Here is a 114,163-nt window from a genome sequence, read left to right as displayed (position 1 = left end):
ATGGGTCAGGGGCAACACGCCATAGACCACATCGCCTGCATTGATCCCCCGCAGCGTCGCCGAGGCATTGCCGCCAAAGCGCACGTTGGCATGGGTCAGCATCACGCCCTTTGGGTCGCCCGTTGTGCCGGTGGTATACAGCAGCACCGCCACATCGCTCAGATCCCCATCAGGGTTGCTGTCGATCGGAGTGGCCAGATGCATCGCGCCGAAGGCTCCGGTGATCTCTGCGGCACCCAGCCGTTCCGCATGGGCTGTCGCATCCGGTGAGGCGTGGCAGGTCATCAGCACAGCAGCAGGTGCCGCGTGGTCAATGATCCGCTGGATTTCGCCCGCGCTTTGGCGTGCATTGACGGGGATGATGACTGCGCCGGCTTTCCACGTGCCAAACACAGTGGCCACGGCGGCGGCACAGTTTTCCGACAGCATCAGCACGCGGTCGTTGGGCTGCACACCGGCATCCTTGAGCGCCTGCGCGATGTCATCGCTTGCCTTGTCGAACATCTTGTACGTCCAGCGTACCCCTGTGCTGTCGCTCAGCGCGGGCGCGTCCCCGCGTGCGGCCACTTGATCCGCCAGAAATTGCTCTACACGTACCATTATATTCTCTGCCTCCCCGCAGTCTTTCAGAACCCGGTCAGCGCGTCTGGCTGCGGGTTGGGTCAATAAATCGGTGGCCGAGGGTCAGCCGCCGTAATTTGGTGTGCGCTTCTCGAGGAAAGCGGCGATGCCTTCGGCGGCTTCATCTGCGCCGGTGGCATGGGCCATGGCGTCACATTCCGCTTCAAGCTGGTCGGCCTCGGACACGTCATAGCCCTGCGCCACCAGCCCGCGGATCACCCCTTGGGCTTCGCGGGGGCCTGCGGCCAAGCGGTCGGCAAGCGCCATTGCGGCCTCGAACGCGCCGCCCTTGTCGGTGACGGCATTTACCACGCCCAGATCATGCATGCGTTCAACGGTGACGGGCTGCGCCAGCAAGCACATCTCCATCGCGAGCTGTCGCGGCAGCGCACGCGCGAGCGAGGCGGTCAGCCCCCCGTCGGGCACCAGCCCCGCCTTGACGTAAGCAGCGGTGAACTTGGCACCGGCGGCGGCAACGATCAGATCGCAGGCCAGCGCGAAAGACAGCCCCGCGCCCGCGGCACCGCCTTCGACGGCGGCGATCACCGGCACCGGACAGGACCGGATCGCGCGGATCAGGCTGTGCAATTCGTTGATCTTGCCCCGACGTTCATCTTTGGGCATGTCGCGACGGGCGATCAGGACATTCAGATCGCCGCCCGCGCAAAAGAAATCCCCTTCGGAGGTGAGGATCACGGCACGAATACGCGGCGCGGCGGCCATTTCAATCGCTTGGCCGATGCAAGCGTAAAGCTCGGGCGACAGGGCCCCCCGCTTATGCGCGTTTCCGTTCCAGATGACGATCCGGTCACCCTTGTCTTCGATCCGAGCGCTCATTTCAGTTTCTCCTGTGGGACGCGCTTGAACACGCCTGTGGATGTCGCAATGACCGTACCGTCTTCGTGGACGAGTTCAGCGTCGATATACAGCAGGCTGCGGCCACCGCCCTTGATCGTGCCGGTCGCGGTCACGCGCCCGGGCTGCCCCGCGGCCAGAAACTGGGTCGTCAGCGAGATCGTGAGGAACGGGTGCTGGCCGGTGGGATCCACGCTCAGCGATCCGGTCATGCCACAGGCGTTATCCAGCAATGTGGCGGCAATACCGCCATGAAGGACCCCATGGCGGTTAAAGTGTTGCGGACCCAGATCAAGAAAGCAGCGCCCGTGGGCCGGATCGGATATGTCGACGACATATCCGACCAGGGTTTGGGTACCGGTCTCGTCCCGGATCAGCTGGCTTTCGTCAGGCTGCTGCAAGGGCAATGAAACGCTCCAGATGGTGGTCTGTGTCACCAAAGCGGTGGTCTGCCATGATGATACGCTTGGCGATGTGGGCCAGTTCGTATTCTTGCGTCATGGCGATACCGCCGTGCATCTGGATGCTGTCTTCGGCAACCAGACGGCCCGCGCGACCCAGCAGGTTCTTGGCGGCAGAGATATGCGTCTCGCGCGCTTTGTACTCCGCTTCGAGGTTGCCCGCGGCAACGATCACGGCAGAGCGCGCCTGCTCCATCTCGATCAGCAGGTCGGACATGCGGTGCGCGAGCGCCTGGAACGTGCCGATGGGCTTGCCGAACTGCTTGCGGGTCATCAGGTATTCGCGGGTCAGGCGGGTTGCCGTTTCCATCGCCCCCAGTGTTTCCGCACAGATCGCGACATTGGCCGCAGCGACGCGCGCCTCGATCGCCTTGAACGCCTTGCCCGCTTCACCCAGACGGGCAGAGGCAGGGACGGTCACATCATCCAGCGTGACTTCGGCGGCACGACCACCGGCCAGCAGCGCATAACCTTGCAGCGTGATGCCCTTGGTATCTACCGGCACGAGGAACAGCGAGATCCCGTTTTCGTCACCTGCCTCGCCGCTTTCGCGGGCAGAAACGATCAGCATGTCGGCGTTTTCAGCGTTGACCACAACCGCCTTGCGACCGTTCAGCACCACGTTGTCGCCATCGACCTTGGCGGTAGAGGTCACCTGGTTCAGGTCATAGCGGCTGGTGGGTTCGCCGTGGGCAAAAGCCACCTGCAACGCGCCACCGATCAGCTCTTCGACATGGGCCTGCTGGTCTTCATTGCCCAAGTCGGCAATCAGACCGCCGCCCAGAATGGCGGTATCAAGGAAGGGTTCGACCACGCCTGCGCGGCCCAGTTCCTCGAACACGACGGCGATGTCGAAACCAGCGCCGCCAAAGCCGCCCTGATCTTCGGTGAACAGCGCCCCGATGACGCCCAGTTCGGCCAGACCGTTCCAGATGTCCGCGGAAAAGCCGGTGTCGCTTTCAAGGATCTTGTTGCGGGCTGCTGTATCGTATTTGTCGCGCAGGAAACGGCGCAGACTGTCTTGCAGCATTTGGCGTTCTTCTGTCAGGTCGAAGTTCATGCTCCACCTCCCATCGTTGTTTTGGCAATGATCTGGCGCTGGATTTCGTTCGAGCCGCCAAAGATCGACAGTTTACGGTTGTTGAAATATTGCGCGGCGACGGGGCCGGCATTCAACGGATCAGGCAGGGCCAGGTTCGACCCTTCGATCGCTTCGGATGCAAATGGCATCGCATAGGCCCCCGCCGCACGACGTGCGAGGTCGTTGATCTCCTGACGGATAATCGTGCCTTTGACCTTCAGCATGGACGATTCAACGCCCGGTGCCGCGCCCGCTGCCGCCTTGGAGACGATACGCAGGTTTGTGGTGCTCATCGCCATTAGGTCGATTTCAACCTGTGCCACACGTGCCGCGAAATGCGGGTTCTGCATCAACGGCTTGCCGCCGGACATCTCTGCCTTTGCGATACGTTTGACCGCCGTCAGACCCGCTTGCGAGAACCCGACGCCCGCGATGTTGGTGCGTTCGTGGGTCAGCAGGTACTTGGCGTAGGTCCAGCCTTCGTTCTCTTTGCCGACAAGGTTTTCGACCGGCACTTTCACATCCGAGAACCAGACTTCGTTCACCTCGTGGGTGCCGTCGAGCAGGATGATCGGGCGCACTTCGACGCCGGGGGTGTCCATGTCGATCAGGAGGAAGGAAATACCCTCTTGCTGCTTCACCGTCTTGTCGGTGCGTACAAGGCAGAAGATCATGTTCGCGTGCTGACCCAGCGTGGTCCACGTCTTCTGGCCGTTGACTATGTAGTGCGTGCCTTCGTCGTTCAGAACCGCTTCGGTCTTGAGCGAGGCAAGGTCGGACCCCGCACCCGGCTCGGAATAGCCCTGACACCACCAGTCTTCGCCCGACAGGATGCGGGGCAGCCAGTAGTCATTCTGCTCTTGCGAGCCGAACTTTTGCAGCACGGGCGCCAGCATCGACAGGCCAAAAGGCACAATGCGCGGCGCATAGGCCGCAGCGGCTTCTTCTTCGAAGATGTGACGCTGAACCGCGTTCCATTCCGCACCGCCAAATTTCTTGGGCCAGTTCGGGGCCAGCCAGCCTTGGGCGTTCAGGATAGCATGCCACTGTTCCTGACCGTCTTTACCCAGCTCTTCACCCTTGCGGATTTTGTCGCTCATTTCCTTGGGGAGCTTTTCCTCAAGAAAGGCCCGCACTTCGGCGCGGAAAGCCTTTTCTTCGTCGCTATAGCTCAGATCCATTTGTCTTCCTCCGGTTTATACTGTCGGGCATTGCGCCCTTGTTCATTTACTTAGCGGCTTGTTTGTTCAGGTCGTCAAAGTTGCGCCCTTCGGCCACCAGCTGTTTCAGCAGCGGCGCGGGTTCCCAGAACCAGGCGTCTTCCTTGGCGTAGCTTTCGATGTCGGCCAGCAGTGCAGGCAGCCCTTGCAGGTCGGCCCATTTCATCGGGCCACCCCAGTAGCGCGGGAAGCCGTAGCCAAAGAGCAGGACCATATCCACGTCCAAGGGCCGCTTCGCGATACCCTCGCCCACGACCTTTGCCGCCTCGTTGACCATCGCGGCCATATAGCGGCGGACGATCTCTGCGTCGGTAAAGTCACGTGGGGTGATGTCACGCTCGGCGCGTTCTGCGGCGATCAGCTCGGACACTTCGGGATTCGGCACGCCGCCGCGCGATCCGGCCTCATAGATATAGTAGCCTTTGCCGGTCTTCTGACCAAAGTTACCGGCTTCGCAGATCTTGTCGGGGTATGTCGGCACGCGTTCGGCAGGGTGGCGCGTCGCCGCCTTGCGCTTGCGTGTGGCCCAGCCGATATCGAGTCCGGCCAGATCGCCCACGGCAAAGGGGCCCATGGCAAAGCCGAAATCCACCAGCGCCTTATCGATCTGGAACGGCGATGCACCATCAAGCACCATGTGATCGGCGGCGGTGCGGTAGGTTGCCAGAATACGGTTGCCGATAAACCCGTCGCAGACACCGGCGCGCACGGAAATCTTGTTCAGCGCCTTGCCCAGGGCAAAGCCCGTGGCGACCACATCGGGGGCGGTCTTTTCGGCGACAACCACTTCGAGCAGCTTCATGATATGCGCAGGCGAAAAGAAGTGCAGCCCGATCACATCCGCAGGGCGCGAGGTGCTGGCCGCGATCTCGTCCACATCCAGATAGGACGTGTTGGACGCCAGAATAGCACCGGGTTTGCACACGGCATCAAGCTTGCCGAAAACCTCTTTCTTGACACCCATGTCCTCGAACACGGCTTCGATCACCAGATCGACCGAGGCGAGGCTGTCATAGTTGATCGACACCTCAAGTGCGGTGTTGGTCATCGCGTCGTATTTCATCTGCGTGATCTTGCCACGCTTAAGCGCGCCGGAAAGATTGCCCGCGATGCGACCGCGCGCGGCCTCTGCCGCGTCTTCCTTCATCTCGATAAGCACGACGTTGAAGCCTGCCAACAGCGCCGCCGTGGCGATGCCTGCGCCCATAGTGCCGCCGCCGATGATGCCGATGGATTGCAACGCGCGGGGTTCGACGCCTTTCAGTTCCGGCAGGTTGCCTACCGCACGCTCAGAGAAGAACGCGTGGATCATGCCCTGACGCTGGTCTGTCTCCATCAACTCCATGAAAATCTTGCGCTCGGCCAGCATGCCTTCGTCAAAGGGCAGTTCTGCCGCGGCCTGAACCGCGCGGACCGCCTGCGCCGGAGAGATTTGCCCCCGCCCCTTTTTCAGCGTCCCGTCATAGGCGGCATCCCAGTCGATCGGCGCGGGTGCGGCCATCTCGCTGACGGGGCGGCGCGGTGCGTTGGTGGCGATCAGGTTCTCGGCATAGGCGACGCCCACATCCTCGGGGTCGCCCTCGGTGACCTGATTGACAATGCCAAGGCTTTCGGCTTCGGCCGCTTTGACCTGACGGCCAGAGGTGATCAGATCAAGCGAGGGGTCCACACCGATCAGACGCGGCAAACGCTGGGTCGCACCGGCACCGGGGATCAGGCCCAGATGCACTTCGGGCAGGCCCACTTTGGCCGACGGCTGCGCCACGCGGTAATGCGCCGACAGCGCGATCTCGAGCCCGCCGCCCAAGGACACACCATGCATGGAGGCAACAACGATCAGCGGGGACTCCTCGATCCGTTTGCACACATCGGGCAGGAAAGGTTCCAGCGGCGTTTTGCCGAATTCGGTGATATCCGCACCGGCGATAAAGGCGCGGCCCTCGCCGACGATAACCACGGCTTTGACGCCGTCATCGGCCTCGGCCTGCGCCATACCGGCCACCAGACCTTCACGAACAGCATGGGACAACGCATTGACCGGGGGGTTCTTGATCCGCAGTACGGCCACGTCGCCTTTGCGGGTATATCCAATCTTGTCAGTCATTTAGCATATTCCTTGGTCTAGTCTTATTTCAGTCCCGGCGGCTGAGCGCGGGGGTGCGCCCGGTGCGCTGTTCAAGCGCGCGCACCAGTTCACGCAACGCGGGGCCGACCTCTTGCACGATACGGGAATCGGGCAAATCATGTGGCATGGCACCGGCGGTGAACGATACCGGTTCGCCGAACTCTTCGGCAAAATAGGGGACACTTACGGCGTTGATCGTACTGGCATATCGTGTGCCCTCCGACGCGTAGGCGAACCCTTGTTCTATCAATTGCGAATATCCCTCCGCCCGGAACCTTCGCATATCCGCTTCGGGCGTCAACTGCTCAAAGCGCTCTTCGCCAAGTGACGCCACGACGGCCATGCCTGACGACGATCCGAACACGGGAATCCGGTGCCCCGGCTCCAGCCAGATGGTCGAAGCGTTCTGTGGCCGCCATGTGCGCACCAGCATCATTTTCTCGTCGTCGCGCACGGCGACCAGCAATAGCGTGCCCGTTTTATCGGCCAGCTCTTGCATGGCGTCGGACACCAAATCCAGAAAGTTCACCGCTACCGATGCGACAGAGCCAAGCGCGATAGCCGACGGCCCCAGCCGAAAGCGGTCATTGCGCCCGCCGTGGCTGAGGTAGCCCAGTTCGCACAGCGTATAGGTCAGCCGCGACACCGTAGGCTTGGGCAGCCCCGTCCGGTCGGCAATCTGCGCGTGGGTCAGCCCGCTGTCACTGGCGCGAAAGGCCCGCAATACAGCAAGCCCCCGCGCCAGAGTGTTGGCAAACTTCCTGTCTGTGGTGTCCCCACTCATCGCGCCGCCATAGGAATAAGCAGCGAGATCATCGGGAAGGACATGATCAGCACCAGCACGATCACGTCAACGCTGAGGAAGCGCGTGATACCGGCAAAGATCTTGTCGATCGGAGCCTCTTTGCCCACCACATTGGCGATAACAAAGACGTTCAACCCGACAGGCGGCGTGATCAGCCCGATTTCCAGCAGTTTAATCACCACAACACCGAACCAGATCAGGTTCATGTCATAGCTTTCCACCAGCGGGATCATCAGCGGCAGGGTCAGAACCATGATGCCAATGGGATCAAGGAACATGCCAAGCAACAGATAGATCGCGGCAATCGCCAGCAGCAGGACCACGACGGACAGCTCTGCCTCGGCCACGACGTTCACAATCATCGGGGCAACGTTGGTCAGGGCGATAAAGGCCACAAAGATCTTGGCCCCTGCCGCGATAAAGAAGATCGCCGCGGTCTGGATGCACGTCTCTTTCACCGCGTCCCACAGGCCCTGCAAGGTCAGCTTGCGCTGCGCAAAACCGATCAGCGTCGCCGCGACCACGCAGACAGCCGCCGCTTCGGTCGCCGTAAAGATACCGCCGTAGATACCGCCGATGATCAACACGAACAGCATGACCGCAGGCCAGCTTTCAGCCGCCGCCGCAAAGCGTTCCTTGGCGGAGTAGCGTGTCGCTGTCGAAGGGGCGATTTCGGGCGAACGCCAGACCCAGACGGCGATCACAAGGATAAAGCCCGCCAGCGTCAGCAGCCCCGGCAAAACACCCGCGAGGAACAGCGACGAAATCGAGGTCTCGGTGAAGATACCGTAGATGATGAACAGAACCGACGGCGGGATCAGCGAGCCCAGCGTGCCCCCTGCCGCGACCGACGCTGTTGCCAGACGCGGGTCATAGCCCATGCGCAGCATCTCGGGCGTACAGATTTTCCCCATGGTCGAGGCACAGGCGATAGAGCTGCCGGTAATGGCCGAAAATCCGCCACAGCCCATGACACTTGCCATGGCAACACCGCCGGGCAGACGCGTCAGCCAGACCTTGGCCGCGTGGTAGATCTTGGTCGTGATATCCGCGCGATAGGCAATGTGCCCAAGGGCGACAAACAGCGGTATCATCGATAGATCGTAGGAGTGTATCAGGTCAAAGGAGTTCGAGAACACCATCGACGTTGTGGCACGGATGGCACGTTCGGGCATGAAAGTGCCGGTGCGAAAGGCAAAGATAAAGAAGGTCGCAATCGTCGCGACACTGGCCAGCGCAAAGGCAATCGGCACACGCAGCGCCAACAGGATCAGAACGGCAGCAAAGGCAATCAGCCCGATGGTCGACGCATCCATTACAGCACCTCTTTTTCGGCAACGAGCTCGATTGTGTGGTTTTCTTCGTCCGAAACGATGCCCCCGGACAGGATGGTCCGCACATCGCGGATCGCCAATTCCGCCAGACGCAGCCAGCAGGCGGCGATACCGACCACAAACAACAGACGTCCGGGCCATTTGGGCAGGTTCAGGTCACCGTAGAAAAAGCTGCCCTTTTCCCAAACGCTCAGGAATTCGCGGCCGCCGGAATAGATCAGACCGCCCAAGGCGATCATCCCCATGACCGACCCCAGCACAATAAGCCAGGACCGGAGTTTGGGCCCGAACCGGTCGGACACAAAAGCCACACTAACGTGAGCGCGGTTTGCGGTCGCTGCCGCAAGGGGCAGGAGGATGGCCGCAACCATCAGCTCCCGCACCAAAGTAACGCTATCGGGTACGCTAGATGCGAAGACGGCGCGTGCGACCACGTTGGACGTGATCAAGATCCCCAAAAGGATGACCGCAGCCGCGCCCAACCCCAACAGGATTTTCTCAAGTGGTACCAACATGGTCCCTGCTCCTCCCAAAGCTTGTGTTTAGTTGTTGTCAGCTGCCCAAGGGTAACCGTTCTCGTCGCGCTCTTGCGTGTATTTAGCGATCAGCGCCTTGTAGTCTTCCAGCAGTTGCTCGCCCGGCAGACCGGTGCGGTTGGCTGTCTCGACCCACTCGGCCAGATACTTCTCGCCGCCTTCGACCAGCTTGGCGCGCTCTTCCGCGGGCAGTTCGAACACTTCGACGCCTTGCTCTTTCATCGCGGCAATGGCGTTGTCGTTCGCGGTTGTGATCATGCGGCCGAATTCATCGGACAGATCAGCACCGGTTTCCAGCAGCACAGCTTGCTGATCTTCGGACAGCGCATCGAACATGTCTTTGTTCATGAAGATGCCGACGCCGCCAACCTGGCCCCAGTTCAGCAGGGTGTAGTTGTCCATGACTTCGGCCTGCTTCAGCGCGGCAACAGCGTAGGAATACCCTTGGCTACAGTCGATCAGACCGGTGTCGAGCCCTTGGTACGCGTCATAGATCGACATGTTGACCATGTTCGCGCCTTCGTCACCAAAGACCTTACCGTAGGCCCCTGTGCCGCGTACTTTCTTGCCGGCGATATCGGCAACCGAACGGATCGCGTCCCCCTTACAGCCGATGTTCACCTGGCTGGTGGTCCATGTGCCGATGTACACGAGGTTTTTTTCAGCCAGGTTTTCCGCAATCGCGGGGTTCGAGCGCATCAGTTCGTCCGTGGCGCGCATACCGACCCAGGCGTCTGGGTTGTTTACGGGCAGGTCAGCGATGCCATAGGCGGCCATTTCCTGCGGATAATACACCGCGATCACCGACCCCATATCCGCCACACCGTCACCGATGGACTGTACGGCCGCATTCGCCTTGAACAGCGCGCCGCCCCACTGGATGTCGAGGCGCAGATCATTTTCCGACCGCTCTGCAACCTGATCGGCGAACCACTGCAACGCGTCTGCACGGGCACCGCGATTCGGGCCTGCTTCGCCGTGGATCAGCACGGTTTCAGCACCGGCAACGGAAGCAGCCACAGTCATTGCAGCAGCGAAAGATAGGTTTTTCAAAAAGGACATGTAATTCCCTCCCAAGAATTATTTTACCATGCGAAACATCGTTTCACTATGTCTCGGGCGCACACTAGGGAGGGGATTTGGAACGTGCAAGCGAAACTTAAAGCGGCGCCGGAATACCGACGCCACTTACTATTTAACCATTACGTATCAAGTACTTAATTCAGATCATGACTTCTCGCGGCGGTACATGAAGCAGCGTCCCTCCACAGCTTCAGGTGGTAAGGGGATTTCGATCAAATTGTCGAAATACATCCGGTCACTGGACACCATGATGCCCCCGACGGCCAATAACGGCTCGATCAAAGGCGAGATTTCACGCGCGAAAGCATCGTTTTTTGCAAGGTTATGCCCGCCAAGATCCGCGTGAATCAGAGCCGCATTCGCGCCAAAGCGCGTCAGTGCCGCAGGCAGGGTTTCGTGCACATCCCCCAGGATCAGTTGATGGTCCTCGGGCGTGCTATCGGGATTCGATGCAACAGCGCGCTCAAACACAAAGATTTCCCGTTCGGGCATCGTTTCGCGGATGTGGTGAAACGTGCGTCCATTGCCCAATCCCAGTTCAAACACCGGCCCCGTCATTGTCTGAGTCAGGGCGGCGGCATGGTCGATACACGCACGCTGTGACACCATACGGTTGATAAAAATGTCCAGGCGGCTCATCGCGGTTCTCCTTCGGGTTGGGTCGTACTGATGCAACATGGGGACGCCGCCCCCCTTTGTGTACCGCTGACGCTTGGTTTTTGCGCTGCCCCCTAGACGCTTGGGTGTTTATCGGCTTCACTCGATAGGTAATGATCGCTCTGACCCGCTTGGGATAACAATGGCCCCCCTTCTTGAAGTAAATGATCTGTCGATCGGTTTCGGCAACGGCCCGTCGGTCGTGGACGGCGTCAGCTTTGCGTTGAACGCGGGCGAGACCCTCGCGCTGGTGGGCGAAAGCGGGTCCGGCAAAACGCTGTCCTGCCGGTCGGTTTTGCGATTACTGCCCGATGCGGCACAGATGCGTGGCGGGTCGATCCGGTTCAACGGGGCCGAGGGTGCCGTCAACCTGCTGTCCCTCCCCGAAAAGAAGATGCGCGCCATTCGGGGGGATCGCATCTCGATGATCTTTCAAGAACCCATGCGGTCGCTATCGCCGCTGCACCGGCTTGGCGATCAGGTCGCCGAAGTGCTGCGCTTGCACCGCAATATGGGACGAAGGGCAGCCAAGCGTGCCGTGCTCGAACAGTTTGAGAAGGTCGGTTTTGTCGATCCACTGCGCGCCTGGAAAAGCTATCCGTTCGAGATGTCCGGCGGGATGCGCCAGCGCGCGATGATCGCCATGGCCATGGTCGCCAAGCCCGAGCTGTTGATCGCGGACGAACCGACGACCGCCTTGGATGTGACGACCCAGGCGCAGGTGCTCGGGCTGATCCGGTCGCTTCAGGCAGAAACCGGTATGGGTGTGATCCTTGTGACCCATGATCTGGGCGTCGTGGCGAATATGGCGCAGCGGGTCGTGGTGATGAACAAGGGCCGCGTGATGGAACGGGGCGATGCGCAAGAGGTGTTGGGCAGCCCCGCCCACCCCTACACCGCCAAGCTTTTCGCCGCCGCCCCGATGATCCCCGCCGTGGCCGCCCCTGCGCCCGCATCCCCGAAGCCCGCAGACGATGTGATCCTTGATCTGCGCGACGTGTCCAAGACCTACACCATGCGGGCAGGCGGCTGGCGCAAGCCGGTGTCCGTATCCGCCTGCCAGCACGTTGACCTGCACCTGCCCCGTGGCAAGACACTGGCGATTGTTGGCGAAAGCGGATCGGGCAAGACCACCTGCGCCCGCATCGCCATGGGGGCCGAACGTCCCGATGCCGGCGGCGAAGTGCTGTTTCGCCCCGACCCCGCCGCCGCACCGCTGGCCGTGCATGATCTGTCGCCCACTGAACGCACCGCATTTCAACGGCAAGCGCAGATGGTGTTTCAAGACCCGTATTCCTCGCTAAGCCCGCGGATGCGCGTGCAGCAAGCCCTGACCGAACCGATGGAGGTGCACAACATCGGCACAGCCCGCGACCGCCGTGAAAAGGCGGCCGAAATGCTGCGGTGGGTCGGATTGAACCCTGATATGCTTGGCCGGTTCCCGCATGCGTTTTCAGGCGGCCAGCGCCAACGGCTGTCCATTGCCCGCGCGCTGACGCTCGATCCGAAGCTGCTGATCTGCGACGAACCCACCTCGGCGCTGGATGTCTCGGTCCAAGAGCAAATTCTGACCCTGCTCGAAGACATCCGCGACCGCGCCAACCTGAGCTACCTGTTCATCAGCCATGATCTGGCGGTCGTTGCCCGCATCGCGGACGAGGTCGCGGTCATGCGCGCTGGCGTGATCGTCGAACAGGCCCCGCCCGACACGTTGTTCTACAATCCGCAACACCCCTACACCCGCGCCTTGATCGCGGCACAGCCCGAACCCGACATCAGCCGGCCCATCGATCTTGATCTGGTCGCCAAGGGCGCGGGCTCTCCCTTGCTCTGGCCCGAACAGTTCCGTTTTGAAGGCCATCACGCCCCCGCCCTGCGCGAGCTTGAGCCCGGCCATAAGGTGCGTTGTCATGCGTAAGTTCTTCCTTGCCCTCGCCGCGACCCTCGCCTTTGCGCCCCTTGCCGCGCATAGCGACGGCCCCGTGCTGCAAGAAAGCAGCTTTTGGGCGCAAGAGGTCAACGCCGGCAGCCTGCCCCACGTGCAGGACCGCATCCCGTCAGAGCCTCTGGTCGTCGACCTCGAAGCCAAGGGCCGCAGCTTTGGGCGTCAGGGCGGGACGCTACGCACGTTGATCTCGCGCACCAAGGACGTGCGGCAAATGGTCGTTTACGGCTATGCGCGGCTGGTAGGGTATCAGCCTGACTACACGCTTGCCCCCGATATCCTCGCCGCGGTGGACGTGGAAGAAGGGCGCAAATTCACGCTTCACCTGCGCCCCGGTCACCGCTGGTCGGACGGCATGCCCTTTACCTCGGATGATTTCCGTTACTGGTGGGAAAATGTTGCCAACGACCCGGACATCACCCCCAGCGGGCCGCCGGATTTCATGATCGTGGACAACCGCCTGGGAAAGGTCACCTTCCCCGATGAACATACGGTCGTGTTCGAATGGCAGATCCCCAATCCGAATTTTCTGCCGCTGCTGGCGCAAGCAAGCCCGCCGTTCATCTATCGCCCGGCCCACTACCTGTCGCAGTTCCACAAGAAGTTCGCCGATCCCGATGCGCTGGTCGAAAAGGTCAAAGCCGCGCGGGTCAAAAGCTGGGCCGCGCTGCACAACAAGCGCGACAATATGTACAAGTTCGACAACCCCGCGCTGCCGACCCTGCAGCCGTGGATCAACACCTCGGACAAGGACAGTTCGCGCAAGCTCTTTGTGCGTAACCCCTATTTCCACCGTATCGACAGCCGGGGCGTGCAGCTGCCCTATATCGATGTGGTGCAGATGACCGTGGTCGGCGGAGGGCTGATCGCGGCCAAGGCCAACGCGGGCGAGGTCGACCTGCAGGCGCGCGGGCTCGATTTCCCCGATGTCGCGATCCTCAAGAAAGGCGAGGCGGACGGCGGCAAATACCGCACCCTGCTTTGGGCCAACGGTGCCGCCAGCCAGATCGCCATCTATCCCAACCTGAACTTCGCCGACCCCGTGTGGCGCGAGGTCATGCGCGACGTGCGTTTTCGCCGCGCCCTGAGCCTCGGCATCGATCGACGCATGATCAACCGCGCGCTCTATTTCGGCCTCGCCAGCGAAGGCGGCATGTCCGCCCTGTCGCAAAGCGCGCTTTACAACGACGACAACACACATGCGTGGTCCATGATGAACCTCGCCCATGCCAACGCGCTGCTGGATGATATGGGTCTGACCGACCGCACCCCCGCAGGGCTCCGCAAGCTTCCCGATGGCCGCCCGATGGAATTCGTGATCGAAACCGCCGGCGAACGCAGCGAGGAAGAAAACGCGCTGGCGATCATCGCGGACACATGGCGTGATCTGGGCATCCGCCTGATCATGCGCCCGCTGGACCGCGATATCCTGCGCAACCGGATCTATGCAGGGCGGACCATGGCCTCGGTCTGGTTCGGCTGGGACAACGGGCTTCCGGGGCCGTCGACCTCTCCTTCCTATCTGGCGCCGACCAATCAGGAATTCTTTGCCTGGCCGATGTGGGGACAATACTACCAAACAGTCGGACAGGCCGGGTCGCCCCCTGATATGCAGCCCGCGAAACGGCTGATGCTGCTGGCGAATGACTGGAACCACACCGACGACCCACAGGTGCGCGAAGACATCTGGAAGCGGATGCTCGCCATCCACGCCGAACAGCAATTCGCCATCGGCGTGCTGGCCGAGGCCCCGCAACCCGTCGTCGTCTCAAACGATCTGATGAATGTACCGGAGCATGGAATCTGGGCCTTTGATCCCGGCGCGCATTTCGGCATTCACCGCATCGACGAATTCTACTTCCAAGACCCCCATGTGCAGGTAAGCCGATGATCTTCCTCCGATACGCCGTGTGGCGTTTCATCACCATGCTACTGACCCTCTGGGTGGTCTCGCTTCTGGTTTTCGTCATCATCAACCTGCCCCCCGGCGACTATCTATCGAACCAGATCGCCGAGTTGCGCGCGACGGGTCAGGCCGAAGGCGTCGCCAAGGCCGAGTTTCTGCGCCACGAATACGCGCTGGATGAACCGATCTGGAAGCAATACCTGATCTGGGTCGGCATGGTGCCGGGGCCGCAGGGGTTTGCCGGGTTGATCCAAGGCAATTTCGGCTGGTCGTTCGAGTTTGACCGCCCCGTGGGCGAAATCGTCGGCGATGCGCTATGGATGACGGTGCTGGTCAATCTCGCCGCGGTATTATTCGTTTATCTTATCGCCCTGCCGCTAGGGGTGCTTGCCGCCGCCAAATCTGAGACTTGGGTCGATTATACCGCCGGCTTTCTGGGCTACCTCGGGCTCGCGACACCGAACTTCCTGCTGGCACTGATCCTGTTTTACTATGGCCATAAATACTTTGACCTGCCGATTGGCGGGCTTATGGCCCCCGAACTTGAGGGCCAGCCCATGTCTTGGGAGAAAGTACGCTCGGTCCTGCTGCACCTGATCGTTCCGACCTTTGTGATCGGCACCGCCGGAGCCGCCGCGATGATGCAGCGGTTACGGGCGAATATGCTCGACGAGCTTGATAAACCCTATGTGGAGACCGCCAAGGCCAAGGGCATGGGCCCCGCGCGGCTGCTGTCGAAATACCCGCTGCGCGTGGCCTTCAACCCCTTTGTCGCGGATATCGGGAACCTGCTGCCTGCGATGGTCTCGGGCTCTGTGCTGGTATCGGTGGTGCTGGGCTTGCAAACCATCGGGCCCTATCTGCTGGTGGCGCTGAAGTCCCAAGACCAGTTCCTCGCGGCGTTCATCCTGATGTTCGTGGCCCTGCTGACGCTGATCGGCACGATGATCTCTGACATGCTGCTGGTCCTGCTTGATCCGCGCATCCGTTACGGGGCACGCAGCTCATGAGCATCCAGCCGGACAACCGCTTTGTCGACACCACCCCCTGGACCGACGACGGCGATCTTTCCGCGCCTGAGCGGGCCGAGATGGACGCCTCTGTCGCGCGGCTCATGTGGCGCAAGTTCCGGCGGCACAAGCTGGCGCTGGTATCCGGGCTGTTTCTGGCCTTCTGCTATCTGATCCTGCCAGTGGCGGGGTTCATCGCGCCCTACACACCAAACGAGCGCAACGCCGAACACATCTACGCGCCCCCCCAAAGCATCAACCTTTGGCACGAGGGCAGTTTCATCGGCCCCTTCGTCTACGAAACGACGGGCACTGCGGATCTGGTGAATTTCCGCTGGGTCTACGACACCGATACCAGCAACCCGCGCAAGATTGAGTATTTTTGTAAGGGTGAAACCTACCACCTCTTTGCGGTCATCCCCAGCGACACCCACCTGTTCTGCGCGCCCGACGGGGCGACGGTGTTTCTCTGGGGATCGGATCGGTTGGGGCGCGATGTGTTCAGCCGCATCCTCTATGGCGCGCAGCTGTCCTTGACGGTGGGGTTGATCGGCATCACGGTCAGCTTTGTGCTGGGGATTTTCTTTGGATCGCTGGCCGGCTACTTCGGCGGCAAGACCGACTGGCTGGTCAACCGCGCGATCGAGATTTTGCGGTCCTTGCCAGAGCTCCCGCTCTGGCTCGCGCTTTCGGCGGCGGTGCCGTCGAACTGGGGGCCGGTGTCGGTGTTCTTTATCATCTCGATCATCCTCGGGATTCTGGACTGGCCCGGGCTGGCGCGGGCGGTACGGTCAAAATTCCTGAGCCTGCGTGAAGAGGAATACGTCAAAGCGGCCGAGATGATGGGCGCGTCGCCCGCACGGGTGATCCGCAAACACTTGCTGCCGAATTTCATGTCGCATCTGATCGCCAGCGCGACCCTGTCGATCCCGGCGATGATCCTTGGGGAAACCGCGCTTAGTTTCCTCGGGTTGGGTCTACGCGCACCCGCGGTCAGCTGGGGCGTCATGCTGAATGACGCGCAAAATCTGGCGAGCATCGAAATCTACTGGTGGACCGCCATTCCCATGCTGCCGATCATCGTCGTGGTGCTGGCGTTCAACTTCCTGGGCGATGGTCTGCGCGCAAGTCTTGATCCGTATAAATCCTGACCCACTGGGGCCTTCAGTTCCAAATGGTCTAAATCCCGGGGGGTGCGGGGGGTTGGCCCCCCGCTGCGCCGGGTTAGTACCAGTCGCCCATTTTGACTTCGATCCCCTCGCCGACCATGGCGGCAAAGGCGGCGGGGTCTTGCGTGCCGTCGTCGCGCCCACGGTAATGGTAGGGGTAGACGAAGGAGGGTTTGAACGTCGACACCGCAGCCGCGGCCGAGGTCGCGTCCATGGTAAACGGCAGGTTCATACAGACAAACGCCAGATCGATATTCTCTAGCGCCAGCATCTCCGGCGTCGCTTCGGTATCGCCCGAGATATACACGCGGAAATCGCTGAGGTTCACGATATAGCCGTTGTCACGCCCCTGCGGGTGGAACTGCTTGCGTTCTTCGGTGGTGTTATAGGCGGGGATCGCCTCGATCGAGACCTCGTTGAACATCGCCTGCTCGCCATTGGCCAGTGCATTCGCCTTGGCCTTCAGTGCCTCGGGCAGCATATCGTAGACGGCAGGATTGGTAAGGATCTGCGTGTTTTCGCCCACCACACCGGCCAGTGTTTCGGCGTTATAGTGATCGCCGTGCTCGTGGGTGATCAGGATCAGATCGGGGGTGGCAAAATCGCTGTAGTTGGCGACCTCGCCCACGGGATCGCAGTAGATCACGCCGGCTGGCGTCTCCATCACAAAGGACGCGTGGTCGATGGGGTGCACTTTGACCTCGCCGCCGGTCATGGGGAACATATTTCCGCCGTGAGCCGCGGCTTGCGCGGCATAAGGCAGTAGCGTCACAACCCCGGCAGTGGCGACGGTGGTCGTCAGGAATTGGCGTCTGGACTGTTTCATGGGAATTCTCCTGTTGCAGGTGAAGATGATGCTAGCGCCCGCCGCCGTCGTTTCAATGTCACAACTGCGCGAGACGCGGCTATCGGTCGTCCCCGCCCGGCTCCGGGCCGGTTTGTGCCTCTTCTTCCAGCGATGTCTGCGCCGCTGCGGTCACCGCATCGCGTTCCTCGTCGCTCAGGTCTTTGACCTTACCGTCGGCCAGACGCACAGTGACCTCCCGATGGGCAAAACGGATTCCTTCGCGCTCAAACAAGGCTCGGATTTCCTCATAGACCTTCTTGCGCACCAGCCATTGATCCCCCGGTTTGGTCATGAACTTGACCCGGATGATCATCGCGGAATCCTGCATTTCAATCACGCCCTGCGATTTCAGCGGCTGGATAAAGTTGTCGCCGATCACCGGGTCATCCAGCAGCGCGATGCCAAGCTTTTTGATCAGCTTGCGAACGCGTTCGACATCGGTGTCATAGGTCACCCGTAACGGCAGCTTCATGATCACCCAGTCGCGGCTGTAGTTGGTCATCACCTGCAGCTCGCCAAAGGGAATGGTGTGCAGCGCGCCCAGATGGTGGCGCAACTGGAACGACCGGACCGAGATTTTCTCGACCGTGCCCTTCACGCCGCCCACATCAAGGTATTCCCCCTTGCGGAAGGCATCGTCGAACAGAAAGAACGCGCCGGCAAAGATATCGCGCACCAGTGCCTGACTGCCAAAGCCGACGGCAACACCGACGATCCCCGCACCGGCGAACAGCGGGCCGACATTGATCCCGAATTCCATCAACACGATGAGGGCGATGGTCACGATCAGAACGATCAGGACAAAGTTGCGAAACAGCGGCAGCAGCGTTGCCAATCGGCTGGCAGAGGACGCGCCGCTGCCTTCGTCGCCCAGTTCCGCCTCGGGCTGGTCGGCGGTTTCGGCCTCGATCTTGCTGTCGATCCAGATGCGGAAGGCGTGATAGACGACGTAGCCGATAAACAGGATCACCATCACGTCCAGCAGCTTGTCCGCGTGGCTTTCGACCATCAACGTTGCTTCTGTGTCCCAGATATAGAAGAACGCATAGGCCCCCGTAACAAAGGCGAGGATACCGGCCACGCGCCGCGCCAGACCTTCAAAGCTGGTGAGACTTTGGCGTGGCACCATTGCCGCCTGTCTGTCAGCCTCGTCCAGCGACATGGTATCATCCGCTTGCGCTGTGCCGGCGGCCTCGGGCGCATCCTCGTCCAAGGCGGCATCAGCGCGCTTTTCGCGGCGCAGCTCGTTCAGGCGGCGTATCATGCGCGCGCGGGCAAAGCCGCGTTCAATAGCATAGTTGATCACGCCGTAGACCACGATAATCGACACCAGAATACCATAGGCCCCCGCGATCAGAGGCACGGAGCTTGGGTTCTCGAGCACCAGATCATAGGTCAGTTCGAACCAGGCAAAAATCGCGTAGGCCACCACCAGCGGTGCCCAGGCCCGCGACATAAAACGCCCCACGGCGCTGCATTCCGACGCGGGCTTGCCCTGCCGCAGCGCGTTTGAAATGGGGCTGCGGTTGACCCAGATCATCAGAATATTCGCCACGACGATCGCCGCCGACATCAGGGAGGCGATGAAAGCATAGACATCATAGTTCAGCCCCAGTTCAGCGATCCAGATGCCGAACAGGATCGCGACGGTATCAAGGCTTGCCATCATCCACAGCCAGCGGTGCAGGCGTTTGGCGTCGCGGTCGCTGAACACGGGGATGCGGTATTGCGACAGGAAGGGTGACAGGATCATCCGCCACAGGCCCGCGGCCACGCGACAGACGAAATAGCCGATGTTGATCAGCGTGACAGTGAACTGGATCGCCGTGTCTTCAAGCGGTCCAAACAGCAGCGCGCCCAGAATATAGGCCACCACCATCGACACCAGAACGCCGATGACCCCCATGAAAAACCGAAACACCAGAAACGGCATCTTTTCGGTATAGCCGACGGGGTTCGCCTGCACTTTGGCGGTGACGAAGCCGCGTGCCATTCGCTTGCCGAACAGCTCCACCTCGACCACGGCCCCGACGGCAAACAGCGCGAGCGCCACCAGCAGCGTCTCACCAAAGGCCCAAAGCGTGCCGTCCGGGCTGGCGGCCCGCAGAATATAGATCACCTCGTTGATCGCGTCGGGCAACTGCACGATGCGTTCGATCAAGGCAGTGCGGAACTGGTTGCCCCGTTCTTGCAGGTGCATCAGCGCAGAGGTTTCCTTGGCCAGCGCCGCCTCTTGCCGGTCGCCCTCGGTCGCTTGGGCAGATGCGGGCTGGTTCAACAACTGGCCCGCGCTATCGACCACCACCACGCTCACCCCGCTTTCAGCGGCTTGTCTGATGACCTCTTGCAGTCGCGCGGCATCGCCTTCTGCATCGCTGACGGCAGTTTCCTGCGCTGTTGGCAAAAGGGACAGAACCCCTTGCGCCGTCGCGGCGTTGGCAAAGGGCAAGACCCACAGCGACAAAAGAAGGGTGAAGATGAAATGCCGCATATGTCCTCGCTCATGGCCTTGGGGCGCAGTCTTGAGACGCTAAGGCGCCCCCCGTGCCATTGCAATCTTTACCCCCCGGCCCCACCTACTCCCCCTGACGATGAACCGCGAAGGACGCCGAATATGACACGCGCCGCATCTTCCCACGGGCTTGGCCCGCTCAAACGCCGGTTTTCGCAGCCCATTCAGGGGCGGCGACGGCGGAAGGTGCTGAAATGCATGACATGTTCACCATAGATGCCTAAGGTATTCTTATTGGGCTGTTCGACCGGCAGGCCAAGGTGATGTGAGTGTATTCGGTTTCTGGGTGCATCGGGCGGGACGGGTTCACCTGCCTTCGACAATAAACGCTTTCTAGCCGCCAGACTGATAGGTGCGGCCAAGGATATTTGACTAAGTTAGGATCGGCCCATGCGCCAAACGGTCTCGAACAACGCCCGCAATGGCAAACCAGCGCGGCGGGTGCTTTTCTATAGCCACGACACCTTTGGATTGGGCCACTTACGGCGGTCGCGCGCACTGGCTGCCGCCTTGATGGACGGCGACGAAGATGCCTCGGCCATCATCCTGACCGGATCGCCCGTCGCGGGGCGTTTCACCTTTCCCAAAGGCGTCGACCACATCCGCCTACCCGGCGTGACGAAGCTGGCCGACGGCAGCTATGTGGCGCAAACGCTTGGCCTTGATATCGACGAGGTTACCTCCCTGCGGGCCGGTCTGATCCGCACCGCGATCGAGGAATACACCCCCGATCTGCTGATCGTGGATAAAGAGCCGACGGGCTTTCGCGGGGAACTGCTGCCCAGCCTTGACTGGCTGCGCGAGAATGGCACCACCAAAGTCGTGCTGGGCCTGCGCGACGTGCTGGACGAACCCGAGGTGCTGGCCGCCGAATGGGAACGCAAGGGCGCGGTTGAAGCGACCGAGAAATACTATGACGAGATTTGGGTCTACGGCATGCGCGATGTCTATGACCCGACCAAGGGGCTGCCCCTGTCGCAGGCGGCCCACGACCGGATGCATTGGACCGGCTACCTGCGCCGCGAGGCCCCGGACGAAACGCCCCTCGCCGAAGAACCCTATGTGCTGATTACCCCCGGCGGCGGCGGGGACGGTGCCGCGATGGTGTCGCTGGTGCTGGACGCCTACGAGCAAGACCCCGACCTGACGCCAAATGCCAAGCTGATCTACGGCCCCTTCCTGTCCGGCGACGTCCGCGACGCCTTTGACGCGCGGGTGGCCAAGCTGGGCGGGCGGGTGACCGCGCTTGGCTTTGATAGCCGGATCGAACAGCTTTATGTCGGGGCTGAAGGCGTGGTTTGCATGGGCGGTTACAACACCTTCTGCGAGGTGCTGTCTTTTGACAAACGCGCCGTCATCGTGCCGCGTACCGTGCCCCGGTTGGAACAATGGATCCGCGCCAGCCGCGCCGAAGAGCTTGGGCTTGTCCGCATGTTGGAAGAAACCCGTGATGGCATGACACCGCAGGCAATGATCGCCGCAATCCGCAACCTGCCGCATCAGAACAAACCCTCGCAAGCCGGTGCAGACGGGCTGCTGGACGGGCTTGACGTGGTGGTTGAACGGGGCCGCGCCCTGATGGGCGGTGGCGCATGACCGACACCCCCGCCCCCCTCGCCATTGTGGTCAAAGGCTGGCCGCGCCTGTCCGAGACCTTCATCGCACAAGAACTTGTCGCCCTTGAAGAAGCCGGTCTGCGGTTCGACATCTGGTCGTTGCGCCACCCGACCGATACGAAAACCCACCCGTTGCACGACCGGCTGCAAGCGCGCGTGCGCTATTTGCCGGAATACCTGCGCGACGATCCCGAACGTGTGGCCGCAGCACAAGAGGCCGCGAAAGCCATGCCCGGCTACGACGCAGCATGGGAGGTTTTCCAACAAGACCTTGCCCGCGACGACACCCCTAACCGCCATCGCCGCTTTGGGCAGGCCTGCGTCATGGCACATGAGCTTCCCGCCGAGACCCGCGGCATCTATGCGCATTTCCTGCACACCCCGTCCTCGGTCGCGCGCTATGCCGCGATCCTGCGCGGACTACCGTGGAGCTTTTCTGCCCACGCCAAGGACATCTGGACCTCGCCCGAATGGGAGTTGCGCGAAAAGCTGGACCCCGCCAGCCACGGTGCCGCCTTTGGTGCCACCTGCACGGACTTTAACGCGCAACATCTGCGCAGTCTTACCTCCGCCCCGGGCCGGATTGATCTGGTCTATCACGGGCTGGATCTGGCGCGTTTCCCCGAACCGCCAACCCGGGTCCAACGCGCCAAAAGCGACCCGTTCCAGATGATGTCTGTCGGGCGCATGGTCGAGAAAAAGGGCTTTGATAACCTGATCGACGCGCTGGCGCTGCTGCCGAATGAGTTTGACTGGCACTGGACCCATATCGGCGGCGGGGACCTGTCGGAACCGATGAAAGCACGCGCAGAAATGCACGGGATCAACGACCGGATCACTTGGCGCGGGGCCTGCGACCAGCCAGAGGTGATCGCGGCCATGCGTGCCGCCGATCTGTTCGTGCTGCCCTCGCGCATTGCCAAGGACGGCGACCGCGACGGGCTGCCCAACGTGCTGATGGAAGCGGCAAGCCAGAAGCTTCCGCTGCTCAGCACGCCCGTATCCGCCATCCCCGAGTTCATCACCAGCGGCACCACCGGCGTGTTAAGCGACGATGCCCCCGCCGCCCTTGCCGAGGCGATGCAGCGTTTTGCGGAGGATCCATCGCTTGGCCCTCGGCTGGCCGAGGCCGCCCACGACCGGCTGCATGCAGAATTCACCATGGCCCCCGGCATTCGCCAGCTCCACAAGCGGCTGACGGCGATGCTGGCACAGGGCGGCTGATGCGGCTTGCGTTCTACGCTCCGTTAAAGTCGCCTGATCATCCGGTACCCTCGGGGGATCGGGCGATCGCGCGTGGGCTGATGGCCGCGCTGCAACGGGGGGGCGCGACGGTTACAGTCGCCAGCACCCTGCGCAGCCGCGACGGGGCGGGCGACAGCGCGGCGCAGACCCTGCTGTTCAATGCTGCCGAGGCCGAAGTGCCCCAAGCCATCGTCCGCGGTCGTACCGAAGGCTGGCAGGCGTGGATCACCTATCATAACTATTACAAGGCCCCCGACCTGATCGGCCCCGCCGTTGCCCGCGCCCTTGGCATACCCTATCTGCTGGTCGAATCCAGCCGTGCGCGCAAACGGCTGACAGGCCCGTGGGCCGGTTTCGCCCTAGCTGCCGAGGCCGCAAGCGACGCGGCGGATGTGATCTTTTACCTCACGCACCGCGATGCCGAAACGCTGCGCCGCGATCAGACCGCGGGGCAGCGGCTGGTGCATCTGCCGCCGTTTCTCGCACAGGACGCTTTGCCTGTGCCGTCCGCGCTGGATGGCCCGATGCTGGCTGTGGGTATGCTGCGCGACGGGGACAAACGCGCCTCGTATCAGATCATCGCGGAGACGCTGGCGCTGCTGCCAGCAGACAGCTGGCGGCTGGATATCGCGGGTGACGGCCCCGCCCGCACCGAGATAGAGACGATGATGGCCCCCTTTGGCGATGCGGTTCGGTTTCTTGGGGAGCTTGATGCGACCGCCATGGCCGCCGCCTATCGCCATGCATCGCTGCTGTTCTGGCCCGGGGTGAACGAAGCCTTTGGTCTCGCCTATCTGGAGGCGCAGGCCGCGGGCCTGCCCGTCGTAGCCCAAGACCGCCCCGGCGTGCGCGATGTGCTGGCCCCTGCCTCCTATCCCGCGCCGGAAAGCGGCACCGCCCCGCTTGCCGCACAGATCACAGCGCTGCTGTCGGATACAAACCTACGCCACACACGCGCCCAAGCCGCCCGCGATTTTGTTGCGCAACATCATCTGCTTCCCACTGCCACCGCGACCTTGCTGGCGGGGTTGGAAAGCTGCGGGGTGCGCCCATGATCCGGCTTGCCCTGCTCCGCCACGGGCATACAGGCTGGAACCGTGCGGGCCGCATTCAAGGGCGCACAGATATCCCGCTGGATGATGACGCCCGCGCTGGTCTGGCGGCGCTGGCATTGCCCGTGCCTTGGGACCGTGCCGATCTTGTATCAAGCCCCCTGTCCCGCGCCGTTGAAACCGCCCGACTGGTCGCAGACCGCGCGCCGAAAACCGCGCCCGCGCTGATGGAGATGGACTGGGGCAAGTGGGAAGGGCTGCACGGCGTAGAGCTTAAGGCAGACCCCACCAGCGGGTTCCGCGATATCGAGGATTGGGGCTGGGGCTACACCCCACCCGGCGGCGAAAGCCCCGACAGCCTGCGCGAACGGCTGATCCCTTGGGCCAACGGCTTGACGCGCGACACTGTCGCCGTCTGCCATATCGGCGTGATGCGTGTTTTGCTGGCCCATGCGACCGGCTGGGATTTCGCTGGCCCCGCCCCCTTTCAGATCAAGCGCAACCGCTTATATCTACTGGATATTTCACCCAAGGGTTGGACCGCCCACCCTGATCCCATCCGACTGGAGCCGCGCTTATGAAGGTCAGCATCGTCGTCACACATCTGCTGGGCACCGGCCATCTGGCCCGCGCCCTGACCCTTGGCCGCGCCTATGGGGCGGCGGGGCATGATGTGCAGGTCGTCTCGGGCGGGATGCCCGCACCGCAGTTGAACAGCGACGGCGTTGACGTGGTGCAACTGCCGCCGCTGCGCTCTGACGGTGTGGATTTCGCACGGCTGCTGGATGAACATGGTGCGGTCGCCTCTGAAGCGTTGAAGGCCGCGCGGCGCGAGATGCTGGTCACCCACATCCAGACCCGCGCCCCCGATCTGCTGATCACCGAACTGTTCCCCTTTGGGCGCCGCACCCTCAAGGCAGAGTTCATGGCCCTACTTGACGCCGCAGATGCCCTGCCCGCGCGCCCACTGATCTGCGCATCGGTGCGCGATATCCTCGCGCCGCCATCCAAACCCGCCAAGGCGCAGCTGGCCGATGATCTGGTTGCGCAGTATTACGATGCGGTGCTGGTCCATGCGGACGAGACCGTGACGCCGCTCTCGCTCAGCTGGCCGGTGTCCGGCGCGATGCAGGGCAAGCTGCGCTATACCGGTTTCGTCGCACCGCCCCCCGCCAGCCCCCATCCCGACCGGCTTGGCGCGGACGAGATTATCGTCAGCGCAGGGGGCGGCGATGTAGGCGCGCATGTGTTCGACACCTGCCGCGCCGCGGCCGCGCGTGATGCGGGGCGGGTCTGGCGCTTGCTGCTGGGGGGGCAGGATGCGGCCGCACGCAGTGCCGCGCTGATGCAGGATGCCCCCGCGAATGTGGTGATCGAACCGGCGCGCCCCGAATTCCGCCAGATGCTGCATCACGCCGCCGCCTCTGTCTCTTTGTGCGGCTACAATACCGCGCTGGATGTGCTGCAAAGCGGGGTGCGCGCGCTGTTTGTCCCCTTTGACGCCGGCAACGAGGTGGAACAAGGGCTGCGCGCCGATGCGCTGTCCGCGCTACCGGGGATCGAGGTGCTGCGCAGCACCGATCTGACACCGGACAGGTTGCTATCCGCCTTGGCAACTCTGCACGCCGCCCCGACCCGGCCTGCGCAGACAGACGGGTTTGACGGGGCCGCGAGGACGGTCACCCTGACCGAGGCGATGCGAAAGGGCACGCGATGACCGTGGATTGGGCCAATCTTGACGCCGAGCTTGCAATATGGCGCGCAGAGGGATTGCACCTGCCGATCTGGTGGCGCGATGATGATGCCATCGCCCCAACCCCCGCGCTGGATCGCCTTGCCGCACTGGCCGAGGATCTGTCCCTGCCCGCGCATATCGCCGTGATCCCTGAACATGCAGAACCCGCGCTTGCCGCCTATAGCAAGGACCGTCCGCTGATCCGTCCGCTGGTGCATGGCTGGCAGCATATCAGCCACGCGCCCGACGGGGCCAAAAAGGCAGAGTTCGGACACCCGCGCCCCGATGCGGCCCACGAGCTCGCCCAAGCGCTGAACCGGATGCAACAGCTTTTCGGCGACGACCTGCTGCCGATCTTTGTGCCGCCGTGGAACCGGTTGGACGATGGGTTGCTGCCGGTGCTGGCAGACGCAGGCTATGTCGGGGTGTCGACCTATCTGCCGCGGGATAACCGGATTGCCGCCCCGGGGCTGGTGCAGATCAACACCCATATCGACCCGATTTTCTGGCGCGGCACCCGCAGCCTTGTCCCGCCGGACACGCTGATTGCGGATATCACCAAACTGCTGCAGGACCGCCGCAAAGGGCTGACGGACCCGCAGGAACCCTTGGGGTTTTTGACCCACCATCTGGTGCACGACGAAGATATCTGGGGGTTCACCCACGCTTGTCTGGCGCGGCTGCTGGACGGTGGGGCGGTGCCTGCACAGATGACAAGGCTGCCCTGACCTTTGGTGTCGTCCCAACGAAAAGGGGCGCATGAAGCGCCCCTTTTGGAATAATCGTCTTAGCTGTCCATCTTCAAGGCAGAGATAAATGCCTCTTGCGGGATGTCGACCTTGCCGAACTGGCGCATTTTCTTCTTACCCGCCTTCTGTTTATCCAACAGCTTGCGTTTCCGCGAGGCGTCGCCGCCGTAGCATTTCGCGGTCACATCCTTGCGCATCGCCGATAGGGTTTCGCGCGCGATCACCTTGCCGCCGATGGCCGCCTGAATCGGGATCTTGAACATGTGACGCGGGATCAGATCCTTGAGCTTTTCAACCATGGCCCGGCCGCGCATTTCGGCGCGGTCGCGGTGCACCATAGTGCTGAGCGCATCCACAGGTTCGTCGTTGACCAGAATAGACATCTTGACCAGCGCATCCTGACGGTAGCCGATCATCTGATAGTCGAACGAGGCATAGCCCTTGGTGACCGACTTCAACCGGTCATAGAAGTCGAAAACCACTTCGTTCAGCGGCAGATCATAGACAACCATCGCGCGACTGCCCGCATAGGTCAGGTCCATCTGGATGCCGCGGCGGTCCTGGCACAGCTTGAGCACGTCACCAAGATATTCATCCGGCACAAGGATGGTCGCCTTGATGCGTGGTTCTTCGATGTGATCCACGAAGGTCAGGTCGGGCATGTCGGCGGGGTTGTGCAACTGCTCGACCGTGCCGTCTTTCATATGGATGTCATAGATAACCGACGGCGCGGTGGTGATCAGGTCGATGTCATACTCGCGCTCGATCCGGTCACGAATGACTTCAAGGTGCAGCAGGCCAAGGAAGCCGCAGCGGAAACCGAAACCCAGGGCGGCGGATGTTTCCATCTCGAAGCTGAAAGACGCGTCGTTCAGCGCCAGCTTTTCAATACTGTCGCGCAGGTCTTCGAACTCGGCGGCGTCCACGGGGAACAGACCACAGAACACCACGGGCTGCGCTGGTTTAAAGCCCGGCAGCGGGGTTTCGGTGCCCTTTTTCTCGTGCGTGATTGTATCCCCGACCCGTGTGTCGCGGACCTGTTTGATCGATGCGGTCAGAAACCCGATCTCGCCGGGGTTGAGGCTGTCGATCTCGGTCATGGCGGGACGGAAGACGCCGATACGGTCGACGTGGTGCACCGACCCATTCTGCATCATGCGGATACGGTCGCCTTTTTTCAGCTGACCATCCATGATCCGCACCAGAACGATGACGCCCAGATAGCTGTCGTACCATGAATCGACCAGCATTGCCTTCAACGGCGCGTCCTGCGTGCCCTTTGGCGCGGGCAGCTTATGCACGATGGCTTCAAGCGTTTCGACAATGCCCTGACCTGTCTTGGCCGAAACACGGATCGCTTCGGAAGCATCGATCCCGATCACATCCTCGATCTGTTCCGCCACGCGGTCGCAGTCGGACGCAGGCAGGTCGATCTTGTTGAGAACCGGCACGATCTCGTGATCCGCATCAATCGCGTGATACACGTTGGCGAGCGTCTGCGCCTCGACGCCTTGGGTGCTGTCCACGACCAGCAGCGATCCTTCGACCGCGCGCATGGAGCGAGAGACCTCGTAGGCAAAGTCGACGTGACCGGGTGTGTCGATCAGGTTGAGGATATATTCCTCGCCGTTCTGGGCGGTGTAGTTGATCCGCACCGTCTGGGCCTTGATCGTGATCCCGCGCTCGCGCTCGATATCCATCGAGTCGAGCATCTGCGCTTTCATATCGCGCAGGGAAACGGTGTTCGTCTCTTGGATCAGGCGATCGGCGAGCGTGGATTTACCATGATCGATGTGCGCGACGATGGAGAAATTGCGGATATGTGAAAGTGGTGTCATGAGGCAAGGATATGGTGCGGATTCAAGCGCTGGTCAATGGGCTGGATCGCCTGTTCCCCTTGATCCTTAGGGCATTTGACGCGCGTCGGCGGATTTACCTGCATTCTGATCGCAAACGTCAAAGGGGGGATGTGATTTTTTCGCGGTCACCTGCCATGCAGAAACCGCATACCGCCGCCAACGCCAATATATCAAGGCGCTTGGCAGTACTGCGCGGTACCGCCCCCTTTAGCAATGTTGCAACACCGGCATTTCGTATGGCTGCCTTATGGTTTTATCCTGCGGGCGGGGGCGTTAGATCGGCCTTCTCAAATGGTCTGCACCCTTGCAGATCGGGCGAATAAGGAATTTTGAGATGAAGATGAAACACTCGCTTGGCACAGTGACCGTTGCAGCCCTTGGTCTGGCGTCGCTTCCCGCGCTGGCACAGGCCCAAGAAGGCCCCGTCTGGGACGTTTACGGCCAACTGAACTTTGGCGTTCTGAGCGTTGACGATGGTGAAGACACAAACACCACGTTTATCGACAACGACAACTCCAACAGCCGCGTTGGTCTGACCATGACCCAAGCGCTGCAAAACGGGTCCGAACTGCGTCTGACCTTCGAAGCAGGCCTTGGCCTGACCGGGTCCTCCGCCATCAATGGCGACGACGACAGCCTGGATTTCGACTACCACCGTACCGAACTGCGCAAACTGGACCTGACATACCGCACGCCAAACGCGGGTATCTTCTCGTTTGGTCAAGGCAGCACGTCGACAGATGGCTCGGCCGAAGCTGACTTCTCGGGCACCGGTGTTGCCGCCTATGTGGGCATCAGCGACATCGCGGGCAGCCAGCAACTGCGTTTCGCGGATGGCACGCTGTCGAGCGTTACAATCGGGGGCACCAACAGCTCTTTCGACGGCAGCCGCCGTTTCCGCGTGCGCTATGACACACCTGTGTTCAACGGCTTCTCCGCATCGGTTTCCTACGGTCAGGAAGTCCTGAGCTCGGGCGATGACAACGACTACACCGATGTCGGCACACGCTACGTTCAAGACTACGGTGACTATTCGGTCGACGCGCGCTTGGGCTATTCGTTCCGCGACACCAGCAACGATCTGGTCATGGGCTCCGCCGCTGTTCTGCACCAACCAACCGGTCTGAACCTCGCGGTTTCCGCAGGTCGCCGCGTTGCGGGTGACGCAGACTACGCCTACATCAAAGCGGGCATCACCCGTGATTACATCGCGGCGGGTTCGACATCCTTCTCCGTTGATTACTACGACGGGAACGACTTTGTCGTCGCAGGGTCCAGCACCTCTTCCGTGGGTGTCGCCGTTGTTCAGCGCCTCGACGCGTACAACACCGAGCTTTACGCAACACACCGCACCTATGACTTCGACGATCCGTCGGCCTCCTATCAGGATCTGGACGTGACCTTCGTTGGTGCGCGCTGGAAGTTCTAAGCAACACACGCCTTTGCCCGACCTGTTCGGGCAAAGGCATTTCCGTTTTGCGCCCCCAATCGTGAATTGCTCAATCTGCAGTTTTCCGGCATAAATGCCAGCAGCAGTTAGGGCAGCCTCGGGATCAACCCGGCGTCCGAGAGATGAGGCAAAACGATGGTACGACTTTTCACGATGATCTGTGTTGTTGGCACGCTGGCCGCTTGCGGCGGACCGCGCGGCTATAACCCCAGCGGCGGCTTTGGCCGGGGCGCTGTCTTGTTCGCCACCGGGCCGATCCACAACGCCTGCATGAAATCGGGGCGCAAACAGGCGAGCGCGGCGCGCTGCGGCTGTATCCAAGCCGTTGCCGACAAAGAGCTTTCTTCGTCAGAACAGCGCCGTGGCGTACGCGTTTTCTCGGACCCTCACAGCCTGCAAGAGGCGCGCCAGTCCGACCGCAAAAGCGACAATGATTTCTGGGCTGTATGGAAAGCCTATGGCCAGACAGCATCGACCCTGTGCAGCGCCACCTAAGACCGTGACACCGGCGGCAGGGGCACGCCCCTGCCCTAGATCTGTGGCCGCGAAGGCGGGCCGAAACGGTCAATCAGACGGTCTTTGATCTGATCACGGGCGGCGCGGTATTGCGCGATCTTGGCATCGCGCGTTTCCCCCAACCCTGTCGGGTCGAGGATCGGCCAATATTCCACAGTCAGATGATAAAACCGCGTCAGTTCCAGCGCGCGGCGTTGGCTGGCGGGGCTCAGCGCGATGATCAGATCGAAAGAGCTCAGATCATCGCCCCAATTCTCCATCTCGTCGAAACTGCGGGACCGGTGGCGGGATAGTTCCACGTCCAGCTCTTGGCACACCGCGATAGAGAAACCGTCGATTTCCAGATCGTTCATCACGCCGACGGATTGCACATAGGTGCCCGTGCCGTAGAACTTTTTCATCAACCCTTCGGCCATAGGCGACCGCACCGCGTTGTGATCGCAGCAAAACAGCACCGATTGGGGCAGTTTCTGGGTCATCTAGCCGCCGTAGTGCAGAACGCAGATGAGGGTGAACAGGCGGCGGGCCGTATCTGTATCGATCTCGGCCTTGCCTTCAAGCCGCTCTTGCAACACCCGAGACCCTTCGTTGTGGATCCCGCGCCGTGCCATATCGATGGTCTCGATCTGCGAGGGGGCGGATTTCTTGACCGCCTCGAAATAGGATTCGCAAATCTGGAAATAGTCTTTGACAACTTGCCGGAACGGCCCCAGCGACAGATGGAATTCCGCCGCCTTTTCAGCGCTTTCGGTGTTCACATCAAACACCAGCCGTTTGTCACGGATCGACAGGCCCAGATGGTACGGCCCTTGTGGCACCGGGCGATCATCGCGCGACGGCAGGGTAAAAACATTGTCCTCCAGCAGATCAAACATGGCGACCTTGCGCTCTTGCTCTATCTCGGGCGTGGGCGGGGGCAGGTTCGCGTCGTCAAGCGCGATATGCGTGATCCGGGACATGGGGACGTCTCATTTAGTGTCTATCCCGCCGACCTTAGACCGGGCGGCGGGGTTCTACAATTGACATCGGCGGGCCGGGCAAAGGGCCGTTGCGTCAGTCGTTCAGTTTGCGCAGCCTTGCGGTGACCGACAGACCGTGCGCCTCAAGGCTTTCGGATCGCGCCAGACGTTCCGCCGACGGGCCGATCGCGCGCAGCGCGTCCGGCGTCATCCGTGCCAGTGTCGTGCGCTTCATAAAGTCCAGCACCGACAGCCCGCTGGAAAACCGTGCAGAGCGTGCCGTGGGCAGCACGTGGTTCGGCCCGCCAACGTAATCGCCAATCGCCTCGGGGGTCCATTGACCAAGGAAGATCGCGCCCGCGTGGGTGATCTGCGCACTTAGCGCATCCACATCCGCGACGCAAAGTTCAAGGTGTTCAGGCGCGATACGGTTGCTCAGCTTGGCGGCTGTCGCCAGATCCGGCACGGTAATGATCGCCCCGTTCTCGCGCCAGCTGGTGCCCGCAATCGCGCGCCGTTCCAGCGTTTCCAGCCGTGCATCCACAGCATCCGACACCGCGCGGCCAAAGGCCTTGTCCGTGGTGATCAGGATCGACTGGGCGCTTTCGTCGTGTTCGGCCTGGCTGAGCAGATCAAGCGCGATCCAGTCAGCATCGTTGTCCCCATCCGCGATCACGAGAATTTCGGACGGGCCCGCGATCATGTCGATGCCCACCTTGCCAAACACCCGCCGTTTCGCGGCAGCGACATAGGCATTGCCGGGGCCGGTGATCTTGTCGACGGGGGGGATCGTGTCGGTGCCATAGGCCAGCGCCGCCACTGCCTGCGCCCCACCGATGCGGTAAATCTCGTCAACGCCCGCCAGCCGCGCAGCCAGCAACACCAGCGGGTTCAGCACCCCGTCCGGCGTGGGCACGACCATCGCAAGCCGTTCTACCCCCGCGACCTTGGCCGGGATCGCGTTCATCAAGACAGAGGAAGGATAGCTTGCCAGACCACCGGGCACATAAAGCCCTGCGGCGGATACCGCGCTCCACCGCCAGCCGAGCGTGGCACCGGCGTCGTCCTGCCACTGCGCATCCTCGGGCAGCTGCCGTTCGTGATAGGCACGGATACGCGCCGCAGCGAGTTCAAGCGCTGTGCGATCCGCGTCCGAGACTTCGGCAACCGCGGCGTCGACTTCAGCAGCAGTGATGCGCAGGGTGCCGGGGGTCAGCGCGATGCGGTCGAACTTCTGGGTCAGCTCGATCACGGCGGCATCGCCCTTGGACCGCACCTGCGCGATGATCTCGGCCACCGTGTCGTCCACATCGGGGCTGTCTTCACGTTTGGCAGAAAGCAGCGCGGTGAACGCCTGTTCGAAATCGGGCTGATCGAAGTCTAGGAATTGGGGCATCGGATGTCCTTTGCAACGTGCAATGGGCTTTGAAGGGATGCCACGCGGGCGACCCGCACGGCACAGAATGTGGAAGAACGCTTAGGCCGGATGTTCCGGCAGCTTGCGCGACGGGGCCACATAGGGGCGCGTCACATCCTTCAAGGTCACATCCAGCGCTTCGACCGTCAGCCGGATCACACCGTCCCCCGCGAGGGTTAGCAGCACGTCGCCCGAGGGCGCATCGGTTTCGGTGAACTCGATCTGCAACAGCGACAGGATGGTATCCGCATCCCCCTTGTTCACGCCTTGGCTGGACACGCGCTGCACGTTGCTGAACATCAAGATTGTTTGCACGCGTTCCGGGGCGTGGCGCGATTTGCCCGCGTCTTCCCACCGCACGCGGTTCAGCAACAGGGCAAAGCGCCCCTCTTTTTGCAGCCAGCGCATTTCCGATCCCGGAAACACGGCATCCTGCGCCAGCGAGGAGATCACCTTGAGGTCATCAGCATCCAGCGCGCCGAGGTTCAGCGGAGCTTCGCGCCCGTCTTCGAAACGTGCATCTTCGGTCATTGGTCTTTGATCCGTTCAATATTTGCGCCCACGCCGCGCAGTTTAGCCACCACATGTTCGTACCCGCGATCCAGATGATAGACACGGCTGACGCGCGTTTCGCCTTCGGCGGCCATACCGGCAAGGATCAGGGAAATCGATGCGCGCAGATCGGTCGCCATCACCGGCGCACCTTTCAGCTTTTTGACGCCGTGCACCGTCGCGGTGCCGCCGTGGACCTCGATATCGGCCCCCATGCGGATCAGCTCGGGCGCGTGCATAAAGCGGTTCTCGAAGATTTTCTCTTCCAGCACCGAGGTACCGTCCGCTGTACACAGCAGCGCCATCATCTGGGCTTGCAGGTCGGTGGGGAAACCGGGGAAAGGTTCGGTCGTGACATTTACCGCGTTGATCACGCCATTGCGCCGCGCGACTTTCAGACCTTTGTCCGTCTCGGTCACGTCGATCCCTGCCGCGTCAAGCTTTTCGCAGAAAGCCGACAGCAGGTCGATGCGCCCGCCCAGCAATTCAACCTCGCCACCGCACATCGCCGGGGCGAGCATATAGGTGCCCAGTTCGATCCGGTCGGTCACAACACGGTGGGTCGCCCCATGCAGACGGTCAACGCCCTGAATCTCGATCCGGCTGGTGCCGTCGCCTTCGATCTGCGCGCCCATAGCACGCAAACAATCCGCGAGATCCACGATCTCGGGCTCGCGTGCGGCGTTGTTGATTACCGTCGTGCCCTTGGCCAAGGTCGCAGCCATCATGATGTTCTCGGTCGCGCCGACAGAGGCAAAGGGGAAGTCGATGACCGCACCTTTCAATGCCCCGCCTTGCGCCTTGGCGTGCAGATAACCGTCACGCAAGTCGATCTCTGCGCCCATTAGGGCCAGACCATCGGTGTGAATATCCATCGGACGCGCACCAATCGCGCAGCCGCCCGGCAGTGATACCTGCGCGTGCCCTTCGCGGGCCAGCAGCGGCCCCAGCACAAGGTTCGACGCGCGCATCTTGCGCACGATGTCATATTCGGCGCGCGTGTTGATCTCGCCATGACACGACATCGCCAGAACCTGACCGTCCTGCATCGATGTCACCTCTGCCCCAAGGGACCGCAGCAATTCGGTCATGGTGCGGATGTCGGACAGGCGCGGCGCGTTGGTCAGCGTCAGCGGCTCTTCGGACAGCAGGGTCGCGGGCATAAGCGTCAGACAAGCGTTCTTGGCCCCCGCAATCGGAATTTGTCCCGACAGCGCACCGCCGCCTTTGACCACAATCGAATCCATCCTTCAGCCTTCCTTGGTTTGGCCGGTCGGCCCGTTATCTGTCTGCGCGTTATTATTTTGCGTGTCGTCGCTTTGGCTTTTGTCGCTGCGCGCACGCGCTTGCGCCTTGCGTCGGCCCATATTGGCTTTCAGCGCGGCTTTCAGCCTGTCTTCCCGCAATACATTGGGTTTTGGCGGCTTTTGTGGGGCGGTATCCTTTGACATGTCGATTGTCTAGCGCAGCGGACCGATATGGTCCAGATTACGCTTGCACCATATTGCGAATGGGTCTAATCACCCGCCCACAGTGCTGGAGTAGCTCAGTGGTAGAGCGCGTCATTGGTAATGACGAGGTCGGGAGTTCAATCCTCCCCTTCAGCACCAGATCCCCCCTTTAAACATATCGCTTTGCCCTGATGCCTTATTTATCTGGCGTTGCGGTTTTGGCATGTGCCATGGATGCGCCTGAAGTCGTCGCAGCGCCCCCTGCCCCGAAACATCCCGAATCACGATGGCATAAGAAAACCCCGACCACTTGCGCCGCCGGGGTTTTGATTTTCACGTGAAGCAATTTAGCCGCGATATGTCAGACCGGCAAACAGACGGCCCTGATCGCGGTGGCGGCCCCCGTGGACCGACCCTGCAAAGGATGCCACACCGGCAATCAGCGACGCGGCGGCCAGCACAAAGGCGGTCAGGATACCGGCGTTACGCGCGGTTTGCGCAGCTTCAACCGCTGCTTCTTTCGCCTCTGCTGCGGCCTGTTCAGCCTCGGCCTTGGCAGCGGCTACAGCGTCTTCGACTTCCTGACGCGCTTCCTGCGCTTGGGTCACGATCTGGTCCACACGCTCTTTCGCCTGAGCTTGGGTCAGATCGGTGCGTGCGGCAACAGCGCCGGCAAGATAGGTCCGGTCTTCCTCGCTCACCTCACCCGTGCGGTAGATATTCGCGACGATGCTGGCGGTCTGCTCTGCCAATTGCTCGGGATCGGCTGTCAACGGGTCGACCTGATTGGGGCGCAAAAGCTGGTTCGACAGGTAATCGGTCGGATCATTCTTGGCCTCATCCGGGATTGCAGCACCCGCCGCATCGGCCAGTCCGGAGGCAGCACCTCCCACGGCAGAGCCCGCAGCTTCGACGACCGTACCAGCTGCTTTGCCTGCACCCGCAGCAACATTGCCCGCGGTATTGGCTGCAAAGCTCAGCGCGCTGGATAGCATCACGGCGGTGATCACAGAGCCGAGGCCCCAAACAACCAGACCGTTGATCCCGTCACGTGAAGTGACTTCATCATCCGTAGCGCTTTCGACGCGGCGGCGCATGCGGCCCGCGATATAACCACCGGCCAGATAGGAGGCGACCAGCGTGATCACCATCCACAGCGCGGTCACAACCAGTTCAAGCGTCGATGAATTGTCGGTTCCGTCCAGCGTGATCGACGACAGGCCAAGTGCCGCGCCGAAGGTGGTCAGCAAAAGGCCGATTGCCACAGCGACAACGGTGCCCGCGAAAATTGCGGGCCAGTCGACATAGGATCCATCGGCAGTTTTTTCAGTGAGTGTCGTGTTCATGTAAATGCCTCCCCGGCGTTTGATTACGCCAAGCCGACCAGCGACAGCACCGCCATAACCACGACCACAAGACCAACGAGATAAATGATACCGCCCATTTTGAATACTTCCTCTTTGCGTGCCAGACGCGGGATGCACTGGCTTCACAAAGGCAACGTCAGGGAACCGGCATAGTTCCGCTGACCGCGCAAATTACCCGTACTGCGGGAGATGACAAGGTGAGCGGGACGGGCAGTGACTACAGGTCGCCCTGCCACGTACCGTCAAAGATCATCTCGTCCACGGGGAGCCGCTTGCTCCAGCCTTTCACCTCAAGTTCGGGCGTCTGGTAAAGCTCGTCCACGTGACCCAGACAGAGGTAGCCGACGATCTCTATCCGGTCGGGGATCTTCAGCAGGTCACGCAGATCGGCATCGCGGAACACGCTGACCCAGCCCATCCCGATGCCCTCGGCGCGGGCGGCAAGCCAGAGGTTCTGGATCGCGCAGACGGTGCTATAAAGATCCATGCTTTGATTATGGGTGCGCCCCAGCACGACCTTACCGCCACGGCTGCGGTCACAGGTCACGCAGATATTGACCGGTGCCTTGCGGATACCTTCGAGCTTCAGCGACCTGTAGCTTGTCTGGCGGTCGCCCTCGAACATCTGCGCGGCTTCCTCGTTGGCGCGGTTGAAGGCTTGCCAGACCTGATCGCGTGCGGCCTGATCGCGGATGACGATGAAATTCCACGGCTGTGACAACCCGACTGACGGTGCGTGATGCGCGGCGGTCAGTATGCGGTGCAACACGTCCTCGGCCACTGGATCGGGTAAAAACTGATCACGTACATCGCGGCGGGTGAAGATCGCCTTGTAGACGGCGTCGCGTTCAGCATCTGAAAAAGGCGCGGCGGGTGCCAGCGCAGAGGGTATCGGCATTGTTCAGTCCCCAACAATACGTTTATGCGCCAATCCCGCTGTCCATGCGGGGCAAGCTGTACTGTCTGGCCGGTCTTCTGACTTAGGGTCGTCTGGTCCGCGCGCCTTCCCGGAATAGTCCAGTGGCCTATGCGCAAACCATCCCCATTACAGCGTTGGGCACGTGCCGGAGTTTCACCAGCTTCCCGATTCTTCCGCGAGGCGGACACCAGACCCGGACATTGGGCCACGGCTGTCCGCCCGGAACAAGCCCTAACGCGGGGGTCAACCGCGTTTGGTTGCGAAAATCTTCTTCATTACGGCGTCGAACTCGTTCCACGAGATGACGGCCTTGTTGCCTGCATAGCCGTGATAATAGGATCGCCCGTTAGAGGTCGGGAAACCGGCCCAGATACGTGCAAGGTTTTCCATAAAGCGGTGGCGGCTGATCTTGCCTTTCTTGAAGGCGTTAAACCCCGCGTCGACCAAAAGGATATCCGCCAGCCCGTCCTGAACCGCCGAGGTAAAGCGGTCATTCTTGCTCAGGCCCGCCTGTCGCACCAGACTGCGCAGCGTGGATGGAATGAACTGGTATCGACCGATGGCATGCGGTTGGCCCGGCGTGCGGTCGATCCAGCGGTAGATCTCGCCGATGGTCATTTGCGTCGGACGCTGTGGCGGCAGCCGTTTGGCCCCGTATTGCACGGCGTCATAACCCTTTGGGCCCGCCTCGGCCCAAGCGATGAGGCTTTTGAGGTCCGCGGCAGTGCTGACCCCGCTGAGCTCTTGGAAAGACCGGCTGCGGCTGCTCACGGTTTTGGACCGGACCTGCGCTTTGGGCTGGGTCTTATGGCGCAGCTTGATCTGGCCCTGCCCTGCGGATTGCATGACGTTGAACGAGATGTCGCTTTGCATGGCAGAGCGCGCACCGGACAGGCTGAACCCTTCGGCGCTGACAGTGGTAGCGGCCAGAAGTGCCGCGGTTGCGATAATTGGTAGTGTGCAAGTAACTTTCATATCATCCCCCATGATGAAAAAATTTGTCATGGGACCATGGTGACCGCAGACGCCCGCGCTTTCATTTGCGCAAGCAGGTGGGTCGGGGCCATGGACGGATAGGACGGCATATCTTTTGGGATAGGGCGCTATCCCGCGGTGCGGTTGCCCCCTCCGTTCAGACGGGCTTGGGCAGTGTGGCACGCGGATCCGCCCCGGTGTTTCACCCGAATCCAAAGAGGGGATTCGCGGTAAACCACGGAAAAAACGCATAGCCCGCGACCCGCAAACGGGGCGTCAAGCCCGCATCCGGGGGCTAAGCCATGATATTCATTTACTTAATTCCCGCGCAGCGGTGGTCGTTTTGTCGGAGTTGCGCTATGATTAGTCGCAAATACATAAAATGGAGAGCATCTAATGACAGATGAAACGTCGCCGGGTATCCCGACACCCGACGGGGCCGCTGCCGTAATCGACACGGATTACGAGATCGGCCAAGACAACAAAGAAGGCAGCGTGGGGCCCTTCGGCTTCGACATTCACAACCCGGTCTTCGCGATCTCGGGTGTGTGTATTGTTGCCTTTGTATTCTATACACTCGCGCTGCCCGAACAGTCTGGCGCGCTGTTCACATGGCTGTTTTCGTCGGTGACAAAGGGCTTTGACTGGTTCTTTATCTCTGCCGGCAACATCTTTGTGCTGTTCTGCCTGTTCCTGATCGTCACGCCTTTGGGCCGTGTGCGTCTTGGCGGGGCCGAAGCAAGCCCCGACTACACCTACCTTGGATGGTTCTCGATGCTGTTCGCGGCGGGCATGGGCATCGGTCTGATGTTCTATGGCGTCTCTGAACCGCTATCGCATTTCTCGAGCTCCATGGGTGGCACTGCTGTTGGCGAAGACGGCCTGCGCACCGATTGGGCACCTTTGGGCGCGGCCGCGGGCGATCAGGCCGAAGCGGTGCGTCTGGGTATGGCGGCCACGATCTACCACTGGGGCCTGCACCCTTGGGCGATCTATGCCGTTGTTGGGCTGGCGCTGGCGCTGTTCAGCTATAACAAGGGTCTTCCCCTGACCATCCGCTCTGCCTTTTACCCGATCCTGGGGGAACGCGTCTGGGGCTGGCCCGGTCACGTGATCGACATTCTCGCCGTATTTGCAACGCTCTTTGGTCTGGCGACATCGCTTGGTCTGGGTGCCACCCAAGCCAACGCGGGCTTGAACGAGCTCTTTGGTGTGGCGGTTGGCCCCACAACTCAGGTTCTGCTGATCACCGGCATCACCGCGATTGCGACCGTATCCGTGCTGCGCGGCCTTGATGGCGGCGTCAAAGTCCTGTCAGAGATCAACATGGGTCTGGCGTTTTTGCTGCTGGCCTTCGTGCTGCTGGTCGGACCGACGCTGGCGATCCTGTCGACCTTCGGGTCATCGCTGCTGGCCTATGTGGAATATCTGCCCGGTCTGTCCAATCCGATCGGCCGTGAAGACGTCAACTTTATGCAGGGCTGGACATCGTTCTACTGGGCATGGTGGATCAGCTGGTCGCCTTTCGTCGGCATGTTCATCGCCCGCGTCAGCCGTGGCCGTTCGGTCCGCGAGTTCCTGACCTGCGTTCTGCTGATCCCGAGCCTCGTTTGCGTCCTGTGGATGAGCGTCTTTGGTGGCATGGCAATCGATCAGGTGATCAGCGACGGCTACACCGCCGCGCAAGAAGCCGAGCTGCCACGCCAGCTGTTCGCCATGCTGGATGCGCTTCCGCTCGCCGGGATCACATCGCTGATCGGTATCGTATTGGTCATCGTGTTCTTCGTGACCTCGTCTGACTCCGGCTCGCTGGTGATCGATACGATCACGGCAGGCGGCAAGGTCGATGCACCTGCGCCACAGCGCGTGTTCTGGTGCATCTTCGAAGGTGCCGTAGCGATTGTGCTGCTGCTGTCTGCAGGCGGGCTCAAGTCGCTTCAGTCGATGGTTATCTCAACCGGATTGCCCTTTACTGTGGTGCTGCTGTTCCTGTGCTACGCAATCTTCCGCGGCCTGCGCGCCGAGATGAAGACGCAATAACGCAACCCTAACCGACGTTTGTGCTTTGCCGGTAAAAGCGCCTTATACCCCCCGCCGCCCCGTGCTGCGGGGGGTATTCTTTTGCACGACACAGACAAACAAAAATGCGCGCAAATTATTCCGACAAAAACTGTCGGATTGACATACCCTATAATTTCGATCAGGTTTGTGGAAACGTCTAGCCACCCCGCATGCGATCACGGGGACGCCCGACACATATGATGTGAGGAGTCCCACGATGAGACCATTCCCCAGAACGCAGATTGCCGTTCACCGTCAGGACCAAGCCGCAGGGCTGCCTGATGATCGGTGCCGTGTGCAACGTTCCTTTTCCATGACCATTGATAGAGCAGCCCTATGACATTTCATGCCCCCCCAAAGACCCAAGCCCCGATGAACGCGCTGCCGACCTACTCTGCCCGCGACCTGACCGAAGGCGGAGATCTGGCCCAAATCGTGCTGGATACCCAGACCTACACCCTGCGAATCACACGCGCTGGCAAACTGATCCTGACCAAATGAATGACGCACATCAGCACCCCGGCGGTGCCCCGGTAGGGTTCATCACAGAGCTGGACAGCCTTCAGGCCGCGTCGGTCATCTATTTGCGGATGTGGTGTGACGGGCCTGATGCACAGGAAAAAGTCAGCAGTGATTTTGCCAGCGTCCTCGGCCACACCAACGGGAGCAAGGCGCTCGCTACGTTTGAACAGCTATGCTCGCTTTGTGCACGGTTCGGGCGGCGGCCTTTGATGCGCCATTCGGTCACGTGCAAATGTCTGGGATCGGACGAATCCTGCTTTGCGAACTTCATCGCGACAGCCACGGACGGACAGCGCGAAGACGCGATGCTGATCGCGACCCTGCTGGTTCGCGCCGATATGGCCCCGCTGGTGGCATCGCTTGCTGCGGATTTCGGGCTGGCGCTCAAACGGATGCGCCTGAGCGCACCAAGCGAGGTCGCGCAAATGGAAGCAGCACCGACGCTGCATTAACGGGCGCTTCTCGCGCCCGATCGACGCCCTATGTGCAACGCTACAACCCATTGAAATTTTTGTAAGGTTGCCGAAGTTTAATACTTGATTGTTTTTATCAGCCTTAGTAACCCGCCCGTGAATAGGTAGCCAATCGTCCAGACCAGCCCCCTAAAAACAGCCCGAATGGGCAATGACGAGGGCGATATGACTCAGACGAAAACACCACACAGCTTGCGTGGCCACACGGCCAGCCGCAGCATCGGCATGATGACGGCCGCCGCCATCGGCGCGACGTCTCCTGCAGCACTTTATGCGCAATCCAGCGACGAGCCGCTGCTGCTTCCCGGCATCGAGGTTGAAACCTCCGAGCCGCAGGCCGCCAAGCCCAAGCCACAACCCGCCAAGAAACGCGCCACGGCGGCCCCTGCCCCCCGCGCGACACCGGCACCCGCCCCTGCACCCGTCGTGGCCGAGGCCCCCGTTGCTGCCGCCCCCGCCGCGCCCGTCGCTGGCGAGAACGGTCTGTCGCCCTACGCCAACCCCGAAGCCGGATATCAGGCCGTTCAATCGGGCAACTCGCTGCTGACGCAACCGCTGGTCGATACACCGCGCACCGTTACCGCAGTTACCCAGGAAGTGCTGCGCGACAAGAACGCGACATCGGTGCGTGAGCTCGCCCGCACCACCCCCGGCATCACATTGGGCACCGGCGAAGGCGGCAACGCATTCGGCGACGTTCTGTTCATCCGCGGCTTCCGGTCCTCCAACGACGTCTTCATCGACGGCGTGCGTGATTCCGGTGTTGCCGTGCGCGAAACATTCATGGCCGAACAGGTCGAGATCACCAAAGGCCCGTCGGGCTCCATCGGTGGGCGCTCGACCACCGGCGGCGCGGTCAATCTGGTGACCAAAAAGGCGCAGGATACGGACTTTGTCAAAACCACCACGACCTTTGGCACCGCCGATCTGGCGCGTCAGGAAGTCGACTGGAACAAGGTCTGGAACGACCGCTTCAAGACCCGCATCGGTGCCGTCGCCCAAGTCAGCGACGTTGCCGGCCGCGACGGGAGCAAAGACGACCGTCTGGGTCTGTCCATCGCTGCCGAATACGAAGCGACCGACCGTCTGACACTGGATTTCGAAGCCTACCAGCTGCAGATGAAACAGATGCCGGACTGGGGTGTGCCATGGGATGGCACCAACGGCGTGCCCTTCACCGAATCCGCTGCAGGCCGTCCGACGCTGGACCGAGACACCTTCTACGGCAACCCAGACCGCGATTTCCACGATGCGACACAAAGCGTTGCCACCTTCGGCGCGACCTTTGAAATCACACCGGGCATGACATTCACCAACCGCTCCCGTCTCAGCCGGACCGAGAACGACTATATCGTGTCGGCGCCTGAACGCCCTGACACCTCGGATGCCGACCCGCAGAACTGGACGCTGACGGCCTCTCCCAAAAGCCGGTATCAGGTCAACGAGGTGGCGTCGAACACCAGCGAGCTTTCCTTTGGCTTCAACACCGGGTCGGCGCGCCATGACATGATTGCGGGCTTTGCGCTGTCGCGTGAAGAAATCAGCCAGCGCGGCTATGTCGGCCTATCCTCCGAAGTGGGCGGCGGCACTGCCGAGGACCGTCTCGAAGGGTGCTCCGTCGCGATCTACAACCCCGATGTCAGCGGATGTTCCACAGCGACACCTGTCCGCAGCGCCGATGCGACGCTGACCGATGTCACCACACGGTCGCTGTATCTGAACGACACGATCACCTTTAATCCGCAGTGGCAGTTGAACCTTGGTGCCCGTCTGGATGACTACAGCGTCAGCCGGACCACCACGGAGGCCGGTGCCGATACGCTGTCGCGCGATGACACCATGTTCAACTGGAATGCCGGTGTTGTCTGGAAACCCCGCGACAACGGGTCGATCTACCTGTCCTATGCCACCTCAACCAATCCTGTCGGGGATGAACTGGACGCAGGCGGCGGCAGCTACAACGGGATCGATTCCTCGAACCTGCTGCTGGAGCCTGAAGAAAACACCGCGATCGAACTGGGCACCAAATGGCAGTTCGGCAATCTGACCGCCACCGCTGCGCTGTTCCAAACCACCAAGGACAATGCCCGTGAAAGCACAGGCGGCCGCGGCGCACCTGTTGTGACCACCGCGACCGGCGAATACCGCGTCCGCGGGATCGAACTGGGCTTTGGCGGTAACATCACCGAAAAGCTGAGCCTGTTCGGCGGTGCGACCCTGATGGACAGCGAAGTGCTGAAAAGCAGCAACCCCGACAACGTTGGCGAAGAGTTCGCGAATATCGCGCACGAACAGTTCAACGTACTGGCCCGTTACAACTATAACGACCAGTGGAGCTTTGGCGGCCAAGCCACTTGGCGCGGCAGCGTTCAGGGCGGCACATTCGCGGCGACCAACGGCAACGAGCTGCCCAGCTACTGGCGCTTTGACCTGATGGCGGATTACCACATCACGGATGATGCCTCGGTCAACTTCCGCATCGATAACGTGCTGGACGAAACCTACTATGACGCGCTGTACCGCTCCGGCACGCCGTTCGTCTATGTGGCACCGGGTCGCTCTGCGTCCATCTCTGTCAGCATGAAGTTCTAAACCACACACCAAGGCTGGCGGCGCAGACCCGCGCCGCCAGCCGATCCCCTCGAAAGGATACACCATGTTGCTTTGCGTCGAAAATATCCTGTCACCGCAGGAAGTTGCCCATATCCGATCCGTGATCGACACGGCCCAATGGGACGACGGCCGCAACACCGCCGGCGCGCAATCGGCGCAAACCAAGCGCAATCAGCAAATTCCCCTCGACAGCCCTGTTCTGCCTGATCTGCAGACGCTGGTGCTCCAGCGGTTGATGGGCAACCCCACGTGGGTTTCCGCTGCCCTCCCGCTGCATATCCTGCCCCCGATGTTCAACCGCTACAAAGAGGCGGAAACCTTCGGCGTGCATGTCGACAACGCCATCCGCGTGAACCCGCAAACCGGCCAGCGCCTGCGGACCGACCTGTCGTGCACGCTGTTCCTGAATGATCCCGACGACTATGACGGTGGCGAGCTGGTCATCGAAGACAACTACGGCACCCAGTCGGTCAAACTGCCGGCGGGGCACTGCGTGCTTTATCCGTCAACCTCGCTGCATCAGGTCACGCCTGTCACCCGTGGTGCGCGCGTTGCGTCCTTCTTCTGGGTGCAGTCGATGATCCGCGACGGCGGCCAGCGCGAGATTCTCTTCGATCTGGATCAATCCATCCAAGAGCTGTCGGCCAGCGCGGGTCTGAACGACCCGACCGCTGTGCGCCTGACCGGCATCTACCACAACCTCATCCGACAATGGGCAGAGACCTGATATGAAATTTCCAAGCATCCTTCTGGCGGCCGTCCTTGTCGCGACGCCGCAACTGGCCGCAGCCGACACCGCGTCGGTCAATATCGCGCTGATCACATGGGCTGACCAATGGATCGGCCCTGCCCTGTCCGAGCCGATGCGCGTGGCCGCGCAACAGGGTGGCCATTCGCCGCTGGCGATGTTCATGGGGGCCGATATCGTCGTGAAGGCGGTGATGTTCGGGCTGGCCATCGCCTCGGTTCTGGGTTGGGCCGTATGGGCGGGCAAGATCCTGCAGGTTTGCTGGGCCAACGCACGGCTGCGCCGGTCCTACCGCAAGCTTGCCAAGGCGGGGGCCGTCAAAGGCGCGCAGGCGAAATCCTTTTCCGGCCCCATGCGCGCCATGATCCGCGCCGCTTTGGCCGAGATCGACATCTCTGACGGGTTGAACAAGGCGGGTATCAAGGAACGCGTCGCCTCCGAGCTTTCGCGGATTGAGGCGGGGGCCGCGCGCTCGATGCAGTCTGGTGCGATGATCTTGGGCTCCATCGGGTCGACGGCACCGTTCATCGGGCTTTTCGGCACGGTCTGGGGCATCATGAACAGCTTTATCGGCATCGCTGAAAGCGGCAGCACCAGCCTGACCGTCGTTGCCCCCGGTATCGCCGAAGCGCTGCTGGCCACCGCCATCGGTCTGGTCGCCGCGATCCCCGCCGTGCTGCTTTATAACCACATCACTCGCGTCGTCACCGGCTACCGCGCGCGTGTGGGGGATGCCGCGGCGCTGGTGGAACGCTGTCTGTCGCGTGATCTGGACCGTGCAGAGCGTACCGCTGACGTGCCCCATACCACCCCTGATATCGCCACCAAACTGGCAGCGGAGTAACCCCGATGGGCGTGCGACTTTCTGACGGCGGCGACGATCTTGCCCCCAATGCGGATATCAACATCACACCGTTTATCGACGTGATGCTGGTGCTGCTGATCATCTTTATGGTGGCGGCCCCGCTGTCTACCGTGGACGTCAACGTAGAGCTGCCGGTCGCCACCGGCAAACCCGCGCCGCGCCCCGATGATCCGGTCTTTGTCACCATCCATCAGGACCTCAGCCTGAGCGTGGGCGAAGAAGAGGTATCCTTGGGGGATCTGAACATGCGGCTTGGCATCCTGACCCGTCTGGATCTGGGCACGCGCATCTATATAAACGCCGATCGTTCGGTTCCCTATGGCGAGGTGATGGCCGTGATGAACCGCATGCGCAGCGAAGGCTATCTGAAGATCGGCCTCGTCGGGCTTGAGGACGAGGGCGGGGCCGCCCCTTCGGCAGCAGGTGACGTGGCAACCGCTTCGCCTGCCCCCGCTGCGCAGGACGCCGCAGAATGAGCTTTGCCTACGCCCCGCGATATGGTGCCGGCTTGATGCTGGGGGCCGGGCTGAGTATCGGCGTGCATGGCGCGCTGGTCGCACTTTGGCTGACACAGGCTGCGGCCTACGAGCCACCGGAAGAAGCGGGCATTCAGGGCCGCGAGCTGATCGATCTGGCCGAGGTCGAGATGATCATGGCCGCGCCTGAAACCGACCTCCCCGACGGGCCACCCGCCGAGGATAGCCAAGCCACGCTCGAAAGCCCGGCCGAACGCGAGGAAGCCAAAGCGTCAAACGATCCGCTGCTGGCACAGATACCGCGCACGCCGGACGACCCCGAACTGCAGTTCAAGATCGCCAATCCCGATCAGGAAGTCGACACAGACAAGGAGGCGACCGAAACGCCGACCGAGTTGCAGGAAGAGACCGAAAACGAGAACGCCGCGCAAAGCACGGCTGCCGCCCCCAAGGCAAGCGCGGGTCAGGACGAACAGGACCAAAGCGCGGCCAAGGAACAGGGCCTGACAGATGCCGAACGGGCAGAGATCACGGATTGGCAAAAATCGCTGGTTCTGGCGTTGAACGCCGCCAAGGACTATCCCCGCCGCGCCCGCGAGGCCCGCGCCGAGGGGACCACAACCATGGCCTTCACGCTGGATCAATACGGTCAGATCAAAGCGCGCGAGGTGTCCAAATCTTCCGGCTGGCCAGTGTTGGATCAGGCGGCGCTGGATATCTTTGACCGGCTACAAACACTGCCGCGCCCGCCCTCAGCCATGGGTGCCGGCCCGTTCAATCTGGCAATCCCGATCAGCTATCGCTTTCGCTGATCGGGTCGCCGCCGAAGGCTGTGATCATATCGGGGGTGATGTCTGCGACTGTTGCGCAGCCGCATAGGGCCATCGTCACTTCCAGCTCGTCCCTCAAGCGACGCAACACCTGACTGGCCCCGCGTGCCCCGTCGACGATCAACCCGTGCATCACGGGGCGACCGACCAGCACAGCTTCAGCCCCAAGTGCCAGCGCCTTGAACACATCGCTCCCGCGCCGGATTCCGCCATCCAGATAGACCGGCACATCCTGCCCCACCGCCTGCACCACGGCGGCCAATTGCGTGACGGGGGCCGGAACGGTATCCAGCACCCTGCCTCCGTGGTTTGAAACGATGATCCCCGCAACACCGGCATCGACGAACCGCCGCGCATCCGCGGCACGCAGACAGCCTTTGATGATCACCGGAACGGGGCTGTCCGCAATCAGCCGTGTCAGGTCTGCCCATGTGGGGGCAAAGACCATCATCCCGTCGAACACAACGCTCTGCCCGTCTTGCAACTGCGGTCGCGGCGGCTGCGGCAGCGGGTCCAGCATCACGGGGCGCACGCCATCCGGCAGCGCAAAGCCCGCGGCAACCTCGCGGTCGCGCAGGCCGTTGATCGGGGCGTCAAGCGTCACCACCAGCGCCTCTGCCCCGCAGTCCACCGCGCGGTTGACCAATGTCATCGTGCTATCGTGATCCGCCTGCATATAAAGCTGGAACCAGCGTCGGCCGGGGATAGCGGCGATGTCTTCGGGCGCGGTGCTGGTCTGGCAGCTGACCACCATCACCGCCTCCTGCGCGGCAGCGGCCATTGCAGTCGCAGTTTCCCCTTCCGAGTGGAACAGCCGTTGAAACGCCATCGGCGCGACCATGATCGGATGCGCCGCGGGCTGCCCCAATATCGTTGTGCGCGTGTGGCCGCCTGCACAGTCAGCCAACAGGCGCGGCAACAATCCTATCCGGCCAAAGCTGGCGCGGTTCTGGCGCAGCGACAGCTCCCCTTCTGCGCCGCCTTCAAGGTAGGCAAACACATCAGCGGCAAGGGTCGCGTGGGCGGAGGCTTCGAAATCTGATAAGGTCACAGGCATAGCCCACAGATCGCGCAAAACGCCCGCCGCCACAAGCGACTTAAATACTCAGATATATCGGTTAGACGCGTTGGACGTATTCCAGCATCGCGTCATCAACCTCGTCCCCACATAGAACAGAGACTTCGCCCGTCGTCTCGAAGACGGCGGCACGCACATCGCTCAGCCGCATGACGTTGGATTCGCGCAGCTTCTCCATCAGGTCACTGCGCGACACACGATTGACCCGCATCGCCTCTTCGCAGATCTTGCCATTCTCCATCAGATAGACCGGCGCGTTCTGGATGGTATGCAAAGCGGTTTCAGACCGACGGCGCAGATAGGATAGCCCGAACTGGAAAAGGAACAGGCAAGCGGTTGCAACCAAAGTCTGGAAGAACGCCTTCCAATCCGACGCTTGCGCCGCCCCCGCCAGCAAAGAGCCGAAGGCAATGGTGGTCACAAAGTCGAAGTTCGTCATTTTCGAGAAGGAATTGAGCCCGACGATCCGCACCATGAGGATGATCCAGATCAGCGCCACACCGCTGAGCACGAAGCCGCGGGCCAGAACATCCAGTACCGTATTGTCGAAAAACATATAATCCCTTCTTCTCTGGATTGATCAGGCGTCGGATTGACGCGCTTTCTCTTCTTTCTCGTCGCGTTGCTGAGCACGCGATTTCGGCACGTCGCCCTCGCCCGCGGGCCACCCTTCGCGCTGCGCGCGGCGGTCGCCGTCGGTCGCTTCGGTCTGGTCGTGGAACAGATGCACCTGCGTTGGATAGGGCATATCGATCCCTTTTTCATCCAGCGCTTTATAGACCGCCTGCAGCACCGCCCCGAAGGTATGGATCTGCGACGCACGGTCCGACTTCGTCCACCACCGCAAGCGGACGATGTTGGCGGAATCGCCCAGTTCGACCGGTATCGTTTCAGGGGCTGGGTCGGTCTCTACACCCTCGACGCTGGCGCAGGCATCCTGCATGACCTTGCGGGCGATGTCCCAATCGTCGCTGCAGCCGATGCCGACGTCATATTCCGACCGGCGCGTGTCAAAGGCGGTATTGACCACCACGCTGTCTGTATAAATGTCCGAATTCGGGATCACCACGCGGCGACCGTCATAGGTTTTGATCATCGTGGCGCGGGTCTCGATCTTTTCGACCGTGCCTTCATGCCCGCCCGACACGATCTGGTCGCCGACTTCAAAGGGCTGACGCAGCAGGATCAGGATACCTGCCAGCATGTTCTGCAAAATGTCCTTGAACGCGAAGCCGATCGCGACAGAGCTGACGCCCAAACCGGCAATTAGATCCCCCGGTGTGACCGTCGGGGCGACGATGGTCACCGCCAGCATGAAGCCGATGATCGTCACGGCCCACCGCATCAGCGCCCCGCCCACGTCGCCCAAATTCTCGCGTCCGCGGCGCCCGGCGGATTTGCGGATCAGCGCGCCGATGCCCATTCCCAGAAACCAGAACACCACGGCAACAAGCAGCGCGACGCCGATATTCGGGAGCAATCTGAAAAAGCCGTCCAACCAGCCGTCAAGTTTATCGAAAATCAGGCCGGGGTTGGCGTCGACTTCTTCCATGGGTTCTTCCTTACTCGTTACTGAATCAGCGGGAGCACAAAAGACCCGTTCTCACGTGGCTATTTGATCACATCCCCAAGACAAACGACCCGAAACAGCGGCGGGTTCCCGAAACACCCTTGGTATATGCGCTGCAAACACGTCCAAGGCCGCAAGCGCTTTGTGTGAAATGAGCAACAGCGCCATAATTCCGCCAGTTTCAGAAACCATTAACGATGGCAGAGAATTTCAAGAGATGCAGAGCGTACAACCCTCTGTGCAGGACTGAGTGACAGGGCAACGATGACAATTCCGCGCAAGCTAGCCTACTTCCAACTGTTTACCCTTTGCGTCTGCATCGGGCTTTCCTTTTTGTTCTTCTTTGTGGCGGGCAATACTGTGCAGGTCCAAGCGAAGGACAGGTTTCACGCGTTGGTCAGCCAAGGGTTGTCGTCAATGGGGCGGCGCGCCGACGAATACGGCAGGACGCTCGACGGTGTCGCGGGCTTTGTCGCTGCCTCTGACGAGGTGACGGCGCAGGATATGGAGACCTACGCCACGTCGGTCCATATTGCCGACGGTTCCTACGTGCTAGATGCCATCGGCTTCGCCGTGCCTGTGTATGACGAAACCGACGGCACGCTGAAGGATTTCGTGATCCAGCGCGCCACACCGACGGAAAACTTCGCCGGCATGGTCGGGACAGAGTTTTCAAGCAACTCAGATCTTCTGGCCACGGCCCTCGCCACCTATGCAAGTGGCGACACGCTTTCGACAACCCCTGCGCTCCACGGCGAAAACTGCCATGCCCTGCTGATCAAACCGATTTTCCGCCCCGGTGCCGCTTCTGACGGCACCCGCGATCCTGATGCGGCGTTTCTGGGCGTCGCCTTTGCGATGGTCGATGTGGACGAAATCTTTAGCGATCTCTTCGCCGCGCAAAATGACCTCATCACGCTGGATGTGTCCTTCTATGATGAGAATGGCACCCCGTTCCAGCACGATCCAACCGTCGCCAGCGATGCCCCCGCCCCGGCCTTTGAGTTTTCGCGTGACCATACGGGCTATGGCCAACGCATGACCCTGCACTGGGCCAGCACCCCGGCCTTCGAGGCCGCGCAACCGAACAACGCCAAATGGATCGTGCTGGCGCTGTCGCTGACCATCACGGCGCTGATCCTGATCATCCAGTCGGTGATCCTGAAACGTAATCTGACAATCAACCAGACGGTGGCCGACAAAACCCGCGAGCTTGAGACGCAGCACCAAGAGAAACGCTCGATCCTCGAAAATGCGATGCTGCCGATTATTTCGGTCCGGCAATCGGGTGAAATACTGCATCTGAACGATGCCGCGCGACAGCATCTGATCGCGGCCGGGCATCGCAAGGACGCGACGGGCGACTTCGTGCAAGATCTGCTGCCCGAGGTCGACATCCACCGTGCCGACGGCGGCGTGAAAGTCGTGGTGCCGCCCCACAAAGGTACGACAGAACCCCGCACACTTGAGGTCGAGAAGAACACCTGGCTTACCGCCGACGCAGAGACGCGTATCACCTTGATGCTGCGCGATATCACCGACAGCGAACGCCGCACGCTCAAGATCGCGGAAACCGAACAACGGTGGAGCCTCGCGCTCAGCAGTGCGCATATCGGGGTCTTTGACATTGATCTGGAAAATGGCACATCTGTGGTGTCGGACACATGGCGCGACATCATGCACCACCCCGCTGACCCCGCCTGTCAGAACCCTTATTACGATAAGATGCAGCATGTGCATCCCGACGATGCGGCGGTGGTCAAGAAGATCGAGCTCGCCTGTCTGAACGGGATGACCGACCGCGCCGAGGCCCGCTTTCGCATCCGCGTCGGTCAGGACAACTGGCGCTGGATCAAATCGGATGCGGTCGTGGTAGAGCGGGCGAAGAACGGGCGCGCCCTGCGGATGCTGGGTATCCAGATCGACATCACCGAAAGCAACAAGCTTGAACAGATGAAGCACGACTTTGTCGCCACCGTCAGCCACGAGCTGCGCACGCCGCTGACCTCTATCAAGGGGGCGTTGGGGCTGCTTGAGGCCCAGACACAGGACGATCCGGATGCCGGCGCGGTGCGTCTGGTGCAGATCGCCACGGCCAACTGCGACCGGCTTGTCGCGCTGGTCAATGACATTCTGGACATGGAAAAGATCAACGCAGGCAGCATGACCGTTGTGCCAAAACCGGAGAAGCTGGGCGATATCGTCACCCTCGCCGCCGAGCAGGTAGAGCCTTATGCCAGCGAATGGAAGGTCGAGATCGACGTAGACACGCCCGATCCCGATCACCACGTGCTGACCGACAAGAACCGCATCATGCAGGTGCTGACCAACCTCTTGTCCAACGCCTGCAAGTTCGCCTACCCCGAAACCGCCGTGACCGTGACCACAGCGCCGGTGGGCGACATGACCAAAATCTCTGTCACCAATCTGGGCAACGGCATTTCGGAGGAGTTCCGCGAACGCATCTTCCAGCCGTTCTCGCAGGCCGAGGCATCGAACACGCGCCAGCGCGGTGGCACCGGGCTTGGGCTCAATATCTCGCGCCATCTGGTAGAGGCCATGGGCGGGGAAATCGGGTTCGACAGTGTGCCGGGGGAGGAAACCGTGTTCTGGTTCACCTGCCCCTCGACCGAAGACCCCGACGTAGCGATGGTGGCCTAAAGCGCCAGATCGGCGATCAGCATGTCCTTGGTGTAATCGGCCTTCAGCTTGCGCGGCCCGTTGCGCCCGCCTTCGACCACGATAAAGCTGTCGCCCAGCGCATAGGCGAAATCGGCATTCTGTTCGACCAATACAATTGCCATCTCGCCTTGGGTGCGCAGCAACCGCAGCGCATCCCCGATCTGCTGGATCACATTGGGCTGGATGCCTTCAGTCGGTTCGTCCAGCAACAAGACCCGCGGTCGCGTGATCAGCGCCCGTGCGATGGCAAGCTGCTGCTGCTGCCCGCCCGACAGATCCCCCCCGCGCCGCGCCTTCATATCCCGCAAGACAGGGAACAGATCGTAAATGTGATCGGGAATGTGGTGGTCGGCCTTGGGCAGGCAGGCAAACCCCGTCTCTAGGTTCTCCTCCACCGTCATCATCGGGAAAACCTCGCGCCCCTGCGGCACATAGGAAATGCCCGCATTCGCCGCCTGAAAGGCTGTGGTCAAACGCACGGGAGTTCCATCAACGGTGATCGTGCCCGCCGACGCCGGATGCCGCCCGGCAATCGCCTTGAGGGTAGAGGTCTTGCCGACCCCGTTGTTGCCGATCAAGGTCGTGATCTGCCCCTTGGGGGCCTGAAAAGACACCTCGTAAAGAATGCGGCTTTGACCATAGTGCAGGTCCAGATTTTCAACTTCAAGCATGGCCGCGCCCCAGATAAACTTCGATCACTTTCGGGTTGGATGTCACGTGGTCAAGACTGCCTTCGGCCAGCACCGATCCTTCGTGCAGCACCGTGACCTTGCAGTCGAGCCTGCGCACGAATTCCATGTCATGTTCGACCACCACCACGGCGCGGGTCTTGGCGGCACGTTTCAGGATATCGGTGGTCTTTTCGCGTTCCTCTACTGTCATGCCGGCGGCGGGTTCGTCGACCAGCAGCAGACGCGGCTCCTGCGCCAGTAGCATGCCGATCTCAAGCCATTGCTTCTGGCCGTGGCTCAACTCTCCGGCGATGCGGGTCAGGTTGTCGGTCAGGCCGATCTCTGCCGCGATGCCTTCGATCCGCGCAGCGTTGGACGGGGTTTTGCGGTGCAGCAGGACGGCCAGCGGCCCACGCGGGTTCTTCAGCGCCATGGCAAGGTTTTGCCGCACGGTCTGCGCCTCGAACACGGTGGGTTTCTGAAACTTGCGCCCCACCCCTTCGTTCGCGATATCCGCCTCTGACATACCTAGCAGCGATATGTTCCGCTCCCCCCAGACGACATGGCCGCTGTCGGGGCGCGTCTTGCCGGTGATGATGTCCATAAAGGTGGTCTTGCCCGCCCCGTTCGGCCCGATCACAGCGCGCAGTTCCGGCTCTGCGATCTGGATCGACAGGTTGTTGATCGCCTTGAACCCGTCAAAGGATTTCGACACGCCGGAGACTTCTAACAGGGTATCGTTCATGACGGTTTCCTCACCAGATAATCAAACAGGCCGCCGATCCCCTTGGGGAAGAACAAGGTGACGCAAACAAAGGATACGCCAAGCAGTACCAGCCACCAGTCGGTCCATAGGATCGTATAGAACCCGAGGTTAATGGCAGGGGCACCGCCCCCTGTGAACCAGCTCGACAGCAAGGATACGAATGCCGCCCCGATCACCGCGCCGTAAAGCCGCCCGCGCCCGCCAATCGCGACCCAGACCGCCAGATAGATCGATGCAATCGGCGCGATCTCTGCCGGGTTGATGATGCCGGCCTGCGGGTAATAAAGCGCCCCGGCGATACCGGCGATCACGGCGGTCAGGGTAAAGATAAACAGCTTGTAGCGTTCCACACGGTAGCCAAGAAAGCGGACGCGGGCCTCGTTATCGCGGATGCCTTGCACCACGCTGCCCATCTTGCCCGATACCACCCACGCAAACAGGATATACCCAAGCGCCAGCGCCAGCGCCGACCCCATAAAGAACACAAGGCTGATGGTCGCCTGCGAGGTGTCTTCGTACCCCGGAATATTCTGCAAACCGGAAAGCCCGTTGTTGCCGCGCAGGCCACTGTCGTTCTGGAACAGCCACAGCGACAGCGCCAGCGTCATCGCCTGCGTCAGGATCGACAGGTAAACGCCCGTGACACGGCTGCGGAACGCCAGCCAGCCAAAGACCAGCGCAAGCAGCCCCGGCACAATCACCACCATCAACAGCTGCAGGAACAGACTGTCGGAAAAGGCCCAGAGCCACGGAAAATCAGAGCTGCCAACGACGCCGAAGATCTGGTTGCCGATGGCGTCTTGCACCTCTTGCGGTGTGGGCGGGATCACCTGACCTTCAAGGCTCGACAATACGATGCCTTCGGTCCGTGCATACATCAGCCACATGCCGATGGCATAACCGCCGATGCCGAAGAAAGCGAAATGACCGAGGCTCAGGATACCGCAGTAGCCCCAGACCACATCCATCGCGATGGCGATGAGACACAGGCACAGCGTCTTGCCCAAGGTCTTGACCATAGAGGTAGAGATCAGGCCCGTGCCTGTCGCCTCTGACCCGATGGCGACCGCGAGGGTAAACAGCCCCAACAGCGCGATGAACCACAGGACGGAAGGGTTTTCGGAAAGGAATGTTTTACGCATGGATCAATCCGCCGCTGCCCGACCCTTTTGGGCAACGATGCCCTTGGGACGGAATTGAATGAACAGGATGATGAACAGCACCATATAGGTCTGTGCCGCGAGGGTATTGGACGGGTTGAACCATTCGATCCCCTTTTGCAGGAACCCGATGAGCGAGGCACCGGCCAGCGTGCCCCAGACGTTGCCCACGCCGCCCACGACCACGGTCATGAAGGATTGCACGATGTAATCGGCCCCCATCTCGGACGTGACCTTGGCATAAAGCCCGATGGCCACCCCCGCGATCCCCGCGATGCCTGAGCCAAGGCCAAAGGTCATCATGTTGATGCGGTCGGGGTTGATACCCATACTGGCCGCCATACCGGGGTTCTGCGTCACGGCGCGCACCTCTAGCCCCAGTCGCGTGCGTTTCAGCACAAACAGGATCAGACCCAGGAATAGCAGTGCCAACACGAAGATCGCGATGCGGATATAGCTGATCTGGATCACGTCCGAGATCACCCACGCCCCGTCCAGCCAAGCCGGAGAGGTCAGCGGGCGGGCCTGCGTGCCAAAGATGTTCTTGGCCAGTTGCTGCAAAGCGATAGAGATCCCGAAAGTCGCCAGCAGCGTCTCTAGCGGACGGTGGTAGAGGTGCCGGATCACCAATCGCTCCATCACCACACCGGCGGCGAATGTGACCGCAAAGGCCAGCGGCAGGGCGATGATGATCGACAGCGTGTAATCGGGCACGAACAGCTGCACGACATAGCCGGTATAGGCCCCCATCATGATAAACTCGCCATGGGCCATGTTGATGACCCCCATGACGCCAAAGGTGATGGCAAGGCCGATAGCCGCAAGGAAATAGATCGACGCGAGCGACAGCGCGTCCAGCGTCAGGTCAACGGTTTGCGCGGCGGCGACGCGGGTCTCGATGCTGTCGAGCGTGGCCCGCGCGGCGTCTGTGACGGCGCTGTCGGGCTCGTCATACACCTCGTAGAACGTCATGCCCGCGATGGCATCTTGCTGGTCCCGCGCAGTCACCAGCGGCGGCACGGTGCCCGCAACGGCGAGTGCGGCATAGGCGGTCGCACGCGCCGCATCGGTATTCAGCCGCGCTGTCGGGATACCACCCACACGCCCGTTGACAACGTTCGCCGCCAAAGCGTCGCGGATCGCGGCAGGGGGCACACGCGCCGGGGCCAGATCAGCCTCCACAAGCTGCGCATAGGCCGCATCGGGTGAAATATCGTCTCCCGGTGACAGCACCCGCGCGACGTTGCCGCTGAGTGTTTCAGACGGCGTCGCTGTTTTGGTCGACAGAATCTGGTTCATCACCGCCCGCGCCTCGATCGAGGTATCGCTGGCCATTGATGTGATCGCCGCGATACGGTCGGCGGCTGTGTCGCCAAAACTGGCAGAGAGGAAGTTGGTCAGCTGGATCTTGCGGGCCTTCAGCGCAGCGTCTGTCTCTGCCTCAATCGAGGCGCGCAGGGGGGCCAGTTGGTCCGCCTCCGGGCGGCGGGCGATGGAATCGACGGCACTTTGACGGCGTGCAAGATCAGGGTCGGTCAGTTGGAACTGCACAAGAGCGGTGCCGATCAGGCGGCGCACACCGCCATTGGGTTTCAGCTGCGAAAACCCGCTTGCCGGTGCCGTGCTTTCCGCATCGCTGTCGATATCGCGCAAGGCCAGCGTGTCGCCTGTCTCGGTGCCGAAAAAGAACACACCATCCGCGTCGCGTTGCCAGACCCCTTTGTCCTGCCAGCGTTCAAGAAACGCGCTGACCTGCGGCGCACCGGAGGCAACCAGATCATCCAGCGCGACAGAGACAGAGCTGCGCGAGGGTTTGGCAATTTCATCGGCATGAGCTTGAAGCACGGGCTGCAAATCTTGCGCCTGTGCCGTTCCCACGATGCCCACCCAACAGAGGAGCATTAACAGGTGGCGGAACATAGGGAACCCTTGTGGTAAGTCTGGGAAATAAGGTGATGGGGCGGCCAGTCGGCCTGCCCGCCCCGGCGTTCAGGATCAGTAGTTAGAGGTCAGCTGAACGCAGGTTTCCGTTTCGGTGTTGTACATGCCGCATTCCAGATCTTTCCAATCGGAGGTCAGCACAGCGCTTTCGGGCAGGAAGTCTGTCCAGGCGTCGCCGGGCACCGGATCGGTCTGGCTGATGATGTCGAACTGACCGTCTGCCGTGATCTCGCCGATCAGCACGGGTTTGGACAGGTGGTGGTTCACCAGCATCTCGGCGGTGCCGCCGGTCAGGTTCGGGAAGGTCTGCCCGTACATCGCGCTGCGCACGGCATCGACATCGGTGGTGCCAGCCTGTTCAACCGCATTCACCCACATGTTGAAGCCGATGTAATGCGCTTCCATCGGGTCATTGGTCACGCGTTTGTCGTCGCCGATGGATGTTTTCCACTGTTCGATGAATTCAGCGTTTGCAGGGGTGTCTGCGGACATAAAGTAATTCCACGCCGCCAGATGTCCGACAAGGTTCGATGTATCGAGCCCCGACAGCTCTTCCTCGCCCACCGAGAAGGCAACGACGGGGATATCATCCGCCGATACATCCGCCGCGGCGAGCTCTTTGTAGAAACCGATGTTCGCGTCACCGTTGATGGTCGACACAACGCCCACCTGCTTGCCGTCCTGGCCCAGTGCCACGACATCGCCCACGATCGTGGCCCAATCGGAATGGCCAAACGGGGTGTAGTTCACAAAGATGTCTTCTTCGGCAATCCCCTTGGACATCAGATAGGATTTCAGAATGTTATTGGTGGTACGCGGGTAGACATAGTCGGTCCCGAGCAGGGCGAATTTCTCGACCCCCAGCTCTTCGAGGAAGTAATCAACCGCAGGGATCGCCTGCTGGTTGGGCGCGGCACCCGTGTAGAACACGTTCTTGGATGATTCCTCGCCCTCGTATTGCACGGGGTAGAACAGCAGGCCGTTCAGCTCTTCAATCACGGGCAGCACGGATTTGCGCGACACAGAGGTCCAGTTGCCAAAGATCACGTCGACCTCGTTCACGGTCAGCAGCTCGCGCGCCTTCTCTGCGAACAAAGGCCAGTCGGAGGCAGGGTCAACCACGACCGCCTCGATCTTGCAGCCCAATACGCCACCCTTTTCGTTCTGCGCGTCGATCAACATCAGCATGGTGTCTTTCAGCGTCGTCTCGGAAATCGCCATGGTCCCCGACAGCGAGTGCAGCACGCCGACCTTGACCGGATCGGCACAGTCCTGCGCCATCACCAGCGAGGTGGAGCCCATCAATGCAGCGGTCGCGCAGGCGGCGAGTTTGGTGAATGTTGTCATCTTCTATCCCCTGTTGGCGCTGCTACCCCGCGCGTCAGAACGCACTTTTCCGGGGCCCCCAAGCACGTTAGACAGGAGGCGCAGCATATTGTTGTGATCGTCGCATGGCTTGTTACATCTGCCAGGATCGCTTGCCGTGCGACGGTGTTGCCTGTGTCGGCACAAGGCCAAGATGCCTAGGGCAGTGGCGGAGTCGCTAGAAAAAATGGCATGTCACAGGACACGCCCCTAGCCGCGCCTCATTTTTTGGCACCAAAGATCGGGATCGCTTAAAATGTAACCGGCAGGCACACGGCTGCGGGGAAAGGCGCGCGACAAGCGCGCGCCAGCACCTTCGCCTTAGGGGGTGACGCGCGCGGCGGAGGTCGCCTGCCACGCCCGCAACATCGGCAGCGCACAAAGGGCGACCCCGATGAGAAAGGACAGGCTGTAGCCCAAACCGGCCAGATCGTTCTGCGGCATGGCGATCAGAACGCCGCCAAAGAACAGCGCCACCCGCATCGGTAGCGCCCCACGGCCTTCAATCGGGCCTACAAGGCTGATGTAACCCTGCAGCGCCGCCGAGATCAGGGTCACCCCGATCATCGCACAACTGAGCGCGACGACGACCTCCCACGCGGGGGCCTGACCAATCAACGCAGGGTTCAGCACAAAGAAGAAGGGCGCGATATAGATGACACCGCCAAGGCGCATCGCCTCGAACCCCGTGGCAATCGGGTTGGACCCCGCCATGGTAGAGGCCGCAAAAGCGCCAAGCGCTACCGGAGGTGTGATATAGCTGACCATGCCCCAGTAGAGAATGAACAGATGCACTGCCAGCTGGTTCAGCCCGCCGGCCTCAAGCGCGGGGGCCAGCACCACCGCAAGGAAGATATAGCAGGCGGTCACCGTCATCCCCATGCCGAAGATAAAGGCGGTGATCGCCCCCATCAGCAACAGGATCAACGTGCTGTCGCCGGCAAGAAACACCAGCTCGTTCACCAATGTGCCCGCCAGCCCCGTGGCCGAGAACGACCCCACGATCAGCCCGACGCCCAGCAGGATCGCGGTCAGCTCTGACAGCCCCATGCCGACACCGACGATCATATTGCCAAGGCGGCTCAGGTTCAGACGATGGCTCGCGCGGAACTGGTTCACCACCAACAGCAACGCGGTCGCATAGAAGGGCGCAGAGGATTCCTGCCGCAGCCCGATCATCATATAGAGCAACAGCGCGAAAACGAAGATATAGGGCCAGCCTTCGATCATCACCTGTCGCAGCCGTGGCAGGTCAGGCTTGGGCAACCCGCGCAGCCCGCGTTTCGCGGAGTAGGCGTCGATCTGCGCAAACAGGCCCCAGTAAAACAACAGGCTGGGGATCGCGGCGGCCAGTGCGATTTCGACATAGGGGCGTGACAGGAAGGACGCCATGACAAAGGCCGTCGCCCCCATGATCGGCGGCATCAATACCCCGCCAGTCGAGGCGCAGGCCTCTGTCGCGGCGGCGGTCTTGGCCGAAAATCCGGTCTTGCGCATCGCGGGGATGGACACCGCCCCCGTGGTCAAGACATTCGAAATGACAGAGCCGGACATCGACCCCATAAAGCCGCTGGCAAAGATAGACACTTTCGCCGCGCCCCCGCGGTAGCCGCCCACGAGGCCAAGCGCCAGATCATTGAAAAACTGCCCGCCGCCTGTCCGTTGCAGCACCGCGCCGAACAGGATGAAGCCGATGACAACGCCGCCGAACGCCTTCATCGGAATGCCGAAAGAGCTTTCGGCGGAATAGATATGGTAAGGTACCGTTTGCAGAAACGTGCTTTGAAAGCCCGAAAACGGGTCCGGCACGTGGCCCGCGAAGGTTGGATAGAACGCAAAGAGCGTGACAATCAGGAACAACACCAGCCCCCCTGCCCGTCGCGTTGCCTCCAGGATCAGGAAGAAGAATATGACCGAGACATATTGCGCCGTTTCAGGGGCTGCATATTCCCACCCCTGCGACAGGTTCTGCTGCGCGGTCTGCGCCAGATAGCCCGTGGTCCCGACCGAAGCGGCAAACAGCACCCAGTCCAGCAGTGTCGGCTCCCCCCCCTTGCCGCCGCGGGCCTGAAAGATAAGGAACGTCAACGCCAGGAACATCCCCCCGAGGATATACAGATAGCGCCCGTCGATCAGCACAATCCCGAAAAGCTGAAGGTTGAACAGCTGGTTGACCACCAGCACCAGCGACAGCAGCGTGGTGGTCACCACGACCCAACGTGCCACCCCCGAGATCCGCTCCGCCGGGGTGGCACCGTCAATCGCCACCTTCTCGAACTTCGGCTGCGGGGCGCGCGATGTATCGGGATCGGTCATAAAAACGCTTTCATATTAGGGGGTACGGGCCGGTAAGCGGCACAGCAGGAACGGGCCGGCACCATGACCAGCCCGCCCCGAACTTTGGAAAGGTTCAGAAAACGACAGAGAACCCGCCGTCTGCCAAGGCCTTGCGGCGCGCCTCGGACCAAGCGGCTTCCCAGTCAGAAGGGTTGGATGCTTTCGTCGCTTCCCATGCCGCGGCCAGCGCTTCTTGGCGTTTCACAAGTTTGTCGTTATGCGCCTGCGCGGTGTCGGACCAAGCGCCCACTTCTTCGAAATAGCGGATCGCCCCTTCGTGGTAGGGCACCACCCACTCCATGTTCTGCTTGTCCAGCGCCCAGCCACCGATGCCGGGAGAATTGCCGTCATATTTCGGGAACAGCTCTACCATTGCCTTGGTCATATTATAGACCAGCGCTTCGTCCGTGGCCGCAATCGAGGTCAGCACCGGATAGGCATAGCCCGCGCCCTGATAGCCGTCGGTCCCGTCGATGGTGGCCCCGACCTTGGCTTTGTTCAGCGTGAAGAAGGGGGCAATTTCCTGCATGCGGGCGAAACCCTCGGTGTCGTCGGGATCAATCGGCGGCCAGAACAGCCCGCGCGGCCCCGCTTCGGCCTCATATGCCTTGCCCGAATTGGTCGACGCAAAAGCCGCATCGACCTGCCCTTCGATCAGGCCGGTCCAGCTGGCCCCGAACCCGCCGAAATCAACCCGCTCCACATCGTCCCAGGTCAAGCCGCCATAGGCCAGATAGGCTTCGGTGTTCACGTTCAACGCAGGGGCACCCACGATATAGGACACACGCTTCCCCTTGAGGTCGGCATAGGTCTCGATCCCCAGATCGCCCGCGACACCGACCGCAAGGTTGATCGCGCCGCCGTTGTTCGCCAGCAGCACGCGGATCGGCTGCGGGCCCCAGTTTTCGGCCCCGAAATCAAACACACCTTCCTGCGCCATAAAACTACCGCCCACACCCGTGGCCGAGAATTCAACCCGCCCCTGGCGCAGCGGCTCTGTGCGCGACACGTCGTTCTTGCCCGGCAGCACGCGCAGGTTCACCCCCGCGGCATCTTGCAACGCAGCACCGATTGCCACGGCCTGATTATAGCCCGCCGACCCGGTGTCATAGGCTGTCCAGCTCAGTTGACGCGGCAGGTCCAGATCCTGCGCGACCCCCATGGAAGCCGTGAACCCAAATGCCACGACCGTCGTCTTCAATACGTTCATATCTTTCCTCCCAGAAATTCCTGCGGCGCAAAACATTCGCGTTTGCGGCAGGGTTAGCGGCCCGTTTTCTTGTGAAACGTGGTTCCGCCCTGTGGAAAAGGATAAGAGCGCGCCTTTCCTTGAGTCAACAAAAGACCGCGAGAGGCGCGATTGCGCAGGGTGACGTCAATCAGAGGTAGAGCAAAGATGTTCTGATGCGGGAACACCCGCCTTGCGCGCCGCCTCCGACAGTTGCGCCAATGTGCCTGCATCCAGCGGAATACCCTTGGCCGATCGCTCCGCCGTACTGCGCCTTTCGGGGTCGCCGGGGAATTGCACCCCCGCCGTTCCGGGCGCTGCGGGGGATGCCTTGACCCAATCTGTATAGCTGTCCACATCCACACCAAAGCTTTGCGCAAGACCAAAGACATTCGGATCGATCAAGATCGCCATCATGTTGTTCACGATCCGGTCGGGCACCTCGCGCTCGGACGCATAGGCCCCGCCCCCGCTGAACGATCCACCTAAGATATCCCCCAGCAAGGCGAGCCCGAACCCTTTATGCTGCCCGAAGGCCGTCAACGCCCCGCCCGCACCGTCAAATACCACCGACGGATCACGCGTGGCATTGCCTTGCGCATCAATCAACGCCCCTTCGGGCGCAGGCTTGCCGCTAAGCTGAGCGACACGCGCCTTGCCCATGGCGATGGTACTGGTCGCCATATCCAGCACAAACATCGGATGCTTTTCGGTCGCCGGTATCGCCGTGCAATAAGGATTGGTGACAAACCGCGCATCACTGCCGCCGAACGGTGCCACCAGGGGGCGCGCGGACTGAACATTCGCGTAAAGGATGCAGATAAACCCCGCCTCCGCCGCCATGATGCCCCAGTCGCCCAACCGCCCAAGGTGAAAGCTGTTGCGCAAGGACAGCATCGCGAAATGGTGGGTCTGCGCGCGATCAATCGCCAGCGTCATCGCCTGCTCTGCCACGATATGGCCAAAGCCACGGTTGCCATCGACCAAGAGGAACGGCCCCTTGTCCTGCACCAGCTCGATATCGGCCGCAGCGTCCAACTGCCCTGCAAGAATACCGTCCACATAGGCGGGTATCATCCCCACCCCGTGGCTGTCATGCCCTGCCAGATTAGCCCCCACCAACCGCGCCGCAACCTTCGCCGCCCGCCCTGCATCCTTCCCTGCATACGCCAAAATAGCCGTCGCAAAATCCGTCAACCGCCCCGCATCAACCGCCATCGGTCTGTCCTCCCCCCAATATGCTGTCCACGCCGCCTCTCCCAAAGCGAACGCCCACGATCGCAGCCTCGCGCCAAGAAGCGGAAACTGCAAGCCGGAGGGTCATCGGAAGCGGAAGGAGCCAATGCGGGCGTCTGCGGCGGGAAAGTTTTCAACGGAGAGTTTAAATGGTGCCCAAGGGCAGCTTGGGTTTCCCCGTTGCGTTCCCGTTTGAGCAGGTTGAAGAAGCTCTCAGGCAAGTCTTTGTCCGCCATTGGTCCGAGGACAATGGACGCGCGCATTGAAGCTCCTATATTCGTCAAGCCTTGATCCGTGTGGATCAGGACGCGTCGCTTAGGTTTGCGTCGCCAGACAGCCATCAGAAGGGCTTGCAGCACGAGGTCTGTTGGTTGCTGCGATTGTGTCGCCCAGCCGATCACACGTCGTGAGTAGAGGTCGATGATAACCGCCAGATAGAGAAACCCCTCATAGGTTTTGATGTAAGTGATATCGGACACCCAGGCGGTGTCTGGCGCTGTCACATCAAACTGCCGGTCTAACGTGTTGTCGACGACGACTGACGGCCTTCCACCATACTTGCCCAGCTTACGTTTGTACCCGATCTCTGCGCGGATCCCGGCCACACGGGCCAACTCACGCTTGAGCCTGCGGCTCTCAGCTTCGTGGTCAACAGATGATGTCTGTGACGCAGCTTTTGCGTAGAACTTCATCCATTTGTAGAGCGAATATGTACTAACGCCCAACCGTTCCGAAACCTCGCGAACGGCATACCCCCGCACTGTTATCTGATGGACTGCATCGCGCTTGAAATCTTCACTGAAATTTGGCTTCCCCATAACGGCCTCCTTGCCTCAAAGTTAGGGAAGAAAGCGTCTACAAATCTAGGGGCTGTTCAGTTTCCAACTTGGCGAGGCGGGCGCTTGCCACGGCAGGTGCAAGGCCAAGTTCACGACCCGCAGCGCTGATATTGAGCCGCTCTGCTGCCATTACGAACAATCGCAGGTGATCGGTGCCCATCGATTATACCCAAAATCAAGAAAGTGAACTCCACTCTCGGCAGTTTATTGCGTGAAGCACGAGGTATAAATTCGCATCCTAAGGCTGACATCAACTCAAGGCTTTTGCGGTAATCCGCCGAGCAGACTGGCCCGATCATGATGGAAAGGAGTTTCTGATGACACAGACCGGAACCGTGAATTACCACGTCCACAAGCCGTTTCGGCAGGCGTTCGAAATTGATGTGGATGGCATTGCTGGCAACCTTATCGAGCCGGAGTTTTTCGCTGCCAAGATCGCAGTGAAGGATCAACGGAACTGCGAGGCCGCCACGGAATTTGCAGAGGATGGCTTTGCTTTTGCCAACGCCCCAACGGCTATATTGGATTTCAAAGGCGACAATTGGCAGAGCCGATATGATGCCGAACTGGCCGATCTATTGAAACAGGAAGTTGGCGCAAAAGAGGTGATCATCTTTGATCATACAGTACGCATCGATGATCCGCAGGCCAAGCGTCGCCCGGCCCGCCACGTCCACAGCGATTATAGCCGCGAGGGTGCGGAAAGGCGTCTTGTGGATATTCTGGGCCCTGGACAGGCCGATGAATGGGCGCAGGGTCATTATGCCTTTATCAACGTCTGGCGCCCGATCGCGAACCCGATCAATTCGGCTCCGCTTGGCTTCATTCGGCCGTCGACGGTCAGAGACGCAGATTGGATCGTGATTGACTTGATCTACCCCGATCGCAAGGGCCAGGTGATGGGGTTGGCAAAAGACGACGCGCACGAATGGGTTTACCGCTCACGGATGACGCCTGACGAGGTCGCGTTTTTCAACATCTACGACAATTCCGGCCGCCCCTGCGTTGGCCACAGTGCGATTGATCTGGTCGAGGACCCGACAGTCACGGCGCCCCGCCAAAGCATCGAGAGCCGTACGTTGGTTCGCTATTAAAGAGCGCCCACCCGCGCCTTGCACACCTGAGGAGACATTCACATGACCAAGACAATTCTTATCACCGGCGCGACGGACGGGATCGGCCTTTTGACAGCCAAGACGCTGACTGCTGAGGGCCACAACGTCCTGTTGCACGGGCGCAGCGCGGACAAGTTGGAAGCCGCGGCACGCGAGGTCGGGGGCGATCCGGAAACCTACCGCGCTGACCTTTCGCTGCTGGAGGATGTTAACGCCTTGGTGGCAGATGTCCGTGCCAAACATGACACCCTGGATGTGTTGATCAACAATGCCGGTGTTCTGAAGGTTCCCAACACACAGACGGACAGCGGGCTGGACGTGCGTTTCATGGTCAACACAATCGCGCCCTGGGCTTTGACCGTTGGTCTGCTGCCGATCATCCCAAAAGACGGTCGCGTGGTGAGCCTTTCGTCAGCAGCACAAGCGCCCGTCAACATCAAGGCCATGCGCGGTGAGCAACAGCTTGGCCACAATGAAGCCTACGCGCAAAGCAAGCTGGCGTTGACAATCTGGTCGCAGGAATTGGCGCGCGAACACCCTGACGGGCCGATGTTTATCTCGGTCAACCCGGGGTCTCTTCTTGCCACAAAAATGGTCAAGGAATCCTATGGAATGGCGGGCAATGACCTGCGGATCGGGGCTGACATCCTGCGCCGTGCGGCAGTGTCCGAGGAATTCGCCAATGCCTCGGGGCAGTATTACGACAACGATACCGGACGCATCGCACGGCCCGATCCCGCCGCCGCCGACCGCGCACATGTCGCGCAACTGATGGCGGCTATTCGTGAGCTGGCTGGCGCCTGAGGCGTCCCAAAACGTTTGCCGATCAAGGGGATTGCGCATTAAGCTAAGAGTCGGGAGGAGACGTGATGAGAGGTTTCATTACCTCAAATCAAACGGATGCGATTGCCGCGTCCTGGGACCGGTGTGCGCGGCAGTATAACCTGCGGCACGATACCGGGCGGCCTATCATGCGCCTCCAATCCTCCGAAGTTGCCCCCCGACTTGAACAGATTGTCGAGAGCACCGGCGGCAGGCAGGGCTTCTTTCAACATCTCGCTTCGGTCGCGGGCGAAATCGGTCATTGTCTGGTTGTCACCGACGCCGATGGCGTCTCTGTTCGGATTGAGCATAGCGGGGCGACGAGTGGCTCTGACGGATGGAACGGCATCGCCCTTGGGTCATGTTGGGACGAACGCGTGGCCGGTACAAACGGCGTATCCATGGCCTTGCGGACGGGGCACGCAATCACTGTGCGCGGTGCGGATCATTACTTTTCGACGCTCAGACAGTTCGCCTGTACCGGCGTTCCGGTGCTGGATGCCAACGGGGGGATGATTGGTGCAATCAATCTTGTCTCTGTCGATCGGGGCAATCGCGCGGATTATCTGTTTGGGCAGCAGCTGTTGGCAAAGACCGCGCATCGCATTCAGCGCAACCTTTTTGAAAAGGAATTCAACGACGCGATGCTTGTGACGGTCTCGCGTGTGGGGCGTGATCACGTCCTCTCCGAAGATGCACTGGTCGCCGTGAACGAGGCAGGGATGATTATCGGTGCCACTTCGACCGTTTCCGCCTGCCTTGACGGTGCAAACGCTGCATCGCTGAGAGGTCAGGCGTTCGAGGCGATCTTTCACGTCGACAGCAATCGGCTGGTGAATGTGCCCGAGAGGCTACTTTCGATTCCAGCCAATCATGGGGCCGCCGTGAACCTGACGGTTGCTTTGCCAAAGACCGCCGCACCCCAACGGGTGTCCAAGCCGCTGCCGCCCGGCCCTGCGCGCAAACCGCGCTTGCCGCCATCGCTACAGCAGTTGGCGACCGGAAGTCATAGCATGGCTGCCGCCTGTCGCCGTGCGCGAACCATGTTGGAAGACACAGCCATGCTGCATCTGGAAGGCGAAACCGGAACCGGGAAATCCGCGCTTGTGGCCGCATTGCTGCAAACCGATGCCCCTGACGCACCGGTTTTCGATCTGGATTGTGCGACGCTTGGCGAGAGTGACGCCGACACAGACCATTTGCGCAGGGTCATTGAGCAAGCCCGCGTCGTTTCAAGAATGTCCTATGGCAAGGGTGCCCGCGCGACCTTGGTGTTTGACAATGTGGACGAGTTGCCGGGCGCTTCGCAGGCAGAGCTGCGACGTTTCCTGAATGAACAGGAAGAACACCGCCACCAAACGGATGATCATGGGCATGACAGCCGCCTGCGTGTGGTTTCCACCAGCCGCAAACCTTTGATAGACGCCGTCAACGCGGGGCATTTCAGAGACGACCTATTTTATCTTCTAACAGGCTCAAAGGTCTTCCTGCCCCCCCTCCGAAGGCGTGAACATCCCGAGGTTCTGGCCCAGGCCCTGTGCGCGCAGCTGACTGGTTGTAACGTCATCTTCAGTGCCGAGGCCAAAGATGCGCTTTGTCGCCTACCGTTCCATGGCAATGTCCGCGAAATGCGCGGCGCGCTTCAAAACGCACTGGCAACGGCGCAGGACAACCGGATCAACCTGCTTGATTTGCAACAAGCCTGTGTTGGCGCTCCTCTGGCCTCTGCGATACCGGAACCGGTTTGCGCCATTGTACCCGCCAATCCGGTAACCGCATATGACGAACGCAGCATGATCCTTGATGCGCTCGCAAACAGCCGGTGGAATGTCAGCGAAGCTGCTCGCGTACTTGGCATGGGGCGCGCAACGATTAACCGGAAACTGAAGTTATACGAGATCCGGCGGCCGACCTGAAGCAGGCCGGCCCACCGTCGCGCAAATGAGGACCGCCTGTCAAAGGCGACCGGAGCGCGTTGCTCCGTCATTTCGCCGAGCCTCACGTGCGAGGTGTGATAGAGTACAGATCACAATCACATTGTGGGTTTATTTGACTTTTCTTGGCGTCCTCACAGGCCGTCGGCAGGAGCGGAATTCGCAAGGACGCCGCTGGGTATCTTAGGGTTCTCAGGCAAGTTCGTCCTTGCCGTCGATGATGAAATGAACGCTGGTCGATCCCTTGTGGCGGGCCTCGAGATAGGGCGCGTAGTCCGGATCATTCACGAAATCGCGGGCGGCTTGCGCATCCGGCCATTCAAGGATCACGCGCAGGGCTGCGGGCTGGTCTTCGCCCTCGACCTGTTCGTGGCTGGTTGTGCGCGCAATATACTTGCCGCCATGTTTGGCGATGATCTTGCCGACCGGCTCGATATAGCCGGGGATCCAGCTGTCGTCGGTGGGTGTCACGGCCAGAACTGAATAGGCTGTCATGGGTTGGTTCCTCCTCTTTGGTATCGATTACCCTTGTTGTTAACGCGGGTTTGGGTTCAGGCCGCTCGGCGACCTAAATGCTGTGTTGCGCGCAGAATGTCGCGCTGTGCTATTTCATTGAGTGATGCGGCCAATGCGTTCATCGGATCACGCTGCGACGGGATGGCCCTGTCCAACGTCGTGTGAACACCCGCGTCGATTGGGCCAAGGGAAAGGTCACGGTGAAACGCATCGACGGCTGCTGCCCCGGCGGCCAGATCGCCCTCCACCAAAATCAGCGCATGCGCCAGAATGCGGCGCTGCCCGTTGCCAACAGGGCGTATGCGCTGCGCGGTGCCAACGGCTTTGCGGCCCTTCAGGGACAGGTTCCATGCGCCGTCACAAAAGCTGTTCGGGGTCGCACCCGTCGCCCATCCGGCGGGGATTGCATTCTGAATGATCCGTGTGATCAGGCGGTATCCATCCTCGATGGAGAACGTCCGATCAGCGGTAAACGCCAGCGCGAGGTTTAAGACCCCCGGCCCTTGGGGGACCGCGCCGCCGCCCGTGGGGCGCAGATGTAACGGCCAGCCGCGCGTGGCTGAATTACGCTTCGCCGTTTCAAATCCGGGTTTGAGCCTCAGGCTCGCCGGACAGACAAGCGCGCGGCGGCGTGGGCTCCAGAGATAGGTTACAGCGCCTTGCGCCGCGAAGGCCGCTGCCTCAAGGGCAAGCCCCTCGGCCACGCCCTCCACATATGTGAGAGGTGCGTTCACACCGCCATCCTTTCGATCTCTTCGCAGATCGAGGTCAGCAGATCACCCGCCGGTGCGCCATCAAGCGCGCGGTGGTCGAATGTCAGCGAAAGGCCCACATGGGGGCGCAGTTCGATCAAGCCATCCTCGCCCCGCACCGCGCGATCCGTAAAACGCCCGATACCAAGGATGCAGATTTGCCCTGCGTTGATGATCGGCGTGAAATGTTCCACCCGCGTCAGGCCTAGGTTGGAGACGGTGAATGTGCCGCCCGTCATTTCTGTCACGGTCAGCTTGTTGATCTTGGCCCGCGTGGCCAGATCCTGCCGCGCCGCACGCAATTCGGTTACATCCATCGCATCGGCACCGAACATGGCAGGGGCGACCAACAGATTGCCGAGCAAGGCGATAGCCACCGACAGGTCAACCGCATCAGACAAATGCACCTCGCGCCCCTCGACACGTCCGTTGGCATCGGGGTTCTTTTTCAGGGCGCGCACCACAGCCAGCATCAAGAGATCCTCAACAGATATCTTGGTACCTGCCGCGCCCAGACGGGTTTTTTCGGCCATCAGGGCCGTCGCATCGGCGCTGCCGTGGTGGGTCAGCTGCGCGGCCGTCGCAAGGCTTTTGGTCATGGCATCCGCGATCATGCCGCGCACGCCCTTGAGGGGAATAACCTTGGTCATTCGACCGACCCGATGACGGCACCCTTGGGCACAACGGCATCGGCCTCTTCCTTGATCCGCAGGGTGCCAGAGGCTGGTGCGTTGATCTCGTATTGCACTTTGGCGGTCATAATCTCGACCACCAACGCGCCTTCTTCGACGGTCGCGCCATCATCAGCAAGCCAGCCGGTGATCACTGTTTCTTCGTCCTCTTCCCAGAGGTCGGATGGGATGACGATATCTGTTGCCATTTGAAGTGTCCTTTCCTGTTCGGGGTCGCGCTGCATGCGACCCCGTTGATTAGTGATTTGTTGGTTTTGGTTCGGCTCAGGCCGCTTGCATCTCGTCCCAGGCAGCGACGATCTTGTCAGGGTTGGGCAGGCAGAACTGCTCCATCACCCGCGCGAATGGGATCGGCACATCGGGGAAGGCAACGCGTTTCGGCGCGGCCTTGAGAACCGAGATATCATGCTCGGTCACGGAGGCGATGATTTCGCCCGAGAGGCCGTAGCTCATATAGTCCTCGTCCACGACAATCAGCCTGCCGGTCTTGGCGACGCTGGCGCGGATGGTGTCACGGTCCAGCGGGACAAGGCTGACAAGATCGACGACCTCGGCACTGACGCCTTGTTCTTCAAGCTTCTTGGCGGCCTTCAGCGCGTTGTGAACGCCCATGCCGCAACTGACGATGGATACATCCTTGCCTTCGCGCACGACCTTGGCCTTGCCGATTTCCAGAGTGTAGGTCTCTTCCGGCACATGCACAGTCGCCCCCGCCTCGGTGCCAAGCCAACCCATGCCCTGAAGCCCCTTGTGGTACATGTAAACCACCGGACTGTCGTCGCGCATGGCGGCCGTCATCAACCCTTTGGCGTCATAGGCATTGGATGGGGCCACAACCTTCATTCCGGGCAGGTGAGCAAAGGTGCCGTACAGACACTGCGAATGCTGGCCGCCATCGGAATAGCCACCACCGGTTGAGGTCATCAGAACCATTGGCACTTTCACGTTGCCGCCGGAGAAATAGATGTTCTTGGCCATCAGATTGTAGATCGCATCAAAGCAGACGCCAAAGAAGTCGACGAACATCAGTTCGACCACCGGACGCATGCCATCCTGCGCCGCACCAACAGCAGCACCAATAAAGGCAGTTTCCGAAATCGGCGTATCGCGGATGCGTTCCGCCCCGAACTCCTCGATTAACCCACGGGTGTTGCCATAGACGCCGCCCAGAGGGCCGATGTCCTCGCCCATCACGAAGACGGAGGGATCGATGCGCATTTCCTGTGCGGTGGCTTCGGCCATAGCGCGGGCGATGGTCAGTTTTCTCTCGTTCGATTTGGTCATGTCTCTCCCTCCCGTTTATGCTGCGAACACGCGCGTCAGCGCATCTTCGGGGGCTGCATCATCGCTTTCGCGGGCGAACTTGATCGCGGCATCAACGCGCGCAGCAGATTCTTCCTCGATCGTGTCCAAGTCCGCCTCGCTGGCAGCACCTTCGGCGAGCAATCTTTCCCTCATTTTGGGGATCGGATCTTTTTCAAACAGCGCGTCCTTTTCCCCTTCGGGACGATAGGCCTCGGCGTCACCCATAAAGTGGCCCGCTAAACGGTAGGTTTCACATTCCAGCAGCGATGGGCCTTCACCTGCGCGCGCCCGCGCAATCGCCTCGCCCGCTGCTTCAAAGATGGCATAGGGGTCGTTGCCCTCAATCCGTTTTCCGGGGATGCCATAAGCCGCCGCGCGGTCTGCATGGCTGCCGATGCTGCTGGCGGTTTCTTTGGCGACAGAAATGCCCCAGCCGTTATCCTCGACCACGCAGATAAAGGGCAGGTTCCAAACGGCGGCAAGGTTCATCGCCTCGTGCCAGCCGCCTTGGTTCACCGCGCCTTCACCGACGAAAGCCACGGCCACGCCCGGCTTGCCTTGCATTTTACGGCTCAGCGCCGCGCCGACGGCGGGGCCCATGCCCTGCGCGATAATACCGGAGCAGGCAAAGTTCACATTATCATCAAAGAGATGCATATGCCCGCCGCGACCACCGGATAAGCCGGTTTTCTTACCGAAGATCTCGGCGGCCATTTTATCCAGATCGACGCCTTTGGCGATGGCCTGATGATGTGGACGGTGGGTGGCTGTGACCACATCCTCGGGAGTCAGGTGCGCACAAACCCCCACCGCCACTGGCTCCTGCCCGTCGGACAGGTGCATTTCACCCGGGATCGGCCCATTGGCCATGTTGAACGCCGGTGATTTGCCCTCGAAATAGATCTTCGCAATGGCCTCTTCGAACCTCCGGCTCGTGACCATATTGCGATACATCCAATGCTGTTCTTCGCGTGTTGGTGACATGAATTCCTCCTCCCATGTGCACGGCCTCTCCCTGCCGCATTAACGCTATGGTGAGGATTGATCCTGTTAGGCCGCAAAACAACGGTGCTGACGCCCACGCGGGGCTTGATCGCGCAAACTGTCTCACCGTGAGACAGTTTGAGACACTTTGATCCAGAGTGTGGTGCACCTTGAGCAGGAATTGCTCTGCGCGTCGAAGAAAGACGGACATCGACTCAGCAATAAAGCGGCACGCAATTTATATTCAAAATCCGAATTCTGTAGCTAACTTCACCCCCGTTTATCCAAAATTTGGATCATCTCATCATAGGGGCACGAAAAAGAGCTTCGGCTCACAACTCAAGCCCTGCGCAAAACAGGGCACCACAACGGAGAGATGCTATGAAGTACGAGAATTTCACAACGTTTAGCGTCGATGTCAAAGATGCCATCGCTACCGTGACGTTCGATTATGGAACGGTCAACGTTCAGGGACAAGAGATGCTCGCCGACCTGAACAGCCTTGCCATGCGGCTTGAGCGGGACCGCGATACAAAGGTTGTAATCTTCCAGTCGGCGCACCCCGAAATCTGGGTGGCGCATTACGATACGGAGCTTCTTAAAGATATGGCGATCGAAGCCGTTTCGCGCGAAAACGCGGTATTGCTTGACCTACAAATGGTATGCGAACGGATTAGCAGGGTGCCGCAAGCGACCATTGCGAAGCTGGAAGGGTTTGCACGTGGCGGAGGCCATGAACTGGCACTGGCGCTCGATATGAGGTTCGCCGCGCGTGGCAAGTACAAGTTTATGCAAATGGAAGTCGGCATGGGCATTCTGCCCTGTGGAGGCGGCGCGTCTCGTATGGCCCGTCAAACCGGTTTGGGCAAAGCGTTGGAAATTATCCTTAGCGCAAATGATTACGACGCAGATGATGCGGAACGCATGGGCACAATCAACAAGGCGCTCGAGCCCGATGAGATCGGCCCCTACGTTGACGCGCTGGCGCAGCGCATTTCCAAATTTCCCGCGGCTTCGATTAACGCCTGTAAGCAGATGGTTTACGAATCTATCGACAAACCAATTGAAGAAGCCCTGAAGGCAGAGGCCTATTGGCTTTATCAAGCGACCAGCAAAACCCCGGCCATCAAGCGTTTCACAGTGGCTGACGAACAAGGGCTTGAGCACGACATCGAGAACCAGCGCAATTGGGGCGATCTGGTCATGAAGGTTCAAGACATCAACTAAACTCCCCTTATTAAGGGCACTACTCAAGAACCGCGCCAGTATTCACGGTGCGGTTCTTTCTGTTTGGTCGCCGTCCACGCGCAGATGACAGCATTACCTTCAAAATCCGAAAACTGAACTCCGAATTGCACCGATTACCCAAATATTCAGACGTGTTAGTTCTGTGTCAACAAACACATCGAAAGGAAAATCCGATGAAAACCATGGCCCTCTCCGAATACGGACCCAACTCCGCCTTTGCATTGACCGAGCTGCCCAAACCAACCGCAGACACCGGTCATGTGATTGTTCGCGTTCAAGCAACCAGTATCAACACAATCGACATGATGATCCGCAATATGGGCACGGACCTTGGTTTTGCCCCCGCTACACCTGCTGTTTTGGGCATGGATTTTGCTGGCACGATTGAAGAAGTCGGCGAGGGTGTGACCGGTTTCGCCGTGGGCGACGAAGTATATGGCTGCGCCGGTGGTCTGGCCAACCTTCAGGGCGCTCTGGCGGAATACATGCCGGCTGATGCACGGCTGATCGCGAAAAAGCCGAAATCCCTATCCATGCGCGAAGCGGCCGCGATCCCGCTGGTCGGGATCACCGCTTATGAGGGGCTCAAGCGGGCCGGCGTAAGCGAGGGCCAGAAGGTACTCGTGCATGGCGGTTCTGGCGGCGTCGGGCACATCGGCGTGCAACTGGCGCGTGAGTTCGGCGCAGATGTCTATGCCACCGACAGCGGCGATGAACGCCTATCTGTTGTGCGCGCTCTTGGTGCCGAAGCGATCGATTTCAAAGCGGAGTCCGTCGAGGACTACGTCGCCAAGCATACTGACGGCAAAGGTTTCGACGCGGTGCTGGATACAGTCGGCGCTGGCAACCTGACGAACTCATTCAACGCGGTCGCCTTGAACGGCCATGTGGCCACGACGCTCGCGTTGGCAGAGCTTGACCTGTCCCCCGCCCACCTCAAGGGTGCCTCGCTTCACATCGTTTTCATGCTGATCCCGATGTTGCATGACAAAGACCGTGCAGACCACGGTGCAATCCTGGCCGAACTGGCAAAGCTGATTGATAGCGGCGCATTGAAACCGGTCGTGGATGAGCCCCAGTTTACCCTTGAAGAGGTCGGTGCAGCCTATGACCGGCTTGCCAGCGGCAAGGCTATCGGCAAGGTGGTCGTGGACGTATAAAGCACCACAAGGCGCGTTCGGCATGGCGCGGCGGGCTTCGGCTCGCCGCGCCATTCGTTTTTCCGAAATAGGATTTTGATGAAAAACTGCGTCCCAACCCGAACGGATGATTATATCCATTAACCGAATTTTGATTACAAAATACGCCCGTTTATCAAGCTGAGAGAGATCAATAAGTATTGCTTATCAAACCTGCTCCAACATAAGAAGGATGCCCCTAAATGACCCTTTCATCTCTTCAACAAGCCCGTTCCATTGCGCGCCCAAGCCGGGAACAAATGCTTAACCGCGAGTTCTCTGTCCAACAATTCTGGAACCAGAACCGCGATCTGTTTGAACGCGCTTGGTCAGAATGGCAGACGGAGAACGAGGCTAAACTGCCTCAGCTCGACAGCTCTATTTTCGATCCGAAACTGCGCGCGGCCGTGGAGCAGGCTTGGGTAGATCCGACAGCCGAAGGTGCGGTCAAGGACCTGTGGGAAGAAGTGTTCCCCGGCGTCTATCGCGCGCAATTCTTTGATGTCGAACGCCTTGCGGCCCTGCGTGAATACCTTGACGGCGTTGCCGATGCGGACATCCCATTGCGCCCCCCTTACGGGATCGTGCTGAACCGTGGTGGTGCCATGCTTGACCCGCGCTCCGAAGGGTATCTTGCCGCGCCCGGGTTTCAGGGCTTCTACCGCGAGATGATGGACGCCTACATGCGGCCCGTGTCTCGTCTGCTGTTCCCTGACGTTGTAGGCTACGACACACAGACATTCGGGTTCTCTATCCGGTGGCAGGCCAGCAAAGATACGTCCCTGCGCCCTCATTCGGATGCCTCTGCGGTGACACTGAATATCAACCTGAACCTGCCCGGCGAAGGGTACTCCGGTTCGGCCGTCAGCTTCATCGATCCGGTTTCACGCCGCGTTGAAAAACTGACTTTTGAACCCGGCACCGCCCTGATCCACCACGGCAGCGTCCCCCACGCGTCCGAGCCGATCACTGAAGGCGAACGCTATAACTTTGTTCTGTGGCTGTATGGTCAACACGGACAAATTCCGCATGGCAGCACGCCGACGCCGCAAATCTCGGCCAAGGACAGGTGGTCCGTACCAACGGAAGAATTTGACAATTTCGCGCCGTTCTAAGGCCGGGTTGTCCCTTAACATAGCGATATATTCGGGCGGTTCAGGCCGCCCGAATATGCAACGGAAATAACGTGCGGCATGCCTGTAACATAAGGTTCATTGAGCGCCTGTGCATCATGCGTTTATTCTCATCAACGGGGGTTCGACGCGCCGAGAGCAACCAACAAATAGCTAAAAGGGATGCTAAGCATGGAAAGCTTTGCCAACGATCTTAGTCAGATGCAGCGGACGCCCTTGCATGCGGACCATGTCGAAGCGCTGCGACAGGTTGGAACGATACGGACCTATGCCGCAGGCGACACGATCATTCGACCCGGTGATCCGCTGGAGGAATTGCTTTATATTGAAAGCGGGGAGATAGAGGTTGTGCATCCGATTACGCAGGAGCGGACAATCGCGGCGACGATGGGGCCTTCCCAATTTACCGGTGAAATCGGGACGCTGTCCGGTGCGGTGTCAATGATCCAGATGAGGGCGTGTGAAACCTCGACAGTGATCGCGGTCCGAAACGCAGACCTGATTAAACTGATGTCCCGCATCCCCGAGATGAGCGATATTATCCTGACCGTTTTTGCGGCGCGACGCCGCGGAAACATCGAGCATGGACAAACCGAGCTCAAGTTGATCGGCGCGGATGTTGACAAGGATATTCAGAAGATCGCCGTCTTTGCACAGCGCAACCGGATCGCCGCGCAACTGATTGATCTTGAAAGCGCCGAGGCCGACGCGGAACGCACAAGCTGTGATCTACAAGGTTGTGGCCCTGCGGTGATCTTTGGCGGTGAGGTGATTTACGATCCGACGCCGGAAAAGCTCGCTCGGACGTTGGGGCTTGAGCTGGTGATCCCGAACGGCGAAGTGGTCGATGTCCTGATTGTCGGGGGCGGGCCTGCGGGCGTAGCCGCAGGGGTTTATGCTGGTGCCGAGGGACTATCTGCCGTCGTCGCAGAAGATATCGCCATCGGTGGACAGGCAGGCACGTCCAGCCGGATCGAAAACTACATGGGATTTCCAACGGGAATTTCAGGTGGAGACCTTGTGTGGCGCGGCGAAGTCCAGGCGATGAAATTCGGCACCCGATTTGCCATGCCATTGCGGATCGAGGCATTAGCCCATCGCGACGACCGCTTTTACGCCACCTGTTCAAACGGACGCGAACTCTGCGCACGGTCGATTGTGGTGGCAACGGGTGTTCAGTATCGCAAGCTGCCGATCCCGCGACTGGAAGAATTCGAAGGCGTCGGCGTTTATTATGCCGCCACAGAAATGGAAGCTCGGTTTTGCCGAAACTCGGAAGCCATCGTTGTAGGCGGCGGCAATTCCGCGGGGCAAGCGGCCATGTTCCTCAGCCGCACAGCTGCGCATGTGCATCTTCTGGTGCGCTCCGGCAGCCTTGCCGCGTCTATGTCGGATTATCTGTCGTCGCGTCTTGAGGCCGATCCGCGGATAACAATCCATTACCAAGCAGAAATTTCCGATCTGCATGGCGATGGCAAGCTATCCGCAGTGACAGTGAAAAACAAAGCCGACAGCACGCATCATCGCTATGACAGCCGCACAGTTTTTATCATGGCGGGGGCGGCGCCCAATACAGATTGGCTGGCCGGGCACGCCCCGTTGGACGATAAGGGCTTTGTTCTGACAGGCACCGAAAACGGTGGCCGATCGCCGTTTGAAACATCGACCCACGGCATTTTTGCAGTTGGCGACGTGCGGTCCGGCTCGGTCAAGCGAGTGGCGTCATCGGTGGGCGAAGGCTCGGTCGTCATGAGCGAGGTCTGGAACCATTTGAATAGCTGAACCTCAGTTGAAAATTTGACGGAGCCCCTCATGCAGGTAGATTTTGAAGACGGAGAAACAGGGGGACGCTATGTCCTCCGAACCGAGGGTGGCGAGGCCGTCTCGACCTTCTCCAAAGCTGGAGATAAGATCGTCATCATCGACCACACCGAAGTCGACGACGCCTTGCGGGGTCGCGGGTACGGGCAGATGCTTATTGAACAAATTGTCGCTGACATGCGAAAGCAAAGCAAAAAGATCGTGCCGCTGTGCCCCTTCACCGCCTCAGAGTTTCGGAAACACCCCGAATGGGCTGACGTGCTGAATTAGGCTTATATAGCGTAGCGAAACACGAACATTTTCACAAATGTAAGTGTCTCATTTTGTGAAAAAATGAGACGGTTGTTGGCGAACGCCTTGAGGTCAATCTCACGCCCAGTCCAATCAAATCCGGCCGCCATATATGCCCTGCTGAGTATATCGGGCACCATAATCCAAAACGGCGCCGTTCGGTCGTGGGTCGCAAGTTACCGGTCATTGTAAAAACCGCTTCACTGCCTCAAAGTCGGCACCTGCGCCATTTTTTGTTTGATAAACGATCTGAATTGCCGGACCCTAAGCGGCTCGATCCCGCCGGGCGGGCGCATGAAGTGAATGTTCCACTCCGGCGCGACGCTATATCTGTCCAAGACAGTTACCAGTTCACCACTTTCAAGATGCTCGGCAACTTCCCATGTACATTTGCGCGCGATGCCAAAGCCGGAAATGGCAGCTTCGGTAACACCCTCCGCAAGATTGGTCACAAAACGGCCCGCAACTTTGACGGCATCTTCCTTCCCATGAGGCCCTTTGAACTTCCAGTTTTGCAATGCATCGCGAATTACGCAGTCAAAATGAACCAGATCCTGTGGCGTTTGTGGCGTGCCCATCGCTTTTAGGTAGTCTGGCGCAGCAACCAGAATACGTGGACATGAACTAAGCTTTTGCGCCTTGAGGCTCGAACTTTCCAGAGCACCCAACCGGATAGCACAATCGAACCCGTTATCCACGATGTCAAAAACCGTATCACTAAGGTGGAGTTGCACGGTCAAACCCGGATGCATCGACAAGAATTCCGTCACAAATGGCGCAATGTACTTCCGCCCGAATGAGGCAGGGCCAGCCAATCTTAGAGTGCCGCGCAGGACTTGATTTTCGCCACTTACGTCAAGCATGGCGTCCTGCACCGTCTCGAAAATCCGCTCTGCATGTTTCAGCAAGCGCTCCCCTTCAAGCGTCACACTGACACTTCGAGTTGTCCGGTGCAAAAGCTGCGCGCCCACTTCGGATTCGAGTGCCTGAATGCGTTGCGTCGCGCTCGTCGGCGACAAACCAAACTCTGCACCGGCCTTACCGATAGCTCCCAACCGCGCTGCCCGAACGAACAATTCCAGCAATTTCAGATCGTTAATCATTATTTGCCACAGCCGAATAGTGTATTACTTTTTGAAGCCATTATCATTCGTTGGTTTCATAGTATCTCACTCCCGGCAACGAGCCAAGACACTTCACCACGAAAGTATATGACATGATGAAACACTCCGTTCTGCCCATAGCCGCAATAGCCCTATCGCTAAGTTCGCAGCAATCCTTTGCACAAGAAGCCACCGAGATCGTGAAATTTTCGGATGTTACTTATCAGCCGCTCAACCCTGCACGCGGAGACGCAGCACCTCAGGCCGGCGTGCTCTGGGGGGATATAGCCAAAGACGTGCCCACCGGTGCCATTATCAAATTCGGAGAGAACTTTTCTTCGCCGCCCCATATTCACAACATTACCTATCGGGGCATCGTTATCGAAGGTGCAGTCCACAATGATGATCCCGATGCCGCAAATATGTGGATGGGGCCGGGCTCTTTTTGGTCACAGCCGGCGGGTGAGCCTCACATCACATCTGCGGCGGCAGAGGGCGGCGCAACGATCTTTTTGGAGATCCTCGAAGGGCCATATCTGGTCCGGCCGACCGAAGAGGCTTTTGACAACCATGAACTTCCAGTGAATTTAGATTCAAGCAACGTTGTCTGGCTAAGCACGGATGATGTGACATGGATCGATCAGCCTGCCGCCAAGGACAACACGGCCGCCCCTCAGCTCGCCTACCTTTGGGGAGAGAGCAGCGCAACCAATGCAACATTCCTGAAAATTCCGGCAGGAACTTCCGGCACGCTCGAAAGCAATGCTGAATTGCTCCGCGCTGTCACAATCTCCGGCAAAACGGACCTAACCGTCCCGGAAGGTTCCACAGAAAGCGATCTGGTTCCCGGCAGCTATTTTGGCTCCGAAACAGGCGGATCATATGATCTGTCTTGCCAGATCGAAGATGATTGCATGCTGTATGTGCGGGCAGAAGGCAAATACACTTTCACCGGGAAGTAATCGCAGTGCCGCGGTCGTTTGAAAGATGGCTCTAGTCCCACGTTCAAGCGATCGCGGTCCACTGGCAAAGAAAATAGCAAGCTCCTGTATCGTGCATCCGCCTGCCTTTCTGAAATCGAACAAACCGGCACGTGGATCTGTCGACTTTGGGCAGGCCAGCTTTTTAGAAAGACAATGAAGTCTTAGCCGCTCGTGATACGCCCGCTTTCACCATTGCCTTCCCCATGCTTCGCACCTGCAGCGAAGGTCCGCAATCCGCCCAAAACGGCCATTCGTGCTTTGTCGCACCATCGGAACTCTGTCGGCTTGCCGCTCCCTATGCGCCGCTTGCAGACCAAGAAACCGAATTGCATAAAGCTAAATACCTGCAAGCAAGCGAATTTGATTTAGAACGGAAAGTCTGCACCAGAACGGTAAGTCTGCACCAAACCACGACGCGGTCGACAGGATCGATGCATTTACCTATGTAACTGGGTACACGAATTTGAGTAGTAAGCGGCGCGCTGTTTGTGTCAGGGCTTTGCGACCGGCGACACCAACGGGACTTTCAACCGCACGACCAACCCCCGCTCCTGCGGCAACAGCTCGACGTCACCACCGTGACGGCGCAGGACATCCTGAACGATGGCAAGCCCAAGCCCGCTGCCCTCCCCTTCGCTCAATTGACCGAACCGTTGAAACGCGGCCTGCGTGCTGTCTTTGGGGATGCCGATGCCGTCATCTTGTACGGTCAGCACCGCATACCCCGCCTCGGCCACGGTGCTCACGCGGATCGCTGAGAGGCCTGGGCCCCCATGGGACAGCGCGTTTTCAAGTAGATTGGTGATCGCCTCACCCAGCAGCACATTGTCACCATTGATCGGTAGCGGCTCCGAACATGGCTCGAAGCCAAAGCCTATGTCCCGCGACAGGACCGTCGGGGCAAAGTCACTGCATACTTCGGCAGCGACAGCGTTAAGTTCCAGTCTATCGAATGTTGACGTCTCGTCGTAGCGCAACCGTTCGAGAGACAACAACTGATTGGCGAGCCGCGCCGATTTACGCGCGGCGGCAATCAATTCGCGTTCGCGCAGGCGACGCTCTTGCGGGTCGCTGACATCTGGCAAAACCTCGGCCAATGACAACAGTGCGGAGGCGGGGTTGCGCAGCTGATGCGCGGCGTTGGAGATAAAGACCTGATGGTCCTCAATGCTCTGGCGCACCTGCCCGAAAAGCCTGTTCAAAGTGGCGACAATACCAAAGACCTCGGCCGGGACCGGGCGGCGGATATCGCGCAGGTCATCGGGAGATCGGTGTTGGATCGCATCTTGTAAATCGTTCAAGGGGCGCAGGCCGATCTTCACCCCGAACCAGACCACCAAAGCAAGGGCCGCCATCAGGCTGGCGATCAACGCCGCCGCGCGGCGCGCCAGAGCGGCGGCAAAGGCATTTCGGTCACTGTCCCTTTGCCAGACGGTGACGATCGTATCGCCCGTGAGGTTGCCGATGGTCGTGCTCTCTCGCATCCGCAAAACCCGCACAGGCTCGCCCCGATATTCCGCCATCGTGTAGTTCAGCCGATCCTCGCCCGCCCGACCGCCAGAGACGGGGGGATAGGCATAGCCGGTGATGTAGATGCCACCTGGGCCCGTGACATGGTAAAAAAGCTCACCGCCCCCGGCATCCGAGACGAAATCCCGCGTGCTGGGAGAAAGCGCATCCCCGCCTGAGATTGCCACATCGCGAGAGATTGCCAAGGCCGCGGCCAGCAGGCTCCGGTCGAACAGGGTTTCAGAGGTGCGCTGCGCCACTTCAAAGCGCCAAAACCCCAGAACGATCGAAAGCAGCAGCAGCGGCGGCAGGATCAGCATGAACAGCCGAGAGCGCAGCGACATCGAGGTCATGCGCTGTCGACCTCCAACATATAGCCCAGCCCACGGGCGGCTTTGATGCGGATGCCGAAGGGCTCTAACCGTTTGCGAAGACGGGACACATGCGGCTCGATGGCGCTGTCTTCCTGCGCGGCCCCGGTGCCATAGACGTGGGTGATCAGTTGGGATTTCGAGACGATGCGTCCGCGCCGTTCCAACAGACATTCAAGCGTCGCCAGTTCTTTACGAGGAAAAGCCAGTGGCTGCTCCCCCTCCAGCAGCTGCCGGTTCGTGCGGTCAAAGACCAAGGGGCCAATCGCGTCGCGGGCGGCGAACTCAAGGTTTTTGCGCCGCGCCATGGCACGCAGCCGGGCCTCGAGCTCATCCATCTCGAAGGGTTTGGTCAGGTAATCATCGGCTCCGGCATCCAGCCCTGCTACTCGCTCTGAAGTCTCGGCCCGCGCGGTCAGCAGGATCACTGGCGTGCCATCGCCGCGGCGGCGCAGACGGCTCAAAACTTCCAGCCCGTCACAACCGGGCAAGTTACAGTCCAGCACGATCAGGTCAGCCCCCTCGTGTCGCAAGAAAATGTCAGCATCTTCCCCGTCATGCAGCAGGTCCACCGCATGGCCCCGATCGCGCAAGCGATGGGCAATTCCCTGTGCCAGAGCCTCATTGTCTTCGATGACTGCAATGCGCATGATTAAAACTTAATCCTGATGCGCAAGTTTCGCGCAAGGTTGGAAAGGCAGTGTGCCCGTGTTGGAGGAGGGATTCGTTCCCTGAAACAAATACGAATTACGGCAGGCGTGAAAGTCTGACCGATACAGAATGTCTACGGGAGGACACCAATGACTATCAAGTATTTCGCCGCAACCGCTGTATCTGCTGCTTGCCTTGCCGCCCCGGCGCTGGCCGAAGTCGACTTTGCAGGGAAAACCATCGAGTGGGTCATCCCCTTCTCGGAAACCGGCGGCTCGGCCAAATGGGCCAACTTCTTTGCGCCGCTCTTGTCCGAAGAACTGCCCGGCAACCCCACCGTCGTGGTCAAGTTCATGCCGGGCGCGGGTTCAACCAAAGGTGCCAACTGGTTCCAAGAGCAAGAGCATGACGAGGGCACGGTTCTTTTCGGCACCTCCGGCTCGACCCAGTTCCCCTATCTGCTGGACGATCCGCGTGTGCGGTATGAGTACAGCGACTGGAAGCCTGTCATGGCATCGGGCACCGGGGGCGTCGCCTATCTGAACCCCGCGGACGGTGAGAAATTCGATGGCACCGCCAATAACCTTAAAGACATCAACTTCATCTACGGCTCGCAAGGGGCCACGCGCCTTGACCTCGTGCCGCTGCTGGCATGGGAAATGCTGGGCATGAATGTAGAGCCGGTTTTTGGCATCAAGGGCCGTGGCGATGGCCGTCTGATGTTTGAGCGCGGCGAGGCCACGATCGACTACCAGACCTCGTCGAGCTACCTCGGTGCCTCTGCCGATCTGGTCGAAAAGGGTCAAGCCGTGCCGATGATGACATGGGGCGCGCTGGACGAAGACGGCAACATCGTTCGTGACCCCACTTTCCCCGACATCCTGACCTTTAAGGAAGTCTGCGAAGCGACCGAAGGCTGTGAGACCGAAGGTGAGGCTTGGGACGCGTGGAAAGCCTTCTTCATCGCAGGTTTTCCGGTGCAAAAGATCGCCTTCCTGCCCGCAGGGACGCCCGATGACGTGATCGAAACCTACACGGCAGCCTTCGACGCGGTGCGCAACCGCGAAGATTTCGCCCAAATCGCCGAGAAGCGCGTCGGGAAATACCCCGTCTTCGTAGGTGAAGGCGCGGCAAAGGCGACGCAGCGCGGCACGACCGTCTCCGCGGAGGCGAAGGCCTTCGTCACCAACTGGCTGCAAGAAGCCTATGGCGTTTCGCGGAAGTAAGCGAAACCCTCTTGGCCCCGGGCGCGCCCCGGGGCCACCCCCTCCCTTTAATCTAACATTTCGAGGTCGGTGCGATGGATCTGTTCGCAACCGCTCTGCCTGCGCTTGGCCAGGCATGGGCTCTAATTTTGCAACCTGTAGTACTGGGATATCTGGTGTTGGGCGTCGTCATGGGCCTGGCTGTCGGCGTCTTTCCCGGCCTCGGTGGGATCGCGGGATTGTCTCTGCTCTTGCCCTTCATGTTCGGCATGGACCCGGTGCTGGGTCTGGCGCTGATGATTGGCATGGTCGCCGTGGTGCCAACCTCTGACACCTTTGCCTCGGTCCTGATGGGCATCCCCGGTTCTTCGGCCAGCCAAGCTACGGTGCTCGATGGCTTTCCCATGGCCAAGAAAGGCCAAGCCGCGCGGGCGCTTTCGGCGGCTTTCACCTCATCGCTCTTCGGCGGGCTGGTCGGCGCGGCTTTCTTGACTTTGTTCATCGTCGTGGCGCGGCCCATCGTGTTGTCCTTCGGCCTGCCCGAAATGCTGATGATCTCGATCCTCGGTCTGTCGATGGTGGCGGTGCTGGCGGGGCGCGTAGCGCTTAAAGGTCTGGCGGCAGCGGGCCTCGGCCTGCTGATCGGCACCATCGGCGAGGCTGATGCGGGCGGCTCCCTGCGGATGGCGACCTATGACATCCCCTATCTAACAGACGGCCTGAAACTGGTGATCGTGGGCCTTGGCATCTTTGCCGTGCCCGAGATCGTATCGCTCCTGCGCCAAGACCGAGCGATTTCAAAAGAAGCCAAACTCGGCGCGGGCTGGGGCGACGGCGTGCGGGACTGGGTGGCCAACAAATGGCTGTCGGTGCGCTGCTCACTGATCGGCGTGGTGGTCGGCGTCATCCCCGGCCTTGGTGGGTCAGTCGTTGACTGGATCGCCTATGGGCACGCGGTTCAGACGACGAAGGACAAATCGAATTTCGGCAAGGGCGAAGTGCGCGGCGTGATCGGGCCGGAAAGCTCGAACAATGCGAAAGAGGGCGGCGGCTTGGTCCCTACCCTGCTGTTCGGCATTCCCGGTTCTGGCTCCATGGCGATTTTCATCGGTGCCATCGCCCTGCTGGGTTCCGGCGAGATCGAAGTCGGCCCCTCGATGCTGCGCGACAACCTCGACATCACCTATTCGATTGTCTGGCTGCTGGCGCTGGCCAATGTTGTGGGCACGCTGGTCTGCATCGCGGCCTCGGGCGGAATCGCCAAGCTGACAACGATCCGCTTCACCTACCTCGCGCCGTTCCTCTTCATGCTGATCTCCTTCGCGGCGTTCCAGTCGGGGCAGAACTTCGAAGACATTCTCGCGCTTTTCGTGATCGGCCTGATCGGTATCTTCCTGCGCCGCTTCGACTGGTCGCGCCCGGCCTTCCTCATCGGTTTCGTGCTGTCCAACCCGGTCGAGAAATTCTCGAACCAAGCGTTTCAGATCGCGTCGTTCCGGTTCCGCAAATCTTTTGAGGATGGGATGGACTATGTCTTCTCCCCCATTGTGATCGTGCTGCTGATCGTCACCGTGGTCTCGGTCGTCTTGGGCCTGCGTCAGGCCAAATCGATCATGGCTGAAGGCGATGTTCAGTCCGGCTCCAAACGCGCGCCCTTGGTCTTTTTGCTGATCATCATGGGCTACGTCGTGGCCGCGCTGATCAATGCCTCGCTAATCCCTGACTACAACATGACCGACAAGATCGTGCCGCTGGTTGTGGGGGGTATCGCCTTGGCTGCACTGTTGATCTTGCTGGTGCAGATGATCCTGCGCCCCGAAAGCGATGCGATCTTTGCCGACAAGGAAGTCTCGGGCGAGGACGCTGATGCGCCCTATGGCCTCTGGAGCACGCTGGCGTGGTTCGTGGGGTTGATCGTCGCCACATACTTCGTCGGCTTCATCCTCGCGCTCTTGGGCTTTTTGATCAGCTTCCTGCGGGTCCGCGCACAGGCGCATTGGCCGAAAACCCTGATCCTGACGGCCTGCGGCATCGCGCTGATGTGCGTCATGGCCGGGGCACTCAACCGTGATTTCCCGCCGGGTCTGCTGCAAGGCGCAGTCGATCTGCCTTGGCCGCTGAACTGAGGAGCTTAGAGATGACACAGACTGCTATCCCCTATCTCTTCATGCGCGGCGGCACCTCGCGGGGGCCATACTTCAACCGCGCGGATCTGCCCCAAGACCGCGAAACTCTGGCCGAGGTGCTGCTCGCTGTGGTGGGCTCCGGCCATCCGCTCAACATCGACGGAATCGGCGGCGGCGCGGCGGTCACCACCAAGGTCGCAATGCTATCGCCTTCGGAGGACGTTTGGGCCGATGTGGACTATTTCTTCGCCCAAGTCTCGGTCGAGGATCGGCTGGTCGATTTCAAACCGACCTGCGGAAACATCCTGTCAGGTGTTGGCCCTGCGGCGGTGGAATTGGGCCTCGTCCAGCCAACCGGCGATGTGACCGATGTGAAGATCCATGCCGTCAACACCGGGGCCAAGGTGCTCTCCAAAGTGCTGACCCCCGGCGGCGTGCTCACCTATGACGGCGACACCGAGATCGCGGGCGTGCCCGGAGCCGGAGCGGCCGTGGCGTTGAACTTCATGGGGGTTGTCGGCTCTTCGACCGGGGCGTTTTTGCCCACGGGCAATATCCGCGATACCTTTGACGGGATCGAAGTCACCTGCATGGATGTCGCCATGCCGATGGTCATCGCCCGCGCGGCGGACTTTGGCCTGACGGGGTACGAGAGCGTCGCCGAGCTTGACGCGAACAAGGATTTCTTTGCCCGTATGGAAGCCATCCGCCTTCAGGCCGGGGCCGCCATGGGCATGGGAGACGTGGCAAAATCCGTCACGCCCAAGTTCGGTCTGCTCGCCCCAGCCCAGAACGGTGGCACCATCGCGACGCGCTATTTCATGCCGTGGAACACGCACCCCTCCATGGCGGTGACCGGGGCGCAATGTCTTGCTTCCTGCGCGCTCACGCCCGGCAGTGTGGCAGACGGTCTACTTGAGCGTCCCGGCCAAAGCCCCGCCGATGTGATGCTTGAACATGCCTCTGGCACGATCGACGTGCTGGTGGATTACGACACGTCGGACGGCTTCGCGCTGAACTCCGCCGGGCTGCTGCGAACAGCCCGCAAGCTGGCGGATGGCTGTGTCTTTGTCCCCTCGCGCATTTGGGAGGGCCGCTGACATGCCCGTGATGAACCTGCTTGTCGCCTTCAACGGTTCCGATGCCTCCGTAGCCGCGCTGCGCTATGCGGCCTCGCTCGCGAAACGGCGCGGCGCGCATGTGACGGCGATCCTTGCGCATACCGCGCATGAGGTGATCGACCGACGCTCGCGCTGGATCCCCGAAGAGGCCCGCGCCCTGTTGGAGGCTGCCAACAGCGAAATCTTGGCCGAGGTCATCCGCCGGTTCGAAGAACTCCGCCCCGCCCTCGGTCTGGGCGACGCGCTGGATTTCCGCGAGGAGACCGGCCGCGTCGACATGCTGCTTTCCGAAGGCGCGCGGTACTATGACATGCTGATCGTCGGTGCCCGGACCGAGAGTGACGACGCCCATGTGACCCACCATCCTGATCGCATCGCCTTGCAGTCCGGGCGTCCGGTGATCGTGGTGCCCGCGGGCTATGACGCAGGCGCGCAGCACAGCCACGCGGCGCTGGCATGGGACGGTGGTCGCGCCGCCGCGCGGGCGCTGTCGGACAGCTTGCGCCTGCTTGAGGCCGATGGCCGGGTCAGCGTGCTGACGGTCGGCAAACGCACATCCTGGCCGATCACCGATTTGATGACCCATCTCGACCGCCACGGCGTCGAAGCGGTGCATGAGGACTTTCCGACAACCCATCCGGTTTCACAGACTCTGTTGTCCTATTGCGAGCGGCATGACCCCTCGCTGCTGGTGCTGGGTGCCTATGAGCACTCCAAATTTCGCGAAGATTTCCTTGGTGGCGTGACCGCCGAGGTGCTTGAAAAGATCAAAATCCCCGTTTTGTTGTCCCATTGAGAAGCGAATGATGACCAATTACGAGAAAATCAAAACCGCCCGCCGTGATCTGGAAAAACTGCGTGCCGAGCTGATCGCCAGCCTTAACACGCAAAAAGATCGCGACTCTGATCTGCTGATCCTGCATGAACGGGTCAGCAAAGCGATCAACGCGCTTTCACCATAAGGTGCAGGGATGAAGGTTCATATCCTCGACGACTGGTTCGACACTCTGCGCGGACTGCCCTGCTTTAACCTGCTGGCGGGGCATGATGTCACCGTCTGGACGGACCATCAGCCTGACGAGGCCATCTTGGCCGACCGTTTGCAGGATGCCGACTGCGTCGTGCTCTTTCGCGAGCGGACCAAGGTGACGCGCGGGCTGCTTGAGCGCCTGCCGAACCTGCGCCTGATCTCGCAGCGTGGCGCTTATCCGCATGTGGACGTCGCGGCCTGCACCGACCAGGGAGTACTGCTGTGTTCCAACAAAGGTGCGGATGGGGCCAACCATGCGGCGGCGGAACTGACCTTTGCGCTGATCCTTGCAGCCATGCGGCAACTGCCGCAGCAGATGGCAAGCGCCAAGGCGGGCAACTGGCAGATGGGCGTCGGGCGCAGCCTGCGCGGGCGGCGGCTGGGGCTTTATGGCTATGGGCGCATCGGGCGTGTTGTGGCCGATTATGCCCGCGCCTTTGGCATGAAAGTTGTCTGGTGGGGCTCCGACGCCGGACGCGCGCGGGCGAAAGCCGATGGCGAGACCGTGCCCGAGAGCCGAGCGGCCTTTTTCGGCACATGTGACGTGGTTTCGCTGCATCTGCGACTTACATCTGAGACGCGCGGCAGTGTCACCGCCGACGACCTCGGTGCGATGCCGCCGCGTTCGGTATTAGTGAACACCTCCCGCGCCGGACTGATTGCCGAAGGCGCGCTGCTGCAAGCGCTTAACGCCGGGCATCTTGGCGCGGCGGCGGTGGATGTCTTTGATGCCGAGCCGCTGACCGACCCCAGCGACCCGCTGCTGTCCCACCCCAAGATGATCGCCACCCCGCATATCGGCTTTGTCACCGAGGATGAATTCGACAAGCAATTCGCGGATATCTTCGAACAGGTAAACGCCTATGCGGCAGGCGCACCGATCCATATGATCAACCCTTCCGTCTACGCGCCATAAGCCCCGCGACCAGCGGCGCGCCGACGATCACCAGCACGATGCGGGTCAGGTGGTGGGTGATGACAAAGCCCAAATCCGCACCGGTCACGATGGCCAGCACCGTCATCTCGGCCTGCCCGCCCGGCGCGAAGGCAAGGAATGCCTCGACCGGGTTGCCCAACCCGGCCCAGGTGACGAGGCCGGTGAAACCTGCGGCCAAGACGGCGAGCACCAGTACATAGGCGATGCCCGCCAGCACCACCCGCGTCAGCTCGCCCCATGTCACGCCCAGAAAATGCACGCCGATCCCGCAGCCGATAAAGAACTGCGCGGCCAGGATGGCTTCGGCGGGCGGGCGGCTGTGGATCAGGCCGGAAAGTGACAAGACAGCGGTGACGATCATGGGGCCGAGGATCGACGCGCCAAAAAGGCCGATCCGCTCTCCTCCCTTCCAGCCGATCAGGGCTGCCGCGGCCATCAGGGCCATCTCTCCCACTGGCAGTTCCGTCACCGGCGCGCCGATAGGATTGGTCAGCCCCGCCCCGTAAGCCAGCGTCAGGAAAGCAGGCGCGAGGGTAACGATGATCAGCACCCGCGTGGCATGGATCAGGGACAGCGCGCGCGGATCGCCCCCCGCTTCGGTGCCAAAGATAACCATGTCCTGCAGGCCACCCGGCATCGCGGCGTAATAGGCTGTCGGCGCGTCGAAGCCCCAAACATGCCGAAAGAACGGCACGCCGATAATCCCGATCAACGCGATAAAGACCGGGACCAGCGCCACCGACATCGCCATTTGTGGCAGTTGGTGAAACAGATCAGGCGTGATCGAAGCCCCAACAGCCACCCCAAGGATCGTGCGCGCCGCCACCGAGACCTGACCGAAGCCCTTGATCGGCACGTTCGACAATGCCGCGATAAGACAGGCGGCCATAGGGCCGAAAAGGAATGGTAGCGGCAAATCAAGCGCCCAGAAGGCCAAAGTGCCAGCCCCGGCGAGGATGAGGGTAAGCGACCGGCTTCGGGTTGGTTGGGCAATGCGCATGGGGTCCACTCCTGCAGTTTATCGGACTTGATCATTATTGCATACTATTGTATCCACATGTATGCAATAACCACCTTTGGGGGCGTTTCATGAGCGAAGAAGACCGCACACCGCAGGGCAACTCTGCCTATGCTCAACTAATGGATGAGCTACGCGCCGGACGGCTGAACCCCGGCGACCGCCTGCGGGAGACCGAATTGGCCGACCGCCTGGGCGTTTCCCGCACCCCCGTGCGCGAAGCGATCCGACAGTTAGAGGCAGACGGTGTCGTGGCCCATATCCCCCGCCAAGGGGCGAGCATCCGCACGCTGGACTACGCCGAGGTGATGGAACTTTACGAGATGCGCGCCGTGCTGGAGGGCACCGCCGCACGGCTCGCCGCCCGCGCTGCCTCGGACATCGAGATTGAAGAGTTGCAGGACATGAACCAGCAGCTTGCCACCCTGGGCAATGTGCCCGAAGCCTTCACCCTCAACCGCCAGTTCCACGCAGCCCTTCTGGACGCCGCAAAGAACCGTTTTCTGACCCGCTCGATCCACACGCTGCAAAAGACGCTGATGATCCTCGGCCCGACGACGCTCACCGATCCTGCCCGTGCCGAGAAAGCGGTGGAGGAACATTTTGGCGTTCTGGATGCGATCAAGGCCCGTGATGCCGCCCTCGCCGAAGCGGCAATGCGCGCGCATATCGAAGCGGCCCAACGGGTTCGGGTGCGCGCCCTGCGCGCCCAGCCCACGCGCGATGAGACCTATGACGGAGACCTGCTGTGACTGAAACCTACGATATCGTCGTGATCGGCGGCGGCAATGCGGCGCTTTGTGCCGCGATCACCGCCGCCGAAGACGGCGCCCGCGTGCTAATCCTTGAGACCGCGCCAAAACCCTACCGGGGCGGCAATTCGCGCCACACCCGCAACTTCCGCTGCATGCACCATGGTCCCTTGGGCCCATTGGTCGAAAGCTACACCGAAGAGGAATACCTCGCCGATCTGATGAAGGTGACGGGTGGCAAGACGGATGAACAGCTCGCACGCCTCGCCATCCGCTCTTCCGAGGAATGCCTGCCGTGGATGGAGGCCCATGGCGTGCGGTTTCAGCCCTCGCTGTCGGGCACCCTGTCACTGGCCCGCACCAACGCCTTCTTTCGCGGCGGTGGCAAGAGCCTCGTGAACGCCTATTACCGCACCGCCGAAGGGCTGGGCGTGGATGTGCTCTATGAAGCCGCCGTGACCCATCTCGAACTGGAAGGCGACCGGGTGACGCGGGTGGATTATACCCACGAGGGGGCCGCCAAGAGCCTCTCGCCCAAATCCGTCGTCGTAGCCTCTGGCGGATTTCAGGCCGACACCGATTGGCTGGCGCGCGCATGGGGGCCAGCGGCGAAGAACTTCTTGATCCGCGGCACGCCCTACAACCGCGGCGTGGTTCTGGCCGATCTGCTGGATCAAGGCATCGCGCAGGTTGGCGATCCGACCCAATGTCACGCCGTCGCCATTGACGGGCGGGCACCGAAATTCGATGGCGGGATCGTCACACGGCTGGATTGCGTGCCCTTCTCCATCGTCGTCAACAAGGACGCACAGCGGTTCTATGATGAGGGCGAGGATGTTTGGCCGAAACGCTATGCCATCTGGGGCCGGCTGGTGGCCGCGCAGCCCGATCAGGTCGGCTATGTCATCATCGATGCCAAATCGCTGAACCTGTTCATGCCTTCGGTTTTCCCCCCGATCAAAGCCGACACGCTGGCGGAACTGGCGGATAAAATGGGCCTGCCCGGCGAGGCGCTAGAGCAGACCGTGGCCGAGTTCAACGCCGCCTGCGGCGATCAGAGCAGCTTCCACCCAACTGAGCTGGACGGCGTTGCCACTTCCGGCCTCACCCCGCCCAAGACCAATTGGGCCCGCCCCATCACCGAGCCGCCGTTCTACGGCTATTCGCTGCGCACTGGCGTCACCTTTACCTATCTCGGGCTGAAGGTGGATGAAAACGCGCAATGCTCCATCAACGACCGCCTTGTCAGCAACCTTTGGGCGGCGGGCGAAACCATGGCCGGGTCGATCCTGGGCCAAGGCTACCTCGCCGGGTTCGGCATGACCATCGGCACCGTATTCGGACGTATCGCAGGCAAGGAGGCCGCAGCCCATGCAAATTGATCTACTTCAAGAGGCCCGCCGTCAGGCCGAAATCTGCAACGCCTGCCGCTATTGCGAGGGCTACTGCTCGGTCTTCCCGGCCCTGCAAGCCGAACGTGCCTTTTCTGACGGGGATCTGACGCAACTGGCGAACCTCTGTCACAATTGCCGGGGCTGCTACTACGCCTGCCAATACACCGCTCCGCATGAGTTTGACCTGAACCTGCCGCAAGCCTTGGCCGATGTGCGCCAAGACAGTTGGGAAGAGTTTGCCTTTCCACGTGCCGCCGGGAAAGCCTTCCAGAAAAACGGCCTCGCCATCGTGCTCGCCACTGTCTTGGGCTTTGCATTGCTGTTTTGGGCTGCCCGTGCGCTGGCCGCCGCTGGAGGCGAAGGCTTCTACGCCGTGCTATCCCACAATGCGATGGTGGCGATCTTCCTGCCCGCCTTTCTTTTTCCGTTGATAAGCATTGCCATCGGCCTGCGCCGCTACTGGCAAACCGTGGGCGGCACCCGGGTTCGCCTGTCGCATTTGCGCGGGGCCATCGCCTCTGTCGCGAACATGCGCAATCTCAAAGGCGGCCACGGCGACGGCTGCAACTTTGAAGACGAAGACCGGTTTACCCATTTCCGCCGCTATGCGCATCAGGCGATCATGTATGGCTTCCTGTTGTGCTTTGCCTCGACCAGCGTGGCGACGCTGATGCATTACCTGCTCGATATGCCTGCCCCCTACGGGCTGTTTTCCGCCCCCAAGATCCTCGGCCTTTCCGGCGGTGTTCTGCTTGTGTTGGGCTGTGGCAAGATGGTCTGGCTCAAGCTGCGGTCTGACAAATCACTCGGCGCGACCAACGCTTTTGGCGGCGAAATAGCCTTTACCGGGTTGCTGGGGTTTGTCGGGCTGAGCGGGCTGTTGCTCTACGCGGCAGGCGGCACCGGCTGGCTGCCGGGTCTTTTGGTCATACATCTCGGCGCGGTGCTGGCGTTTTTCCTGCTCACGCCTTTCACCAAGATGGCGCATGGGTTCTACCGAATGGCAGCGCTGGTCAGGGATGCACAGCGGCGCGAAAGGGTCTGACTTTAGGCTTTCCAGCAACGCTTCCAGATCACCCCGGCCGCGCCTACAGACGGCGCGACCGGGAGACGATCATTCGCCGAAGTGGATGACTGAACGGATGCTCTTTCCTTCATGCATCAAGTCGAAGGCCTCGTTGATCTGTTCCAGCCCCATGGTGTGGGTGATAAAATCATTCAGCTTGAATTCGCCGTTCATGTAGCGCTCGACATAGTCAGGTAGCTCGGAGCGTCCCTTGACCCCGCCGAAGGCCGACCCCCGCCAGACGCGGCCCGTGACCAACTGGAACGGACGGGTCGAGATTTCCTGCCCTGCCCCTGCGACACCGATGACTACGGATTCGCCCCAGCCCTTGTGGCAGCATTCCAACGCCGAGCGCATAATATTGACGTTGCCGATACACTCGAACGAATAATCCACGCCGCCGTCGGTCACCTCGACAATCACGTCCTGAATGGGTTTGTCGTGATCTTTGGGGTTGATGAAATCGGTGGCACCCAGCTTGCGCGCCAGATCGAACTTGCTTTCGTTGATATCGATCACGATGATGCGGCTGGCCTTGGCCATGGTCGCGCCGATCACGGCGGACAGGCCAATGCCGCCCATGCCGAAGATCGCAACGGTCGACCCCTCTTCGACCTTCGCGGTGTTCATCACAGCCCCCATGCCGGTAGTGACGCCGCAGCCCAGAAGGCAAACCTCTTCAAGCGGCGCATCGGGGTTAACCTTGGCAAGCGATATCTCGGGCAGCACTGTGTATTCCGAGAAGGTCGAGCAGCCCATGTAGTGCAGGATGGGCTGACCATCCTTGTAGAACCGGCTGGTGCCGTCGGGCATCAGACCGCGCCCCTGGGTTTCCCGGATCTTCTGGCAGAGGTTGGTCTTGCCGGATTTGCAGAATTTGCACTCGCCACATTCTGGCGTGTAGAGCGGGATCACATGGTCACCCACCGCCACGCTGGTGACGCCCTCGCCGATGGATTCGACAATCCCGCCCCCTTCATGGCCCAGAATGACCGGGAACAGGCCTTCGGGGTCTTCGCCCGACAAAGTGAAAGCATCGGTATGGCAAACGCCCGAGGCGATAATTTTGATGCGCACTTCGCCAGCCTTAGGCGGCATTACGTCGATTTCCTCGATCGAGAGAGGTTCGTTAACGGCCCAGGCGACGGCCGCTTTGCATTTGATGATATCGGTCATGGGTCTCACTTCGCGGTTAGGACTATTTTGGCGGGTGACGGTGTAGGGACTGTCATTTACACTGCTTCCCACTCGCGATAATCAGAGATATCCGTAAAACACCATTACCTATTAGCAATAGTTATTCCGCCATTAAGATTGAAAGGAACATCATGCTGAGTTGGGAGGGGGTATCAGAATTTGTGGCCGTCGCTGAAGCCCAAAGCTTTACAGCTGCTGCCAACAGCTTGGGTATTTCTACGGCTCAGGTCAGCCGCCAAGTCGGCGCACTTGAGGCGCGATTGGACACCAAGCTGTTCTACCGCACCACGCGCAAGGTCACGATCACCGAGACGGGTCAGGTGTATTACAACCATTGCCGGCAGGTGCTTGATGGGCTGGCCGAAGCCGAGCGCGCGATCACCGATCTGCATCAAAGCCCCAAGGGCCGGCTGAACCTTACAGCCCCGGTGACATATGGCGAGAACCGCATCGCGCCTTTGGTGAACGACTTCGTGCGGCGCTATCCTGATCTTGAGGTCAACCTCAGGCTGACCAATCAGCTGCTCGATCTTGTAGCGGAAAGCTACGATCTCGCGATCCGGCTGGGAGAGTTGGAAGACAGCTCCATGATGGCAAAGCGGCTGGCCTCTCGCAGGCATTACACCTGCGCGGCACCCGAATACCTTTCCGCTCACGGAACCCCGCACACCCTGTCCGAACTTGACGGCTACAACTGTCTGCAAGGCACTTTGGGCTATTGGCGGTTTCAGGAAAAAGGAACCACCCGCCACATTAGGGTGAAAGGCAATCTCCGCTGCAACAGCGGCGCATCGCTGGTCGATGCGGCGCTGAAGAACCTCGGGATCATCCAATTGCCGGATTATTATGTAGAGGCGGAGCTGCGGGCCGGGCGGTTGATTTCTGTTTTGGATACGTATCGCGCGCCGGACGATGGCATCTGGGCGATCTATCCGCAGAACCGGCATCTTTCGCCAAAGGTCCGGCTGCTGCTTGATCACCTTGGGAAAGGGTTGCGATGATCTACAAAATCATCGCCTCAGAATTTGAAAGGAAGGCCCGATGATCGTGAGCGACCCGCCAAGTGCGCTGACCTTCGGAACTTGGGCCGTCATCTGAGCATCTTTGCCCGAAGGAGCGAGGACCCGGCAAAGATCGTATCTTTTGGCCTGGCGTTCAGCCATCTGTACCGGGGCTTCGTTCAGCGAAAGGCTCATTTGGCCGCACCATGAGGTAATCTATGGCGACGTGGCAGGTGCCCCTTCATGCGGGACCAAATGGCCCGATAGGCACCGTCCTATTGATGGAGCTCTTTTGCCAAAAACCGAACGAACAGAAGCGTGAGGTTCTCGCGGCGCGAGGTGTCTGGCCAGACGGCAAAAATTCCCAACGGTTTCAGCCGCCAATCGGGGAACAGGCGGCTCAGCTTGCCCTCCGCCTCCCCCCGGGCGGCGAGATGCTCGGGCAGAACCGTGGCGCCAAGGTTCTTGCAGGCGAAATGGTAGAGGGCATCCACGCTGTCCACTTCCAGCCGGGCTTGGCCCAGAACTTTCGCCTCTTCCCCGCCGGGGCCGCTGAGACGAGTATAGTCTGAGCGATGTCGGTAGCGCACCCAGTCCCAGTCTTCCAGATCGCAAGGATGTGCGGGGGCCGGGCGCGTTGCGGCATAGTCGCTGCCGACCACCAAGGCGCGCGCGCTTTCACCCAGCTTGCGCGACATCATCGCACTGTCGTCGAGCCAGCCCGCGCGGATATTCACATCAAAACCATCGTTGATAAGGTCCATCCTCTGATCCGAAAAAGCCAACGACAGGGCGACTTGCGGATGAAGACGGGAAAATTCAGCGATCGCCGTCGACAGGGTCGATGACGACATAAAGGCAGGGATCGACACCCTAAGCGCACCCACCGGCTCCAACGACAGGGCGTTGAGGTCATTCAACCCGCTTTCGGCGCTTCGCAGCATGTCGGTCACCCGGGCGTAGAACATCTGCCCTTCGTTGCTCAGCGCGATCTTGCGGGTTGTGCGGTAAAGCAGTGTCACGCCAAGGAAATCTTCGAGTTCGGAGACGGTTTCACTCACCCGCGACGGTGCGACGCCAAGGGCTTTCGCCGCGGCCCGGAACGAGCCTTCGTCCACCACCCGGGCGAAGATGGCCATATGCTTTAGATGATCGATCATTGTTCGGCCTGCCGGAACTATCACTTCTGGATTCCATGAATACCCCGATCAATCCGCCGGGAATAGATGTTCCTTGCAACACGAGGAACACCGCCATGAAAGCGACCACTCATCTCAACACCGAAAGCGCAGAGCGTTATCTGGGCACGCTCTGCAAACATTTCGGCCACAAGGTGCCCGTCACCCACACGCGCCAAAACGGCCATATCGAACTGCCTTTCGGGGCATGTGAACTGGTCGCAACAAAGGGCCAGTTGTCACTGAGCGCGACAGCCGATGACCCGGCCGCACTCCATAGGGTCGTGCAGGTCATTACCAGCCACCTCGAACGTTTTGCCTTCCGCGAAGACCCCAAGCTCACTTGGACCTACGCCGCCTGAGAGCTGAGCTGGCCCGAGCTTTTCGCGTGCCGCGCGGAGTGGCACCCGAAATCTTGAACTTAACCAAGGCCCCATTCCTTCGGGGCACCCGATATGGAGCGACACATGAAACGCAGAACCCTTCTGAAAACGTCACTCGGCGCATCTCTGGCCATCATTCTCGGACAACACGCAGGAGCAAAAGAAATGGACACAGTTACACAAGAGAGCTTTGACACCGTAATGGCCTTCATGGGCGCTATGGGGGCCGGCGATATGGAGAAAATGCGGGCCCTGATGGCCGACGATATGGTCTGGCACAACGAGGGCGACGAAAGCTTGCCGTGGATCGGTGAGGCACGCGGCAAGGAGGCAGTCTTCGACTTCCTTGGCGTCTTTGGCCAGAATTTTCAGACAACCGCTTGGGACAACACAGATGCCTTTGCCGCAGGCGACACCGTTGCCGTCTTTGGTAAGATGAGCGGCATCACAACGAAATCCGGCAAAGAGACTGGCCCCTTCAGCTTTGCCCTGCGTGCCAAGGTCCGCGATGGTCAGGTGGTGCTGTGGCACTGGTTCGAAGACAGCTTTGCCGTCAGCCAAGCCTACCACGGCTAATGTTCGCAACATGGCAGAGCCCATCAGGCCCTGCCAGCGAGACCCCAGTCAAAGGAGAGCCCGATGCGCTATGCTGTCACCGCCGTTTCAGGACAACTCGGTCAAGAAATCGCCCGCAAACTCTTAGAACGAACAGATCACGCCTCGGTCTTCGGCCTCGCCCGGACGCCGGGCAATGCCCCCGAGTTAGGGATCGAGGTGCGCCCCGGCGATTATGACCAGCCGGACGCGCTTCGGACTTCTCTTGCGGGCGTTGATGCCCTTGTGCTCGTCTCAGGCATGGCCCCGCCCGAAGACCGCATCGGCCAGCACCGCAACGTGATCGAGGCGGCCAACGCCGCCGGCGTTCGCAAGATCGTCTACACCAGCATTCAAGGTCCCGAAGTTGGGACCGCCTTCTCACCCGTCGTGCAGAGCAACCGCCAGACCGAGGCCGACATCCGCGCCAGCGGTCTGGACTGGGCCATCGGTCGCAACGGCACCTACATCGAGCCTGACGTTGAGTATATCGACAGCTACCGCGCCAAGGGCGAGATCGCCAACAGCGCGGGGGACGGCAAATGCGGCTACACGACCCGTTCCGAATTGGCCCATGCCTATGCGGCTTTGCTGACGCGGGACGATCTGAACGGCCAAACCTTTGATTTGAACGGCACACCGATCACTCAGGCGGAACTAACGCAGTACATGAACGCCGCATATGGCACCGCGCTTACCTATCGCAGCATGTCGGCCGAAGACTATGTCGCTGACCGCACCGCCGAGCTTGGCGGTTTTATCGGCCCGATTATCGGCGGCATCTACGACGGCATCCGCCGCGGCGCCTTTGACGCCCCCGGCGATTATGAAGCCGCGACCGGACGCCCGCATCAAAGCTGGGAAGATTATTTCGCCTCGCTGTTACGCTGATCGCCACAGATACGCGGGGCGACCCGCGTAGAACGACCAACCTTTCGGAGATATCTGCGTGCTGAAATCCACATGGGATCACCCCCTCACCTTCTGGGCGCTGTTGAGCCTCCCCGCCATTCCAATGACCCTTGGCCTGACCTCCGGCGCGCCGGATGCGGCCAGCAGTCTTTTACATCCCACGGGCGAGTTTGCCGCGCGGTTCATGATCATCGCGATGATGATCACCCCGCTGATGATGCTTTTTCGCGATGCGAGCTGGCCGCGCTGGCTGATGAAGCGTCGGCGCTATCTTGGCGTGGCCGCATTCTTCTACGCGCTGGCCCACACGGTGCTTTATCTCATTGATGAAGGCGCCATAGCCTTCACTGGGGGCGAGGTATCAAAGCTGAACATCTGGACCGGCTGGATCGCCTTTCTTATCTTTGTGCCATTGGCTGTTACCTCGACAGACGCATGGGTGCGCCGCCTTGGGCGGTCGTGGAAAAAGCTACAGCAGTTTGTCTATGCTGCGGCTATACTAACCCTCATCCACTGGGCTGCCCTGCACGATTGGGGCGGCGTCGGCGCGGCTCTGGTGCATTTTGCGCCTCTGGCCGTTCTTGAGATGTACCGTCTGTGGTCAACCCAACAACGCCGCCGCCACCGCACGTTGACGTAAGCGAAGGGTTGCGGGGCAAATTCTCCGTTCGTTCGTTCGGCGATCTAAAGCTTAATAGCCGATCTCCCCACCTTTATAGGGAATCTTCGCACCTACCGTCAAAGTACATAAGCCACCCATCGTGTCGGCCGAAGCGAACAGCCCAAACCGGACCTAGGGCCGGCGGACAAGGAAAGTCTCCTTCAGAGACTTCTGGCTATAAAATACAAGCTTTCCCGCTAGGATCTTCACCGACTAAACCAAGTGCTTCCCGATATGCGTTACCGTTAATGCTTCTTACCTTTGAATGACCCATTGTTTGAGGCTGGCCTCCAATGCGCCACATGGCGCGAGGATCAGGTCGCGGGACTGGTATGGGCCCGCATCGTCAATTTCCTCCGCAACGGTGACGCACTGCGCGGGATCAGACCCCAAACGCATCTCCATGCTCGCGTCGTTGTAAACAAAGTGCTGTGCGGGATCGCCCTCGTCACAAGAAACCAGACCAAATGGGTTATCGGCATTCTCCGGATCATTATACGCCATGCACAGACCATCATAGGTCGCCGACGCGATCATGCCCGTCTCTGCCGCATAGGTGAACAACACGTCGTCCCCTTCCGGTTTGCATGAATGGGCGTGAAGCTGATCGCTCAGACCGCGCCCTTCAGTATCGATGCACCAGCCGAGCGACGCTTCCTCGTTAAGGTTATCGGCAAGATGAATGACGGGCCCGTCGGTCTGGAGGCTTGGTGCCTCCGCATGAGCCGAGAATGGGATGCTTTGGCCCAATACGATCAGCGCGGCAAAGGCCAAGTTTGAGCTTGGAAATCTCATCGCTCATTCCTTATGGAACTGTTGTTGAAAGGTACGAATGCGCGCTGCATTGACGCCTTGGTCACTGCGCCCCACCCGTGAAACGCCGCGCATGTCCACGCGGCTCCCGTTCTCGGCAGGGGTAGCTGCAACGACAATATCGTCGGCGAAATAGAAGACTGACGTGCGCGCGGTGGCCTCGAACCGATGGCGGGTTGGATCGGTCGCAACGATCTCCCACCCCATTTCGCCTGCCACCTCCAATGCCCGCTCAAAGGCCGCGTCCGTGCTCAGGCCGGTCTCAAGTGGCGCAATATCGGGATAGGCTGTCACTTGTTGGTCCGCCACTTCCGCACCGCCGTATTCCAGCGTGTTGTTCGCACCCGCGCGGGTGTCATCCAGCACCTCAAAGGCCGGGGGATTGGTGGTATCAGTCGTGATGTCATGGATCGGCGCGGCGCGCGGTTGGGGGTTCACGGTGTTTGAGATGAGGGGAAACAGGGCCCCCAGCCCAAGCAGCGTGACCACGCCGCCGACCGCTGCCCATCCCTTTTCGCCCCGACCAAGATGGATGGCCAAAGCGATCAGCCCCGCGCTGAAGATACCCACCCCGATTGCGTTAAAGTAGCTCCGGTACAGCCCGAACCCTACGATCGGTTCCCAAAGCCCCATGCGCGCTCCGAACAAGATCAATGTAACGCAAATTAACCCAGCAACGGCGATTAGGGCGGCAATTTTTCCAGTAAGTCTCATGTGTTCGGCCTTTCACGACCAGCGTTGATATGTGCTCAATTACTCGGCTGACCAGTCACGGCCGCCCCTGCCCCCGTCGCGATCTTCAGCGTGGCCCAGGCCTGCGCCGCTTCGTTCGTGGCCGAGGCCGCCGAGATCCTTGCAGCATTGGTATTCCGGTCGGTTTCCAGCAGGTTCAACAGCGTGATGGCACCGTTTCGATAATTCTCCTGTGCCAATGTCAGCGCCCGGCCGTAGTCGCTGGCGGCGGTTCGCAGCAGTTGCGCCCTCTGGCGCGCGCGGGTGAGGTTGGACTGTGCGACTTGGACATCCTCGACCGCTTCGTTGATCGAGGCCCGCCATGCGATCTCGGCCTGTCGGGCGACAGAGAGTTGCGCGTCACGGCTGGCTTTCAAGAGACCCTGATTAAATACTGGAAGGGACAATTGCGGCCCGAAACTCCACGCATCTGTGGCGTCCGTGCGGCCCACCGTTCCGGACAGGGACAAGGCCGGGTAAAGCGCGGCCTCGGCGACGCCCACGTTGGCCACGGCAGCGGCCAAATCAGCTTCGGCGCTGCGCACATCGGGGCGATTGCGAAGCAAGTCCGCCGGTACGCCGGTGCGCGCATCTCCGGGGCTGAAGAGTTGGGGCGCACCTTTTTGCATCTGTGCCTTGATCGGTCCCGCTGGTTCGTTCAGCAGTGTCGCGATGGCGTAGACATTTGCGTCAAACAAGGCGGCGAACTGCGGCAAATCGGCCCGCGCCGTCGAAAGCAAGGCCTGCGCTTCGGCCACTTCGTATTCGGTGGCCGCGCCCGCATTAAACTGGCTTCGGGTGATGCTCACCGTCTCTTCACGCGTAGCGATGGCGGTGCGCGTCAAGGCCATCGCCTCTTGGTAATAGCGCGCGTCGGAATAGGCAGCGATAAGCTCGGCCAGCCATGCAAGACGAACGGTCTCTTCCTCCGCCCGGGCGGCAGTAAGCGAGGCAACAGCGGCCTCTCGCTCACGCCTGATACCACCGAAGAGATCAATCACCAGCGAGGCACCCAAAGACCCGCTTTCGACGGAGCTTGTACCGTTGGTGCCGTCGCCACCGGATGTGGTCACTGATCCGGTCAGCGATCCGTCCGCCGCAGCGTTTACCCCGGTTGTGCGCAACTCAGCTTGCGCTTGGCGTATGCGCTCACCCGCGGCAATCACATCAAGGTTCTGGGCAAGGCCGCGCGTGAGAAGATTTGTAAGGTTCGAATCCTTGTAGTTCAGCCACCACTGCTGAGTGGCTACCGCGCCGATCTGCTCTGCATTGCCGCCGACAAACCGGGTTTCCATGGCCACTTCGGGGCGCTGGTAATCAGTGCCGACAGCACAGCCCGCGACAAGCAGACCCAGTACGAGATAGTAAGGTTTCACTGAGCTTTCTCCACTCGCTTACGGAAAATTTCTGTTGTTCGGATTACGGCGACGTAGAAGACTGGCACCATCACGATCCCGATGACTGCGGAAAAGATGATCCCGCCGAGCATCCCCGTCCCGATGGATTTTTGCGCATTGGCCCCTGCCCCAGAGGCGAGCACCAGCGGCATGATTCCAAAGCCGAAGGCAAGGGAGGTCATTAGGATGGGACGCAGACGCTGGCGCGCGGCCACGACGGTGGCTTCCAGCAATACTTTGCCTTCCGCACGAAGGGATTCCGCGAACTCTACGATCAGAATGGCATTTCGCGCCGCAAGGCCGATCGTGGTAAGCAGACCTACCTTGAAATAGACGTCGTTTGACTGTCCGAAATACCACGTTGTCACCAGCGCCCCCAGAATGCCCACGGGCACCGAAAGCATCACCGCAAAAGGCACGGCCCAGCTTTCATAGAGGGCGGCGAGACAAAGGAAGACGACCAGCGCCGAGATCGTATAGAGAATGGCTTCCTGATCGCCGGACAACCGTTCTTGATAGCTCAGCCCCGTCCAAGCCGAGGCATAAGATCCGTCCAGATCAGCGGTAAGCTGTTGCATCACCTCCATCGCATCGCCCGAACTGATGCCCGCTGCCGCTTCGCCGGAAAGCTCCAGTGCGCGGGTGCCGCCGTAGCGCGACAGTTTGGGCGTGATGGTTTCCCATTCTCGGCTGATAAAGGCCGACAGCGGCACCATCTCCGCACTGTCGTTCCGCACATACCAATGGTCAATGTCGTCAGGCTGCATGCGCCAGTCCGCACCGCCCTGTACAATGACCTCGCGCAGGTTATTGCCCAGCGGGAAATCGTTGACATAGGTGCCAGAGAACACAGTCGCCAGCATGGTGTTCACGCTCGACAAAGACACGCCCAAAGCCTCGGCCTTTTGCTGGTCGATACGCAATTTCAACGACGGCTCCGTCGCGGCATCATTGCCGCGCAGGTTGGTCACGCGACCGTCAGCAAGCCCTGCCGCGACCAGTTTATCTGCGGCATCGCTCAATGCTTCCTGACCCGCGCCCGACTGGTCGACGAGGTACATTGCAAAGCCCGAAGACGTACCCAGCCCCGGAATGGCAGGCGGTTGAAGGACAAAAATACTGCCCAGTCGGGACTGGAAGAACTTGCCATTGGCCCGCATCATCAGATCAGCCGCATCAAGCCCGGGACGCTCTTCATAGTCCTTAAGCCTGATGAACATCATCCCGTAGTTCTGACCAGACCCCCCGAAACTGTATCCGACATTGGCAAAGACGCCATCGACCATTTCGGTCTCTTCGGTCAGCAAGTATTGCTCGATCTGTTCAATCGTGTGGGCTGTCTGCTGAACTGTCGATCCCTGAGGCAGTTCGATCATGGTCATAAGCACGCCCTGATCTTCGGTCGGCAGGAACGACGACGGCAGACGGTCATAAACCCAATAGGCGCCAAATCCGACGAGCGCCAAGACAAACACCATACGGAAAGGCCGCATGGACAACTGCCCGACAAGCGAAGCATAGCCACCCGTCAGACGGTCAAGGCCGCCATTGAACCAGCGCAGCGGAAGCAGAGGCTTCTTGTCATGGTTCGGTTTGAGAAGCTGCGCACACATCGCAGGCGTGAGGATCAGGGCGACGAAAAGCGACAGCACCATCGCCGAAATAATCGTGACCGAGAACTGTTTGTAGATGACCCCCGTCGACCCATCCATGAAGGCCATCGGCAGGAACACAGCAGAAAGCACCATCACGATCCCGATGAGCGCCGAGGAAATCTCCCCCATGCTCTTTTCCGTGGCGGTGACGGCGTCCAGCCCTTCTTCTTCCATCACCCGTTCGACGTTCTCGACAACAACAATCGCGTCATCGACCAACAGACCAATGGCCAAGACCAATGCGAACATGGAAAGGGTGTTGATTGACATGCCGAAGGCGGACAGAACGCCAAAGGTTCCCAACAACACCACAGGCACGGCGATGGTCGGGATGATCGTCGCCCGCCAGCTTTGCAAGAAAAGGAAGATGACAAGAAAGACGAGGACAATCGCCTCGATCAACGTTTCATAGACTTGGTCGATGGATTCCTCGACGAAGGGCGAAGTGTCATAGGGATATTCGACCACAACGCCCTCGGGCAACGCGGAAGAAAGATTGCCCACCACTTCCCGCACCGCTTCGGCGGTATCCACCGCATTGGCACCGGTGGAAAGGTTCACCGCAAAGCCCGCCGCCGGATGACCATTAAAGCGGCTCACACTGCCGTAGTCCTCTTCGGCGAGTTCGATTGTGGCAACATCGGCAAGGTAAATGGCCGACCCGTCCGAGTTGGTCTTCAGCAGGATGTTCCGAAAGTCCTCAACCGTTTCAAGCTGGGACTGCGCCGACAGGGAGACCGTGAACTGCTGGCCTTTCACCACCGGCTGCTCACCCAGACTGCCGACCGTCACGTTTGTGTTCTGCTCGGATACGGCGGTGGTCACGTCCGAAGATGTCAGTTGATATTGGAACAGCTTTTCGGGGTTCAACCAAATGCGCATTGCGTATTCGGTGCCGAAAACATTGATCGACCCCACCCCCGCCGTGCGCTGTACCGGGTCTTCAATCGTGCTGCTCAGCAGGTCGCCCAGTTCAAGCGAGGTATAGCTGCCGTCTTCGCTGACAAGCGCCCCGACCATCAGGACCGAGTCCGTCGAGCGGGAGACGGAAACGCCCTGGCTTGTCACGGTGTCAGGCAGCTGCGATTCGACCAGTTGCAACTTGTTCTGGACCTGCACCTGCGCCATGTCAGGATCAATACTATCGTCAAAGGTCAGCGATACACTCGCCGCACCTTCGCTGGAGGATGAGGTCAAATAGGTGAGCCCATCCAACCCCGTCAGCCCGTCCTCGATGACAGTGGTGACCGAATTCTCCACCGTTGCGGCCGAGGCCCCGGTATAAGTGGCGGAAATTCGAACGGTGGTAGGCGCGATATCAGGATACTGCGAGATCGGCAGACCCGTCATACTGAAAGCGCCCAGCAACATGGTGGCAATCGCCAGAACCCAAGCAAAAACAGGGCGGTGGATGAAGAAACGGGCCATAGATCAATCCTTCGCCGCGGGGGCAGCGATATCGCGAGAGACGCCATCCTCGTCGATCGTCACGGCCACGGGGCTGACCTCTTGCCCTGCGCGGACGGATGAAAGGCCATCCACGACGAGCCGATCGCCATCGTTCAGCCCCTCACGCACGATCCATGCGTTCTGATAGGTGCCGTCATCTTCGAGCGTCACCTGTTCGGCCTTGCCGTCTTCACCGATAACATAAGCAGTCAGTTTACCTGAGTTGCCACGCGTCGCTGCACGCTGCGGAACAAGGTAGGCTTGCATCGTGCCAAGCACGATTTCCCCCCGCACGAACATGCCGGGAAGGATAATGTGGTCAGGGTTGTCAAAGGTGAAACGGATGGTCACGGTTCCGGTGGAGGTCGAGACATTGTTGCCTGGCGTGACCAATTGCCCGGTACCGCGATAGATGTCGCCGTTCTCCAGCGTCAATGTCGCTTGAAGGGTGTCGTTTTGTTGCAGATCACCTTCGGCAATGGCGCTGCGTACCGACAGGATACGCGCGCTTGCCTCCATCATATCCACATAGATCGGATCTGAGGTGACGATGCTCGTCAAAGCGTCGGCCTGCCCAGCCGTGACCAAATCCCCAACCGAAACGGTTGATACATCCGCACGCCCGGCGATCGGGCTGGTCATCGTCGTCCACGACAGCTCGGTCTCGGCATATTCAACCGCCGCTTTGTTTGCATCAAGCGTGGCCTTTGCTTCGGCCAGACTGGCCCGCGCCGCTTCGACCTCTGCCGCGGTGTAGCCGCGTCCGGAGAGTTGTTCGGCGCGGTCATAGGCCGCCTGCTTCACAGGCAGGTTGGCTTCGGCAGTGGCCAGATTGGCACGGGCTGTCGCGACAGCCGCGAGATAGGAGGCATCGTCGATCCGGAAAAGCGGATCCCCGACCTCAAGCAATTGTCCGGGCGTGTAGAGGATCTCTTTGACCACACCGCCGACACGCGGGCGCACTTCAACGTCTTGAAACGCAACGGCCCGGCCCGGTGTGGTCACAATGCGTGGGATTTCCTGCATCTGCATGTCGATCACACCTACTTCAAGCGGCCCCGCCGCGGGCATGCCATCGGGAGGGCCGCCCTGCGCGCTCGCCATCGTGGCAGCCCCCGCGAACGCAAGCGCTGCGCCTAACATTTTCCAAACGCCGATTTTCATGTGCTTCTCGATCCTTGACTATCCAGCAGGTTCGGTGCCTTGTAGGCAGACGTTGCACAGTACGCAAGGAATTCAGACATGACAGTTTCGTTACGAGAGCGAAGACGACAGCAGACGGCGCGTGACATTCAGCTGGCGACGCTGGATCTGGCCGTTAAAAAAGGGTTAGAGAATGTGACGACCGAGGAGATCGCTGCGACAACTGGCATCAGCACGCGCACTTTCTTTAACTACTATACCAACAAGGAAACGGCTGCGGTTGGGGCTCCCCCCCCCTTTTCGGAGGCTGCGAAAGAAGCGTTACGCAGCGGAAACGGACCGCTTGCGGACGACCTCAAGATGTTCTTGGATCAACACTTCGCAGCGCTGACCAATGATGAACCTATTCTCAAGATGATCGGCACGGTTCTGCGTTCAAACGAAAGAGCGAGAGGTATTCTGCAAGGGTTCCTCATGATGGAGCGCAGAGAGCTTACGGAATGCCTGAACCACCGCATCGAGCACTCCCAAGCCGCCGCCGCGCTCGCAAGCCACACTACCGAAGCAGTGGGCAGGGCGATCTTCCTCTGGGAGCACGGAGAAGGAATATCACTGAGTGCTGCCTTAGACACGGTTTGGGAAGGAACAATCGCCGCGGCGGCCCTGTTGACGCCGCCGTCCTGATTTTTCCGAGCATTGCCTCGGGCATTTCGGGCAAAGCATTCACTTCTGCGCCAACCGTTTGCCGAAGGCGATCCGGGGGCCAAGGGCCGAACGATCAGGCGAAGGTTTCCGCCACTATTTCTTTCGCGAACCCAGCGTCCAACACCCCGCGGTTCAGCAAGCGATACCAGAACGCGCCATGTATCAAGGCCAACAGTGTCTCCACGTTCCGCCCCGGCGAAAGCTCTCCGCGGTCCTGCGCCCGGCGGAGCACAGCGGTGATCATCTGCTCCCGAGGCAGAACGAAATTAGCAAGACGACTTGTGGAATTTTGCATCCTGCTGAGAGGCCGCGATTAACGCGCGTAGGGTGTCCCCGTCGATGCGCAAGTGTTCGAAAATACGGATCAGGAAACCTTCGAGCAAGGTCCGACAATCCTCTGTCCCGTCCCAAGAAGGTTCGGCGGCATAGGTGTTGGTCTGCTCAAAAAACGGCTTCGAGAACAAGGTCAGCCTTCGTATTCCAGCGGTTGTAGAGCGTTTGGCGCGCCACGCCAGCCTGCTCGATGATTTCCGAAACCGAGATTTTCTCATAGCCCAGTTCCCGAACCAGACGTAGAGCCACAGCCTTCAATGCCGTGCTGGCGTCTTGATTTGCGGGCCGCCCGCTTGGCCTTTTGCCCGACAGGTACAGTTCCTGTTCATAGATGCAGAATAGTCCGTGATTGATCATCAGACTGCCGTCCACTCATTCCCAATAGACCGCAGTCTAATATTATTGTCGGAGCCGAGCTGTCACAGATCTCCCTTACCCCAAAACGGGCTTTTGCCGTTACCGCCACCTTGGGCCTTTTGTCCCTCTTTCCCCCCATTGGCCACCGATATGTACCTCGCCGCACTCGGTGAACTCGCGGCCTCGATGAACGCCACCCATACGGCGGCTGAACTTTCGCTTTCGATTTTCTTCCTCGGCCTCTGTTTTGGCCAGGTTCTCATTGGCCCATTGGCTGATACTGACCTGGGCGACACAATCGCGGCAACCAACAGACCTCGTGCAGCAAGCCCTTCTGATGGCTGTCTGGCGACGCAAACTTAAGCGACGCGTCCTGATCCACACGGATCAAGGCTTGACGAATATAGGAGCTTCTGTGAGGGCTACACCGCGCCAACGTGGCAGCACATCGAATGGGAATCCGGCAAACCGGAAACCGCTGCGTTCATCTGCCCGCATTGCGGCGCGGTGCAGCCCGAAACCCGCAAGGCGGAGATGGTGAACCGTGGCCGTTGGGTCAAAACCGCGCCAGAAGTGCAGAACCATGCCGGGTTCAAAACGAACGTGCTGGTTTCGACCCTGCCCGCCGCGTCCTGGGGGAACATTGCTCGCGAATTTTTGGCGGCCAAAGACCACCCCGACTTGCTGCAATCGTGGACAAACACGCTTATGGCTGAGGGATGGCGGCAAGCTGGTCAAGAATTGGACGATTCCGCGCTAGCAAATCGCCGTGAACCGTTCAGCCTTGAAGACCTGCCCCCGGAAACCTTGCTGCTGACCTGCGGTGTGGACGTGCAGCACGACCGCTTGGAAACCGTCACCTTGGCGCATGGGCGTACGGATACGTTCGTGCTGGACGCCCGCGCTTTTTGGGGACCTGTGAACGAGTCAGATACGCCTTGGGCAGAACTGGACGCTTTCCTTGCGCAGACCCATATCCACCCCGGCGGGGGCATCCTGCGCATGGACGCGGTTGCCGTGGACTCTTCGGACGGGCAGACGATGGACCGGGTTCTGGCGTTTTGTCAGCCCAAGCTGTCGCGCCGTATTGTGCCGATCAAAGGCGCAGACGGGCAACGTCCCGCGATCCGGCCCAGCGCCACGAAAGGGCAACGGCTCTTTATCGTAGGCGTGGACGGTATCAAGGCGAACCTGACCGAACGGCTTATGCGCGGCACGTCCATTCGGTTTTCCGATACGCTGGACGCCCGTTTCTTTGAAGAACTGGCAAGCGAACGGCGCGTGGTGAAATATCAAAGAGGTGCGCCGAAAGCATCCTGGGAACGGATTCCGGGCAAACGCGCGGAGGCGTTGGATTGCGTGGTCTATGCGTTGGCCGTGCGGGGGCTTGTCGGAGTCAATCTCGACATGCGCGAACAGGAACTGGCGGATCGAGGCACCGCTACGCCACGGCCAGCCGTTGTAAAATCAAAATGGCTGGGGAACGCTGGGAATCGGATCTAATTAGGGATACTTAGCAGCTATAGAAATCTATCGATCTAAATTTGAATGGAAGTGCTGATCTGTAGGAACCGCACCAAAAATTTTCCGAAAGATAAAAAATATGATTGAACTGTTGGAACCTATGTTGGGCAGCACTGATCAGTTAGCGTTATGGGGCGCAATCACTGGATCAATCGGAACAACGACTGGTATTTTGAGCCTTTATCTTAGGTACAAACAACAAAAGAGAGACCAAGCCAACCTAACCTGTGAAGCGGTGTTTGATCACGAATTCTATCAAAACTCAGCGAAACCCAGATACCACATCACCGTCCGCTCAGTAGGGAGACGACCGGTCACGGTGGACCATGTCCAGTATAGGATGGGTCCTCTAGAATTCCCAAAGCGACTTCAACGCTGGTACAAGTGGCAAAAGAAGGAATGGCTTCATGCCGTTGAGCCTTCGACGGTCGCTAATTTGACTGAGGGGACCAAAGTAAAATTACCCATTGACCCCCAAAGGGTTGGCTTGAAGTATGTCTACAAGGTAAAAGTTGTTGACCAAACGGGACGAATGTGGCCCGTAGTCTGGCCTAGTCAGAAAAGGCTTTCTACGATCACTCATCACAAATCTCTCGATGATCAATCAGATGGAAATACCAAAAGGAAATATACTCTTCATGGTATGGAGTTTCAGGATAAGTTTAGGCTGATGTTGCTTTGGAACCCAGAGGATGGAAAGCTCAATTCAATGACAGGCCGCACGTTTACCTTTGACTCTATGAAAAAATATTCTGAAAAATTAGCACGCCTAAATGATGTTGAAATTCCATCTTTCATGAATGATGGAAACCGTGATTTCTAAACTAATTTATCACTCTAAATAATTTACATTCAATGAAAGCTATCATCTAGCATAAACGGATCTGAATAATCAGTACTTACATATCACATTGCCTTGAAACAAAGATAGTGACCGATTGGCCGCTATCTTTGATCCAGAATTTTCTGAACCTTAGTGTACCCTACTCAGCGGCTCATTACTGCCGAGGAAGGCCATGCCGTCCTGCGGTATCTGAAAGCCTTCCCGCTCAATCATCGCCATGATTTGCATGAAGGTGAACCGGATTGCGTCCGGGTGCGGGATTGTCGCCTCAATCATAAGCTGGGCTTCATTTCTAAGTTGGTTGCTGTCCATAACTCTATCCTCATTTGCTTGGGGGTGTTGCGGAAAAGGGCGACCCGAAAACCGCCCTTTTCCTTCTCGATGGCTATCGGGCCACCCCTGACCCGATTCGAAAGGTTGCCCAGCATGACCAGCGGACAAACACAGATTAGCTAAATTCGACTCATCGCGTCAAGCATTATTCAGCGCGACACATTTATCTTTACGCATTGAGTCGAATCAGTTTAGGTAAGGGTTACATAAAAATGGAGCGCCCCGTGAACCAAGCAATTTTTTCCGTAGGCCAAGCCGCTGAATGGCTGGCAAAGCCACATGAGCAAAAGGATGTTGTCGCGAATCAACTCCGACGGTTTCGGTCAAAAGGGTACGTCCGCACTCGTGGAACATTCGGGGCTGGACCGACTGCTACCCACACTTTCCAGCCTGTTGACTTGGGCGTTGCGAAGTTCTGCCGCGCGCTGACTGCGTTCGGCATTAAGGACGAAACAGTAATGCGGGCCGTAGCCGACGCCTGCTATGATCTACCTGCCAAGGGCTGCGATATCGGCCCTATACCCGGAATGTTGGCGGCGCTAGACAGCCCTCATTCCCCTTGGAACATGGTGGTTTTCCTACACCCCAATGATGATGGAACGCAGCACGTCCTTGCCGAAATGTGGCTGGGGCTGGACGCGCTTGATCGTGTTGGCGGTGAAAAAATCATCTTATCAATGGCCGATTGGTTGCCCGAACTAGCAGACATGCAGGGGGCATAAGAAGATGGCTTTCCCGTTCGCACACTTTTTCAAACGCGACACCACGACCGCCGTCGAGAAGCGCAGTTTTGACGCGGCAACGGGTGGACGGCGTGGGTCTGCGTTCATGGCTTATGGGTCCAATGCAACCGAAACGCTTGCCGCCGCCGCGCCCCTGCGCAGCCGCGCCCGCCACGCCTACGCCAACAACGGCTACATCGCCAACGGCGTTTCCGCCATTGTTGCAGAGGCCGTGGGAGCGGGCATTGAACCCGCCTCTGCGCACCCGAACGCCGATCTGCGCGACGACCTGAATCAGACGTGGCTGGACTTTGCGGAAACTGCGGACGTGGAAGGCCGGACAGACCTGCGTGGCCTGTTGGCCCAGATGGTTCTGGCCTGCGCTGTTGATGGCGAGTCATTCGCCGTAATTGAAGAAGACTCGGACGGGATTCAGGTCCGCTTGATCCCGGCTGAAATGGTGGACGAATCCAAAACCGCCGATCTGGGGCAAGACCGCTACATCGCCGCCGGGGTCGAATACGACGCCCGTGGCCGCCGTGTGGCATACCATGTCCAACCGCAACGCCCGACCGATCTATTCCCAACGTCCCGCGACCCAATCCGCGTTCCCGCAAAAGACGTGCTGCACCTTATGCGCCCCCTTGGCCCCGGTCAGGTTCGCGGCGTGTCGTGGCTTGCGCCGATCCTGCTGACGCTGACAGAGTTTGACGGGCTTATGGACGCCTTGCTTGTCGGTTGCCGTGTCTCTGCGCTGCATACCGGGTTCATTGTGGACCAAAACAACCTTGGCGGCGCGGGTCCCTACCTCGACGACGTTTCAGGGGCGGACGTGTCACTGGAACCCGGCGTCATTCGGACCCTGCCCGGCGGCAAGGACATTCGCTTTTCCAGCCCGCAAGAAGCCAAGGATTCCATTGCCTTTGCCAAGCTGACCCTTGGTCAGATTGCCGCTGGGCTTGGCGTCCCCCAGCACTTGCTGGACGGGGACCTGTCCAACGCGAACTATTCCAGCTTGCGGGCGGGTCTGTTGCCGTTCCGGGCAAAGATTGAACAGTTTTGCTATCACCAGCTTATCCCGCAAGTCCTGACCCCGCTTTGGCGGCGCGTAATGACACGGGCTTACCTGTCCGGCAATGCCGTCCCTGACCTTGCCCCCGCCTTCAAGGTGGAATGGCTGACCCCGCGCGCGCAACAGGTGGACCCGCTCAAGGACACCCAAGCACTTATCGCCCAGATTGACGCCAAGCTGACCAGCCGGACGCAAGCCGTAGCGTCCTTGGGTTGGAACCGCGCCGATCTGGACCGGGAAATTGCCACCGAAACTGGCGGAGAGACAAATGACATTGCATGATCCGCTTGCGCCCCTGACGCGCACCGCGACAACCGCCAACAGCTACGACCCGGAATCCCGGACGTTTGAGGCCGTTGTCGCCACGATCACGCCCGTGGTTCGCCGGGATGCGCGGGGGCCGTTTAACGAGATTCTGAATCCCGCGACCTTGGCCGCCAGTGCTGGGATGCCCTTGCTCGACTCCCACAAGACGGACTCGGTCCGTGACCTGTTGGGCCGCGTGGTTTCAACCCGCGTGGACGGCGACCGTGTCATTGCCAAGCTGCAACTGTCCACCGCGTCCGACACTGACCCTATTGCCCAGCGTATCGCAGACGGCAGCCTGACAGGCGTTTCCATCGGCTACCGCGTGGCAGGTTGGGACGAGTCCACCGGGGCAGACGGTCAACGTCAGAAATCCCCGACCGCGTGGACTCTTACAGAAGTCACTTTGACCACCAATCCGGCAGACCCGAACGCGCGCGTCCGCCAAAAAGAAGCCCTATGCGATCCGGCGCGGCATAGTGAGACTGAGACCAAGCGCGCCGCCAACAACCCCAAAACTGGAGCAGATATGCCCGATGTAATTGAAACCAACCCGGAACAGGATGCAGAGCGCACCCGCCGTTCCGCTATTCGGACTCTTGTCCGTTCCGCTGGCCTGTCTGCCGAAACCGCAGATGACCTGATCGACCAAGACGCCACCGTGGACCAAGCCAAGGCCGCTGTCTTTGACGCAACGCAAACCCGGAGCGCACCCGTCATTCGCACCCACACTGCCCAGAACGATGACCCCGCCGTCATCACCCGCCGTCAGGCTGACGCCGTGGCCGTTCGTATGGCTGGGGGCGACTGCCCGGACGATGCGCGTCAATACATGAGCGATAGCCTGCTGGACATGGCCCGCGATAGCCTGTCCCGCTCGGGCGTGTCCACGCGCGGCTTGTCCGCCGATGATGTGTTCACCCGCGCGGCCCATGGCACGTCTGACTTCCCGCTGGTTGTCAGCAACGCGATGGGCAAGGTGGCCGCCGACTCCTACAAGGCTGCTGAATCCCCGCTGAAACAGCTTGGCCGTCAACGTGTCCTGCGTGACTTCAAACCGTCCACCAGCATCCGCCTGGGCGAAATGGGCCGTCTTGAGGAAATCGCGGAGTCCGGCGAGATCAAAGCCACCAGCCGCGCCGAAAGCGGCGAGTCCATGTCTCTCAAGACGTTCGCCCGCGCGATCAACGTCAGCCGCAATTTGCTGGTGAACGATGACTTGAACCTGTTGGGCGATATGACTGCCGCGTTTGGGGAAGCCGCTGCACAGACAGAGGCGGACGAAATGGTTGCGCTGCTGACCAGCAACCCCAACCTGTCGGACGGGACGCCCGTGTTCGATGCCAGCCGGGGCAACTTGGCAGCCGCCGGGGCCGCTCCAAGCGAAACCACGCTTTCAGCCGCGCGCAAGGCGATGCGAGGGTTCAAGGGGCTGGACGGTAATACGCTCATTTCCGTGACGCCCAAGTATCTCGTGGTTGGCCCGGAACTGGAAACCGACGCCGAAAAGCTGCTGGCAGCGATCTATGCCGTGACCACGGGCGACGTGAACGCATGGACGGGCAAGCTGTCGCTGCTGGTTGAACCCCGGATTACTGACGACCAATGGTTCGTCTTTGCCGATCCCGCCCGCGTGGCTTCGATGGTTTACGGCTACCTTGCAAGCGCGCAAGGCGTTCAGATTCAACGGGCAGAGGCGTGGGATACGTTGGGTATCAAGTACCGCGCGTTCCTCGACTTTGGCACGGGCTGGTCTGACTGGCGCGGTGCTTACCGGAACGCGGGTTCCTAATGCCCACGCTGGGCGAACAACTGACCGAAGCGCGGGCGGCTTACCACCGCCTGCAACTCGGGGAACTGGCAGTCAGTTTCCGAGACGGCAACGGCGAACAGGTTGAATACAACCGCGCCTCTGCCCCCCGGCTGGCCGCCTACATCAACATCCTTGAACGGCAGGCAATGGGTATCAAAGGCCCCCAGACTTTCCGTTTCCAAACCTCAAAAGGACTGACCTAATGCGCAACTACATTCAAAAAGGTGACGACATCACCGTCGACTCCCCGGCAGACGTGCTGTCCGGCGCGGGCGTCATTATCGGCAACCTGTTCGGCGTAGCCAACGGCGATGCACAGACAGGCAAGCCCGTGGTGCTGTCCACGGTAGGTGTTTTCGATCTGCCCAAGACCACGGCAAACGACATTACTGTTGGCGCGGCGCTCTACTGGAACGACACCGCCAAGGAAGTGACCACCACGGCGTCCGGCAATACCAAAATTGGCGTGGCTATCGCGGCCAAGTCCGGCGC

Annotated in this window: 106 protein-coding genes, 1 tRNA gene, 4 pseudogenes and 1 riboswitch (2 of these 112 running past the window's edge); of the genes and pseudogenes, 55 read left to right on the top strand and 56 right to left on the bottom strand. The window is 60.3% G+C overall.

Annotated features, from left to right (window positions below; genetic code table 11):
- The 11 genes from ABM428_RS05200 to ABM428_RS05150 all read right to left on the bottom strand — a co-directional run.
- Nucleotides 1–600, bottom strand: the beginning of a protein-coding gene (locus ABM428_RS05200; RefSeq protein ID WP_353628235.1) for a class I adenylate-forming enzyme family protein. It extends 894 nt beyond the left edge of the window; 600 of the gene's 1,494 nt are visible here — the first part of the coding sequence; it begins with the start codon at nt 598–600; its stop codon lies beyond the left edge, outside the window.
- Between the two features lie 84 nt (nt 601–684).
- On the bottom strand, nt 685–1,458 hold the full coding sequence (locus ABM428_RS05195) for an oxepin-CoA hydrolase, alternative type (protein WP_009826245.1): 774 nt from the start codon (nt 1,456–1,458) through the stop codon (nt 685–687).
- Nucleotides 1,455–1,913, bottom strand: coding sequence for a PaaI family thioesterase (locus ABM428_RS05190; protein ID WP_235208512.1), 459 nt, complete (start codon nt 1,911–1,913; stop codon nt 1,455–1,457). The genes ABM428_RS05195 and ABM428_RS05190 overlap by 4 nt, the downstream gene beginning before the upstream one ends.
- The gene (locus ABM428_RS05185; RefSeq protein ID WP_353628234.1) at nt 1,864–2,997 is read right to left on the bottom strand and encodes an acyl-CoA dehydrogenase; all 1,134 of its coding nucleotides are present in this window, start codon (nt 2,995–2,997) and stop codon (nt 1,864–1,866) included. Before ABM428_RS05185 ends, ABM428_RS05190 begins: the two co-directional genes overlap by 50 nt.
- On the bottom strand, nt 2,994–4,199 hold the full coding sequence (locus ABM428_RS05180; RefSeq protein ID WP_005851934.1) for an acyl-CoA dehydrogenase family protein: 1,206 nt from the start codon (nt 4,197–4,199) through the stop codon (nt 2,994–2,996). The genes ABM428_RS05185 and ABM428_RS05180 overlap by 4 nt, the downstream gene beginning before the upstream one ends.
- Nucleotides 4,200–4,245: 46 nt before the next feature.
- Nucleotides 4,246–6,342: an FAD-dependent oxidoreductase gene (locus tag ABM428_RS05175; RefSeq protein WP_132997030.1), complete on the bottom strand. Its 2,097-nt coding sequence runs from the start codon at nt 6,340–6,342 to the stop codon at nt 4,246–4,248.
- A gap of 28 nt (nt 6,343–6,370) precedes the next feature.
- A complete protein-coding gene (locus ABM428_RS05170; RefSeq protein ID WP_009826240.1) occupies nt 6,371–7,147 on the bottom strand; it encodes an IclR family transcriptional regulator in 777 nt (258 codons plus the stop codon).
- On the bottom strand, nt 7,144–8,484 hold the full coding sequence (locus ABM428_RS05165; protein ID WP_005851928.1) for a TRAP transporter large permease: 1,341 nt from the start codon (nt 8,482–8,484) through the stop codon (nt 7,144–7,146). Before ABM428_RS05165 ends, ABM428_RS05170 begins: the two co-directional genes overlap by 4 nt.
- On the bottom strand, nt 8,484–9,017 hold the full coding sequence (locus ABM428_RS05160) for a TRAP transporter small permease (protein WP_005851926.1): 534 nt from the start codon (nt 9,015–9,017) through the stop codon (nt 8,484–8,486). Before ABM428_RS05160 ends, ABM428_RS05165 begins: the two co-directional genes overlap by 1 nt.
- A 27-nt stretch (nt 9,018–9,044) precedes the next feature.
- On the bottom strand, nt 9,045–10,100 hold the full coding sequence (locus ABM428_RS05155) for a C4-dicarboxylate TRAP transporter substrate-binding protein (RefSeq protein ID WP_037943567.1): 1,056 nt from the start codon (nt 10,098–10,100) through the stop codon (nt 9,045–9,047).
- 165 nt (nt 10,101–10,265) lie between these two features.
- Nucleotides 10,266–10,760, bottom strand: a complete 495-nt coding sequence (locus ABM428_RS05150) for a class I SAM-dependent methyltransferase (protein WP_132997204.1) — start codon at nt 10,758–10,760, stop codon at nt 10,266–10,268.
- A gap of 160 nt (nt 10,761–10,920) precedes the next feature.
- Here ABM428_RS05150 and ABM428_RS05145 point away from each other — a divergent pair, with 160 nt between their 5' ends.
- Genes ABM428_RS05145 through ABM428_RS05130 form a run of 4 tightly spaced genes read left to right on the top strand, consistent with a single transcriptional unit; the run spans nt 10,921 to nt 16,790 of the window.
- Nucleotides 10,921–12,696, top strand: coding sequence for an ABC transporter ATP-binding protein (locus ABM428_RS05145; RefSeq protein WP_132997031.1), 1,776 nt, complete (start codon nt 10,921–10,923; stop codon nt 12,694–12,696).
- The gene (locus ABM428_RS05140; RefSeq protein WP_132997032.1) at nt 12,689–14,614 is read left to right on the top strand and encodes an ABC transporter substrate-binding protein; all 1,926 of its coding nucleotides are present in this window, start codon (nt 12,689–12,691) and stop codon (nt 14,612–14,614) included. Before ABM428_RS05145 ends, ABM428_RS05140 begins: the two co-directional genes overlap by 8 nt.
- Nucleotides 14,611–15,639, top strand: a complete 1,029-nt coding sequence (locus ABM428_RS05135; RefSeq protein WP_005851921.1) for an ABC transporter permease — start codon at nt 14,611–14,613, stop codon at nt 15,637–15,639. The genes ABM428_RS05140 and ABM428_RS05135 overlap by 4 nt, the downstream gene beginning before the upstream one ends.
- On the top strand, nt 15,636–16,790 hold the full coding sequence (locus tag ABM428_RS05130; protein WP_132997033.1) for an ABC transporter permease: 1,155 nt from the start codon (nt 15,636–15,638) through the stop codon (nt 16,788–16,790). The genes ABM428_RS05135 and ABM428_RS05130 overlap by 4 nt, the downstream gene beginning before the upstream one ends.
- A 73-nt stretch (nt 16,791–16,863) precedes the next feature.
- Here ABM428_RS05130 and ABM428_RS05125 read toward each other — a convergent pair whose 3' ends face one another.
- Both ABM428_RS05125 and ABM428_RS05120 read right to left on the bottom strand, forming a co-directional pair.
- A complete protein-coding gene (locus ABM428_RS05125) occupies nt 16,864–17,634 on the bottom strand; it encodes an MBL fold metallo-hydrolase (RefSeq protein ID WP_037963512.1) in 771 nt (256 codons plus the stop codon).
- 79 nt (nt 17,635–17,713) lie between these two features.
- A complete protein-coding gene (locus ABM428_RS05120; protein WP_353628233.1) occupies nt 17,714–20,146 on the bottom strand; it encodes a mechanosensitive ion channel family protein in 2,433 nt (810 codons plus the stop codon).
- 411 nt (nt 20,147–20,557) lie between these two features.
- Here ABM428_RS05120 and ABM428_RS05115 point away from each other — a divergent pair, with 411 nt between their 5' ends.
- The 6 genes from ABM428_RS05115 to ABM428_RS05090 are packed head-to-tail and all read left to right on the top strand — an operon-like array spanning nt 20,558 to nt 26,543.
- On the top strand, nt 20,558–21,763 hold the full coding sequence (locus ABM428_RS05115; protein ID WP_353628232.1) for a glycosyltransferase: 1,206 nt from the start codon (nt 20,558–20,560) through the stop codon (nt 21,761–21,763).
- Nucleotides 21,760–23,007, top strand: coding sequence for a glycosyltransferase family 4 protein (locus ABM428_RS05110; protein WP_353628231.1), 1,248 nt, complete (start codon nt 21,760–21,762; stop codon nt 23,005–23,007). The genes ABM428_RS05115 and ABM428_RS05110 overlap by 4 nt, the downstream gene beginning before the upstream one ends.
- A complete protein-coding gene (locus ABM428_RS05105; RefSeq protein WP_353628230.1) occupies nt 23,007–24,083 on the top strand; it encodes a glycosyltransferase family 4 protein in 1,077 nt (358 codons plus the stop codon). The genes ABM428_RS05110 and ABM428_RS05105 overlap by 1 nt, the downstream gene beginning before the upstream one ends.
- Nucleotides 24,080–24,661, top strand: coding sequence for a histidine phosphatase family protein (locus ABM428_RS05100; RefSeq protein WP_353628229.1), 582 nt, complete (start codon nt 24,080–24,082; stop codon nt 24,659–24,661). The genes ABM428_RS05105 and ABM428_RS05100 overlap by 4 nt, the downstream gene beginning before the upstream one ends.
- A complete protein-coding gene (locus tag ABM428_RS05095; protein ID WP_132997038.1) occupies nt 24,658–25,797 on the top strand; it encodes a glycosyltransferase family protein in 1,140 nt (379 codons plus the stop codon). Before ABM428_RS05100 ends, ABM428_RS05095 begins: the two co-directional genes overlap by 4 nt.
- On the top strand, nt 25,794–26,543 hold the full coding sequence (locus ABM428_RS05090) for a polysaccharide deacetylase family protein (RefSeq protein WP_132997039.1): 750 nt from the start codon (nt 25,794–25,796) through the stop codon (nt 26,541–26,543). The genes ABM428_RS05095 and ABM428_RS05090 overlap by 4 nt, the downstream gene beginning before the upstream one ends.
- Before the next feature lie 59 nt (nt 26,544–26,602).
- On the opposite strand, the gene lepA is transcribed toward ABM428_RS05090, so the two are convergent.
- Entirely contained in the window at nt 26,603–28,402 is a 1,800-nt protein-coding gene (gene lepA / locus ABM428_RS05085; RefSeq protein ID WP_005851903.1) for a translation elongation factor 4, read from the bottom strand.
- Nucleotides 28,403–28,757: 355 nt separating this feature from the next.
- Here lepA and ABM428_RS05080 point away from each other — a divergent pair, with 355 nt between their 5' ends.
- Together ABM428_RS05080 and ABM428_RS05075 are read left to right on the top strand one after the other, a co-directional pair.
- The gene (locus ABM428_RS05080) at nt 28,758–29,852 is read left to right on the top strand and encodes a porin (RefSeq protein WP_037943540.1); all 1,095 of its coding nucleotides are present in this window, start codon (nt 28,758–28,760) and stop codon (nt 29,850–29,852) included.
- A gap of 156 nt (nt 29,853–30,008) precedes the next feature.
- Nucleotides 30,009–30,368, top strand: a complete 360-nt coding sequence (locus tag ABM428_RS05075) for a hypothetical protein (protein ID WP_107277672.1) — start codon at nt 30,009–30,011, stop codon at nt 30,366–30,368.
- 35 nt (nt 30,369–30,403) lie between these two features.
- Here the strand turns inward: ABM428_RS05075 and ABM428_RS05070 are convergent, their stop codons facing one another.
- The 6 genes from ABM428_RS05070 to ABM428_RS05045 form a co-directional block, all read right to left on the bottom strand.
- The gene (locus ABM428_RS05070; protein WP_005851897.1) at nt 30,404–30,868 is read right to left on the bottom strand and encodes a low molecular weight phosphatase family protein; all 465 of its coding nucleotides are present in this window, start codon (nt 30,866–30,868) and stop codon (nt 30,404–30,406) included.
- A complete protein-coding gene (locus ABM428_RS05065; RefSeq protein ID WP_009826222.1) occupies nt 30,869–31,348 on the bottom strand; it encodes a UPF0262 family protein in 480 nt (159 codons plus the stop codon). It lies immediately after the preceding gene.
- 94 nt (nt 31,349–31,442) lie between these two features.
- On the bottom strand, nt 31,443–32,744 hold the full coding sequence (hisD, locus tag ABM428_RS05060; RefSeq protein WP_353628228.1) for a histidinol dehydrogenase: 1,302 nt from the start codon (nt 32,742–32,744) through the stop codon (nt 31,443–31,445).
- Nucleotides 32,745–32,825: 81 nt separating this feature from the next.
- Nucleotides 32,826–33,296, bottom strand: a complete 471-nt coding sequence (locus tag ABM428_RS05055) for a DUF2948 family protein (protein WP_005851890.1) — start codon at nt 33,294–33,296, stop codon at nt 32,826–32,828.
- The gene (murA, locus tag ABM428_RS05050) at nt 33,293–34,564 is read right to left on the bottom strand and encodes a UDP-N-acetylglucosamine 1-carboxyvinyltransferase (protein WP_037943535.1); all 1,272 of its coding nucleotides are present in this window, start codon (nt 34,562–34,564) and stop codon (nt 33,293–33,295) included. The genes ABM428_RS05055 and murA overlap by 4 nt, the downstream gene beginning before the upstream one ends.
- A gap of 3 nt (nt 34,565–34,567) precedes the next feature.
- A complete protein-coding gene (locus ABM428_RS05045) occupies nt 34,568–34,768 on the bottom strand; it encodes a hypothetical protein (protein ID WP_009826219.1) in 201 nt (66 codons plus the stop codon).
- Nucleotides 34,769–34,852: 84 nt separating this feature from the next.
- Between ABM428_RS05045 and ABM428_RS05040 the strand changes: the two genes are divergently transcribed.
- Nucleotides 34,853–34,927 (top strand) — tRNA-Thr (locus ABM428_RS05040).
- Nucleotides 34,928–35,115: 188 nt separating this feature from the next.
- Here the strand turns inward: ABM428_RS05040 and ABM428_RS05035 are convergent.
- The 3 genes from ABM428_RS05035 to ABM428_RS05025 form a co-directional block, all read right to left on the bottom strand.
- Complete coding sequence (locus ABM428_RS05035; RefSeq protein ID WP_353628227.1) at nt 35,116–36,114, bottom strand: hypothetical protein; 999 nt, start codon at nt 36,112–36,114, stop codon at nt 35,116–35,118.
- 238 nt (nt 36,115–36,352) lie between these two features.
- Entirely contained in the window at nt 36,353–37,033 is a 681-nt protein-coding gene (bluB, locus tag ABM428_RS05030; protein WP_353628226.1) for a 5,6-dimethylbenzimidazole synthase, read from the bottom strand.
- 49 nt (nt 37,034–37,082) lie between these two features.
- A riboswitch (cobalamin riboswitch) is annotated at nt 37,083–37,261 on the bottom strand.
- 36 nt (nt 37,262–37,297) lie between these two features.
- Nucleotides 37,298–38,059 carry a hypothetical protein gene (locus tag ABM428_RS05025; RefSeq protein WP_132997043.1) on the bottom strand — a complete coding sequence of 254 codons (762 nt, stop codon included), beginning with the start codon at nt 38,057–38,059 and terminating at the stop codon, nt 37,298–37,300.
- A 366-nt stretch (nt 38,060–38,425) separates the two neighbouring features.
- Here ABM428_RS05025 and ABM428_RS05020 point away from each other — a divergent pair, with 366 nt between their 5' ends.
- From ABM428_RS05020 to ABM428_RS04985, 8 genes are all read left to right on the top strand, one after another.
- Entirely contained in the window at nt 38,426–40,069 is a 1,644-nt protein-coding gene (locus tag ABM428_RS05020; protein ID WP_037963554.1) for a BCCT family transporter, read from the top strand.
- 357 nt (nt 40,070–40,426) lie between these two features.
- Complete coding sequence (hemP, locus tag ABM428_RS05015) at nt 40,427–40,591, top strand: hemin uptake protein HemP (RefSeq protein ID WP_009826214.1); 165 nt, start codon at nt 40,427–40,429, stop codon at nt 40,589–40,591.
- Nucleotides 40,588–41,064: a hypothetical protein gene (locus ABM428_RS05010; protein WP_005851872.1), complete on the top strand. Its 477-nt coding sequence runs from the start codon at nt 40,588–40,590 to the stop codon at nt 41,062–41,064. The genes hemP and ABM428_RS05010 overlap by 4 nt, the downstream gene beginning before the upstream one ends.
- Before the next feature lie 186 nt (nt 41,065–41,250).
- Nucleotides 41,251–43,677 (top strand): TonB-dependent siderophore receptor, encoded by a 2,427-nt coding sequence (locus tag ABM428_RS05005; protein WP_353628225.1) that lies wholly within the window; start codon nt 41,251–41,253, stop codon nt 43,675–43,677.
- Between the two features lie 64 nt (nt 43,678–43,741).
- Nucleotides 43,742–44,425: a Fe2+-dependent dioxygenase gene (locus ABM428_RS05000; RefSeq protein ID WP_132997045.1), complete on the top strand. Its 684-nt coding sequence runs from the start codon at nt 43,742–43,744 to the stop codon at nt 44,423–44,425.
- Nucleotide 44,426: 1 nt separating this feature from the next.
- Entirely contained in the window at nt 44,427–45,290 is an 864-nt protein-coding gene (gene exbB / locus ABM428_RS04995; protein WP_132997046.1) for a tonB-system energizer ExbB, read from the top strand.
- A gap of 5 nt (nt 45,291–45,295) precedes the next feature.
- A complete protein-coding gene (gene exbD, locus ABM428_RS04990; protein ID WP_037943520.1) occupies nt 45,296–45,787 on the top strand; it encodes a TonB system transport protein ExbD in 492 nt (163 codons plus the stop codon).
- Nucleotides 45,784–46,599 carry an energy transducer TonB gene (locus ABM428_RS04985; RefSeq protein WP_132997047.1) on the top strand — a complete coding sequence of 272 codons (816 nt, stop codon included), beginning with the start codon at nt 45,784–45,786 and terminating at the stop codon, nt 46,597–46,599. Before exbD ends, ABM428_RS04985 begins: the two co-directional genes overlap by 4 nt.
- Here the strand turns inward: ABM428_RS04985 and ABM428_RS04980 are convergent.
- From ABM428_RS04980 to ABM428_RS04970, 3 genes are all read right to left on the bottom strand, one after another.
- Complete coding sequence (locus tag ABM428_RS04980) at nt 46,580–47,674, bottom strand: alpha-hydroxy acid oxidase (RefSeq protein ID WP_132997048.1); 1,095 nt, start codon at nt 47,672–47,674, stop codon at nt 46,580–46,582. The genes ABM428_RS04985 and ABM428_RS04980 overlap by 20 nt on opposite strands.
- A gap of 61 nt (nt 47,675–47,735) precedes the next feature.
- Nucleotides 47,736–48,251: a DUF421 domain-containing protein gene (locus ABM428_RS04975; RefSeq protein ID WP_037963563.1), complete on the bottom strand. Its 516-nt coding sequence runs from the start codon at nt 48,249–48,251 to the stop codon at nt 47,736–47,738.
- A gap of 24 nt (nt 48,252–48,275) precedes the next feature.
- A complete protein-coding gene (locus tag ABM428_RS04970; protein ID WP_132997049.1) occupies nt 48,276–49,247 on the bottom strand; it encodes a mechanosensitive ion channel family protein in 972 nt (323 codons plus the stop codon).
- A 282-nt stretch (nt 49,248–49,529) separates the two neighbouring features.
- On the opposite strand from ABM428_RS04970, the gene ABM428_RS04965 reads away from it, so the two are divergent.
- On the top strand, nt 49,530–51,926 hold the full coding sequence (locus ABM428_RS04965) for a PAS domain-containing sensor histidine kinase (protein ID WP_132997050.1): 2,397 nt from the start codon (nt 49,530–49,532) through the stop codon (nt 51,924–51,926).
- Here ABM428_RS04965 and urtE read toward each other — a convergent pair.
- The 10 genes and pseudogenes from urtE to ABM428_RS04915 form a co-directional block, all read right to left on the bottom strand.
- Nucleotides 51,923–52,618 carry an urea ABC transporter ATP-binding subunit UrtE gene (urtE, locus tag ABM428_RS04960; protein ID WP_132997051.1) on the bottom strand — a complete coding sequence of 232 codons (696 nt, stop codon included), beginning with the start codon at nt 52,616–52,618 and terminating at the stop codon, nt 51,923–51,925. The two genes, ABM428_RS04965 and urtE, sit on opposite strands and share 4 nt — an antisense overlap.
- Nucleotides 52,611–53,363, bottom strand: coding sequence for an urea ABC transporter ATP-binding protein UrtD (gene urtD, locus ABM428_RS04955; RefSeq protein WP_132997052.1), 753 nt, complete (start codon nt 53,361–53,363; stop codon nt 52,611–52,613). Before urtD ends, urtE begins: the two co-directional genes overlap by 8 nt.
- Entirely contained in the window at nt 53,360–54,526 is a 1,167-nt protein-coding gene (gene urtC, locus ABM428_RS04950; protein ID WP_009826202.1) for an urea ABC transporter permease subunit UrtC, read from the bottom strand. The genes urtD and urtC overlap by 4 nt, the downstream gene beginning before the upstream one ends.
- Nucleotides 54,527–54,529: 3 nt before the next feature.
- Nucleotides 54,530–56,464, bottom strand: a complete 1,935-nt coding sequence (gene urtB, locus ABM428_RS04945) for an urea ABC transporter permease subunit UrtB (RefSeq protein ID WP_353628224.1) — start codon at nt 56,462–56,464, stop codon at nt 54,530–54,532.
- Nucleotides 56,465–56,539: 75 nt separating this feature from the next.
- Nucleotides 56,540–57,832: an urea ABC transporter substrate-binding protein gene (gene urtA, locus ABM428_RS04940; protein WP_353628223.1), complete on the bottom strand. Its 1,293-nt coding sequence runs from the start codon at nt 57,830–57,832 to the stop codon at nt 56,540–56,542.
- Between the two features lie 339 nt (nt 57,833–58,171).
- A complete protein-coding gene (locus ABM428_RS04935) occupies nt 58,172–60,166 on the bottom strand; it encodes a TRAP transporter fused permease subunit (protein ID WP_353628222.1) in 1,995 nt (664 codons plus the stop codon).
- A gap of 94 nt (nt 60,167–60,260) precedes the next feature.
- Nucleotides 60,261–61,397, bottom strand: a complete 1,137-nt coding sequence (locus ABM428_RS04930) for a TAXI family TRAP transporter solute-binding subunit (RefSeq protein ID WP_074635226.1) — start codon at nt 61,395–61,397, stop codon at nt 60,261–60,263.
- Nucleotides 61,398–61,562: 165 nt separating this feature from the next.
- Nucleotides 61,563–62,633, bottom strand: coding sequence for a malate/lactate/ureidoglycolate dehydrogenase (locus ABM428_RS04925; protein WP_353628221.1), 1,071 nt, complete (start codon nt 62,631–62,633; stop codon nt 61,563–61,565).
- Nucleotides 62,634–62,833: 200 nt separating this feature from the next.
- Nucleotides 62,834–63,469, bottom strand: a pseudogene (locus tag ABM428_RS04920) (DDE-type integrase/transposase/recombinase); the annotation flags it as partial.
- Nucleotides 63,470–63,509: 40 nt separating this feature from the next.
- A pseudogene (locus ABM428_RS04915) lies at nt 63,510–63,650 on the bottom strand (LysR family transcriptional regulator); the annotation flags it as partial.
- A 157-nt stretch (nt 63,651–63,807) separates the two neighbouring features.
- On the opposite strand from ABM428_RS04915, the gene ABM428_RS04910 reads away from it, so the two are divergent.
- The 3 genes from ABM428_RS04910 to ABM428_RS04900 all read left to right on the top strand — a co-directional run bounded on the left by ABM428_RS04910 (nt 63,808) and on the right by ABM428_RS04900 (nt 67,343).
- A complete protein-coding gene (locus tag ABM428_RS04910) occupies nt 63,808–64,584 on the top strand; it encodes a CmcJ/NvfI family oxidoreductase (RefSeq protein ID WP_132997056.1) in 777 nt (258 codons plus the stop codon).
- Nucleotides 64,585–64,626: 42 nt separating this feature from the next.
- Nucleotides 64,627–65,409 carry an SDR family NAD(P)-dependent oxidoreductase gene (locus ABM428_RS04905; RefSeq protein ID WP_353628220.1) on the top strand — a complete coding sequence of 261 codons (783 nt, stop codon included), beginning with the start codon at nt 64,627–64,629 and terminating at the stop codon, nt 65,407–65,409.
- A gap of 167 nt (nt 65,410–65,576) precedes the next feature.
- On the top strand, nt 65,577–67,343 hold the full coding sequence (locus tag ABM428_RS04900) for a sigma-54-dependent Fis family transcriptional regulator (RefSeq protein ID WP_165934318.1): 1,767 nt from the start codon (nt 65,577–65,579) through the stop codon (nt 67,341–67,343).
- Between the two features lie 210 nt (nt 67,344–67,553).
- Here ABM428_RS04900 and ABM428_RS04895 read toward each other — a convergent pair whose 3' ends face one another.
- The 6 genes from ABM428_RS04895 to ABM428_RS04870 all read right to left on the bottom strand — a co-directional run bounded on the left by ABM428_RS04895 (nt 67,554) and on the right by ABM428_RS04870 (nt 71,610).
- Nucleotides 67,554–67,856 (bottom strand): DUF1330 domain-containing protein, encoded by a 303-nt coding sequence (locus ABM428_RS04895; RefSeq protein ID WP_064216752.1) that lies wholly within the window; start codon nt 67,854–67,856, stop codon nt 67,554–67,556.
- A 56-nt stretch (nt 67,857–67,912) separates the two neighbouring features.
- Nucleotides 67,913–68,611: a hypothetical protein gene (locus ABM428_RS04890; protein ID WP_353628219.1), complete on the bottom strand. Its 699-nt coding sequence runs from the start codon at nt 68,609–68,611 to the stop codon at nt 67,913–67,915.
- On the bottom strand, nt 68,608–69,279 hold the full coding sequence (locus ABM428_RS04885) for a 2-oxo acid dehydrogenase subunit E2 (protein WP_132997060.1): 672 nt from the start codon (nt 69,277–69,279) through the stop codon (nt 68,608–68,610). The genes ABM428_RS04890 and ABM428_RS04885 overlap by 4 nt, the downstream gene beginning before the upstream one ends.
- Entirely contained in the window at nt 69,276–69,509 is a 234-nt protein-coding gene (locus tag ABM428_RS04880; RefSeq protein WP_005851830.1) for a biotin/lipoyl-containing protein, read from the bottom strand. Before ABM428_RS04880 ends, ABM428_RS04885 begins: the two co-directional genes overlap by 4 nt.
- 76 nt (nt 69,510–69,585) lie before the next feature.
- Nucleotides 69,586–70,605 (bottom strand): alpha-ketoacid dehydrogenase subunit beta, encoded by a 1,020-nt coding sequence (locus ABM428_RS04875; RefSeq protein WP_037943486.1) that lies wholly within the window; start codon nt 70,603–70,605, stop codon nt 69,586–69,588.
- Nucleotides 70,606–70,620: 15 nt separating this feature from the next.
- Complete coding sequence (locus ABM428_RS04870) at nt 70,621–71,610, bottom strand: thiamine pyrophosphate-dependent dehydrogenase E1 component subunit alpha (RefSeq protein WP_240790798.1); 990 nt, start codon at nt 71,608–71,610, stop codon at nt 70,621–70,623.
- A gap of 381 nt (nt 71,611–71,991) precedes the next feature.
- On the opposite strand from ABM428_RS04870, the gene ABM428_RS04865 reads away from it, so the two are divergent.
- The 5 genes from ABM428_RS04865 (at nt 71,992) to ABM428_RS04845 (ending at nt 77,260) form a co-directional block, all read left to right on the top strand.
- The gene (locus ABM428_RS04865) at nt 71,992–72,837 is read left to right on the top strand and encodes an enoyl-CoA hydratase/isomerase family protein (RefSeq protein WP_132997061.1); all 846 of its coding nucleotides are present in this window, start codon (nt 71,992–71,994) and stop codon (nt 72,835–72,837) included.
- A 194-nt stretch (nt 72,838–73,031) separates the two neighbouring features.
- Nucleotides 73,032–74,018: a zinc-dependent alcohol dehydrogenase family protein gene (locus tag ABM428_RS04860; RefSeq protein WP_132997062.1), complete on the top strand. Its 987-nt coding sequence runs from the start codon at nt 73,032–73,034 to the stop codon at nt 74,016–74,018.
- A gap of 221 nt (nt 74,019–74,239) precedes the next feature.
- Nucleotides 74,240–75,151 carry a 2OG-Fe(II) oxygenase gene (locus ABM428_RS04855; protein WP_132997063.1) on the top strand — a complete coding sequence of 304 codons (912 nt, stop codon included), beginning with the start codon at nt 74,240–74,242 and terminating at the stop codon, nt 75,149–75,151.
- Nucleotides 75,152–75,340: 189 nt separating this feature from the next.
- Nucleotides 75,341–76,951: an FAD-dependent oxidoreductase gene (locus ABM428_RS04850; protein WP_353628218.1), complete on the top strand. Its 1,611-nt coding sequence runs from the start codon at nt 75,341–75,343 to the stop codon at nt 76,949–76,951.
- Nucleotides 76,952–76,981: 30 nt separating this feature from the next.
- Entirely contained in the window at nt 76,982–77,260 is a 279-nt protein-coding gene (locus ABM428_RS04845; RefSeq protein ID WP_353628217.1) for a GNAT family N-acetyltransferase, read from the top strand.
- A gap of 221 nt (nt 77,261–77,481) precedes the next feature.
- Here ABM428_RS04845 and ABM428_RS04840 read toward each other — a convergent pair whose 3' ends face one another.
- Nucleotides 77,482–78,384 carry a LysR family transcriptional regulator gene (locus tag ABM428_RS04840; RefSeq protein WP_353628216.1) on the bottom strand — a complete coding sequence of 301 codons (903 nt, stop codon included), beginning with the start codon at nt 78,382–78,384 and terminating at the stop codon, nt 77,482–77,484.
- A 113-nt stretch (nt 78,385–78,497) separates the two neighbouring features.
- On the opposite strand from ABM428_RS04840, the gene ABM428_RS04835 reads away from it, so the two are divergent.
- On the top strand, nt 78,498–79,346 hold the full coding sequence (locus tag ABM428_RS04835; protein ID WP_353628215.1) for a DUF4437 domain-containing protein: 849 nt from the start codon (nt 78,498–78,500) through the stop codon (nt 79,344–79,346).
- 512 nt (nt 79,347–79,858) lie between these two features.
- Here ABM428_RS04835 and ABM428_RS04830 read toward each other — a convergent pair.
- Both ABM428_RS04830 and ABM428_RS04825 read right to left on the bottom strand, forming a co-directional pair.
- Nucleotides 79,859–81,229, bottom strand: coding sequence for a sensor histidine kinase (locus ABM428_RS04830; protein ID WP_132997068.1), 1,371 nt, complete (start codon nt 81,227–81,229; stop codon nt 79,859–79,861).
- On the bottom strand, nt 81,226–81,897 hold the full coding sequence (locus ABM428_RS04825; protein ID WP_005851808.1) for a response regulator transcription factor: 672 nt from the start codon (nt 81,895–81,897) through the stop codon (nt 81,226–81,228). Before ABM428_RS04825 ends, ABM428_RS04830 begins: the two co-directional genes overlap by 4 nt.
- Nucleotides 81,898–82,047: 150 nt before the next feature.
- On the opposite strand from ABM428_RS04825, the gene ABM428_RS04820 reads away from it, so the two are divergent.
- From ABM428_RS04820 to ABM428_RS04795, 6 genes are all read left to right on the top strand, one after another.
- Nucleotides 82,048–83,124, top strand: a complete 1,077-nt coding sequence (locus tag ABM428_RS04820; RefSeq protein WP_353628214.1) for a tricarboxylate transporter — start codon at nt 82,048–82,050, stop codon at nt 83,122–83,124.
- Nucleotides 83,125–83,198: 74 nt separating this feature from the next.
- A complete protein-coding gene (locus ABM428_RS04815) occupies nt 83,199–85,229 on the top strand; it encodes a tripartite tricarboxylate transporter permease (RefSeq protein WP_353628213.1) in 2,031 nt (676 codons plus the stop codon).
- An 11-nt stretch (nt 85,230–85,240) separates the two neighbouring features.
- Nucleotides 85,241–86,329: a 4-oxalomesaconate tautomerase gene (locus ABM428_RS04810; protein ID WP_353628212.1), complete on the top strand. Its 1,089-nt coding sequence runs from the start codon at nt 85,241–85,243 to the stop codon at nt 86,327–86,329.
- A gap of 1 nt (nt 86,330) precedes the next feature.
- The gene (locus ABM428_RS04805) at nt 86,331–87,146 is read left to right on the top strand and encodes a universal stress protein (protein WP_005851799.1); all 816 of its coding nucleotides are present in this window, start codon (nt 86,331–86,333) and stop codon (nt 87,144–87,146) included.
- A 7-nt stretch (nt 87,147–87,153) separates the two neighbouring features.
- Nucleotides 87,154–87,312: a hypothetical protein gene (locus tag ABM428_RS04800; RefSeq protein ID WP_206338393.1), complete on the top strand. Its 159-nt coding sequence runs from the start codon at nt 87,154–87,156 to the stop codon at nt 87,310–87,312.
- 9 nt (nt 87,313–87,321) lie between these two features.
- On the top strand, nt 87,322–88,296 hold the full coding sequence (locus tag ABM428_RS04795; protein ID WP_132997072.1) for a D-2-hydroxyacid dehydrogenase family protein: 975 nt from the start codon (nt 87,322–87,324) through the stop codon (nt 88,294–88,296).
- Here ABM428_RS04795 and ABM428_RS04790 read toward each other — a convergent pair.
- A complete protein-coding gene (locus ABM428_RS04790; RefSeq protein WP_132997073.1) occupies nt 88,271–89,317 on the bottom strand; it encodes an AbrB family transcriptional regulator in 1,047 nt (348 codons plus the stop codon). The two genes, ABM428_RS04795 and ABM428_RS04790, sit on opposite strands and share 26 nt — an antisense overlap.
- An 89-nt stretch (nt 89,318–89,406) precedes the next feature.
- Between ABM428_RS04790 and ABM428_RS04785 the strand changes: the two genes are divergently transcribed.
- The 3 genes from ABM428_RS04785 to tcuB are packed head-to-tail and all read left to right on the top strand — an operon-like array spanning nt 89,407 to nt 92,526.
- A complete protein-coding gene (locus ABM428_RS04785; RefSeq protein WP_132997074.1) occupies nt 89,407–90,087 on the top strand; it encodes a GntR family transcriptional regulator in 681 nt (226 codons plus the stop codon).
- Nucleotides 90,084–91,469 (top strand): FAD-dependent tricarballylate dehydrogenase TcuA, encoded by a 1,386-nt coding sequence (gene tcuA / locus ABM428_RS04780; RefSeq protein WP_132997075.1) that lies wholly within the window; start codon nt 90,084–90,086, stop codon nt 91,467–91,469. The genes ABM428_RS04785 and tcuA overlap by 4 nt, the downstream gene beginning before the upstream one ends.
- Entirely contained in the window at nt 91,459–92,526 is a 1,068-nt protein-coding gene (gene tcuB, locus ABM428_RS04775; RefSeq protein WP_132997076.1) for a tricarballylate utilization 4Fe-4S protein TcuB, read from the top strand. Before tcuA ends, tcuB begins: the two co-directional genes overlap by 11 nt.
- 69 nt (nt 92,527–92,595) lie before the next feature.
- Here the strand turns inward: tcuB and ABM428_RS04770 are convergent, their stop codons facing one another.
- Nucleotides 92,596–93,714 (bottom strand): S-(hydroxymethyl)glutathione dehydrogenase/class III alcohol dehydrogenase, encoded by a 1,119-nt coding sequence (locus ABM428_RS04770; RefSeq protein ID WP_353628335.1) that lies wholly within the window; start codon nt 93,712–93,714, stop codon nt 92,596–92,598.
- A 161-nt stretch (nt 93,715–93,875) separates the two neighbouring features.
- Between ABM428_RS04770 and ABM428_RS04765 the strand changes: the two genes are divergently transcribed.
- Nucleotides 93,876–94,745: a LysR substrate-binding domain-containing protein gene (locus tag ABM428_RS04765; RefSeq protein ID WP_132997078.1), complete on the top strand. Its 870-nt coding sequence runs from the start codon at nt 93,876–93,878 to the stop codon at nt 94,743–94,745.
- Nucleotides 94,746–95,020: 275 nt separating this feature from the next.
- Here ABM428_RS04765 and ABM428_RS04760 read toward each other — a convergent pair whose 3' ends face one another.
- Nucleotides 95,021–95,884 carry a LysR family transcriptional regulator gene (locus ABM428_RS04760; RefSeq protein ID WP_240790801.1) on the bottom strand — a complete coding sequence of 288 codons (864 nt, stop codon included), beginning with the start codon at nt 95,882–95,884 and terminating at the stop codon, nt 95,021–95,023.
- A gap of 116 nt (nt 95,885–96,000) precedes the next feature.
- Here ABM428_RS04760 and ABM428_RS04755 point away from each other — a divergent pair, with 116 nt between their 5' ends.
- The 4 genes from ABM428_RS04755 to ABM428_RS04740 all read left to right on the top strand — a co-directional run bounded on the left by ABM428_RS04755 (nt 96,001) and on the right by ABM428_RS04740 (nt 98,452).
- The gene (locus ABM428_RS04755) at nt 96,001–96,285 is read left to right on the top strand and encodes a DUF2218 domain-containing protein (RefSeq protein WP_037943438.1); all 285 of its coding nucleotides are present in this window, start codon (nt 96,001–96,003) and stop codon (nt 96,283–96,285) included.
- 186 nt (nt 96,286–96,471) lie between these two features.
- Complete coding sequence (locus ABM428_RS04750) at nt 96,472–96,882, top strand: nuclear transport factor 2 family protein (protein ID WP_353628211.1); 411 nt, start codon at nt 96,472–96,474, stop codon at nt 96,880–96,882.
- A 63-nt stretch (nt 96,883–96,945) separates the two neighbouring features.
- On the top strand, nt 96,946–97,791 hold the full coding sequence (locus ABM428_RS04745) for an NAD(P)H-binding protein (RefSeq protein WP_353628210.1): 846 nt from the start codon (nt 96,946–96,948) through the stop codon (nt 97,789–97,791).
- A gap of 58 nt (nt 97,792–97,849) precedes the next feature.
- Nucleotides 97,850–98,452 (top strand): ferric reductase-like transmembrane domain-containing protein, encoded by a 603-nt coding sequence (locus tag ABM428_RS04740; RefSeq protein WP_353628209.1) that lies wholly within the window; start codon nt 97,850–97,852, stop codon nt 98,450–98,452.
- Between the two features lie 276 nt (nt 98,453–98,728).
- Here the strand turns inward: ABM428_RS04740 and ABM428_RS04735 are convergent, their stop codons facing one another.
- Genes ABM428_RS04735 through ABM428_RS04715 form a run of 5 tightly spaced genes read right to left on the bottom strand, consistent with a single transcriptional unit; the run spans nt 98,729 to nt 105,683 of the window.
- The gene (locus tag ABM428_RS04735) at nt 98,729–99,268 is read right to left on the bottom strand and encodes a ricin-type beta-trefoil lectin domain protein (RefSeq protein ID WP_353628208.1); all 540 of its coding nucleotides are present in this window, start codon (nt 99,266–99,268) and stop codon (nt 98,729–98,731) included.
- A gap of 3 nt (nt 99,269–99,271) precedes the next feature.
- Nucleotides 99,272–100,000, bottom strand: a complete 729-nt coding sequence (locus tag ABM428_RS04730; protein WP_353628207.1) for a DUF1499 domain-containing protein — start codon at nt 99,998–100,000, stop codon at nt 99,272–99,274.
- A gap of 35 nt (nt 100,001–100,035) precedes the next feature.
- Nucleotides 100,036–101,394 carry an efflux transporter outer membrane subunit gene (locus ABM428_RS04725; RefSeq protein ID WP_353628206.1) on the bottom strand — a complete coding sequence of 453 codons (1,359 nt, stop codon included), beginning with the start codon at nt 101,392–101,394 and terminating at the stop codon, nt 100,036–100,038.
- Nucleotides 101,391–104,498: an efflux RND transporter permease subunit gene (locus tag ABM428_RS04720; protein WP_132997086.1), complete on the bottom strand. Its 3,108-nt coding sequence runs from the start codon at nt 104,496–104,498 to the stop codon at nt 101,391–101,393. The genes ABM428_RS04725 and ABM428_RS04720 overlap by 4 nt, the downstream gene beginning before the upstream one ends.
- A 3-nt stretch (nt 104,499–104,501) precedes the next feature.
- Nucleotides 104,502–105,683, bottom strand: a complete 1,182-nt coding sequence (locus ABM428_RS04715; protein ID WP_132997087.1) for an efflux RND transporter periplasmic adaptor subunit — start codon at nt 105,681–105,683, stop codon at nt 104,502–104,504.
- A gap of 78 nt (nt 105,684–105,761) precedes the next feature.
- On the opposite strand from ABM428_RS04715, the gene ABM428_RS04710 reads away from it, so the two are divergent.
- On the top strand, nt 105,762–106,346 hold the full coding sequence (locus ABM428_RS04710) for a TetR/AcrR family transcriptional regulator (RefSeq protein WP_132997088.1): 585 nt from the start codon (nt 105,762–105,764) through the stop codon (nt 106,344–106,346).
- Nucleotides 106,347–106,440: 94 nt separating this feature from the next.
- Here the strand turns inward: ABM428_RS04710 and ABM428_RS04705 are convergent, their stop codons facing one another.
- A complete protein-coding gene (locus ABM428_RS04705) occupies nt 106,441–106,611 on the bottom strand; it encodes a TetR-like C-terminal domain-containing protein (protein ID WP_240790802.1) in 171 nt (56 codons plus the stop codon).
- 197 nt (nt 106,612–106,808) lie between these two features.
- Nucleotides 106,809–107,057, bottom strand: a complete 249-nt coding sequence (locus tag ABM428_RS04700; RefSeq protein WP_240790803.1) for a TetR/AcrR family transcriptional regulator — start codon at nt 107,055–107,057, stop codon at nt 106,809–106,811.
- A gap of 277 nt (nt 107,058–107,334) precedes the next feature.
- Here ABM428_RS04700 and ABM428_RS04695 point away from each other — a divergent pair.
- The 4 genes and pseudogenes from ABM428_RS04695 to ABM428_RS04680 all read left to right on the top strand — a co-directional run.
- Nucleotides 107,335–107,451, top strand: a pseudogene (locus tag ABM428_RS04695) (IS3 family transposase); the annotation flags it as partial.
- Between the two features lie 32 nt (nt 107,452–107,483).
- Nucleotides 107,484–107,600, top strand: a pseudogene (locus ABM428_RS04690) (phage terminase large subunit family protein); the annotation flags it as partial.
- Nucleotides 107,592–108,560: a terminase gpA endonuclease subunit gene (locus ABM428_RS04685; RefSeq protein WP_338120795.1), complete on the top strand. Its 969-nt coding sequence runs from the start codon at nt 107,592–107,594 to the stop codon at nt 108,558–108,560. The pseudogene ABM428_RS04690 and the gene ABM428_RS04685, both read left to right, overlap by 9 nt.
- A gap of 100 nt (nt 108,561–108,660) precedes the next feature.
- The gene (locus tag ABM428_RS04680; protein WP_132997090.1) at nt 108,661–109,404 is read left to right on the top strand and encodes a hypothetical protein; all 744 of its coding nucleotides are present in this window, start codon (nt 108,661–108,663) and stop codon (nt 109,402–109,404) included.
- A 150-nt stretch (nt 109,405–109,554) separates the two neighbouring features.
- Here ABM428_RS04680 and ABM428_RS04675 read toward each other — a convergent pair whose 3' ends face one another.
- On the bottom strand, nt 109,555–109,737 hold the full coding sequence (locus ABM428_RS04675; protein WP_132997091.1) for a hypothetical protein: 183 nt from the start codon (nt 109,735–109,737) through the stop codon (nt 109,555–109,557).
- 245 nt (nt 109,738–109,982) lie between these two features.
- Here ABM428_RS04675 and ABM428_RS04670 point away from each other — a divergent pair, with 245 nt between their 5' ends.
- The 5 genes in view from ABM428_RS04670 to ABM428_RS04650 are tightly spaced (at most 4 nt apart) and all read left to right on the top strand, a layout consistent with a single transcriptional unit that may run on beyond the window.
- The gene (locus ABM428_RS04670; RefSeq protein WP_132997092.1) at nt 109,983–110,480 is read left to right on the top strand and encodes a hypothetical protein; all 498 of its coding nucleotides are present in this window, start codon (nt 109,983–109,985) and stop codon (nt 110,478–110,480) included.
- Nucleotides 110,481–110,484: 4 nt separating this feature from the next.
- Entirely contained in the window at nt 110,485–111,834 is a 1,350-nt protein-coding gene (locus ABM428_RS04665; RefSeq protein ID WP_132997093.1) for a phage portal protein, read from the top strand.
- On the top strand, nt 111,821–113,650 hold the full coding sequence (locus ABM428_RS04660) for a prohead protease/major capsid protein fusion protein (protein WP_132997094.1): 1,830 nt from the start codon (nt 111,821–111,823) through the stop codon (nt 113,648–113,650). The genes ABM428_RS04665 and ABM428_RS04660 overlap by 14 nt, the downstream gene beginning before the upstream one ends.
- Complete coding sequence (gene gpW, locus ABM428_RS04655; RefSeq protein ID WP_132997095.1) at nt 113,650–113,874, top strand: gpW family head-tail joining protein; 225 nt, start codon at nt 113,650–113,652, stop codon at nt 113,872–113,874. The genes ABM428_RS04660 and gpW overlap by 1 nt, the downstream gene beginning before the upstream one ends.
- Nucleotides 113,874–114,163, top strand: the 5' portion of a protein-coding gene (locus tag ABM428_RS04650; protein ID WP_132997096.1) for a DUF2190 family protein. 37 nt of this gene lie beyond the right edge of the window; 290 of the gene's 327 nt are visible here — the first part of the coding sequence; it begins with the start codon at nt 113,874–113,876; the stop codon falls past the right edge of the window. The genes gpW and ABM428_RS04650 overlap by 1 nt, the downstream gene beginning before the upstream one ends.

The sequence above is a fragment of the Sulfitobacter sp. TCYB15 genome (assembly GCF_040435955.1).
Taxonomy (GTDB): Bacteria; Pseudomonadota; Alphaproteobacteria; order Rhodobacterales; family Rhodobacteraceae; genus Sulfitobacter; species Sulfitobacter pontiacus.
Note: the sequence above shows the minus strand (reverse complement) of the source record. Positions and strands in the feature narration are given on the sequence as shown.

Bases quoted from the DNA above. Each gene is read 5' to 3' on its own strand.
- ABM428_RS05195 (WP_009826245.1), bottom strand. From the start codon at position 1,458: ATGAGCGCTCGGATCGAAGACAAGGGTGACCGGATCGTCATCTGGAAC.
- ABM428_RS05185 (WP_353628234.1), bottom strand. From the start codon at position 2,997: ATGAACTTCGACCTGACAGAAGAACGCCAAATGCTGCAAGACAGTCTG.
- ABM428_RS05180 (WP_005851934.1), bottom strand. From the start codon at position 4,199: ATGGATCTGAGCTATAGCGACGAAGAAAAGGCTTTCCGCGCCGAAGTG.
- ABM428_RS05175 (WP_132997030.1), bottom strand. From the start codon at position 6,342: ATGACTGACAAGATTGGATATACCCGCAAAGGCGACGTGGCCGTACTG.
- ABM428_RS05170 (WP_009826240.1), bottom strand. From the start codon at position 7,147: ATGAGTGGGGACACCACAGACAGGAAGTTTGCCAACACTCTGGCGCGG.
- ABM428_RS05165 (WP_005851928.1), bottom strand. From the start codon at position 8,484: ATGGATGCGTCGACCATCGGGCTGATTGCCTTTGCTGCCGTTCTGATC.
- ABM428_RS05160 (WP_005851926.1), bottom strand. From the start codon at position 9,017: ATGTTGGTACCACTTGAGAAAATCCTGTTGGGGTTGGGCGCGGCTGCG.
- ABM428_RS05155 (WP_037943567.1), bottom strand. From the start codon at position 10,100: ATGTCCTTTTTGAAAAACCTATCTTTCGCTGCTGCAATGACTGTGGCT.
- ABM428_RS05150 (WP_132997204.1), bottom strand. From the start codon at position 10,760: ATGAGCCGCCTGGACATTTTTATCAACCGTATGGTGTCACAGCGTGCG.
- ABM428_RS05145 (WP_132997031.1), top strand. From the start codon at position 10,921: ATGGCCCCCCTTCTTGAAGTAAATGATCTGTCGATCGGTTTCGGCAAC.
- ABM428_RS05140 (WP_132997032.1), top strand. From the start codon at position 12,689: ATGCGTAAGTTCTTCCTTGCCCTCGCCGCGACCCTCGCCTTTGCGCCC.
- ABM428_RS05135 (WP_005851921.1), top strand. From the start codon at position 14,611: ATGATCTTCCTCCGATACGCCGTGTGGCGTTTCATCACCATGCTACTG.
- ABM428_RS05130 (WP_132997033.1), top strand. From the start codon at position 15,636: ATGAGCATCCAGCCGGACAACCGCTTTGTCGACACCACCCCCTGGACC.
- ABM428_RS05125 (WP_037963512.1), bottom strand. From the start codon at position 17,634: ATGAAACAGTCCAGACGCCAATTCCTGACGACCACCGTCGCCACTGCC.
- ABM428_RS05120 (WP_353628233.1), bottom strand. From the start codon at position 20,146: ATGCGGCATTTCATCTTCACCCTTCTTTTGTCGCTGTGGGTCTTGCCC.
- ABM428_RS05115 (WP_353628232.1), top strand. From the start codon at position 20,558: ATGCGCCAAACGGTCTCGAACAACGCCCGCAATGGCAAACCAGCGCGG.
- ABM428_RS05110 (WP_353628231.1), top strand. From the start codon at position 21,760: ATGACCGACACCCCCGCCCCCCTCGCCATTGTGGTCAAAGGCTGGCCG.
- ABM428_RS05105 (WP_353628230.1), top strand. From the start codon at position 23,007: ATGCGGCTTGCGTTCTACGCTCCGTTAAAGTCGCCTGATCATCCGGTA.
- ABM428_RS05100 (WP_353628229.1), top strand. From the start codon at position 24,080: ATGATCCGGCTTGCCCTGCTCCGCCACGGGCATACAGGCTGGAACCGT.
- ABM428_RS05095 (WP_132997038.1), top strand. From the start codon at position 24,658: ATGAAGGTCAGCATCGTCGTCACACATCTGCTGGGCACCGGCCATCTG.
- ABM428_RS05090 (WP_132997039.1), top strand. From the start codon at position 25,794: ATGACCGTGGATTGGGCCAATCTTGACGCCGAGCTTGCAATATGGCGC.
- lepA (WP_005851903.1), bottom strand. From the start codon at position 28,402: ATGACACCACTTTCACATATCCGCAATTTCTCCATCGTCGCGCACATC.
- ABM428_RS05080 (WP_037943540.1), top strand. From the start codon at position 28,758: ATGAAGATGAAACACTCGCTTGGCACAGTGACCGTTGCAGCCCTTGGT.
- ABM428_RS05075 (WP_107277672.1), top strand. From the start codon at position 30,009: ATGGTACGACTTTTCACGATGATCTGTGTTGTTGGCACGCTGGCCGCT.
- ABM428_RS05070 (WP_005851897.1), bottom strand. From the start codon at position 30,868: ATGACCCAGAAACTGCCCCAATCGGTGCTGTTTTGCTGCGATCACAAC.
- ABM428_RS05065 (WP_009826222.1), bottom strand. From the start codon at position 31,348: ATGTCCCGGATCACGCATATCGCGCTTGACGACGCGAACCTGCCCCCG.
- hisD (WP_353628228.1), bottom strand. From the start codon at position 32,744: ATGCCCCAATTCCTAGACTTCGATCAGCCCGATTTCGAACAGGCGTTC.
- ABM428_RS05055 (WP_005851890.1), bottom strand. From the start codon at position 33,296: ATGACCGAAGATGCACGTTTCGAAGACGGGCGCGAAGCTCCGCTGAAC.
- murA (WP_037943535.1), bottom strand. From the start codon at position 34,564: ATGGATTCGATTGTGGTCAAAGGCGGCGGTGCGCTGTCGGGACAAATT.
- ABM428_RS05045 (WP_009826219.1), bottom strand. From the start codon at position 34,768: ATGTCAAAGGATACCGCCCCACAAAAGCCGCCAAAACCCAATGTATTG.
- ABM428_RS05035 (WP_353628227.1), bottom strand. From the start codon at position 36,114: ATGAACACGACACTCACTGAAAAAACTGCCGATGGATCCTATGTCGAC.
- bluB (WP_353628226.1), bottom strand. From the start codon at position 37,033: ATGCCGATACCCTCTGCGCTGGCACCCGCCGCGCCTTTTTCAGATGCT.
- ABM428_RS05025 (WP_132997043.1), bottom strand. From the start codon at position 38,059: ATGACAAATTTTTTCATCATGGGGGATGATATGAAAGTTACTTGCACA.
- ABM428_RS05020 (WP_037963554.1), top strand. From the start codon at position 38,426: ATGACAGATGAAACGTCGCCGGGTATCCCGACACCCGACGGGGCCGCT.
- hemP (WP_009826214.1), top strand. From the start codon at position 40,427: ATGACATTTCATGCCCCCCCAAAGACCCAAGCCCCGATGAACGCGCTG.
- ABM428_RS05010 (WP_005851872.1), top strand. From the start codon at position 40,588: ATGAATGACGCACATCAGCACCCCGGCGGTGCCCCGGTAGGGTTCATC.
- ABM428_RS05005 (WP_353628225.1), top strand. From the start codon at position 41,251: ATGACTCAGACGAAAACACCACACAGCTTGCGTGGCCACACGGCCAGC.
- ABM428_RS05000 (WP_132997045.1), top strand. From the start codon at position 43,742: ATGTTGCTTTGCGTCGAAAATATCCTGTCACCGCAGGAAGTTGCCCAT.
- exbB (WP_132997046.1), top strand. From the start codon at position 44,427: ATGAAATTTCCAAGCATCCTTCTGGCGGCCGTCCTTGTCGCGACGCCG.
- exbD (WP_037943520.1), top strand. From the start codon at position 45,296: ATGGGCGTGCGACTTTCTGACGGCGGCGACGATCTTGCCCCCAATGCG.
- ABM428_RS04985 (WP_132997047.1), top strand. From the start codon at position 45,784: ATGAGCTTTGCCTACGCCCCGCGATATGGTGCCGGCTTGATGCTGGGG.
- ABM428_RS04980 (WP_132997048.1), bottom strand. From the start codon at position 47,674: ATGCCTGTGACCTTATCAGATTTCGAAGCCTCCGCCCACGCGACCCTT.
- ABM428_RS04975 (WP_037963563.1), bottom strand. From the start codon at position 48,251: ATGTTTTTCGACAATACGGTACTGGATGTTCTGGCCCGCGGCTTCGTG.
- ABM428_RS04970 (WP_132997049.1), bottom strand. From the start codon at position 49,247: ATGGAAGAAGTCGACGCCAACCCCGGCCTGATTTTCGATAAACTTGAC.
- ABM428_RS04965 (WP_132997050.1), top strand. From the start codon at position 49,530: ATGACAATTCCGCGCAAGCTAGCCTACTTCCAACTGTTTACCCTTTGC.
- urtE (WP_132997051.1), bottom strand. From the start codon at position 52,618: ATGCTTGAAGTTGAAAATCTGGACCTGCACTATGGTCAAAGCCGCATT.
- urtD (WP_132997052.1), bottom strand. From the start codon at position 53,363: ATGAACGATACCCTGTTAGAAGTCTCCGGCGTGTCGAAATCCTTTGAC.
- urtC (WP_009826202.1), bottom strand. From the start codon at position 54,526: ATGCGTAAAACATTCCTTTCCGAAAACCCTTCCGTCCTGTGGTTCATC.
- urtB (WP_353628224.1), bottom strand. From the start codon at position 56,464: ATGTTCCGCCACCTGTTAATGCTCCTCTGTTGGGTGGGCATCGTGGGA.
- urtA (WP_353628223.1), bottom strand. From the start codon at position 57,832: ATGACAACATTCACCAAACTCGCCGCCTGCGCGACCGCTGCATTGATG.
- ABM428_RS04935 (WP_353628222.1), bottom strand. From the start codon at position 60,166: ATGACCGATCCCGATACATCGCGCGCCCCGCAGCCGAAGTTCGAGAAG.
- ABM428_RS04930 (WP_074635226.1), bottom strand. From the start codon at position 61,397: ATGAACGTATTGAAGACGACGGTCGTGGCATTTGGGTTCACGGCTTCC.
- ABM428_RS04925 (WP_353628221.1), bottom strand. From the start codon at position 62,633: ATGGCGGTTGATGCGGGGCGGTTGACGGATTTTGCGACGGCTATTTTG.
- ABM428_RS04910 (WP_132997056.1), top strand. From the start codon at position 63,808: ATGACACAGACCGGAACCGTGAATTACCACGTCCACAAGCCGTTTCGG.
- ABM428_RS04905 (WP_353628220.1), top strand. From the start codon at position 64,627: ATGACCAAGACAATTCTTATCACCGGCGCGACGGACGGGATCGGCCTT.
- ABM428_RS04900 (WP_165934318.1), top strand. From the start codon at position 65,577: ATGCGCCTCCAATCCTCCGAAGTTGCCCCCCGACTTGAACAGATTGTC.
- ABM428_RS04895 (WP_064216752.1), bottom strand. From the start codon at position 67,856: ATGACAGCCTATTCAGTTCTGGCCGTGACACCCACCGACGACAGCTGG.
- ABM428_RS04885 (WP_132997060.1), bottom strand. From the start codon at position 69,279: ATGACCAAGGTTATTCCCCTCAAGGGCGTGCGCGGCATGATCGCGGAT.
- ABM428_RS04880 (WP_005851830.1), bottom strand. From the start codon at position 69,509: ATGGCAACAGATATCGTCATCCCATCCGACCTCTGGGAAGAGGACGAA.
- ABM428_RS04875 (WP_037943486.1), bottom strand. From the start codon at position 70,605: ATGACCAAATCGAACGAGAGAAAACTGACCATCGCCCGCGCTATGGCC.
- ABM428_RS04870 (WP_240790798.1), bottom strand. From the start codon at position 71,610: ATGTCACCAACACGCGAAGAACAGCATTGGATGTATCGCAATATGGTC.
- ABM428_RS04865 (WP_132997061.1), top strand. From the start codon at position 71,992: ATGAAGTACGAGAATTTCACAACGTTTAGCGTCGATGTCAAAGATGCC.
- ABM428_RS04860 (WP_132997062.1), top strand. From the start codon at position 73,032: ATGAAAACCATGGCCCTCTCCGAATACGGACCCAACTCCGCCTTTGCA.
- ABM428_RS04855 (WP_132997063.1), top strand. From the start codon at position 74,240: ATGACCCTTTCATCTCTTCAACAAGCCCGTTCCATTGCGCGCCCAAGC.
- ABM428_RS04850 (WP_353628218.1), top strand. From the start codon at position 75,341: ATGGAAAGCTTTGCCAACGATCTTAGTCAGATGCAGCGGACGCCCTTG.
- ABM428_RS04845 (WP_353628217.1), top strand. From the start codon at position 76,982: ATGCAGGTAGATTTTGAAGACGGAGAAACAGGGGGACGCTATGTCCTC.
- ABM428_RS04840 (WP_353628216.1), bottom strand. From the start codon at position 78,384: ATGATTAACGATCTGAAATTGCTGGAATTGTTCGTTCGGGCAGCGCGG.
- ABM428_RS04835 (WP_353628215.1), top strand. From the start codon at position 78,498: ATGATGAAACACTCCGTTCTGCCCATAGCCGCAATAGCCCTATCGCTA.
- ABM428_RS04830 (WP_132997068.1), bottom strand. From the start codon at position 81,229: ATGACCTCGATGTCGCTGCGCTCTCGGCTGTTCATGCTGATCCTGCCG.
- ABM428_RS04825 (WP_005851808.1), bottom strand. From the start codon at position 81,897: ATGCGCATTGCAGTCATCGAAGACAATGAGGCTCTGGCACAGGGAATT.
- ABM428_RS04820 (WP_353628214.1), top strand. From the start codon at position 82,048: ATGACTATCAAGTATTTCGCCGCAACCGCTGTATCTGCTGCTTGCCTT.
- ABM428_RS04815 (WP_353628213.1), top strand. From the start codon at position 83,199: ATGGATCTGTTCGCAACCGCTCTGCCTGCGCTTGGCCAGGCATGGGCT.
- ABM428_RS04810 (WP_353628212.1), top strand. From the start codon at position 85,241: ATGACACAGACTGCTATCCCCTATCTCTTCATGCGCGGCGGCACCTCG.
- ABM428_RS04805 (WP_005851799.1), top strand. From the start codon at position 86,331: ATGCCCGTGATGAACCTGCTTGTCGCCTTCAACGGTTCCGATGCCTCC.
- ABM428_RS04800 (WP_206338393.1), top strand. From the start codon at position 87,154: ATGATGACCAATTACGAGAAAATCAAAACCGCCCGCCGTGATCTGGAA.
- ABM428_RS04795 (WP_132997072.1), top strand. From the start codon at position 87,322: ATGAAGGTTCATATCCTCGACGACTGGTTCGACACTCTGCGCGGACTG.
- ABM428_RS04790 (WP_132997073.1), bottom strand. From the start codon at position 89,317: ATGCGCATTGCCCAACCAACCCGAAGCCGGTCGCTTACCCTCATCCTC.
- ABM428_RS04785 (WP_132997074.1), top strand. From the start codon at position 89,407: ATGAGCGAAGAAGACCGCACACCGCAGGGCAACTCTGCCTATGCTCAA.
- tcuB (WP_132997076.1), top strand. From the start codon at position 91,459: ATGCAAATTGATCTACTTCAAGAGGCCCGCCGTCAGGCCGAAATCTGC.
- ABM428_RS04765 (WP_132997078.1), top strand. From the start codon at position 93,876: ATGCTGAGTTGGGAGGGGGTATCAGAATTTGTGGCCGTCGCTGAAGCC.
- ABM428_RS04760 (WP_240790801.1), bottom strand. From the start codon at position 95,884: ATGGCCATCTTCGCCCGGGTGGTGGACGAAGGCTCGTTCCGGGCCGCG.
- ABM428_RS04755 (WP_037943438.1), top strand. From the start codon at position 96,001: ATGAAAGCGACCACTCATCTCAACACCGAAAGCGCAGAGCGTTATCTG.
- ABM428_RS04750 (WP_353628211.1), top strand. From the start codon at position 96,472: ATGGACACAGTTACACAAGAGAGCTTTGACACCGTAATGGCCTTCATG.
- ABM428_RS04745 (WP_353628210.1), top strand. From the start codon at position 96,946: ATGCGCTATGCTGTCACCGCCGTTTCAGGACAACTCGGTCAAGAAATC.
- ABM428_RS04735 (WP_353628208.1), bottom strand. From the start codon at position 99,268: ATGAGATTTCCAAGCTCAAACTTGGCCTTTGCCGCGCTGATCGTATTG.
- ABM428_RS04730 (WP_353628207.1), bottom strand. From the start codon at position 100,000: ATGAGACTTACTGGAAAAATTGCCGCCCTAATCGCCGTTGCTGGGTTA.
- ABM428_RS04720 (WP_132997086.1), bottom strand. From the start codon at position 104,498: ATGGCCCGTTTCTTCATCCACCGCCCTGTTTTTGCTTGGGTTCTGGCG.
- ABM428_RS04715 (WP_132997087.1), bottom strand. From the start codon at position 105,683: ATGAAAATCGGCGTTTGGAAAATGTTAGGCGCAGCGCTTGCGTTCGCG.
- ABM428_RS04710 (WP_132997088.1), top strand. From the start codon at position 105,762: ATGACAGTTTCGTTACGAGAGCGAAGACGACAGCAGACGGCGCGTGAC.
- ABM428_RS04705 (WP_240790802.1), bottom strand. From the start codon at position 106,611: ATGATCACCGCTGTGCTCCGCCGGGCGCAGGACCGCGGAGAGCTTTCG.
- ABM428_RS04700 (WP_240790803.1), bottom strand. From the start codon at position 107,057: ATGATCAATCACGGACTATTCTGCATCTATGAACAGGAACTGTACCTG.
- ABM428_RS04685 (WP_338120795.1), top strand. From the start codon at position 107,592: ATGGTGAACCGTGGCCGTTGGGTCAAAACCGCGCCAGAAGTGCAGAAC.
- ABM428_RS04680 (WP_132997090.1), top strand. From the start codon at position 108,661: ATGATTGAACTGTTGGAACCTATGTTGGGCAGCACTGATCAGTTAGCG.
- ABM428_RS04675 (WP_132997091.1), bottom strand. From the start codon at position 109,737: ATGGACAGCAACCAACTTAGAAATGAAGCCCAGCTTATGATTGAGGCG.
- ABM428_RS04665 (WP_132997093.1), top strand. From the start codon at position 110,485: ATGGCTTTCCCGTTCGCACACTTTTTCAAACGCGACACCACGACCGCC.
- ABM428_RS04660 (WP_132997094.1), top strand. From the start codon at position 111,821: ATGACATTGCATGATCCGCTTGCGCCCCTGACGCGCACCGCGACAACC.
- gpW (WP_132997095.1), top strand. From the start codon at position 113,650: ATGCCCACGCTGGGCGAACAACTGACCGAAGCGCGGGCGGCTTACCAC.